This window comes from Micromonospora sp. NPDC000668 (assembly GCF_042897975.1).
Taxonomy (GTDB): Bacteria; Actinomycetota; Actinomycetes; order Mycobacteriales; family Micromonosporaceae; genus Micromonospora.
On the sequence record NZ_JBIAYP010000002.1, the window covers coordinates 730,774 to 845,260 of the forward strand.

The following is a 114,487-nucleotide window of genomic DNA, read 5'->3' on the forward strand; positions in this document are numbered from 1 at the left end:
TTCGACGACATGGTGGTCAAGGGACACCGGCCGGTGCTCGCGGTGGTGGTGGAGATCGAGCAGATCTTCTACCACTGTGCCAAGGCGTTCCTGCGGTCCGCGCTGTGGCAGCCGGAGACCTGGCAGCCAGACCTGTTGCCGACCCGAGCCCGCCTGATCAAGGAGGTCGAGGCGCCGACGGAGAGCCTGGAAGACCTGGAACGGCACTACGGCCCGGAGTACGCCAAGAAGATCTACGTCTGACCCCGCCTGCCGTTGTCGGTCAACTCGACCAGCCGGCGGGATTGCCGAACGACTCCCGGGAGATGCCGGAGCCCGTCTCCGGCCAGGAGCCGAACCGGTCGTTGTGCAGGTGGGCGAAGAAGTAGCACAGGCCCTCGCAGTCGGCGTCGAGCAGGGCCATTGCGGGGTCGGCGCGGACCGCCTCGTAGTACGCCCGGCCAAGGGCGACGATAAAGCCCCGGCAGTAGAGGAACCCGTCGTCCGAACCGTCGGTCACCTCGTGGATGTCCTCCCGATCGATGTCGTGCAGCTTGCGCTCCACCACCCGGTCGAGGTCGGTCAACTCCTGCCCGGACAACTCGGCGCTGAGGTGCCCGAGGCGGTCCAGGAGCGGGTCGAGCCAGGCGTCGATCGCGTAGAGACCGGCGTCATCGTCATCGTCGTCGCCGTTGTCGTCCCGGGGGTCACGCTCGACGAGGGCCCGGCGTAGCGCCAGGGCCTCGGCGCCCAACTCGGCCCACGCCGACTCGATGAGCGCCCACAGCCGGGCCTCGTCGGCGGGGGTGGGCAACGTCCCAGTGGCATCGGTGGTCACGGTCACGGCCGGACCGTACCCGGCACCACCGACGCTTTTCAGGACTCCGAATCGGCGGAGACCATCCACAAGTGACCGTCCGGGTCGGCGAACACGCCCGTGTATCCCCAGGGTTGTGCCACTGGCTCGCTGACCACCTCGGCCCCCGCGGCGCGGGCCCGCTCGACGATCGCGTCCGCGTCGGCGGGCGAGGCGACGCTGAGGCTGAGCACGCACTCACTCTGCCCCCCCGCGGCGACCTCGTGCCGGCCGATCACCCACCCGAAGCCTCCGGTCGGGATCAGCATCAGCCGCAGCCCGTCGTTGACCACGAACTGCAGAGGCTCCGGGATGCCGTCGTCGGCCAACTCCCCCACGGTGTCCAGACCGAGGCCGTCGCGGTAGAAGCGGTGCGAGGTCGGCCGGTCGGCGATGGGCAGACTGATGATCACAGGTGCGAAGGTCATGGAAGGACGCCTCCAGGATGTCGGACGGGACATTTGCCGGATGTACTGCTTTGGACCGCGAAACTCGTCGGACCCACCGTGTCATCACCCCCTGACAAACCTCGGCCGCTGCGCTCGCGCGGCTTGCCTCCTAACCGAGGTACGCCTTTGCCTCTCAACCCACGTACGCCTCGCGGCGGTCCTCGTAGCCATGCTTGACGCGGAGCATCGTCGACGTGTGGACCGATAGTCGACTCAACTCCTCGCGCGTCACCCACCGCATCGCGGTTGACTCACCGCTCGGCGTCGATACGCCGGTTAGTGGCCGTGCTCGGAAGCAGAGCGATAGTTGCTGCCGCACTTCGCCATCGGCGTGCTCGATGACATGCGAAGGGTCGGAGTACACGCCAACCAGGCCCGCCATCTCGACGAGCACGCCGGTTGCCGCAAGGGTCGCGCGTACGGCCGTCTCGGCGACGTACTCGCCGATCTCCTGCTCCCCACCGGGCAGGGACCACACGCCGTTGTCGTCGCGCTTGACGAGGAGCAGCAGACCCTGTTGGTCGGTGACGAAGACGGAGACCGCCACAACGATGCTGTTGGCCGTGGGGGCGTCCGGGTCGTGGTAGTGCTCAGTCCTCGCCATAGCTCCAGGCTGCCACCTCGGCAGCCTGAGCCGGTGTTACGGCGGACATGCCGGCACACCTTTAGAGCCTGACCAGGCCGGCAGAGTCCTAACGCGAGCGAGTTGCGGGATCGCGGTAGCGGCAAACCCGGCCCTTGGGACGGCCTGCGGCATACTTGGCCTCGTGCCACCTCGGCCGTTCATTCGCAGGGTTCGTTTCGAGATCCGTCCATGGGGCGGTGGGCCGAACCCAGCGCGCGAGCTGTTGCCGTACGTCGACGACGTGAGCCTGGTGGACCTGGTTTCCGGCTTCGAACATGCCGCCGGCCACGATGTGCCTGGCGCGTATGCCGGGCTCGTGCTCGACCACTTCAACTTCGGCGACCTGGCCGCCTACCTCGCTGGACGACCGGACTCCGCGTACTGGGCCAGGATGGGTGTGATCAACCTGCTCGGTTGCGACTGCGGCGAGGTTGGCTGCTGGCCACTGGATGCCCAGGTGGTCACTGCTGACGACTCGGTGACGTGGCGCGGCTTCGCACAGCCCCATCGCCCCAAGCGCGACTACGGGAGCTTCGGTCCTTTCGTGTTCCGTCGGAACCAGTACGAGCGCGCAGTCCGCGAGGTCGTTGCCGCCACGTCCAGCTCTTGATCACTTCCGCCGTCGCCACGAACACCGTCGCCAGGAGTCAGATTCATGACTGCCAACGACGCGGAGCTGGCCGTCGAAGGCCGGTCCTGCTCGGGATTGTCCTGAATCACTATGAAGTCCGGGCTTTCTGAGCGGGCGACGAGCCTCCGCTTTTGCCGCTACGATGCGGCCCCCGAGGCACGTCGCACCACCGGAGGGCGCGGATGCTTGGACCGAAGAGAATGGTGAGAACAAAGACCGCCATCTGGCGCTACAGATTGTGGCGATACAGGCTGACCACCGTTGGTTTGGTTCTAGCCTCGTTCGGGTTGGCGACGTCTCTGGTCGACCCGCCTCGGCCGGTCAGTGTAGCCGCGGGCCTCGCTGGCGCTACCCTCTCCCTCATGGAGACCGGGACGAACCGACGCCGTTCAAAAGAGGTCCGGTTCCAGCAACGGACGGGCGACAACTACCGGGACGTGATTAGCCTTTCGGCGGACCTCGGGCCAAGCGTGGAAAGCGCCCGCGACGTAGGAATCATGCTGTCCCGCGAGAACGCCGAGCTGCGCAAACGGCCCATCAGAGCTATTGTCCAGACCCCCGGTTACAAACTTCCACGTGACCTGAGAACCTGGTCGCTTGACTATCTCACCTACCGTGCGAGAACGGGAAAGATCTACAACGACAGCACGCTCTGTCTGGCGTCGGATCTTTTGAGCGACGATGTCGTCAAGCTGAGAGCCGGCCGCTATTTCGACTTTATGTGCAGCAACCTGCTCGCCCCGTTGGACATCTGGGAGGTGGGTCGGAAGAGCCCAGCTGTTCGTGGACGGGACCTCATCCTCGACCTGGACGGCCGGCTGATCCCTTTCAAGCGCAGTCGTCTGGCGAACTTGATCGGCGTATCGACGCTAGCCTTCACCACCGACGGGCAGTTGCTTCTTGTCGCGCAGACCGACGGCAACATCGGCAGTCCTGGCTTGCTCGCCCCGTCCGGCTCGGGGGCGCTCGAACCCAAGGACGTGCCCCAAGACATGGCCGACTGGACTATCCAGAAAATCGCGATAAGCGGAGCCGAGCGTGAGTTGCGGGAAGAGTGCCACCTGAAGGCACGCGATATAGAAGAGAGCTCTCTCGTTGGTCACGGTCGGTGGGTCAGCCGGGGCGCGATGCCAGAGTTCTGCGCCGTGACCCTCCTCAACCTTACGGGCGATCAGGTGGTCGACCGGTCACCGCGCCGGGTCGAACGGTCTTATGTTCACGAATTCATGGCTGTCAGCCTCGCGCCTCTGCGACTGTGGGATCCCAGCCGACCGCTCGATATGTTGCCGCAGCACAGACAGGCGGTTTCCTGGCCCTTGGCACTCGGGCTCGCCTGCCTAGCAGAGTGCATCAATGACGAGTCGTGGTCCCTGCAAAAGGATTTGTTGGCGCGACTCGAAGGGTAGTTCGCCGAACTAAATTACCTGGGCCAACCCCTGTTGTCCTGACCCAACGGCACGCTGGTCCCCCTGCGCGTGGATGTGACCGGCCTGAGCACCCCACGCCTCCCGCGTAGCCACCTTTTTGTGGGTACTTGTCGACGCGAGGGGGCGGGGCGAATCTGGTTGTGGGCGGTCGCGAGACGGCCAGATCGGGTGGACGGGGAGGTAGGCGATGTTTCAGGAGGCCCGATCGGCCTCGGTGAGCTTCTCCAGACGGCGGTGGCCCCAGTCGGAAAGGGGGGACAACGCCTCGGCGAGTTCGCGGCCGAACGCGGTCAGCAGGTATTCGGTCTTCAGCGGCAGCACGTCGTGCACCTCCCGGTGCACCAGTCCGTCGGCCTCCATTTCCCGGAGCGCCTGAGTCAGCACCTTCTCGGTGAGGCCCGGCAGCTGCCGGCGCAGCTCTCCGGGACGGCGCGGACCGGATTCCAGCAGCCAGAGCAGAGTCGTCTTCCACTTGCCGTCGATCACAGCGATCGCGGCGGTCACTCCGCAGACGTTCGGGTCCTGGGCACGACTGCGCGTCATCTTCGTCCTATTCACTACCGTTTAATGACATTTATGGTGGGAGTCAAGCATGTCCCCGTACACCGAAAAGTCTGTCACCGTGCTCGGTCTGGGACCGATGGGGCGGTCCCTCGCCGGCGCATTCCTGGACGCCGGTCTGCAGACCACGGTCTGGAACCGGACCCCGGGCCGGGATCGGGAGCTGGTTGAGCGGGGCGCGGTCAGCGCCCGGTCGGTCGAGGAGGCGGTCGCCGCGAGCGGGTTGACCGTGGTCTGTGTGGTGAACTACGACGCGTCGGACGCCATCCTGCGACGTGACGCGGTCACCGATGCGCTCAAGGGGCGCACCGTGGTGAACCTGACCGCCGACACTCCGGACCGAGCCCGGGACACCGCGGACTGGGCGGCCAAGCACGGCGTCCGATACCTCGACGGTGCCATCATGACGCCGATCACCACCATCGGAACGCCGCACGCGGTGCTGATCCACAGCGGCCCGACGGAACTCTATGCGGAGCACCAGCCGGTGCTGGACGCGTTGGGCGGCAGCCACACCCACCTCGGCGAGGAGATCGGCCGGGCTGCGGCGTACGACATCGCGCTGCTCGACATCTTCTGGACCGCGATGGCGGGCTACGCGCACGCACTGGCGGTGGCGAAGGTCGAGGGTGTCACCGCGAGGGAGCTGGCACCGTTCGCCAAGGGCATCGCCACGATCCTGCCTCCGATTTTCGAGGAGGCCGCGGAGGAGATGGACCGTGGCAGCTTCTCCGGTGAGGGCAACCCGATCACCTCGACGGTGTCGTCCATGGCTCATATCGTGCACACCTCCGAGGCGCACGGCATCGATGCGGGCGTGATGCGCGCGGCCGAGGGCCTGGCCCGCCGCGCCATCGGACTGGGCCACGGTACTGACGGGTTCATGCGGGTCGCCGAGGTCCTGGGGCGGCGCTGAGAGTCTGCCACCGGTAGGTGGGGAAACGGCGAAGCCCAGGTCGATGACCTGGGCTTCGGTGCCGAGCCGCCTGACGGAATCGAACCGTCGACCTACGCATTACGAGTGCGTCGCTCTAGCCGACTGAGCTAAGGCGGCAACGATCAGCAAGTGTACGGCACCGCACGGCCACCAACCGAACGGGATACCCCCACCGAGTGCGGTGCCTCCAACCGGACATCGGCCGCCATCTGGACGCTTACCGGACAGCGGATCATCGAGGTCGGGACTACGCTGCGGCGGGTGAGCGACGATCACGCCCCCCTCGACGACCCCGACCAGCAGGACCCGGCGGACGGACGTCCCGACGGTGCGCCGGCCGGGGAGCGGGCCGCCCACCGCCCGCGCACCACGGACCCGCTGGAGCTGGGTTTCACCCCGCGCAAGCCGGTGCCGTGGCTGGCCCCGTTCCTGCTGATCAGCACTGGCATCCGGACGCTGCTGGCGGTGCTGTTCGGGGCGTACCTGGACAAGCGCGAGCTGCAGAACGCTTTCGGCGACGGCATCTTCCGCCAGGTCGGGCCGGATGGCGGGCTCTGGCTCGACTACGTGGCCGACCTGGGTGACGGCTTCAATGCCACCTACTCGGTCGCGTACCTGCTGGCACAGCCGGAGCTGACCGTGGACGGGCACCGGCTGCCCCGGGCGCAGACCCTGGTGATGGGCGGCGACCAGGTGTACCCGTCGGCGGCCTACGAGGAGTACGAGAACCGGTGCAAGGGCCCCTACCAGGCCGCGCTGCCGGGGACCCCGCCGGAGCGGCCCACTCTCTACGCGGTGCCGGGCAACCACGATTGGTACGACGGTCTGACCGCCTTCCTGCGGCTGTTCGTCCGCTCCCGGGACCGACACTTCGGCGGCTGGGGCACCGGGCAGTCGAGGTCGTACTTCGCTGTGGAGTTGCCGGCAGGCTGGTGGCTGCTCGGCGTGGACGACCAGTCCGGCTCGTACCTGGACGACCCGCAGTTGGCCTACTTCGACGAGGTGGCCCGGCGGCTCGGCCCGGAGTCGAAGGTGATCATCGCGGCGCCGGCGCCGACCTGGGTCAAGGCCGTCGACCAGCCGACGGCGTACGACTCGATCGACTACTTCATCCGGACGATCATCGCCCCGACCGGGGCACGGGTCCGGCTGCTGCTCTCGGGCGACCTGCACCACTACGCCCGCTACGCCGGGCCGGACCGGCAACTGATCACGTGCGGCGGCGGCGGCGCGTACCTCTACCCCACCCACAAGCTGGCGGAACGTATCGAGGTACCGCCTCGGGACACCCTGGCCCGCCGGGCCAGCCGCACCCAGCCGTACGACCTGGTGGCCCGTTATCCGGACGCGGTCCGCTCCCGCCGCTACGGCTGGGGCATCTTCGCTCGGCTGCCGTTCCGCAATCCCGGCTTTACCACTCTGCTCGGCACCGTGCACACGCTGCTGATGCTGGCCATGGCGGGCGCGGCGGCGAACTGGGCGGACACCACCGAGCAACGGCTGTTCAGCGTCCCGCTGGTGGTGATGTTGCTCGTGACGGTGCTGGCGGCGGCCCTGTTCGCCAAGCCGCCCAGCGCCAGCGGCAAGCGGCACGCGCGGCACTGGATTCTCGGCGTCACCCACGGCCTGGCGCACGTCGGGCTGGCTGCCGCCGGCACCTGGGTCTGGTTGGCACTGCCGTTCTATGACTGGCCATGGCCGCTGCCCCTGGTCGCCGCGGCGGTGCTCTACGGTCCGGTGATCGGCCTGGTGGCCAGCCAACTGCTCGCGGCGTACCTGCTGGTGGCGGCGTCGTTCGGGGTGAACGTCAACGAACTCTTCGCCGGTCAGGGCATTGAGGACTCCAAGTCGTTCCTCCGGCTGCGCATCGACCCGGACGGCACGCTGACCATCTACCCGATCGCGGTCGACCTGGTCGCCCGTGACTGGCAACCCAACCCCGACCAGACCCCCACCGCCAGCTGGCTGACCCCGAAGACCCCCCTGACCGCCCGCCTGGCCGAACCCCCCGTCACCCTGCCCTGAGGCCCCGTCGCCGCCGTTGACCATGAAGTTATTGCTGCGACACGCCGGTCCGCCGGGCAACAACTTCATGATCACCGGGCGGGACGGGACGGGGAGAGCGCGGGGCCGGTGGGGTTAGGGGGTGTAGTGCTGGTCGTGGGCTTGGCGGGGGGCGCAGACGGAGGCGCGGGAGCAGGAGCAGCGGGAGCCGTCGGCGTCCAGCCGGACCGTCACCGCGTCGCGGGGGACGCTGTGGCCGACCACCCGGCCTTCGCCTTCCGACGTGGAGACCCTGCTGCCGACGGCTGGGGCGGTCTCCTGGAAGCGCTGGTAGAGCGGGTGCTCGTACTTCAGGCAGCACATCAGCCGGCCACAGGCGCCGGAGATGCGCAGCGGGTTCAGCGGCAGGTCCTGGTCCTTGGCCATCCGGATGGTCACCGGCTCGAAGTCGGTGAGGAACGTGGCGCAGCACAGGTCCCGGCCGCACGAACCGATGCCGCCCTGCACCCGCGCCGAATCCCGTGCAGAGAGCTGCCGTAGCTCGACCCGACAGTGCAGGGTGGCGCCCAGGTCGCGGACCAGGGATCGGAAGTCCACCCGGTGCGGGGCGGTGAAGTAGACGGTGCTGCGCTCGCCGCCGCCGTCGGTGGAGCCGAGCACGTGGTCGACGGCCACCACCTTCATCGGTAGGCCGTGCGCGCGGATCAGCCGCTTCGCGGCCACCTTGGCCTCGGCCTTGCGCCGGCGCAGCGCCTCGTCCCGGTGCAGGTCGGCGTCGCCGGCCAGCCCCACCAACTGGGGGAAGCCGTCGGTCTCCTCCGTCACCCACTGCGCGGCCCAGACGCACTCGGCCACCTCGGGCCCGTCGTCGGTGGGCACCAGCACCTTGTCGCCGACCTGCGGGCGCAACTCACCGGGGTCGAGGTAGTAGAGGCGCCCGTACCGGTTGAAGCTGACCGCACAGAGCATGCCCATCTCCCCACCCTACGACGGATCACCGGTGAAGCGCGCGCCGGCCGTCGCCAACCAACTACGCCCCGCTGCCATCCATGACCGTCGACTTGACCGATTGCCGGGCCACCCCGTCGTGCCGTTGCACCTCGCCCGGACGGTTGAATCCGGGCCAGGGCAGGGGACAAACGCGTCCGGGCGGCGTTGAGTGGAGGCAGACCTGCGGGGGGTGCAGGGGGAAGACCACGGCGTCGCCGCCGGTGCCGGCTCAGGCCAGGTGCCCGCGAGCGACGCCGTGGCCTGTCCGGGGCCTGGTGGCCCGGCTACCAGCCGACCCGGGTGGGCTGACCGTAGTGGGGCCGACCGTCGGTCGACGGCCGCCAGGCGGACTCGGCCATGCTCGGGGCCCACTGGCGCAGCAGCGTCTCCGCACCGTCGTACGCGACGCAGAGCACCGCCAGCACCCGCGCGGCGATCTCGGCCGCGTCGGCCACCCCGGGCCCGACCGGCCCGTGCCGGGGCGACGCGCCGGTCGCGGTGGCGGCGACCACGCTGACCGCCTCGGCCGAGCGGAGCACGTCGGCCAGCGTCCGGGCCAGGGCGAGGCGGCTGCCCTCGACCCAGTCGGCGAGCGCGTCGGCGTACCCGGCGGTGGACTCCAGACGCCCGACCAGGCTCTCCGGCCCCTCGTCGAGGTGGCGCAGCAGCGCCGCCCGCTCCTGCCCGTACGCCGAGGCGGCCGGGCCGGACCAGAGCACCGGGTCGGTGAGCGCGGCGGAGACGTCGTCGTACCCCCGGACCAGCCGGCGCACCGCGCGCCCGGCGCCGGCGAGCGGCGCCGGGTGGAGGTCGAGGAAGCCGCGGACCGCGTCGCCGGGGAGCACCTGCATCCGGCGTAGCAGCGGCCAGACCCGGTGCCCCTCGGGGACACCGGCGGCGAGCAGAGTGTCCACCCGGCGCAGCAGGTCCAGGCCAGGCTCGGCGAGCCGGTCCAACGGGTCCATCACGGCTCTCCGGTGATCCGGCGGCGGGCGGCCCGGTCGACCTCGCCGTAGCGGTCGGCGGCCTCGCGCACCGCTGCTGCGGCGGCGGCCAGCCGACCGGCGGCGGCCCGCGCCTCGCGGGACCGGTCGTCGGTGGCGACGGTCCACTGCCGGTGCAGCGCGCGGCCGATCTCACCGGGCCGGCCGGGGGCGTCCGCGCCGAACGCGGTCTGGGCCGGATCGCTGGCGGTGACCGTGCGGGACAGGGCGGTGAGCGTGGCGCTCGCCTCGTCCAGCCGGGCGGAGAGCCGGCGCAGTGTCTCCATCTCAGGCTCCCGCGAGCGGTCGGTAGGCGGCGAACGTCTCGTTGTGCAGCTTTTCCCGAGCCCACTCGGCGGCGTCGGCCGCCGCGGTGACCGCGGCCTGCACGGAGCCGGCCACGTCCCGTGGGCTGCGGCTGTGCAGCGGCCCGAGGAACCGGACGTCGGTGATCCGCCCACCGGCGGTGACCACCACCTCGACCAGCCCGTCCGGCGACCGGACGGTGACCTCGACGGTCGACACCGCCTGGTCGAACTCGGCCTGGAGCGACTCGATCCGGCGGTAGCGCCGCACCGCCTCCTCGATCCAGGCTTCGTCGATCTCCCCCCGCGGCATCGGCCGACTCCTCCCGGATGATCCCTCACTCTGCGTGCTGTCACCGTCACCACGGCACACCGGACCGTACCGCACAGCAATCGCGCGTGTCGATGCCTGTGGATGACCGGTCCGCCCGGTGGGACCAGGGGTCGGGAGCTGCGGGTCAGCCCTTCCAGAGGGCGAGCATCATCGCCTCGACCGCGATCCGCGGCTTGACGTTCGCCTCGATCGCCGCCCGGCAGGCCAGCACGGCCTCCAGCCGGCGCAGCGATCCCTCGGCGTCCCACTTCTGCGCCCCGGCGCCGGCCAGCGCGGCGGTGTCGGTGTGCACCGGGGCGACGGGGGCGCGCAGCGCCATGGTGAGCGCGTCCCGGTAGAAGCCGGCCAGGTCGACCAGGGCCCGGTCCAGCGCGTCCCGCTGGGCCCGGGTGGCCCGCGACTTCTGTCGCTTCTCCAGCTCCTTGAGCTGCCCGGCGGCGCCCCGAACAGCGCCGGCCGCGCCCCGGCCGGTGCCGCCCGCGCCGAGTGCCATCTCCAGCGCCGCCCGCTCGGTCGTGTCGGCCTCGGCGACCGACGCCTCGGCCTCCGCCTCGGCCGCCTCGATCAGCGCGGAGGCCGCGTCGAACGCCGCGCCGACGCCGGTCAGCCGGCGCGGAACGGCGAGCACCGCCTCACGCCGCTTACGGGCCTCCGGGTCGCGGGCCAGCCGACGAGCCCGACCCACGTGCCCCTGCGCGGCCGCCGCAGCCCACTGGGCCACGTCGGGCGCGATGCCGTCCCGACGGACCAGCACCTCGGCCACCGCCGTGGCCGGCGGCTGCCGCAGGGGTACGACCCGACAGCGCGACCGGATGGTCACCGAGATGTCATCCGGGTGGGTGGACGGGGCGCAGAGCAGGAACACGGTACGCGGCGGAGGCTCCTCGATCGCCTTGAGCAGCGCGTTGCCGGCCGCCTCGGTGAGCCGGTCGGCGTCCTCGACGACCACCACCTGCCAGCGCCCGCCGGACGGGGTGCTGGCCGCTCGGAGCACCAGCGCGCGCATCTCACCGACACCGATGGAGAGCCCTTCCGGCACGACCAGCCGGACGTCGGCGTGCGTACCGCCCATCGTGGTGTGGCAGCCGGGGCACTCGCCGCAGCCGGTGCCGTGTACGCACTGCAGGGCGGCGGCGAAGGCCCGCGCGGCGACCGAGCGGCCGGAGCCGGGTGGCCCGGTGAAGATCCAGGCGTGGGTCATCCCGGTGGATGGGTCCACGCCGTCGGGTGTGGCACCGCCGGCCGGGCCGGCGGCGATCAGCGCGGGCTCCCGAGCGGCTGCGCCAGCGCGCAGCACGGCCGCCGCGGCGGCGGCTGCCCGGCGCAGCTCGTCCACCGCCTCGTCCTGACCGACCAGGTCGGCGAAGACGTCCGGCATCAGGTCCGATGCTCCATCGTCACCAGCTCCGCGTCGGATAACTCAGGCTGCACCGAGGTGTCCGGACCGTGAGCCGGACGGGGGTGCACGATGCCACCCGGCTTGCCGAGCATCTCCTCGATCCGACGGACCACCTGCCCGGTGATCTCCTCGGCCGGCCGGGACGCGTCGAGCACCAGGTAGCGCTTCGGGTCGGCGGCGGCGAGGTCGAGGAAGGCGTACCGGACGCGCTCGTGGAAGGCCACCGACTCGGCCTCCAGCCGGTCGGCGCCCGCGCTGCGGGAGGCCACCCGGGACAGGCCGGTCTGCGGCTCGACGTCCAGCAGCACTACCAGGTCGGGCTTGAGCCCGCCGGTGGCCCAGGAGGAGAGCCAGGAGACCTCGTCGACCGGGAGTGTCCGCCCGGCGCCCTGGTAGGCCAGGGACGAGTCGACGTACCGGTCGCTGATCACCACACCACCTCGGACCAGCGCGGGCCGGACCACGGCGGCCACGTGGTGCGCCCGGTCGGCGGCGTAGAGCAGCGCCTCGGCCCGTGGCGAGGGCGCCTCGTCGCCGGAGGTGTCCAGCACCAGCGACCGGATCCGCTGACCGACCGCGGTCGCGCCCGGCTCGCGGGTGACCACGACGTCGCGCCCCTTGCCGCGCAGCCGCTCGGCGAGCGCGGCGAGCTGGGTGGACTTGCCGGCACCCTCGCCGCCCTCGAACACCACGAACAGCCCGGCGGAGACGAACGGCTCGGAGGGCATCAGCGGGCGACCCCGGATCGAGCCCCAGAGGTCGGCCAGGACGGGGACGCCCTTCTTGTCGTCCATCTGGCCGAACGCGCTGATGCCGGCGAAGATGCCGGCGGCACCAGCGGCGAGCAGCAGCAGCCGGGTCGACGAGATGGACAGGCCCAGGTCGGCGATCTCCAGCTTGCGGGAGCCGCCGACACCGGCGAGCAGGCTGCTCAGCGCGATAGCCAGGATCAGCACCAGTCGGGTGCCGATCTGCACCACGGCGAAGACCCGGCCGCGCACCTCGTCCTTGATCTCGCCGCCGAGCAGGGTGGTGCCGGCCAGGAAGGCCATTCCGGCGCCGGCGCCGACCAGCACCGCGCCGACGATCGCCATGGACAGGTGGATGGCGAAGGCGAGGGTCATCACGGCGGCGCTGGCCAGCACGATGCTCATGCCGAACCAGCGACGCCGGGACATTTCCTTGACGATCATCGGGCCGAGGCCGATGCCGATCGCCAGACCGACGAAGATCGCGCCGAAGAGCAGCGAGAACGCGGCGTCACCAGCACCTAGCGAGCTGGCGAAGAACTTCGCTGTGCCGATCACGATGCCGCCGCCGGCGAACGCGCCCAGGATGCCGAGGACCAGCCCGCGCACCAGCGGGGTCTGGCCGATGAACCGCCAGCCCTCCTTGAACTGGCGCAGCATGCTCTGCTCGTGACGGTCGCCCTCGGCGGTCTGCCCCTGGCTGATCTCCTTGATGCCGAACGCGACGACCAGTGCGGTGGCCAGCCGGGAGAAGGAGTTGAACCAGAGCGCCAGTTGGGCCGGCTCGGCCCAGTTCGGGAAGTTGCCGCCGGTCACGCCCCGGACGCTGCGGTCCAGAACGGCGCTGACCAGCGCGGCGAGCACCGGGGTCAGGCCGTAGGTGGTGATCAGCGTGAGCTGGTTGGCCGCCTCCAGCCGGGCGCGCGGGATCAGGTTGGGGACCGCCGCTTCCTTGGCTGGGATCCAGATCAGCGTGATCGACTCGATCAGGAACGTGGCGATGGTCGCCCACAGAACCACCATCGCGCCGCTGGCGCCGGCCAGCGCCACCAGCGGAATCGAGGCGAAGAGCACGAACCGGAGCAGGTCGCAGATGACCATCGTCCAGCGCCGGTCGAACCGGTCGGCGAGCACGCCGGCGACCGGGCCGAGCACCAGCGCGGGCAGCAGCCGGATGGCGATGACACCACCGAAGGCCGCACCCTTGGCGGTGCTGCCCTGCACCTGAGAGGCGGCGAAGACCGAGGTCGCCAGCAGGCCGAGCCAGTCACCGAAGGAGGCCGCGCCGAGGACGATCCAGAGCCGCCGGAACGGCCGGATCCGCAGCACCGAGCGGATCGCGGCGTAGCCGGACGGGTCCACCTGGGCACCGTTGGACTGGTTGGCGGCGTTGCCCGACTGATCGCCCGAGCGCGACACGCCGTGCGACTCGCCGCTGTTCTGGCTTTCGATGGCCGTACCTCCACGTGCCGGCCCATCGCTGGGCGCCTCCGGTGGAACACTCTAGACCCGGTGGGGGGCCGTCCCACCGGCGACATTCTCCTGCTCGCTGAGCCTAGGCCGCCAGAGGCACCAGCCGCAGCCCGGACGTACGCGAGGGTATTTCGCATTCACCGTCGGACAGTTAGCGTGCACACGTGGCCAGAGAAAGCGACAAACTTCGCGAGCGCCTGGATCGGGCGACCGCCCACCTCGACCCGCCGTACGCGGTGGTTGATCTCACCGCCTTCGACGCCAACTCGGCCGCCCTGGCCGACCGCGCGGCCGGCAAACCGGTCCGGCTGGCCAGCAAGTCGGTCCGCAGCCGGGAGCTGATCGGCCGGGCGCTCGCCCGACCCGGCTGGCGGGGCGTGATGGCGTTCACCCTGCCCGAGGCGATCTGGCTGGTACGCGCCGGAGTGAGCGACGACGTGCTGGTCGCGTACCCGAGCGTGGACCGGACGGCACTCGCCGAGCTGGCCGCCGACCCGGCGCTGGCCGCCGCGATCACCCTGATGATCGACGGCACCGGGCAGCTCGACCTGATCGACGCCGTGCAGCCCCCTGGGCAGCGCGCCGAGCTGCGGGTCTGCCTCGAACTGGACGCCTCGTGGCGACCGCTGCGCGGGCGGGTGCACGTCGGCGTCCGCCGCTCACCGGTGCACAGCGCGCGGGCGGCCGGTGCGCTCGCCGCCACCGTCGCCGGTCGGGCCGGCTTCCGGCTGGTCGGCCTCATGGCGTACGAGGCGCAGATCGCCGGCCTGGGCGACGCGCCGCCGGGGCAGACGCTGCTGGCCGGCGCGATCCGGCTGGCCCAGCGCGGGTCGTACCGCGAGCTGCTGGCCCGCCGGAGCGCGGCGGTGGCCGCGGTGGGCGAGCACGCCGAGCTGGAGTTCGTCAACGGCGGCGGGACCGGCAGCGTGGCCGCGACCAGCGCCGATCCCGCGGTCACCGAGGTCACCGCGGGATCGGGCCTGTACGGGCCGACGCTGTTCGACGCCTACCGCGCCTGGCGCCCCACCCCGGCGGCGTTCTTCGCCTGCGCGGTGGTCCGTCGGCCGACGCCCGAGCTGGCGACCGTGCTCGGCGGGGGCTGGATCGCCTCCGGCCCGGCCGCCGACAGCCGACTGCCCCGACCGTGGCTGCCGGCCGGCCTGAAGCTCGTCGGCAGCGAGGGGGCCGGCGAGGTGCAGACCCCGCTCTCCGGCGCGGCGGCGGCCACCCTGCGCATCGGCGACCGGGTGTGGTTCCGGCACGCCAAGGCCGGCGAGTTGTGCGAGCGGGTCAACGAACTGCACCTGGTCGAGGGGGACGCGATCGTGGCGACCGTGCCCACCTACCGGGGCGAGGGGCTGGCCTTCCTCTGACGCCACCCCGCCGCGCCTTGCCGACCCATCGGCCGAGCCAAGGCGCGGGCGGGTCAGGCCGGCTGGATCGCCTGTTGCTCTGCGGTGTACCGCTCGCCCTCCGGTCCGTCGACCTGACGGTGCAGGTACTCCCGGATCAGCGCCTTCGCCTCGAGCAGCACCCGCTCGTCGCCGTTCGGCTGCCGCCGGAACGCGAGCTTGATCAGCGCGTCGGCCGCCTCCACCGCGATCTCCAGGACGAAGCGCAGCTTCGGCACGTCGGTCAGCCCGAAGCGCTCGGTGAGCACCCGAGCCAACTGGTCGGCGATCACGCCGTTGTTGTCCCGCTGCTCATCGAGCAGGTGCAGGTCGACCACGTCGCCGAAGTGCAGGGTACGGAAACCGGGGACGGTGCGGTGCATCGTGATGTACTCATCGATCCCCGCGTCGACGCCGTCCCACCAGTGGGTCATCTCGTCCGAGGCGAACCGCTCGTCGAGCCGCTGGAGGTAGGACTCCATCGTGCGCAGGGTCAACGCCTGCACGATCGCCCGCTTGTCCGGGAAGAACTGGTAGACCGACCCGATCGCCACCTCGGCACGCTCGGCGAGCAGGGTCGTTGTCAGACCCTCGTACCCCACCTCGTCGACGAGTTCGGCGCAGGCGTCCAACATGCGCTGTACCCGCGCGACACTTCGACCCTGCACCGGTACGCGGCGCAGCGGCCCGGTCGTGGCGGCTGGTGTGGACACTCGGCGCCACCCCCCTTCGACGAATGAACATATCTGCACGTCACGACTCCGTGACTACCGGTACAACGAGCGGACCCTGATTGCGGTATTTACCAGGTACAACGTTCCTGATATGAAGTCAGTTCATATTCATCTCTGAGGAGCGCGCATGGTCGGCACCGCACCGCTCACCACCCGCTGGTCCAACTGGGCCGGCAACCAGCGTGGCAGCGCCACCGCCATCCTGCGCCCCGGCACGCCGACCGACATCGTCGAGGCTGTCCGCGCCGCCTCCGCCGACGGCGGCCGAATCCGGGTGACCGGCAGCGGCCACTCCTTCACCGCCGTCGCGCTCGCCGACGACCGGCGGATGGAACTGTCACAGCTGGACACCACCGTCAGCGTCGACGTCGAACAGCGGCTCGTCACCGTACCGGCGGGGATGACCCTGCGGGCGCTCAACGGCCTGCTCGCCCGACACTGCCTCGCCCTGCCCAACCTTGGTGACATCGACGCTCAGACGGTGGCCGGGGCGATCTCCACGGGCACCCACGGCACCGGCGCCCGCTACGGCTGCCTGTCCACCTTCGTTGAGGCGATCACCCTGGTCACTGGCACCGGAGAGGTGCTGCGCTGCTCCGCCGACGAGAACCCGGACGTCTTCGCCGCCGCCCGGGTGTCGCTCGGCGCGCTCGGGGTGCTGGTCGAGGTGACCCTGCGCTGCGTCGATGCCTTCGTGCTGCACGCCCACGAGCGCCCAGCCGCGCTGGCCGACGTGCTCGACGACCTGCCCGATCTGATCGGCCGCCACGACCACGTCGAGTTCTACTGGTTCCCCTACACCACGCGAGTCCAGGTCAAGACCAACGACCGGGTACCCGCCAACGACCGGCCGCTGCCCCGGTGGCGCGGCTGGCTCGACGACGACTTCCTGTCCAACACCGTCTTCGCTGGCGCGTGCCGGCTCGGTCGGGCCGTGCCGGCGCTGGCCCCGGGAATCAGCGCGGTCTCCGCCCGCGCGCTCACCGAACGCCGCTACACGGGCCGCTCCGACCGGGTGTTCTGCACCCCGCGCCGGGTCCGCTTCGTGGAGATGGAGTACGGCCTGCCCCGCGAGGCGCTACCCGAGGCGCTGGCCGCGCTCCAGCGGATCGTCGACGGGCTGCCGTTCAAGGTGCTCTTCCCGGTGGAGGTGCGGTTCACCGCCGCCGACGACATCTGGCTGTCGCACGGCTACGGCCGGGACTCCGCGTACATCGCCGTGCACCAGTACGTCGGCATGCCGTACGAGCCGTACTTCCGTGCCTTCGAAGAGGTGGCCGCCGGGCTGGGTGGCCGGCCGCACTGGGGCAAGCTGCACTACCGCGACGCCGCCTCGTTGGCCACCGCCTACCCGCGCTTCGCCGACTTCCAGACCCTCCGCGACCGCCTGGACCCCGACCGCGTCTTCGCCAGCCCGCACCTGACCCACATCCTCGGCGGCTGACCGCCGGGCGGCACGGCCCCCGTGGTGGCCCGCCCTCGGGCTCGACGTCCACCCTCGGATTTTAACGAGATTCATACAGTTCAGAGAATTCACGATTCTGTGAAACCGGCGTAGCGTTCCGGGCATGACTAGTGCTATCTCAGTCTCCGGCCTGGTGAAGACCTTCGGTCGGGAACGCGCCCTCGACGGACTGGACCTGCACGTCGACACCGGCGAGGTGCACGGCTTCCTGGGCCCGAACGGCTCCGGGAAGTCCACCACCATCCGCGTCCTGCTCGGGTTGCTGCGGGCGGGCGCCGGGACGGTCAACCTGCTCGGTGGCGACCCGTGGCGGAGCGCGGTGGATCTGCACCGACGGCTGGCGTACGTGCCGGGCGACGTGAACCTGTGGCCGAACCTGACCGGCGGGGAGGCGATCGACCTCCTCGGCTCGCTGCGGGGCGGCCTGAACAAGCAGCGCAGGGACGAGCTGCTCCAGCGATTCCAGCTCGACCCCTCGAAGCGGGCCCGCACGTACTCGAAGGGAAACCGGCAGAAGGTCGCCATCGTCGCCGCCTTCGCCTCCGACGTCGAGCTCTACATCCTCGACGAGCCCACCTCGGGGCTGGACCCGCTGATGGAGGCGGCCTTCCAGGAGTGCGTAAGCGAGGTGAAGCGACAGGGCCGGACCGTCCTGCTCTCCAGCCACATCTTCTCCGAGGTGGAGGCACTCTGTGACCGGGTGAGCATCATCCGGCAGGGCCGGACGGTGGAGAGTGGGACCCTCACCCAGCTACGGCACCTGACCCGCACCACGGTCACGGTGGAGACCGCGCTGCCCATCGACGGGCTGGCGAAGCTGCCCGGCGTACACGACGCCGACGTGACGGCCACCCACGCGACGTTCGCCGTCGACGCCGCCGAGCTGAACCGCGTGCTGGAGTATCTGACCCAGTTCGAGGTTCGTGCCCTTTCGAGTGCCCCGCCGTCGCTGGAAGAGCTCTTCCTGCGGCACTACGGCGACGAGCTGGCGGGTGCGCGATGAGCGGTGCCTACACCGGAACGGCCCGGCTGGCCCGCCTCGCGCTGCGGCGCGACCGCGTGCAGTTGCCGGTCTGGATCCTGAGCACCGTCGCGCTCGGCGCCTTCGCCAGCTCGGCAATCGACACGCAGTACCCGACCGAGGCCGACCGGGTCGCCGTCCTGCGGGTGGCCGTCGACACGCCCGGGCTGCTGATGTTCCGCGCCGCACCCACCGGCACCAGCGACGGCCAGATGACCGTCTTCGGAATCCTGGCGTTCCTGGCGTTGATGGCGGGCTTCATGAGCACCCTCGCCGTCATTCGGCACAGCCGGCAGAACGAGGAGACCGGACGCGCCGAGATGATCGGCGCGACAGCCGTCGGCCGACACGCCAGCCTGACCGCCGCCCTGGTGGTCGTGGTCGGGGCGAACATCGCGCTCGCGGCGCTGATCGGGCTCACCCTCGCCGGCGGCGGCGAACCTGTCGCCGGATCCTTCGCCGCCGGCGCCGGAGTCGGTGCCGCCGGCATCTCCTTCGCCGCGATCGCGGCCGTCGTCGCACAGCTGACCCAGGGTGCGCGCGCCGCCAACGGAATCGCCGCCGCGGCGGTCGGCACCGGCTATCTGATCCGTGGCCTCGCGGACGCGTTCGGCGAGGTGCAGCCGGACGGGTACACCATGAGCAGCGCCTGGCCCTCCTGGCTTTCCCCGATCGGTTGGACCATGCAGATGCGGCCCTTCGCCGGCGACCGGTGGTGGGTCCTCGCGCTCCCGCTCGTGTTCCTCGGGATCATGACAGCGGTGGCCTTCGCCCTGACCGCACGGCGCGACGTGGGCATGGGCCTGTTCCCGGACCGCCCCGGCCCGGCGCGGGCGTCCTCCGCGCTGCTCAGCCCGCTCGGCCTGGCCTGGCGGCTGCAACGTGGCACGGTGCTCGGCTGGGCAGTGACGATCGCGGCGTTCGGGCTGCTCGTCGGCTCGATAGCCAACGCGGTCAAGGACCAACTGGCCACCAACGAGAACGTGACGGGGAGGCTCGACGACCTCGCCGGTGGGGGCGGGCACGAGGTGATGGACACCTTCTTCGCCGCGATGATGGCGACCATCGGCATGCTGGTCGCCGGCTTCCTGGTCCAGGCGCTGCTGCGGGTGAGAGCCGAGGAGGCCAGCGGGCGGGCCGAGGCGGTGCTCGCCACCGCGACCGGCCGGCTGACCTGGCTGGGCAGCCACGTCATGGTCGCCACGGCCGGCGCCGTGGGCATGCTCGGGCTCGCTGCGGTCTCGATCGGCCTGGTGTACGGCGCGAGCGTCGACGATCTCGCCGGCCAGACGGGGCATCTGGCCGGCACCGCGTCCCTGCAACTGCCGGCGGTGCTGACCCTGGCCGGGCTGGCCGTGGCCCTCTTCGGCCTCGTGCCGCGGATCGCGGTCGGGCTGACCTGGTTCGGCTTCGCCCTCAGCTTCGTTCTGGGTCCGTACGGGTCACTCTTCGGCGTGCCCGAGGCGGTGCGGGAGCTCTCGCCGTTCAGCCACATCCCGGCGGTGCCGGCCGACGCCACGGCAGCGCCGATCGTGGTCATGTCCGCCGTCGCGCTGGCACTGGGCGGGGCGGGGCTGATCCTCTTCCGCCGACGTAACCTCGTCTCGTAACCCGATGGACGATCGATGTTCATGGCGCGGCCGGCTTCGAGCCGGCCGCGCCGTCGGCCAACCGGACCGGTTCCGGGCGGCCGCGCCGTCGACGTCCCGCCGTCGGCCGTCCCGGACGCTCATTGGAAGAAATTCAGAAAGTAGTGAGAGATAAGTTGATGCAACCCGCAGGCCACCGCGACGAGGAAGCGGTACGACGCTTCGTCGAGCACTTCGCTCTGACCTTCAGCGACATGGGCGTACCCAGGATGCCCTCGCGGGTGCTGGCTGCGCTCCTGGTCGCCGAGGAGCCCGGGTTGACCGCGGCGCAGATCAGCGAGCGGCTCGGGGTCAGCCCCGCCGCCGTGTCCGGGGCGGTGCGCTACCTGATCCACGTCGGCATGGCGGTGCGCGAGCCGGCCCCCGGGTCCCGCCGGGACCTCTACAAGGCGGCCGAGTCCCGCACGTACACCTCGATGATCCGCGGCGGGATCTACACGAGGTTCGCCGACGTCGTCCACGAGGGTGTGGTGGCGGTCGGTGCGGACGAATCGTCGGCCAGTGCGCGACTGGGCGAGCTACGCGACTTCTTCCTCTTCGTCCAGGACGTGATGAGCGACGCCGCGGAGCGGTGGGAGAAGAACTACGACGAACGGCGGAAGCCACCGCCGGCCGGCTGACCTGCCCGGCGGGCGCACGGCCGAGCAACGCTGGCCATGCGCCCCGCCTCGACGGGAGTTACTCCGCTGGCGCCTTGCGGGGGGTCGCCTTCTTGGCGGCGGTCGCCTTGGCGGTGGTGGTCTTCTTGGCCGCAGTGGACTTCGTGGCCGCCGCGGTCTTCTTGGCCGCCGTCGCCTTCTTGGCCGGGGCCTTCTTCGCCGCCGCCTTCTTGCGCGGCGCCGGACCCTTGGCCCGCTTCTCGGCCAGCATCTCCGAGGCTTCCTCGAGGCTCAGCGCCTCCGGGGTCTGTCCGCGGCGCAGCGACGCATTGAACTCCCCATCGGTGACGTACGGGCCGAATCGGCCGTCCTTGATGACCAGCGGCTTCTCGGTCGCCGGGTCGACGCCCATCTCCCGCAGCGGCGGTGCCGCGGCCCGCCGCCCACGGGCCTTCGGTGCGGCCAGCAGGGCCAGAGCCTCGTCCAGGCCGACCGTGAACATCTGGTCCTCGGACTCCAGCGACCGGAACTCCTCACCCCGCTTGACGTACGGGCCGTACCGACCGTTGTTGGCGAACACCTCGACGCCGTCCGGCGCGACGCCGACCAGCCGGGGCAGGCTGAGCAGCCTGAGCGCCTCCTCGAGGGTCAGTGAGTCCGGCGTCTGCGAGCGCAGCAGCGAGGACTTCCGCTCGCCGCTGGACACGTACGGGCCGAACCGGCCGGACTTGAGCACGATCGGCTCGCCGGTGGCCGGGTCGTCGCCGAGCTTGCGCTCGCCGCTGCCGCCGAGGAACAGCTCGTGCACCTTCTCCGGGGTCAGCTCGTCCGGGGCCAGGCCCTCGGGGATCGGCGCCCGGTCGCCCTGGGCGCCGCCCTCCTCGCCCTCGCCCGCCGCAGCCGGCGTCGGCTGCTCGCCGCCGGGCAGCTCCCGCTGGAGGTACGGCCCGTACCGGCCGACCCGGACGACGACCTCGCGGCCATCCTCGTCGGTGAAGAGCGGGATGGAGTTGACGCTGCGCGCGTCGATGTCGCTGAGGTTCTCGGTGACCAGCTTCTTGAGCCCGCCGGAGCGGGCGATGTCCTGGTCGCCTGCGCCGTTGGCGCTGCCGAAGTAGAACGCGGTGAGGAAGTCGACCGCGGCGTGGTCGCCGCCGGCGATTTCATCCAGCTCGTTCTCCATGCTGGCGGTGAAGTCGTAGTCGATCAGCCGGGGGTAGTGCCGCTCCATCAGCCCGATCACCGCGAAGGCCAGGAACGTGGGGATCATCGCCTGGCCGCGCTTGGTGACGTACCCCCGGTCCTGGATCGTCTGCATGATCGACGCGTAGGTGGACGGGCGGCCGATGCCCAGCTCTTCCAGGGCCTTGACCAGCGACGCTTCGGTGTAGCGCGACGGCGGCTGGGTGTGGTGACCCTGGGCGGCCAGCTCGTCGGCGGTCAGCGGCTGGTCCTTGACCAGGGTGGGCAGCCGGCGCTCGGCATCCTCGGCCTCGGCGTTCTCGTCGTCGCTGGACTCGACGTACGCCCGCAGGAAGCCCGGGTCGGTGATGGTCTTGCCGGTGGCGCCGAAGTCGGCTTCCTCCTGGGCCGCGGAGACCGCGCGGATGCGCACCGAGACGCTGGAGCCGACCGCGTCGGTCATCTGCGAGGCGATGGTCCGGCGCCAGATCAGCTCGTAGAGCTTGAACTCCTCGGCGGACAACTCCTTGGCGACCTCGCCGGGGGTACGGAAGTTGTCCCCCGCCGGGCGGATCGCCTCGTGCGCCTCCTGCGCGTTCTTCACCTTGCCGGTGTAGCGGCGCGGCTCCGGCGGCACGCTGCGCTCGCCGTACAGCTCGACGATCTGACGGCGGGCCGCCGAGATGGCGGTCTCCGACAGGTTCACCGAGTCGGTACGCATATAGGTGATGTAGCCGTTCTCGTACAGCCGCTGAGCGGTGCGCATCGTCTGCTGCGACGAGAGGCGCAGCTTGCGGGCCGCCTCCTGCTGGAGGGTCGAGGTGATGAACGGCGCGTACGGGCGGCGACGGTAGGGCTTCTCCTCGACCCGGGTGACGGTGAACGGCCGTCCCTCGAGCCGGGCCGCCAGCCCCCGGGCGCCACTCTCGTCCAGGTGCACGACGCCGGCTCCGGGCTTCACCTTGCCGGTGGTCGGCTCGAAGTCCTTGCCGGTGGCGATCCGGTCGCCGTTCAGCGCGATCAGGGTGGCGTTGAAGGCGCGCGGCCCCTCGCCGGCGTTCGCCACGGCGAGGCTGGCCAGGATGTCCCAGTATTCAGCGGTGCGGAAGGCCATCCGCTGGCGCTCCCGCTCGACCACGATCCGGGTCGCCACGGACTGGACGCGGCCGGCCGAGAGCTTCGGCATGACCTTCTTCCACAGCACCGGGGAGACCTCGTAGCCGTAGAGCCGGTCGAGGATCCGCCGGGCCTCCTGGGCGTCGACCAGATCGCGGTCGATCTCCCGCGGGTTGGCCACCGCCGCCTGGATCGCCGGCTTGGTGATCTCGTGGAACACCATCCGCTTGACCGGCACCTTGGGCTTGAGCGTCTCCACCAGGTGCCAGGCGATCGCCTCGCCCTCGCGGTCCTCATCCGTCGCCAGGAAGATCTCGTCGACTTCCTTGGCCAGCTTCACCAGCTTGCTGATCTGCTGCTTACGGTCGGCGGAGACGACGTAGAGGGCCTGGAAGCCGTTGTCGACGTCCACCCCGAGCCGGGCCCAGGCCTCGCCCTTGTACTTGGCCGGCACGTCGGCGGCGTTGCGCGGGAGGTCCCGGACGTGGCCGAAGCTGGCCTCCACGACGTACCCCGGGCCAAGGTAGCCCGAGATCGTCTTGGCCTTCGCCGGTGACTCGACGATGACCAGACGGGTGGTTCCAGCGTTGCTCGGCACGTCTCTCCCCGACCTCACTCCTGCTCGTGGCCTGCCGGCGCTCGGACAGCGACCGCTCTCGACCCCGCCGTCGCACCGGCGCTCCGGATGTCCAACGTAACGCGCCGCCCGTGTTTCGGGTTTCGGGGGCGGCAAACCGCTCTGTGCGGCGGTCAACTCCCGCCCCGCCGCGCTCGGCACTGTCGGACGGCGCCACCGTACACCGTGGGTAGGGCTCCAAGCGGGTCACTGTGACGATGGCAGACCCTCGGCCGAGGTCCGACCCGCCCGTTTTCCGCCGGGATCGGCCCGCCGGCTGTCCGGGACCGGACAGCCGGCCGCGGCGCCGACCTCCGCTGCACACTGGGCGGAATGACCGGTTCGCCCCTCGTTCAGGGTCGGGTCGGCCAGGCGTCGGCCGGTGCCGCGCGCGGCGGCCCTCCGACCAGCTCAGCGAGCCGACCCAACCGGCGCCGGCCGGTGATCCGGTACCCCGGGCCGCCCTCGCCTCGGCCAAGCAGTGTGCCGGCCAGGCCGGCGGCGGCGAGCGCTGCACCGATGGGTTGCCAGCACTCCTGGTCGCCCTCGCCGAGCCGGAGCAGGAAGCCGCCGGAGGGCTCCGGCGTCCCGGCCGCGGCGAGCCAGAGCCGCAGCCGCCGGCCGGTGAGGTGAAAGGCGGCCGGCGGGCGTTTCGCCGGGCCGTGCAGCCAGGCGACCGCGAGCGGCTTCAAGACCCGGGTGTACGAGGTACGGACGGCGTGTCGCTCGTCCCCGGTCGGCTCCCAGCTCGCCGCCAGCCCGCGCAGCGCCAACTCGGCGACGAGCACGTGCACCCGCCAGGCGTCGTCCACCTGTATCGAGAGGCGGGCGGTGCCGCCCATCCGCACCACCTCGCCCGGCCCGGCGAGCAGCCCGGCCAGGTCGGCGACCGTCGGTTCGGCCGCCTCCGCACCGAAGAAGACCAGTTGCCGCCCCGCGTCGTCGCTCTGTGGCGGCGAGGACGACGGCAGGCTCGCCCCGGAGCGGAGCGGCCGGGTGCGCCGTCGTGCCGACCCGGGTGCCGGCGCGTCGGGCTCGGGTGCCTGCGCGTGAGGCTCGGGTGCCGGGAACAGCGCCGGCAGCGGCTGGGCCGCTCCGGTGTCGCCGACCCCGCTCAGCGACACTCCGGCACCTCGTCGAAGGCTTGTTTCAGCTCCTCGGAATTGAGCTGGCTGGTGTCCAGGGCGCTGGCGTCGTACTCCTTGTTGAGCGTCTCCACCGCGGCCCGCACACCGTCGTAGAAGACGGTCGGCTCGCCGGTGCCCAACCCGTCGATGGTGTCGCGGGCCCGACCGTAGGCGTCCCGCATCTTCTCCAGTGAGCTGCGGAAACCGGCGGAGATGGCCGCGCCGTTGTCCGTCTCCGGGACGCCGGCCTGCTCCACCTTGCGGCGCGCGGTCTCACTGGCCCGTTCCGCCCCACCGAAGAGCCGCACCAGGTTCTCCTTGGCCTGCGCCGGCGTGGTCTGCGCGGTCATCTGCTCATCCGTGCTGCTGGTCAACTTGCTGATCTCGGAGCGCCACGGGGTGAGCGCGCCGCAGACCGTGGCCGCCCAGGCCCGTGGGCTGGGGCCGCCGCCACAGCCGGCGAGCAGGACGACGAACGTGGCCAGGACCACCGTGAACTTTCCGGCGGCTGACGCCCGGCACGTACGCATGCGTTGCAGCGTACGGCCTTTGGCCAGGTGTGGCACCGGTCAGGACGGCCCGGAGGAGGACCCGGCGGTCCCCGGTCGGCGCAGCACGCCGACCGGGGACCCGATGCCGCGGATGGTCAGGCGTTGACCGTCTCCGGCCGGTGGTCCGTGCTGCCCGCACCGGTGTCGGAGTCGTCCATCGCGATGCCCTTGCGCTTGCTGAACACCACCGACGCCACGATGATCAGCGTGGCCACCACGGCGATGCTCACCCGCACGGGGGTGTTCCGGTCGTCGCCGATGCTGAACGCCACCACAGCCGGCGCGATCAGCAGCGAGACCAGGTTCATCACCTTGAGCAGCGGGTTGATGGCCGGGCCGGCGGTGTCCTTGAACGGGTCACCGACCGTGTCGCCGATGACCGTCGCGGCGTGCGCCTCGGAGCCCTTGCCCCCGTACGCGCCGTCCTCCACCAGCTTCTTGGCGTTGTCCCAGGCACCACCGGAGTTCGCCAGGAAGACCGCCATCAGCGTGCCGGCACCGATCGCCCCGGCCAGGTACGCCGCGAGCGCGCCGGGCCCGAGGCCGAAGCCGACCGCGATCGGCGCCAGGATGGCGAGCAGGCCGGGGGTCATCAGCTCGCGCTGCGCGTCCCGGGTGCAGATGTCCACGACCTTGCCGTACTCCGGGCGCTGGGTGCGGTCCATGATGCCGGGCAGCTCACGGAACTGCCGGCGGACCTCCATCACGACGGCACCGGCCGAGCGGGACACCGCGTTGATGGCCAGCCCGGAGAAGAGGAAGACCACCGCCGCACCGATGATCAGGCCGACCAGGTTGCGCGGGTTGGCCACGTTCAGCGAGTTGAGGATCTCCGTCCCGACGTCGCCCACGCCGGCATCCGCGTACGCGGTGCGGAGCGAGTCGGTGTACGAGCCGAACAGCGCGGTCGCGGCGAGCACCGCGGTGGCGATCGCGATGCCCTTGGTGATCGCCTTGGTGGTGTTGCCGACCGCGTCCAGCTCGGTGAGCGTCCGGGCGCCGTGCTCGTCGATGTCACCGGACATCTCGGCGATGCCCTGGGCGTTGTCGGAGATCGGCCCGAAGGTGTCCATGGCGACGATCACGCCGACCGTGGTGAGCAGGCCGGTACCGGCCAGCGCCACCGCGAACAGCGACAGCGTGATGGAGCTGCCGCCGAGCAGGAACGCGCCGAAGACACCGGCGCCGATCAGCAGCGCCGAGTAGACGGCCGACTCCAGGCCGATGCTGATGCCAGCCAGGATGACGGTGGCCGCACCGGTCTGCGAGCTCTTGCCGATGTCCTGCACCGGGCGCCGGTTGGTCTCGGTGAAGTAGCCGGTCAGTGCCTGGATCGCGGCGGCCAGCACGATGCCGATCACCACCGCGCCGATGGCCACGAGCCGCGGATTGCGGTCGACGTCGGTGAGCCCACCCTCCAACTCGGCGAAGGTCGCCGGCAGGTAGGCGTAGGCGGCGATCGCCACCAGCACCGCGGAGAGCACCGCCGAGATGTAGAAGGCCCGGTTGATCGCGGTCAGGGCGTTGCGGTCGGACGCGCGCAGCCGGGTGATGAAGACTCCGAAGATCGCGACCAGCACGCCGATGGTGGAGATGATCAGCGGGAAGACCAGGCCGTCCTCGCCGAACGCGGCGCGACCGAGGATCAGGGCGGCGACCAGCGTGACCGCGTACGACTCGAACAGGTCGGCGGCCATGCCGGCGCAGTCACCGACGTTGTCGCCCACGTTGTCCGCGATGGTGGCGGCGTTGCGCGGGTCGTCCTCGGGGATGCCCTTCTCGACCTTGCCGACCAGGTCGGCGCCGACGTCGGCGGCCTTGGTGAAGATGCCGCCGCCGACCCGCATGAACATGGCCAGCAGGGCGGCGCCGAAGCCGAAGCCCTCCAGCACGGTCGGCGCGTCACCCCGGTAGACCAGGACGACCAGCGCGGCGCCGAAGAGGCCGAGGCCGACGGTGAGGAAGCCGACCACACCGCCGGTGCGGAAGGCGATCTTCATGGCCGCCTCGCGGCCGCCTTCGCGCTCCCGGGCGGCGGCGGCCACACGCAGGTTCGCGCGGGTGGCCAGCCACATGCCCGCGCCGCCGATGGACGCGCTGAACAGGGCACCCACCACGAAGAAGAGCGAGCGGCCGAACTTCACTGCGGTCTCGCTGCCGTCGGTGTCGTGCACCGGTAGCAGGAAGAGCAGCACCACGGCGATGACAACGAAGATCGCCAGGGTGCGGAATTGGCGGAGCAGGTAGGCCGAGGCGCCCTCCTGGACCGCCCCCGAGATCTCCTGCATGTTGGTGGTGCCCTTGCCGGCTGCCAGTACCGCCTTTGTCAGGGCGGCGGCGAAGGCGAGCGCTACCAGCGCAAGTACCGCGGCGATGACGACGTACGTGACATTGCTACCGGTAAGGGAAAGCCCGCCGCCGTCGGCGGCCAAGGTCTCGGACATCTGTGTCCTCCTGTTACCGAACACTCGCGCCGGTGAGTGGAGACGCACCGACCAGCGCCTGAATGCGGACTCGCAAGCGCGCGCCAACCCACCCCAGCGGACCAGCGATGAACACCCATACCCGCTGGCTGCGGGATGGATCACTTGCTGACAACCCGGGTACTGTAGCCCTCTGCAGTGTCGGAGGTCACACCCAGGTGGCACCGTGTCTCGATGATCTTCGTCGCTGTGTTATGAAACGAAATCTGATATAGGGCCCGGTCCATCACAACAAGGCCGCCTCCCCCGTGGGGAAGCGGCCTGTGGAGCGGGACGGATCAGCGGCCGAGCGGCCACACCATCCGCACCTCGGTGCCGATGCCCTCGTCGACCGGACGCACCTGAAGGTCCTCGACGAAGCCGGCGAGCAGCGCGAAGCCGACGCCGGTGGTCAGCGCCTCGTCGGTGAGCGACTCGTTGGCCAGCGCGTCCGGCGGCAACGCGGCCAGCCCGATGCCGGCCTCGATCGGCGCGCGGTCGACCACCCGCACCGAGTACGACCCGGCGTCGGACATCTCCACCAGCACCGGGTCGGCCAGGCCGTACTGGCGGTGCAGGGCCACCGCCCGGGTGCACGCCTCGCCGATGGCCAGGCGCACCTCGTCCAGCAGGTCCTCCCGGACCCCGGCACGCCGGGCGACGGCGACACCGACCAGCCTGGCGGTGCGCACGTGAACCGGCGCTGGGGAGAAGGAGAGGCGGACCGTCGCCATCACGCGCTGGCGCCGGTCGGCTCCGCGCCAACGGCAGCGTCGACCGTGGGGTGCAGCGGGAACACCTGGTCCAACGCGGTGATCCGGAAGATCTTGAGCAGGGGCTCCTTGTCGCAGACCAGGGCGAACGAGCCGCCGGCCGTACGGAGCCGCTTGAGCGCGCCCACCAGCACGCCCAGCCCGGTGGAGTCGAGGAAGTCCACCCGACCGAGGTCGACCACCACGTGCCGGGCGCCACCGTCGATCAGTTCGAGAAGCCGTTCGCGGAGCCGGGGCGCGGTGTAGACGTCCACCTCACCGCCGACCTCGAGCACCGTGTGTTCGCCCACGGTGCGGGTCGCCAGCGACAGCTCCATCGGTCCTCCTTGCCAGAGCCGTAAACTCTCCTGGGCATCTAACCACTACCGCCGGGACACCCTGCGGTCACCGGCGGCGGCTTCCCTATACCCCCCGGTCCGACTTTTCATCTCCGAACACCAGTGCGAGAGTGCAGGACGTGACTCACGACAGCTTCAGCTCGGCGCACCTGTCGCCGCGCCACGACCTGAAGCCGTCGTCTCTCGCCACCGTATCCGCAGGTCCCGGCCCCGGACCATCGCCGACCGACCTGCTGCGCCGGCTGCGCGCCCGGGGCGCCGGCGACCCGGTCACCCACGTCGAGCGGGTGCCGGCCCGCGCCGGGGTGCCCGCGCCGTGGCCGACGTGGGCACCGACGGAGCTTCGCACGGCGTTCGCCGGCCGTGGCGTGGTCGCGCCCTGGCGGCATCAGGCCGAGGCCGCCAACCTGGCGTACGACGGTGGGCACGTGGTGGTCGCCACCGGCACCGCGTCCGGCAAGTCACTGGCGTACCAGCTCCCGGCGCTGGCCACGCTGCTCGCCGACCCCCGGGCCACCGTGCTCTACCTGGCGCCGACCAAGGCGCTCGCCGCCGACCAGCTGCGGGCCGTCACCGCGCTGGAGCTGGAGGGGGTACGCCCGGCCTGCTACGACGGGGACACTCCGCGTGCCGAGCGGGAGTGGATCCGCCGGCACTCCCGGTTCGTGCTGACCAACCCGGACATGCTGCACCACGGCATCCTGCCCGGGCACGCCCAGTGGTCCGGCTTCCTGCGCCGCCTGGCGTACGTGGTGATCGACGAGTGCCACACCTACCGGGGCGTCTTCGGCTCACACGTGGCGCACGTGCTGCGCCGGCTGCGCCGCCAGTGCGCCCGGTTCGGGGCGACCCCGGTGTTCGTGCTCGCCTCGGCGACCTCCGGCGACCCGGCGACCGCGGCCGGGCGGCTGACCGGCCTGCCGGTGACCGCCGTCACCGAGGACGCCTCACCGCGCGGCGGGGTGACCTTCGCGCTCTGGGAACCACCGCTGCTCCCACCCGACTCCTCGGCGGCATCTTCCCTGGCGCCGGCCCAGGCGGCGGGCGGGCACGACGACATGCCGGACCTCGTCCAGGTCCGCCGGTCGGCGCTGCGGGAGACCGCGGACCTGCTCGCCGACACGGTCGCCGAGGGGGTACGCACGCTCGCGTTCGTCCGGTCCCGCAAGGGCGCCGAGGTGGTGGCCGCCAGCGCGCGTCGGGCGTTGGACGATGCGGTCCCCGGGCTCGGCGACCGGGTGGCCGCCTACCGGGGCGGCTACCTACGCGAGGAGCGGCGCGAGCTGGAGCGGGCGCTCCTGGAGGGTGACCTGCTCGGCCTGGCCTCCACCAACGCGCTGGAGCTGGGCGTCGACCTGATCGGGCTGGACGCGGTGCTGATCTGCGGATACCCGGGCACCCGGGCGTCGCTCTGGCAACAGGCGGGCCGCGCCGGGCGCTCCGGGCAGGAGGCTCTGGCGGTGTTGGTGGCCCGGGACGACCCGCTGGACACCTATCTGGTGCACCACCCGGAGGCCATCTTCGGGGCGCCGGTCGAGGCGACGGTGCTCGACCCGGCCAACCCGTACGTGCTGGCCCCGCAGTTGGCCTGCGCCGCCGTCGAGGCACCGCTCACCCCGGCTGACCTGGCGCTCTTCGGCGACGGGGCGAAGGAGGCGATCGACGAGCTGGTGGCGGCCGGGGCGCTGCGGCAGCGACCCACCGGCTGGTACTGGCGGCACCGGGAGCGCCCCGAGGTGGACCTGCGCGGCGAGGGCGGCTCCCCGGTAGCCGTGGTGGAGTCGGCCACCGGCCGGCTGCTCGGCACGGTGGACGGCGGCTCCTCGCACTTTTTGCTCCACCCCGGCGCGGTCTACCTGCACCAGGGCGTCTCGTACGTGGTCGACGACCTCGACCTCGCCGACGGCTGCGCGCTGGTGCACGTCGAGGAGCCGGACTGGTCCACCCACGCCCGGGACGTCACCGATCTCTCCGTGGTCTCGGTGCGCTCCTACGTGGACGCCGGGCCGGTCGGCATGTTCCTCGGCGAGGTCGACGTGACCAGTCAGGTGGTGTCGTACCAGCGGCGGCGGATCGCCACCGGCGAGGTGATCGACACCCGGCCGCTCGACCTGCCCACCCGGGAGCTGCGCACGGTCGCGGTCTGGTTCACCCTGTCGCCGCAGTCGCTGACTCTTGCCGGGGTCCAGCCGGCCGACGTACCGGGTGCGCTGCACGCCGCCGAACACGCCGCGATCGGCCTGCTGCCGCTGATGGCCACCTGCGACCGGTGGGACATCGGCGGGCTCTCCACCGCGGTGCACCCGGACACCGAGGCGCCGACTGTCTTCGTCTACGACGGACATCCGGGGGGCGCCGGCTTCGCCGAGCGGGCGTACGGGACGGCTTCGGCGTGGCTGCGGGCCACCCGGGACGCGATCGCGGAGTGCGGCTGCGAGACCGGCTGCCCCTCGTGCGTGCAGTCGCCGAAGTGCGGCAACGGCAACAACCCGCTCTCCAAGCCGGACGCGATCCGGGTGCTCGACGTGGTGCTGGCGAACCTGCCCGCCTGAGCCGCGCTGCATGATCAGGAGAAACTCACCACCGACCAGCAGATCGCGCTCGGGTCCGCGCTGGCCGCCCTGGCCCAAGCGGAACGGCTGGAGCAGATCAACGAACGGCTGCGCGGTATCCACCAGATCCTCAACGGCTGGGCGATACGCGCCACCGTCGACGGCCGCTGACCGTCACCGGAACCGATGGACGAGGTGGATCCACCGCTGGTGGGAGCGCCGGGGGATGCGGGCCGGCGGCAGTTGCCGGGCTGTGCGAGACTCCGGCCCACCAACCCCCTGAGGAGACCACATGCAGCTCGACAATTTGCAGACCCTGCGGCAGTTCCACATCCGCCAGCGACTGCGGATGATGGTCAACCAGTACGAGGTCCGGGCGGTCTCGCCGGACGGCACCGAAGGTGAGTTGCTGGCGTTCGCGCAGCAGAAGCGGCTCGCCTTCAAGGAGCAGGTGACGATCTACACCGATGACTCCAAGCAGCAGCCCCTGCTCGGCTTCAAGGCCCGCCAGCGCATCGACCTCGGTGCCACGTACGACGTCACCGACGCTGCCGGCAACCCGATCGGCCTGTTCCGCAAGGACTTCGCCCAGTCGCTGCTCCGCTCCACCTGGCACGTCGAGCAGGCCGGCCTGCCGCAGGTGACCGGTCAGGAGCGCAGCATGCCGGTGGCGCTGCTGCGCCGCTTCGTCGACTCGCTGTCCTGGCTGCCGTACCACTTCGACTTCACCGCTGGCGGCCAGCCGGTCTTCTCCGTGATCAAGAAGTGGGGCCTGCGCGACAAGTACGTCGTCGAGGTGCACAACCCGCAGATCGACCGCCGTCTGGTCATCGCGATGGCCGTCGCCCTCGACGCGCTCCAGTCCCGCTGACGCACCCGGCCCACTCGGCCACCCACCCCTTCGGCCGCTGGCCGGGACACGGGCCCCCAGCCCACGTTCCGGCCAGCAGGCTGCCGGCCGCCGGCTATCGGCTGCGGCTGCGTCTGCGTCATGGCGAGCGACGGGTAGGGGTCGAGCCGTTCAGCCGCGAACCGGGCCGGCGCGGGCCGTAGACGCCGCGACCCGGGTCAGACCGGGCAGAGGCGTGATCACGACCTCGACGGTCACCAGCACGTCCAGCCCGTCGAGACGACAGGCGACCAGCCGCCCACCGTTGCGACCGGTGACGTCGGCGGCGAACGCGCATGCCGCCGCGTCGCCGTCGAACGCCCTGGCGGCCCCGGCCAGCGCACCCAGGTCGGCCGCCACCGCCGCCCGTTGAGCCGCCATTCCGGTCGCAACGACGGCGGCGCCGAACGTCCCTACCAGCACGAAGACCAGCCCCACCGCCAACAGGAGAACGGTAGCCCCACCGCGATCGCGATCCTGCCGCTCGGCACCGAGCCGCTCGGTGCTCGGTCGTTCCCCTCGCGACCACTCAACCTCCGGGCGGTCGGTGCTCGGCCGTTCCCCGCGCGACCAGTCGACCTTCGTGCGTTCGGTGTTCGGCCGCCTGCGGCGCAGGTGCGGCGGGCTGGTCGTGGTTGCTTGCTCCGACATGCCCTGCCGTCTGTTCACCGGCTCTCCTCCATGGCCCCGGGTTCCACGGCCGCGACGGCGGTGGCGACCACGGTGATCCGCGGGAGTCGACCGCCCAACGCGCGTACAGGTGCCCGCACCGTCGCCTGCGCGAGATCCCCGTCGATTGACACCGACACCTCCGCCCCCGGCGGCGCCACGTCCCGGCCGTCAGCGCTACCGTCCGCGCCCCGAGCGGCGGCCAGCGCGGCCTCCCGGGCCGCGTGCAGGCAACTCGCCCGGATGCTGACGGCGTTGACAGCGGTCAGGCCCGCGAGCAGAAGCAGGAGCAGCGCCGGCAGGCCAGCCGCCAGTTCGGCGGTGAAGGACCCCCGGTCGCCATCGCCCGCCCGGAGGCCGATGCGGAATCTCCGCCCGCCGCCGGCCGTCCACTCGGTAGCGCCGGTCCCCCGATCGCGGCCGGCCTGCCGGCGCCCGATCACTTGAGCGCCCGGTCGATGACGGCGGTCAGCGCCGACTGGACGTTGCCGGAGGTCAGGACCTTCAACAGGATCCCGGCGAACGCGACGGCAGCGAGAGTGCCGACGGCGTACTCGGCGGTGTTCATCCCGGCGTCGCCACGCAGGCGGCCGATGAGTTTGCGCATGGCTGTTTCCCTTCTCGATGGGTCAGAGCACGTCGCCGAGGACGGCGACGATCACCGGCACCAGGCCGGCGAGAATGAACGCCGGGAGGAAGCAGAGCCCCAACGGCAGGACGATGAGCACACCCGCTCGGCGGGCCGACGCTTCGGCGGCGGTGGCCCGGTCGGCGCGCAGGTCGTCGGCGAGCCGGGTCAGCGCACCGGCCAGGGCGGCCCCGCTGTTGGCCGAGCGGAACGCGGCCGCGGTCAATCGCTCCGCCCCCGGCACCCCATCCAGCGCGGACCACGCCTCCGCCGGACCACCGCCGAGCAGCAGGGTGCGGCCGACCCGGGCCAGCCGGTCGGCGAGCGGGCCGTCCAGCGCCTCGGCCACGGCCAGCACCGAGCGGTCCACCGGGGCGCCCGCCCGCATCGCAGCGGCCAGCAGGTCGGCGGCGAGCGGCAGGTCGGCGGCCTCCCGGAGTCGCCGGTTGCGGGCGGTCGGCGACTCGATCCGCCGCAGCAGCAGGTCCAGCAGGACCGCAGTCGGAACCGCGCCGAGCAGCCCGAGCCAGCCTCCGATCACCACGGCCACGGCGATCCCGCCCAGAGCTGCGGCGAGCCGGATCACGTCCGGGCGCCGCCGGCCGGCCGCTGCGCTCGCTCCCGCGCTGGGAACCGTCCGGGACATCAACCGGCCCGCCCCGGCGTCGCGCCGAGCCGCTCGGCCCAGAACAGGCCGACGACCTGCAAGGCGACCGCGAGGACCGCACAGACCCCGCCGACCGTGCTGTGCAGGAGCACCGCCACGGGATCCACGCCGACGCCGTAACCGAGCCCGATCCCGCCGATCGGCAGGGCCGCCAGCAACCAGGCCGTGGCCCGAGCGCCAGCCGCCTGCGCCGCCGCGGCTGCCAGCCCCCGGTCGGTCGCCCGGGCGTCCGCCTCGATCCGCTCGACGAGTTCGGCGAGCGGCGCGCCCGTCCGGTCCGCCAGCCGCACCGCGGCCGAGGTCAACTGGCGAAGCCGGTCCGCACCACCCGACCCGCTTGCGTTGGCGACCTCGACGACCGACGGGACGGGCAGGCCTGCCCGGAGATCCGCCGCGAGACCGCACAGCTGGTCCAGCCCGCGCCGTCGGTTCCGCTCGACCTGCCGGTTCGTCCGCCAGCGCAGCAGAGCGCGCACGGCCAGCATGCCGTAGCCGGCAGCCGCGACGGCGGCCACCGGGCCGGCGAGCACGGCGCCAGTGCCGGCGCCCGCCAGGCCGACCAGCAGCAGTACGCGCGCCGGTGATGGCGGGACGCGCGCCGGCGCACCCGCCCCGCGCGGTCCGCCGACCGGCATCCCCGCCGGACCGACGAGCTGGCGCCCACGGCGATCGACGTCTCTGGACCCGTCGGCCGTGCCGGCGGGATCGCCCCGACGCTCCACGTCCGGGCCTCCGCCGTCGACCGTCGGCACGGAGAGGGACGTGGCGGCACCCCGCCCGGCCTCCAGGGGCCCGGCCGCTGGCCGGGCGGTACCTGCCGGCCGACGGGGATCCCGACGGGTCGGCGGGCGTGCCGGACCTGCCGGACGGGTGGACCCCGCCGAGGCGCTCGCCAACGATGGCCAGGTCTGGCCGCCAGCGACGTCCCGAGTGGGCCAGCCGACCGGCATCCGCGCACCACTGAACCCGTCGGCCGGTCCGTCAAGGGGACGGCCGAGTTCGGTGACCCAGTCCACCAGCGGGTCGTCCGGTTCGGCCCGCGCGTTTCCACGGCCCGCCGACGTCAGCACCCGACGGCGGCGCCCCCGGATGCTGTGCACGGGCCAGGCCACCAGTGCCGCGGCGGCCAACAGCAGCGTCACCACCAGCACCGCTCCGCCGGTCATGCCGGACCCGCCGATCCGGGCCACGGCTCGCCGAGTATCGGAGGTACCGCCACGCCACGGTCCCGCAGCAGCGCCCCGAACGCGCGCGCGGCCAGCCCTAGCCCCCGGCCGCGCACCCAGGCGGGCACCACGGTGACCAACCGGTCGGGCCCCTCCGGGAGCAGCAGGCAGATCGACTCCAGGACGCGCCCCCGGTCGCCGCGGCGCACCTGAAACAACACCTGCAACGCGGCGATCACCTGGGCGTGCAGCGCGGCACGGGGCAGCCCACCCAGCATGCCGAGCGCCTCCAGTCGGGCCGGCACGTCGGACGGGGTGTTGGCGTGCAGCGTGCCGGCGCCCCCGTCGTGGCCCGTGTTCAGCGCGGCAAGCAGGTCGACCACCTCGCCGCCCCGACACTCCCCGACCACCAGCCGGTCCGGGCGCATCCGCAACGCCTGCCGGACCAGATCGCCGAGGCTCACCACGCCCGATCCCTCCACATTGGCCGTACGCGCCTGGAGCCCCACCACATGCGGGTGCCCCGGGTGCAGCTCGGCGGCGTCCTCCACCAGCACGATCCGCTCGGTGGACGGCACCAACCCGAGCAGCGTGTTGAGCAGCGTGGTCTTGCCCGACCCCGTGCCGCCGGTGACCAGGTACGCCAGCCGGGCCGCGACGACGGCGGCGAGCACCGGTGCCACTGGTCGCGGCACGGTCCCCTGGTGCACCAGCTCGTCGAGGGTGAACGGCCGGTGCCGGAAGGTCCGCAGGGACAGGTACGGGCCCTCGGTCGCCACCGGCGGCAGCACGGCGTGCAGCCGGGTGCCGTCGGGGAGCCGGGCGTCCGCGTACGGGGAGCCGTCGTCGAGCCGCCGCCCGGCGCTGGCGATCAGTCGCTGCGCCAACCGGCGGACGTCCTCCACCGAGCCCACCGGGATCGCCACCTGGTGCAGCCCTGCCCCCCGGTCGACCCAGACCCGGGTGCCGTTGACCAGTACGTCGGTCACCTCCGGGTCGGCCAGCAGCGGAGCCAGCGGCCCGGCGCCGACGAGGTCGTCGTGGACCCGGTCGGCGATCCGAAGCACGGCGGTGTCACCGAGCACCGCGGCGGTGGGCTCGGCCCGTACCGCCGAGACGATCGCCGCCGGGGTGACCGGTGTGGTGGCCGCGGCGATGCGCTGCCGTACCCGGGCGGCGAGGGTGCCGTCCTCCGGCCGGCCCGTCATGCCGCACCCGCGGCCGGAACGCCGGTGAGCTCGGTGACGATCCGCTGGCAGAGGGCGGCCAGCGGACCCTTGCCGGCGGCGGCCGGGGCCTCGCCCCGTTCCAGCCCGCGGCAGAGCCCCGGCTCGGGCCGCAGCGTGCCGGCGAGCGGAAGCCCGAGTGCCCGCGCCACCTCGGTCGCGCGCAACCGGCCCGGGGCGGGCCCGCGCACCACCACCGAGAGCGCGGCGCAGTGCGGGACGGCGGCGGCCACCACCCGCGCGGCTGCCGCGGTGGCTCGCAGCTCGGCCGGGACGACGACGAACGCCTGATCGGCCGCCTGCAACGCCATCACGGCGGCGTCGTCCAGCTGCCGAGGCAGGTCGATCACCACGAAGTCCCGGCCACGCCGGGCCGCGTCGAGGGTCGCCGCCATCGCCGCCGCGGGCAACGCCAGCAGGTCGCCGCGGTCCCAGGAGAGCACCACCAGGTCACCGCGGCTGGGTAGGGCCCGGACCAACGCTGGGGCGTCGACCCTCCCGTCCGCACCGGTGAGTGAGGGCCAGCGCAGCCCTTCCAACTGCTCCCAGCCCAGCACGAGGTCGAGGCCACCGCCGAGCGGGTCGGCGTCGACCAGCAGGGTGCGCAGCCGGGCCCGGGCGGCGGTCACGGCAAGCCCGCCGGCGAGCACGCTCGCTCCGGCGCCGCCCCGCCCACCGAGCAGCGCGACGATCCGGGCGCCGGAGCCGTCCGGACGGTCCGGGCCGTGCTCGGCGAACCGATCCACCAGCCACGGTTCCGCGGCGGGCAACGCGGCGACGTGCTCGGCGCCGATCAGCTCGGCGATCTGCCAGCCGGGGTCGATCTGGCCGGCCCGGCCGACCAGCACCAGCCGGGGCCGGTGCGGCAGCCGGGCACGCAGGCACGGCTGCGCCTGGTCGGCGCCGAGCAGCACCAGCGGTGCGGGAAGCCAGCGGGTACGGGCGGCCGCCGGGTCGGCGGCGAGCTCAACCTCGGTCCCGCCTGCGGCGGCGAGCCGGAGCAGGTCGTCGAGCAGATCGCCGTCCCCTGTGACGACCAGGGGAAGTCGTCGGATCGGCGGAACGGAGGTACGGGGTGCCATCGCGGCCTCCAGCGGGTCGGGCTCGGGTGTGCCGCCGACCCTGCTCGGGATCCGCCCCGCAAACCGTCCCGACCGCGCCGCCTGTGGACAACGCGGCGGGCTGTGGACAACGCCCGGCGAGACAGTTGATCTGCTACGCGCGGGGCATTTCCGACCGATGCTCCGGCTGGAATGGAAACGCGGCAGGGCCGCTCCCGAGGGAGCGGCCCCGCTGCCGGCGGTCAGCCGAGCCGGTCGGTCCAGGCGGTATCGAGGATCACCTTGTACGAGCTGATCCGGACGGGCGCGAGCGTCAGCCGCTCGTGGGCGAGCAGCTCGCCCGTCTGTGGGTCGAAGATCAGCAGGGACTGCGCGTCGTGCTCGCGGTCGTCGAAGGTGACCGCGACACCCTTCCGTCCAGCGCGGTCGGTCACCTGCCCTCGCCAGCGGAAGCCGGGAACGTCGGCGAGGACCCGCAGGATCTCCGCGCGGGTCTGCCGCGGCACCACGTACCGCCCGTACACCGTGCTGACCTCCTTGCTCACCGCACCCGCGCCGTGGGCGGCCTTCAGCAGCTCGCGCAGCTGCGACCGATCAGCCTGCGGTGGCGTGAGTTCTCTGGGCGGCAGCGGAACGGTGGCGGGTGCGGGGGTGCCGGCGACCGCAGGGCCCTTCCCGAGATTGCGTTGCCAGTAGTCCCGGGACTCCTGGTCGGGATACTGCGGTTCCAGTTGGATGGTGGTCTGGTTCCCGGTCCCGTCGGCGGCCTGCCAGACCTTGGTCTCGTCGGCGAATGCGACGTGGTGGCGGCCGTCAGCGGAGGTCATCACCGGGTCGCCCCACAGCTTCGTGTGGTGATACATGTAGCGCCCGCTGCTGTTGTCGTACTCCGCGTCGACGAGCCTGCTGGCCAGGGCGCGCAGCTGCGGGCCGGCCGCTGGGGCGTCCGAGTCGAACTGGTACGCGACCGGCACGAGCACCGATCCGGGTGCGGCAACCGGCACATCCCCGGTGTCCGGGGCGACCTTGTCGAACGGCTGGAGGACCGCCACGGCGCCAGCCGCGACGGCCAACGTCCCGGCCGTCAGAACCAGCCGACGGGTCGGGCGTGCGCGGCGATGACCGACGACTGGCTCGGCGCCGCCGGCACGGTCGATCAGGTCGCGCGCCGAGACCGAGGATGGCGCCACGGCGGCGTCGCGGGCCGGGTCGACCGGGCCGAGGAGGGTACGGGTTGGCTCTGCTCCGAACATCACAGGTCCTCTCGAATGGTCGCCAACACCGGACGCCGGGGCCGGACGGGCTGATCTGACATCGCTTCGGTGAGACGGCGGCGGGCACGGTGCAGACGCACCGCCACAGTGGCGCGGGCGCAGCCCAGAACCTGGGCCGCCTCGGAGACCGTCAGCTCCTCCCAGCCGATCAGCCGGAGGATCTCCTGGTCGAGGTCGCTGAGGGTGGCCAGGGCCGCCCGGACGTCGGCGACCCCCACGGTGGCGTCGGCGCCGGACGGATGCGCCACCCGCGCGAGGTCGGCGTCGGTGATCGGCAGGACGTCCGGGGCGGCGCGCCGGGACCGCCACTGGTTCGCCAGCAGGCGCCGGGCCACCCCGTACAGCCAGGGCAGGCTGCGGTCCGGCACCTCACCGCGACGCCGCCACGCGACGACGAAGACCTCCTGGGCGAGCTCCGCCGACGCGTCCGCGTCGGCGAGTCGACGCAGTCCGTACCTGACGATGTGCGCGTACTCGGCGGCGTAGAGCCTGGTGAACCAGACCTCGTCGCGATTCTCCGGTGGACCCACCCGAACCCCCATTGCCTCGGCGACTCTCACCCTGGCTTGTGTCGCGACCGGCCCGACGATTACCGCACGACGGCCGCTGAGCTTTCGCTCTCGCAACCCCCCAGTGCCCTGATCACAAGGCTCGGAGTATCGGGGTGACACGCCCGCCCGGCTGCACGCCCAGCTGGGTCCCGTGTCTCAGGCTTGGGCGGTGGCAGAACCTGTTCGCGGACCAGGAAGGTCAATGGCGTTCGGCGTGGAACGCAAACCGGCGCGGCTCGTCGCCTTCAGCGATGCGGTCTTCGCGATCTCCATCACCCTGCTCGTCCTGGAGATCCACCCGCCGCAGGACACCCGACACCTGGCCCACGGCCTTGCTGAGCTGTGGCCGTCCTACCTGGCTTACGCCCTCACCTTCCTTCTCATTGGGCAGGTGTGGGCCAACCACCACGTCATGTTCGACCACCTCCGTGGCGTCGACCGGGTGGTGCTGTTGCTCAACACCCTGCTGCTGATGACCATCGCGTTCCTGCCATTCGCCGCTTCCGTGCTGGCCGCCGCGTTCCGCGACGGACACGGGCAGCGGACTGCGGTCGTCTTCTACGGCATCGCGCTCGGAGTGGCAGCCTCTCTTTTCAACGCGATCTGGGAGTACGCGCGCCGTGATCATCGGCTGCTGGCCAGCACCGTCGATCCCGCAGGTGAGAGGGCGATCAGCAGGCGTTTCCGGGTCGCACCCTTCTGGATCGCCGCCGGAGTCGTGCTGGGTGCCCTACTCCCCGCCCTCGGCGTGGCCGTGATCACCGCGTTGATCCCCTTCTACTGGTTACCAATCGCGGGCGAAATGTCCAGGTCAAAGCGTGGGCGCGCCGGTCGGAGTGACGGTCGGGAGGAGTGGCCCGAAGGAGGACGGGGCGACCTGTGACCTGCCCGGCACACTCCCTGGAAAGGGACGACCCCCGTCGGGGGGATGCGGTCTCAAGCCGTCAGCTGGTACCAACTGGTGCCGGGCCGCGTCGTCGAGCAGGGGCCGAACGCCGTCGGTTCGTGTTCGGGGTCGACCCGTACCGGTGCTCGTGCTGCCTTCTCGCTGCCTCGCTGCCTGACGCCTCGCTTATAAGTTCTGGGCGCGCGCGGTCTGGCTCCGTCTTCCTACGTCCGCCACCTCGGACGCTCGTCCGCGCGCCACCGTCGGCGGCTGCCGAGATGCCGACTTGTTGCTGTCGCCGCTGCTGTCACCAGCCCCGAGACACACGGTTCGGGAAGGTTGTAGCCCCTTTCCGATTAATCTTTCGTTCTTCCAGGACGAACGCCCGACGGCTTCCCAGCGTTGCGCTTGGTCAATCCGTGAGCGTTCCGGATATGACGACTCAGCCCAACGTCTCGCTTACACGCTTTGCGCGCGTCGTCTACGCTCGCCCCTGCGCGTTCGGGCAACCGTCCACCGCTGACCGTCGACGGCTTTCCGCGTTTTGAACGGCTGCTGCCGCCGTTGCCGCCTAAAAGGGCAGAGGGCCCACAGGATGCGACCTTTCACCTGCCATGGATACCTGTGACTAATGGCGGCCCTGACTGAATTTTCCGACTTTCCAAAGGAAGTACATGTCCTTACTTGCAAGCGATTCGCGATCTTCCACGAATTTCTTCGCATCAAGCATGGGGCTCGCCAATGCAGTAGCGCCAGCGGCAATGACGAGTGGCATAGCAGTTATGACGCCGGTCGTCACGAGCACCGAGCCAACGGCGACCGCGGTAGCACTCTTCTTAACAAGAGCCCTTCGGGCAGACATTAGAGATGCTTCGATGTCTGCGATGGCTGGCTCCACGTAGTCTTTCTGTACGCGCCGAGCTATTTCCTCCGGGGATGCGTCGCCCGCCTTTGTAATCTTTTCCTGTACCGCTTTTCTAAGCGCTGCATGGAACTTTGCAAGCGCTGGACGCTCATCCCGCATAAGCTCCAGAACATCGGCCGCTCGCACGCCTTTAAGGTAAGGCAGAGGAAGTTCCAGAGCTACAGACTCCTCCTGCGCCCTCAGCGCTTCAGACTGACCGAAGTAGGAAGCCCGAATTTCTTGCAGCAGCGGGAGTCGCAGCACGCCACTTTGATGAACGTCCTCAAACAGATTATTTGCGCCCACCTTGATGAAGTCATCAATTACTTCTCGCTTGCTCGGCTTGCGTTTAGAGCGCATTCCCCACACTAAGCGTTCTGGCAGCGATTCATGCTCCAACTCGACCGTCCAACTCCCAGGATACGCAAGGTGAGCAGTGGCAGAGGCGTCCGCCTGCAAGAGTCCCACCAGGTCAGCCCTAGCAGCCGGATCACCAAACGCTTTTAGCCCCTCTTTTTCCGCTCGCTCTTCAAGGCAACAATCACAAAGCCTGTAATTCTTCCTGCGGAAATAGATGCGATCAGTCGCTCCAATCTGCCGCAAATACTGAAAGAGAAGAATGTATTCGCGCAAGGGCTCTACGATTCGCTTCTGTCGATCACGCTTCTTGGTGGTTGATATGGCACGCACGAAAGCTCTTTCGTCCGGCCCCACCAACACCACCGAATCGAAATAGTGCCAGGTGCTTAGGAAGGTTCGATCAAAACGAGCGCTAGTGCACCCAAACCTTCCGCAATTGAATGGCGCAGAAAGGTCGAGCGTCCTTCCCGCCACAATGGCATCTCGGGTGGGCGGAACGGGGGAGGGCTCAGCGACTAATGCAATGCTTGCGAGGTCATGAAGGCGTAAAACCGCATTAGGTGACTCAAAGACGCGCGCCACATTATGGCCGTCAACTTGGAACTCGTCCATCCATTGATACAGCCAATGATCCGACGTGCTGTCTAACTCAGTCATGCGAGCAAGTCTAGGTCGCTCGCGCCACATCGGACAGTGAGGCGCGGTGATGGAATGACGTCGGGCGACGGGCGCGCGCCGTGGGACTTGCCATCCCGTCTGCCATCGACCCGCCCTCTTGGGGAGCAGGCCTCCGCCCGGCCCGCCACGTCAAGACGGCCTTGACGCCCGTACGGACGCTGGCGGGCCGGGCGGGGGTCTGCTCGGCTTGCCCGGGTCGATGGCAGACGGGATGGCCTACAGCAACCACCCACAGCCCGGTACCCGCCGACGGACCCCCGGCCATCCTGGAGCCGGAGCGCCCCCGCCGGAGGCGCAGTAACCGCAGCCCCGCTACCCGCCGGTAGCTCGCCGACGCGGCCGGCGTGCGCTCTCCTACGCCGCGCGGGCTCGTGGCCCGCGCGGCCCGGCCGGCTGCCGGCCCACCACCACCCGGTCAACGCCCCCTGTGGTTCTGCGGCGGCCCCTTGGGCTTCCCGCTTCCGCGCCAGCCGCCGGGCGTGTTGCGTGGCCGGAGTCGGAGCGCCAGCGGAGCGACGGACGCGCGCCCAGGCGGCGGCGCGTGCGGCCCGTTCAGGGCCGCCTTGAAGACGTACAGAAAGTTTGAACCACTTCGCCGGCAGCCGGCTGTCGTGTCTCAGGACCTGCGTGACAGATCGGTCTCAGGACCTGCGTGACACTTCGCCGCCTGTGGCACTGGCCCGACCCTTGGCCAAGGTCGACGAGCTGATCAGAACCGGCGGCGGCTGGAAGGAACTGATCGGCCTCTACCGTCGCCTACCACGGGCGAGGCCGTTCGACCCCAGGCCGCGGCAGCACATCCGCATCCACCAGCGTTGCCGGGTGGTACGACTGTTCAGAGGCTGACAGAAGCGGCAGAAACGGGGCGAACCGATGACGGGTGGCGCAGCCCGGCTGGTGCGGGGACCGAAGGAGCAGCGGGCGACGTTCCTGGACCTGTTCTTCGACCTGGTTTTTGTCTTCGCGCTCTTCTGGCTCTCGCAAGGACTGCGGGAGCATCTGAACTGGAACGGCGCGTTCCAGACGCTGGTATTGCTGCTCGCCCTGTGGTGGGTGTGGACCCAGTCGGCGGCGGTAGCCGACAGGTTCGACCCGTGGCAGCCCGCGATACGGCGGCTGGCCATCGGGGCCATGTTCGGCAGCTTGGTGCTGGCGGCCGCAGCGCCTGAGGCGTTCGGCGGACATGGCCTGGTCTTCGCCGGCACGTACGTCGCCGTCCAGGTCGGCCGCAGCCTGTTTCTCGTGATCTTTACGTGGGGCGACAAGCGGGCGCAGCGTCCCGAGCTGCTGGTGCTGTTCTGGTTCGGCGTGTCGGCGGTGCCGTGGATCGCGGGCGCCCTCGTGCAGGGTTGGCCGCGTGGGGTGCTGTGGGCGTTGGCCGTGGCCGTGGACTACGCGGTGCCCGGACTCGGCTGGCCCACGCCGAGGCTGGGCCGCGCCGGTGCGGCGGAGTTTGCGGTCTCGGGCGAGTTCCTGGCCGAGCGGCTTCGGCAGTTCTTCATCATCGCGCTGGGCGAGCTGATCCTGGTGACGGGGTTGGGGCTCGGCAGCGGCGGCTTCGAGGCGGACCGCGGCGCGGCGGTCGTGGTGGCGTTCGCGACCACGGTGCTGCTGTGGTGGATCTACATCTACCGTGCTGGGGAGGTGTTGGGCGGGGCCGTCGCCGCGGCCCGTGATCCGCTCCGCGTTGCCCGGTCGGCGATATACGCCCACCTGGTCATGGTCGCCGGCATCGTCGCGATCTCCGTCGGCGACGAGCTCATCATCGAGCACCCGTTCGGGCACACACCACCGGCGTGGGTCGCCGTCATCCTCGGCGGACCCGCACTGTTCCTCGCCGGACGGGCCATCATCGAGTACACGGTGTTCGGCCGGGTGTCCCGCGACCGCGTGGCCGGGGTCCTCATGCTCGCCGCCATCTCGCCGGCAACGATCTTCCTGCCGCCGGTGCTCGTCGCCGCCGCCGCTGCTCTCGTCCTGGCCGCGATTGCCGTATCCGACGCGGCCCGTGCCCGAGGACGCCCACCCGAGCCGCCCTCACCGCCTGGCTAGCCGGACGTGTCACCCACGTCCCGAGACTGATGTGTCACGGAGGTCCCGAGACCGGACATCGCCGGCAGCCCGCCGGCAGCCCGGTGTCGTACTCCGCTTGATGCGTTACAGGTTGGCTTCACTCGATGCGGGACACTCCCGTGGCTGGGGCACAAGCCCGGCTCGACAGTCATGCCTACGATGCCAACGTGGACCCGGCCCGTCGCAGGCAGTTCGATCACCTCGGTACCGCCAAGCGCGAGCTCCTCTCCTGGGCAGTTGCCAACGAGGTACCGCTTGTGCGCGTGGAGTTCGTCGTCCCGTTTGTCCCGACCGACTTCGACGCGGCAGTGTGGCTGTTCTTCGACACCGACGCCAACGTGGCACGCTGCGCCAGCAACGGCGTGACGGCAAGACTCGAACAAGAATTCCGGACGATCCTCGCCCGTAGCGGGCATCCCGCCGACTGGCTCGCCGGTACCTCGTTCTACGTCGACTCTCATGAGAACGTTGAACGCAACTACGAAGGTAGCTACTTCTACCGCCTGCGGTAGGCAGCACCACCCGCGCCGCAGCGGCCGTCGGGCGCGCACAACCGAGATCGTCTAGCCGGACGTGTCACCCAACACCTGACACCGATCCGTCACGCATCAAGTGGAGTCGGACATCGCCGGCAGTCCGGCCGGTCGGCCCACTTGACACGGGATGGTGCGCGGGCTGGATCGCTCCGTACCCTGGCGACATGGCCGCCCTCGTCGACACCGCCCGGGAAGTTGCACGACACCTGTTGGAGACGCCGTTGCCCCGTCGGTGGAGTCACGTCCAGGCGGTCGCTGCCAAGGCGGACAGGATCAGCGCAGCGGTTCCGGCCGAGGATCGCGAGGTGCTTGTAGCGTCGGCGTGGCTGCACGATGTGGGCTACAGTCCCGACCTGGTCGACACCGGCTTCCACTCGCTGGATGGTGGCCGTTGGCTGCGTCGTGAGCGGTTCAACGAGCGGATTGCCGCCCTGGTGGCTCATCACTCCTGTGCGTGGCTGGAAGCTGAGGAGCGTGGGCTCGGCGAGGTTCTGGCTGCCGAGTTCCCTCGGGAGGAAACCGCGGTGACCGACGCTCTCTGCAGCTCGGACATGACGACCGGGCCGGATGGCCAGGATTTCGAGGTGTTGGAGCGGCTGGCAGAGATTCGATCACGGTACGGGTCGGAGCACCTGGTTACCCGATTCATCAGCCGGGCAGAACCGGAGATGGTTGCTGCCGTCCGGCGGACTCAACGTCTGCTCGCCGACAGCGCCCATCAGCCGATATAGGGCTCGGGGCGCTCCTCGTAGCCGTGAGTGATGCGGAGCAGGGTCGACGGGTGGATGTCGAGCGCGGCCAGCTCGTCGCGGGCCACCCACCGGACGTCATGTGACTCGTCGCTCGGGGTCGGTATGCCGCTCACCGGTACGGCACTAAAGCAGAGCGAGAACTGCTGCCGTACCTCGCCGTCTGAGTACTCGATGACGTGACCGGGGTCGGAGTAGACACCAACCATCCCGGACACCTCGACGCTGATGCCGGTCTCCTCGTGAGTCTCCCGGACTGCCGTCTCCGCGACCGACTCGCCGATCTCCTGGCCGCCACCGGGCAGCGACCATAGGCCGTTGTCGGCGCGCTGAATGAGCAGCACCCGCCCGTGTTCGTCTCGCACGAAGACGGAGACGGCGACGACGATGCTGTTGGCCTTCGGCGCGCTCGGGTCGTGGTAGTGCTCCGTTCTCGCCATGCTCTTAGGCTGCCACCTCGCCGCGTGGCTGAGTGGTCGAGACAGCCAAGACCCGGTCGAAACTGTCGGCGTACGTGCCGAACAGGTCGCCTCCGTTGAGCCTGCGCAGGTGCATCACTGGCGCGTGTGGCGCCGGAAACCCGAGCACATGCATGTTCACCAACATCTCTTCATCAAAGCGATAGATCGAGTTGTAGAGGGTCGTGTCGTGGTAACGGACCTTCACCCCGGGCACACCGTCAAGCCGTTTGTAGTACTGCTGAACCTGGCGGATCTTCGCCGCCATCACACCCGGCGCACCCTCCTCGACGCTCTTTCGCTCGATCGCCTCGCTGGTCGGGTCCCCGAGCAGGATCGTCACCGCGACGCCGTCGACAGCCTTTTGACGCAGCGTGTCGACCAGCCTCCGGTCCTGCTCCACGAGGAACAGGCCGGCGTAGGCCAGCACGTCGATCCGCTTCTCTGCCCGTTCGATCAGGCGACGCCAGAGGTCATACGGCACGGCGGAGCGCCGGGTGTAGAGCTGGACCATCTCGCTCTGCCCGATTCTCGACGCCTTCTCCGGAGTCACCGCGTCCGGCCACAGGTACGGCACGTCTTCCCGCACCATCGCCGCGATCGCATGCCGGTGACGGGGGTACGGCGTCCGATCCTGCGTGATCCACCGTTCCACGGTCTTCGCGTCGACACCGATCTTCTCGGCCACCGCGACAGGGGTCAGGCCGTTGCGCAGGATGGCATCGCGGAGCCGGTCGTTTGGCATCGATCCTCCTCAAGGGACAACTAGGGACGCATTCATGGTAGCCAAGACGTCCCATAGTCGTCCAGCCCATCGGATGGGCTGTCCCTGGCTTTTCGGGAGCCTTATCCGCAGAGGCCACGAGCAAGAGTCCACCGGGGACTAGCTCATTACCTGGCCCAAGACCCAGGAGGTTTGTTGTGAAGCTGTACGTGGACACCCAGAGCAAGCAGGTCCAGGTGACGAAGGACCCGGAGCCGAAGAACGACCAGAACGGCAATCAGCGGTCGGAGAAGAACACTGGCCGGCTCATGTGGTCGACCCAGGTCTTCGTGCTCGACGAGACTGGCGGCGAGATCATCACCATCACCACGGCGGGTGAGAAGCCGGGTGTGACGGTGGGACAGCTCGTCGCTGTCGAGCAGTTGGAGGCTATTCCGTGGGCGACCAACGGGCGTAACGGCGTCGCGTTCCGTGCGATCTCGCTGAAGCCGAAGGCTGGTAACTCGGCGGCCAAGTAGGTCCCTCGCTCACCGCGCTGTGTGAGCCCTGGTGTCTGACGCACGAAAGCGGCCTGATGGTCCGCTGATCTGAGATCCAAGGTCCGGGAGTGGTTCCGACTCCTACGTTCCCGGCCGGTCATCACCTGTGGTGGTGGCATCCCCCGTAAGAGCTGGCGCGGGGTCGGTCCGACTCCTACATCTGCCGACCCCGTGCCCTCCAACTCATCCACCCTCGTGCAAGGGAGGACTCGTCGTGTCCAAGTCTAGCCCTCGCCGGCTCGCCGGCAGGTCAACCGGAACGGTGACGGTCATCGAGGCCAAGGTTCACCGTTCCTCCGCGCGTAACGCCAAGATGGCGTTCATTCTGACGGCGGTCATCGTCGGCCTTTTGTCGGCCGTGGTGGCCGCTTCTTACTGGCACCCCATCGTGTCCCTGTTCGTCGGTGCTCTGATCGGCGTTCCGACCGGTGCCCTGGTCTGGCTACTTGTCCGCGTGTGGCCGGTTATCCGGCTGCTGTGGTGGTGGAGTCTCGAAACCGCCTTGGCGGTTCTGCTGCTCACCGCGTGGGTGCAGCTGGCCAACCACACTCCGACCCTGGTGACCTTGTTGGTGGTCGCCCTGATCGTCGGCGTTCCCGCCGCCATCCGGCCAGTTCGCCGCCAGGTCATCGCCTGGACCTGGTGTCTCGTGGTGCGACATCGGCTGCGTGTCTGCTTCGCGCAGTTCATCATCGCCAACCAGTCAGGTTCGCTGCCGCTGATCCTGTGGGCACGTCCCACCCCGGTTGGCGAACGGGTCTGGGTCTACCTGCGACCCGGCCTGTCCGCCAAGGACCTGGAAGGCCGCCTCGACAAGATCGCGGTCACCTGTCACGCCTCCACCGTGCTCATCGAGCGCGCTTCGGAGAACAACGCCGCCTACCTGCGGTTCGACATCAAGCGCCGTGAGGTGCTGACCGCACACGTCGCCTCTCCGCTGGTCGACGTGATCGACCCGGCCGCACCTGTCTCGGCATCGCCGATGACGGTTCCCACCGCCCTGGATCTGCCGGACGTCGACGCTCCGACGATCACCCTTCCCACCCAGGGCAAGCCGGCGAAGAAGCCGGCCACCACTGCCAACGGCAGCAAGCCCGTGGCTTCCGCGTCGTCCATGCCGGACGACGACACCTCCGACTGGATTTGACCTACGCCCAACCCGGGATGCGAGGAGCCATTGCGGCTCGTTCGTGTGGCTCCTCGCGCCCACAACGCCCAGGAGGGCAACGATGACCACCACGATTCCCACCACCGCTGACGCGGTGCCGGTGGGTCCTGGCCTGTCGATGTTCGACCCGATCTTCATCGGGATCGACGAGTTCGGCCAACCCGTCTACCTGGACGTCATCTACCGCAACCTGCTCACCGCAGGCGAACCCGGCGGCGGCAAGTCCGGCCTGATCAACAACATCTGCGGCCACGCCGCCCTGTGCGACAACACCCGCCTCGTGCTCTTCGACGCCAAACTCGTCGAACTCGGCCCCTGGCGCGACCTCGCCGACGCGTTCATCGGCCCCGACATCGACCAGGGCATCGACGTGCTGCGTCGCCTCCTGGTCGTCGCCACCAACCGCTACACCTGGCTCCTCGCTAACCGGCGCCGCAAGCTCGCCGACGGCGACGGCATGTCGGTCATCGTCACCATCATCGACGAACTCGCCATGTTCTCCACCGTGCTCGGCACCAAGGCACAGCAGGAAGAGTTCTCCACCCTCCTGCGAGGGCTCGTCTCCCTCGGCCGTGCCTGCGGCATGCCCATCATCGCCGCGACTCAGCGGCCGTCGTGGGACATCATCCCCGCCTCGTTGCGGGACCTGTTCGGCTACCGGGCCGCGTTCCGCTGCACCTCGCTGAACAGCTCAAACATCATCCTCGGCCAGGGCTGGGCCGAGCAGGGCTACACCGCCTCCGACATCTCACCCACCAACCAGGGCGCGGCCTACCTCCTGGCCGAAGGCGGCGTTCCCCGCCGCATCAAGGCCGCCTACCTCACCGACACCGACATCTACAACATCGCCGACTACGCCGCCTGGACCCGCCGCCCCACCAACACCGTCCCGACGGTCAACCCCACCGAGTGGGAGATGGCGGCATGACCACCAGAGAGCGCACCTACGCCCGCGCCAACAACCAGCGGGCCGCGCAATACACCGAACTGTGGGTCATCGGCCGTCCCGAGGACATCGCCGCCATGGTCCAGGTCGCGTCCGCAAGCGGCCGACTCGTCTACGCCTCCGCGCCGACCCGCATGCCGGGTGACGACAACCGGCACCGCCGCTACCTGCGGCTACGTACCACCTGATAGGCCGACGGAACCGGCTCAAGCCCTGGAAAGCAGACCGGTTCCGCCGACCTCCCACCAAGCCCTTCTGAAAGGACGTGGCTGCCATGAAGGCTACCCAGAACCCACCCATCGCAGTACCGGTCACACCTGCTGACCTGCTGCGGATGGCTGCCCTCTACCTGCGCCGGCACGGCTGGCACCAGGGCACCTACTACGCCAACAGCACCGATAACCCGACCCCGCCGGCCTGCGCCGCCGGGGCTATCGGCATCGCCTGCGCCGGATACACGGTGGAGCACTTCTCCCAGCTCGACCCCGACGCCCTCGCCGACTACCTCGCCGCCCTGGGCGTGTTCGTCGACTACCTCGACACCACCGCCCCGGTCTTCCACATCGACGAGGACGGCTACCTGCTCGACGAGCACACCTCCCCCTACTCGTGGAACGACGACCCTGCCCGCACCGCCGAGCAGGTCATCACCGCCCTCCAGGCGGCTGCCAATGAGTGGGACTCCCTTCGGACCGTCGGGGGTGAGAACGCATGAGCACCGTCAAGGCCTCCTTGACGTCCAACCTTCCTCGGCAGCGGCGTCGGGACGTCGTCGAGAACGACCAGTTCACCGGCTTCGCTCGGCGCATCATCCGCGCCCACGGTCGCCGCGTCGCCGCCGGAGACGTCGAAGCACTCCGCGACCTGGTCGCCCTGTCATCGGTCATCGACGACGCGATCGGTGACGCCGTGATCGGCCTGCGGGCCTTCGGCTACTCCTGGGCCGAAATCGGCCAGCGTCTCGGCATCTCCCGCCAAGCCGCCCAACAGCGCTGGGGAGACAAGCCATGAGCGGCCTCCGCAGCGTCGACCTCGACAACCTGGCCGACCGCACCGGTATCCGGGTCGAGTTCTACGACCCGCTCGGCACCCGCTACGGGTTCCCCACCTTCCCCTACCACGGCGCACCCGACGGCCTGGCCACCCTGCGGCAACTCCGCGCCGCCGGCCTTCGCCCCGGAGGGCATGACCCGGTCGCCCAGATCTATTGGCGGCACCGCAAAGACCGCCGGGTCGCCTACCTCTACCGCACCGACCTCGCCGCACCCAAGCGCACCGCAACGCCCGCGCAGCGGGAGGCCATCGCCAAAGCCCTGCTTGCTCGCCGCACCTGCGGTGTCTGCCAGCAGGTGAAGCCCTACTACATCCCCCGCCGCTACGGCTGCTGCCTCGACTGCCACGGAGGCCACTGATGCCCGCGACCAATCCGACCAGCGCCGGCACCCGCCTGGAGGGCATGGTCCTCGTCCTCATCCTCATCGCCGTCGGCGGCTCCGCTGGTGCCGCCTCCTTCACCCACGTCCACGACTGGACCATGGCCAACAGCCCCGCCAACACCCCGGGATGGTTCGGCTGGGCCAACGCCGTCATCTCCGAACTCGTCCCCATCGCCGCCCTGCTGACCATCCGCCGACGTCGCCGGGCCGGCGCTCCCATCGGCTATCCGATGGTCCTGCTCATCGCCGCCGCTGGTCTGTCTCTGGCCGCGCAACTCGCCGTTGCCAAGCCCGGCCCGTCCGGGTGGCTCCTGTCGGCTGTTCCCGCGCTGGCGTTCATGGCTCTGGTCAAACTCGTTCTCGCCCCGGCACCGACGCCGGAGCACCTACCGCCGACCGCTAAGTCGGTCGAGCCGATCCGCGTCCGGGTGGCCGAGCAGCTCACCACCGAGCCGGCACCACCGGCGGCCATCACCCCGGTGCCCGAGCCGGCAGTCGAACCGGAGCCCGTGCCCGTCCCGACGCATCTGCTGCCCCCGGCCCGCTTCGCGGCCGTGCAACACGAACAAGCCACCGGAGCACCTATCACCCCCGCCGAGCTGGCCGACCGGCTCGACATCACCCCGGCCGTCGCCGGACAGCTCCTGGCCACCATCGGTGGTGTCCGATGACCATCTACCTGGTCGACATCGAGCAGGTCACCCACACCTGCCCCGCCTTCGCCGACGCGCACCCGTTCGACATCCGCCGGACCCTCGTCGACGTCATCCCCGGCGGACCCTGCCGCGCACCGGTCACCATCCACTGCGGCAACACCACCGCCCTGATCCCCTGCCGTCGACACGAACCGGCCAAGCGCCAATGCGGCGCCTGCCGGGTCATCGTCACCGAACGCACCATCACCACCCGCGACCTCACCGAGGCTCGCGGCTGATGGCCTCGACGCTGGACCTCACACCCCGGACCACCACGGCCCGGGGTGTGGGCTCGAACGCCGACACCATCACCCCCGTCTACGACTACACCGCCGAAGGCTCCGCCTTCACCCGCGCCGCCAAACCCGACTACTTCGGGTGGCTGGAACACGTCCGCGCCGCCGCCGGCTGCACCCGCCCGATCCGCCTCGCCGGGCAACTCCTCACCGTCGAACAGTCGACGGGCCGTGTCCTGGACCAGCGGCACACCGACGCCATGCCCGACGCCGCCATCTACACCGCCTGCGGCAACCGCCGCGCCACCGTCTGCCCCGCCTGCGCCCACACCTACCAACGCGACGCCTTTCAGCTCCTACGCGCCGGTCTCATCGGCGGCAAAGGCATCCCGAAGACGGTCGCCCAACATCCGGCCGTGTTCGCCACCTTCACCGCCCCGTCATTCGGCACCGTGCACGTCCGCGCCGTCAAGCGGCACACCTGCCGCAACCGCAAACGCTGTGACTGCCGGCCCGAGCCGTGCCACGCTCGCCGCGACACCGGCCTGTGCGAGCACGGCCGACCCGCCGTCTGCTGGGCCAGACATGAAGCCGGGGACCAGGCGCTCGGTCAGCCGTTGTGCCTGGACTGCTACGACCACACCCACCAGGTCGTGTGGAACCTGTTCTCCGGTGAGCTGTGGCACCGCACCAAGCAAGCCGCGGAACGCCACCTCGCCAAGGTTGCCCGCCGCCGGGGCATTCCCCGCGTCCAGGTCGTCACCGCCTCGGGCAACACCCGCACCGTCGCCCCGGTTCGGCTGTCTCACGGGAAGGTGGCCGAGTTTCAGGCACGCGGGGCGGTGCACTTTCACGCCCTGGTGCGCCTCGACGGCGTCCACCCAGACGACTCGACCGCCGTCATCCCACCGCCAGCCGCCTTCACCGTCGCTGACCTTGACGACGCGATCCGGGCCGCCGTCGAGCACGTCTCCTTCGCCAGCCCGACCCACCCCGACCAGCCCGGAGGTTGGTCGATCGCCTGGGGTGACCCGGACAAGGGCCTCGACATCCGCCCGATCAGCCTGACCGGAGACGGTGAGGTCACCGACAGCATGGTCGCCGGCTACCTTGCCAAGTACGCCACCAAAAGCACCGAGGTAACCGGGCACCGCTCCGTCAGGCTCGACGCCGACAGCATCGGCGACTACGCCGACCCCGACGGCGACCACACCGCCCGCCTCATCGACGCCTGCTGGCACACCGGCCGACCCACCAGCACACCCGTGCCCCTCTCGGAACGGCCCCGGGACCACCGGCCCGCACCCGGCTTCGTCGACCGCTGGGAGTGCCCCGACTGCGGCACCCACACCCGCTACGCCGTCTGCCCCGTCTGCGTCGCCCACCGTCAAGCCAGCCTTGACGCCGAACCGACGAAACCAGCGACTGGCAACCCTTACGCCCGGCTGCGGCGGTGGGCTCACATGCTCGGCTTCGGCGGCCACTTCCTCACCAAAGCCCGCCGCTACTCCGTCACCTTCCAACTCCTGCGCGACACCCGCGTCAGCTACCGACGCCACGAGCACCAGGACCAGGCCGACGAGCAGCCCGGCACCCTCCGCGCCGTCGACCACCTCGACGAAGACCACACCACGCTCATCGTCGGCACCCTCACCTTCGCCGGAGTCGGCTGGCATACCACCGGAGACGCACTGCTCGCCAACAGCGCCGCCGCCATGGCACGCGAGCGACGAACGACGGGCCGCGAAGAACTCGCCCACGAACTCGGCACCACCCCTGCCGGCACCGTGTCGGCTGCTGCCTGACCCCGACAGACCTGAGGAGGTCACCCCGTCATGAGCACCACCGCCCGACCCAGCCCGGTTGTTCGGCTCGTCCCTCGCACCGGGACGGTCGTCGTCGAGCCGGTCACCTACACCGTCCGGGAAGTCGCCAAGCTGCTCGGCATCTCGCTCGGGAGCACCTACGCCCTCGTCCGCGACGGAACGATCCCCGCCACTCGCCTCGGCGGTCGTTGGCTCATCCCGCGCGCCCGATTTCACGCCTGGCTCGATGGCGTCAACGAGCAACCCGCCACCGGCACCGAGCACGGGCGGAGGCACTGATGGGCTTCGTCCGCAAGACCCCGGCCGGCACCTTTCGCGCCTGCTGGCGTGACCCTGCCGGTGACCAGAAGTCCAAGAGCTTCCGCACGAAGCGAGAGGCCAGCGCGTTCCTGGCAGACGTTGAAGGCAGCCTGAACCGGGGCACCTACGTCAACCCGCACGCCGGTCGTACCCGCTTCGGTGACTTCGCTCAGCAGTGGCTCGCCACCCGGGCCGTCGAGGCGCGTACCAGCGAGCGGACCGCCTCCATGCTCCGCACGCACGTCCTGCCGAAGTGGGGTGACTGGCCGCTCGGCAAGGTCGACTTCATGTCGGTGCAGGAGTGGGTTACTGGCCTCGGTCGAGACCTCGCCCCCGCCACCGTGGCCAAGTGCTACCAACTGCTGTCGATGATCCTCCGCACGGCGGTTCAGGCGCGGCTGATCGCCACCAACCCGGCCGAAGGGGTGAAGCTGCCGCGTGACCGGTCCCGCGACGTCAAGCCGGTCACGATCAGCCGGGAGGACTTCCTCGGCCGGCTGCTACCCGCCGTCCCGCCCCGACACCGGGCGATCGTGTCCACCGCCGCCGGGGCCGGCCTGCGCTGGGGTGAGTGCGCCGGGCTGACGTGGTCGTCGGTCGACCTCGACCGAGCATCGCTGCGGGTGGTCCAGGTGGCCGAGGAGACGCACGGCGGGATCGTGCTGCGTCCGTACCCGAAGAGCCGTGCCGGGGTCCGGACCGTGCCGCTGCCCGGCTTCCTCTTGGCCGCGCTCCGCGAGCTGCACGCCGCCACCGACGATCCGCACCCGCGCGCCCTGGTCTTCCGCGACCGGGTAGGGCGCCCACTGCGCCGGTCGAACTTCCGGCGTCGGATCTGGCTGCCCTCGCTCGTCCGCGCGGGCCTGCTCGGCCAGATCGCCAACACTGGTCCGCACCGGTACCGCGCGACCTGGCCCGATCTGGAGGGCATCGAGTGGTTGGCCGAGTTCACCACCGAACGGGAGGCCATCGCCTGTGTCGCTGCCAAGGCTGCCGGCGGGATGCGGTTTCACGACCTGCGGCACGCCTACGCCACCTGGCTGGTCACCGACGGCGTCCCGATCAACCTGGTGCAGCGGGTCATGGGCCACGAGCAGGCGTCGACGACGCTCAACCGGTACACCCACACCCCGGACGACTACGCCGCTCGCGTGCTGGAGGCGTTCGACGGCTCTGCTGCCTCCCTGCTGCCTCCTGCGGCCGGAACGCCGTCCCTGGACGGCCTGGACGGGCAGGGAGACGACCTGTGAGCTGCTGTGGCGCGCTCACCCGGGAAAGGGACGACCCCCGTCGGGGGGAGACGGGGGTCGTCGGAGGTTCGGCTCCGGGGGGGTCGAGCCGAACCACTCAGCGGTTACGGGGGGTGCAACCGCCGAGGGTCTGTCTGTTTTCGGAGATATGAAAACTCGTCGTGCGGACAAGTCTGCCTGAGCGGGCCCGTCACGTCGAGTGGTGTCGACCCCACTCAGCGCGAAAATCTCCTCGCAAAGTGTGAGCACGGTCACGCCGAGTGGAGGTGGTGGTGCCGGCCCGCAGGTCCGAGGGGTGGCGTGACCCCGGGCACCCGCCGACGATAGACCATCCGGCTAGACTTTCGCGCCGTGGGCCGAAGTGCCGCTTTCTTCGATCTGGACAAGACCGTCATCGCCAAGTCGAGCGCCCTGGCGTTCGGTCGGCCGTTCTACCGGGACGGGCTGATCACCCGGCGTGACGTGGTCAAGTCGGCGTACGCGCAGCTGATGTTCCGGCTGGGCGGCACCGACGAGCAGACCATGGCCCGAACACGGGACTACCTGGCTGCGCTCTGCAAGGGCTGGCAGGTGGAACAGGTCCGCCAGATCGTCGCGGAGACACTGCACGAGCTCATCAACCCCTACGTGTACGCCGAGGCCGCCGCGCTGATCGAGGAGCATCAGGCGGCCGGCCGGGACGTGGTGCTGGTCTCCGCCTCCGGCGAGGAGATGGTCCGGCCGATCGGCGAGCTGCTCGGGGTGACCGACGTGATCGCCACGCGGATGACGGTGCGGGACGGCCGGTACAGCGGTGAGGTCGAGTTCTACGCGGCCGGCCCGAGCAAGGTCGAGGCGGTCGGCGAGCTGGCCGCCGCTCGGGGCTACGACCTGGCCGACTCGTACGCCTACTCCGACTCGTACAGCGACCGCCCCCTGCTGGAGTGCGTCGGGCACCCGAGCGTGGTGAACCCGGACCGGCAGCTGCGCAAGCTGGCCTCGGAGAACGCCTGGCCGGTCCTGGAGTTCCGGCACCCGATCCCGCTGGGCCGTCGGCTGCGGGAGCGGCCCGCCGTCCCGGTCGCCGCGGCGGCCCTGGGGGTCGGCGTGGGCGTCGCCATCGGCATCGCTTGGTACGGCCGGCACCGTCGCACCCGCGCCGCCGCCTCCGCCTGACCTCCGCGCCACGAGGGCGATCATCAAATCGGTGGTCGCCTCAGGCAGTGTTGCGCCCGTTGTGAGGCAGCACAGCGAAATGATCGACGGCCGCAGGTGCGCAGCTCAGGCGGCGGCGAGGATCTCGTCGCCGATGGCGGTGAGCTGGTCGGCACCGACCTCCACGGCCGCCATGTAGTGGCGCAGCCAGGATCGCAGGCCATCCGGGGTGCCGGTGGCGAAGGCGCCGGCCGAGCCGACGTACTCGGGCTCCCGCTCACGGTGCCCGACGTCGACGGCAAGCAGGCCGCGCGGGTCGAGGCCGCTGGCGAGCAGCACCAGGCGCGCGGCACCGCGGGCCACCACGCCGGACGGGCCGGCGAACGGGCGCAGGTTCAGCAGTTCCCCGTGGACCACGGCGGCGAGCACCAGCGGCGAGACCTTGGTGCCGCCGGCGACCAGCCCGGCCAGCCCGTCCAGCCGGGCGGCGACCACCGGGTCGGCGACCGGTCGGCCCAGTTCGTCCTCCGGCACCATGTCCCGGGCAGCGAGTACGTGCAGCTTCGCGAGGGCCTGTCGGGGGGCCTTCGGCCAGAGCTCGCTCAGCCCGGGCAGCGCCCCGGCGACCCGTAGCGCCCCCTGGAGCACCGGGTCGGTGACCGTGCCGCTCCGGACGGCTTCGCGCTCGTGGGCGTACCCCTCGAGAGCGGCGCTGGCCACCGCGGACCGGAGGCTGACCTCGGCCGCGACCTGGCCGCCGTGCCGGCGCAGCGCGCGGTGCCCGAGTGCCTGGTCGAACCGCTCGCGGGCCCGCTCGACGGCGGTGGAGATGTCGGCGAGCGCGAGCAGCGGGGCGAGCGGGTCCGTGGTCACCCCGCCACGCTAGCGACCCGTCCCGACCTCCCGAGCCGCACCCGGCCGCAACGCGACCCCGGCCACCGCCCGGCGCGGCCGCGCCCCCTCGGGCAGGGCAAGGCCAACACCATGTCGCCGATAACGGGGGGTTCCAACCGCCGGATACCGCGACATCCCCGACCTCGTGTCGATCAAGGCCCACGACGCAGACCGGCCACGCGAGTACGGCCGCACGACGCAGGCGGGCACGACCGCCCGACGCACGCCGGCCACGCGGACCGCGCGCACGGCCGCCCGACGCAGGCTGACCACGCGGACCGGCCCGGCGGGCACGGTCGCGCGGCGCAGGCACCGTCGCGAGGGCCGCCGGGCGCGCGGCGGGGGCCGCTCGGCGCGACGGAGCGGGCAGCCGTCGCGAGCCGGGACCACCGCGACTACCCTCGTGCCCAGCGAGACGCAGGTCACCCGAGGACGAGGAGTCACGGCATGAGCGAGGCATTGGCCAATCTGCTGAACGAGACGCGCCAGTTCCCCCCGCCGGCCGAGCTCGCCGCGCACGCCAACGTCACCGCCGACGCCTACGCCGAGGCGGACGCCGACCGGCTCGCGTTCTGGGCGAAGCAGGCCGACCGGCTGGCCTGGTCGAAGAAGTGGGACGAGGTGCTCGACTGGTCGAACCCGCCGTTCGCGAAGTGGTTCGTCGGTGGGCAGCTCAACGTGGCGTACAACTGCCTGGACCGGCACGTCGAGGCGGGTCGGGGCGACAAGGTCGCCATCCACTGGGAGGGCGAGCCCGGCGATACCCGCACTCTCACCTACGCCGACCTGCACGAGCTGACCTGCCGGGCGGCGAACGCGCTCACCGACCTGGGTGTCACCGCCGGCGACCGGGTGGCGATTTACATGCCGATGATCCCGGAGGCGGCGGTCGCGATGCTGGCCTGCGCCCGGATCGGCGCGGCGCACAGCGTGGTCTTCGGCGGCTTCTCGGCCGACTCGCTGAGCAACCGGATCCAGGACGCCAGCGCCAAGGTGGTGATCACCGCGGACGGCGGTTACCGGCGGGGCAAGCCGTCGGCGCTGAAGCCGACCGTGGACGAGGCGGTGGCGAACTGCCCGTCGATCGAGCACGTCCTGGTGGTCCGCCGCACCGGCGAGGAGGTGGCCTGGTCGTCGAAGGACCACTGGTGGCACGAGACGGTGGAGACCGCTTCGGCCGAGCACACCGCGCAGCCGTTCGACGCCGAGCACCCGCTGTTCATCCTCTACACCAGCGGCACCACGGCCCGGCCGAAGGGCATCCTGCACACCACCGGTGGGTACCTCACCCAGACGTCGTACACGGCGAACGCGGTCTTCGACCTGAAGCCGGAGACGGACGTCTACTGGTGCACCGCCGACATCGGCTGGGTCACCGGCCACTCCTACATCGTGTACGGCCCGCTCTCCAACGGCGTCACCCAGGTGATGTACGAGGGCACCCCGGACACCCCGAACAAGGGCCGGTTCTGGGAGATCGTCGACAAGTACGGCGTCACCATCCTCTACACCGCTCCCACCCTGATCCGGACGATGATGAAGTGGGGCGACGACATCCCGGCCGGCTTCGACCTGTCCTCGCTGCGCCTGCTGGGCAGCGTCGGCGAGCCGATCAACCCGGAGGCGTGGATCTGGTACCGGCAGCACATCGGCCGGGGTGAGCTGCCTGTCGTGGACACCTGGTGGCAGACCGAGACGGGCGCCATCATGATCTCTCCGCTGCCCGGGGTGACCGCCGCCAAGCCGGGCTCGGCGATGACCCCGCTGCCGGGCATCGTGGCCGACGTGGTGGACGACCAGGGCCAGTCGGTGCCCAACGGCGGTGGCGGCTACCTGGTGCTGCGCGAGCCGTGGCCGTCGATGCTGCGCACCATCTGGGGTGACGACAACCGGTTCATCGAGACGTACTGGAGCCGGTTCGAGGGCATGTACTTCGCCGGTGACGGGGCGAAGAAGGACGACGACGGGCACATCTGGCTGCTCGGCCGGGTCGACGACGTGATGCTGGTGTCCGGGCACAACATCTCCACCACCGAGGTGGAGTCGGCGCTGGTGTCGCACCCGTCGGTGGCCGAGGCGGCGGTCGTGGGCGCGACCGACCCGACCACCGGTCAGGCGATCGTCGCGTTCGCCATTCCACGCGGCAGCACCGACATCGCCGGCGAGGCGGGCGAGAAGCTGATCGCCGACCTGCGTAACCACGTGTCGAAGACGCTCGGCCCGATCGCCAAGCCCCGGCAGATCATGCTGGTGCCGGAGCTGCCGAAGACCCGCTCGGGCAAGATCATGCGCCGGTTGCTGCGGGACGTCGCGGAGCACCGGTCACTGGGCGACGTGACCACGTTGCAGGACTCGTCCGTGATGGAGCTGATCTCCTCCGGGATGAGCGGCACGAAGTCCGACGAGGACTGACAGCAGGCGTACACACCGGAGGGTGGCGGTCCGTGCGGACCGCCACCCTCCGCTATTTCTTACGGGTACGACCCACACAGCCCCACCAGTGTCACATCGGTCAGTCGGATGAGCCCGGAAAAGCTGAACGGACACAGGCAGCGGGTCGCCTCTGTCCTTTCGGCCAGTTGTGATTTAGGTTCACGCAGGTTGGGACAGTTCGACGTTCATCACATCGATGGTCGGCGCCCCACGTCCTCCTCCCCATGCCCGAGAAACGGAGCGGCATGAACCACAAACCGCAGTCCGGGGCGCGACGACGACTACTCGTCGCGCTGCCCGCCATCGCCCTCGCGGCCACGTCACTGACCGTGACCGGCAGCGCGGCGGCCCAGTCGTCGTCCGCCACCCCCAGGGCGGTGATCGGCGCCGATGAGTACTACATCAACTACGCCGAGCCCGAAGTTCAGCCGGACACCGCCGGCCGCGAGGTCAAGGGCAAGGGTGGCGTCTACACCCCCGCCGTCGACGCCGCGCGGGCGTTCGACCAAAAGCACGCTCGGGGCAACCCGGTGACGGCCCAGCAGCTGGCGAAGATCGAGGCCAAGTCGATCAAGACCGGCAAGAACCCCCGGAAGATCAAGCAGGCGCCGACCACCCAGACGGCGAAGCTGCTGACGCTGCTGGTGGAGTTCAACGACCAGGCGAACGACGACTTCACCGGTGTGATGGTCCCGAAGACGGTGTTCGAGGACCGGACCTGTGTCCCCGGTACCGTCCAGAACGGCCCGAAGCACAACAACATCGTGAACCCGGCGACCCTGCCGCACGAGGACAACAACTCGATGTGGGTGCCGGACTTCTCGCCGGCCCACTACGACAAGATGCTCTACAGCAAGAAGGGCATCACCGAGCGGGTCCGCAAGGACCTGACGGGCCCGGACGGCAAGCAGGGCATCGACATCTCCGGCCGCACCATGCACAACATGTACCTGGAGATGTCCAAGAACGCGTACACGGTCGCGGGGCAGGCCAGCCCGTGGATCACCGTGCCGCACTCGGAGGGCTGGTACGCCGCCAACCGCTGCTTCCAGGACGCGAACGGCAACTGGGTCCCCGGCCGTGAGCAGTCGATGAACGGCCACCCGGACAACCCGGCCGGCGCGGGCCGGCTGGCCACCGACGCGATCGACTCGCTCGCCGCGAAGGACCCCAACTTCCCCTGGGCCGACTACGACATCGAGGACCAGGCCGACCGGGACGGTGACGGCAACGTCTTCGAGCCGGACGGCGTGATCGACCACCTGGTGCTCGTGCACGCCGGTCAGGGCAAGTCCCGCGGCGGCGGCGCCGAGGGTGTGTACGCCGTCTGGGCGCACTCCTCGTCGGTTGCCGGTGGCTACCGCATCCCGGGCACCAACCTCCAGGTGTCGAACTACATCGTGCAGCCGGAGGACGCCGGTGTCGGCGTCTTCGCGCACGAGTTCGGTCACGACCTCGGCCTGCCGGACCTCTACGACACCTCCGGCAACGCCGACTCCGACGTGGACTTCTGGGACCTGATGGCCTCCGGATCGCACTCGGGTGAGATCTTCCAGGCGCTGCCGACGCACATGGGTATCTGGGACAAGTGGGTGCTCGGCTGGGCCGACCCGCTCACCGTGACCCCCGGCTCCAGTGGGCGCAACGTGGAACTCGGGCAGACCTCGCGTACCCCGGTCCGCACCGAGGACGGCATCAAGATCGACCTGCCGGACAAGGTGACCACGCTGGCCACGCCGCACAGTGGCACCAAGATGTGGCACAGCAACAACGACCAGGAGTGGGCCGACGTCAAGCTGGGCCGCTCGGTCGACGTGCCGGCGGCGGCGGACGCGAAGTTCTGGATGTGGAACAACTACATCATCGAGCAGGACTGGGACTACGGCTTCGTCGAGATCTCGACGAACGGCGGCACGTCCTGGACCGAGGCGAAGGTGTACGACGAGGCCGGCACGGCGGTCACCACGCCCGACGGTTACCCGGACCCGAACGGCCGAATGAACGACTTCGGCGGCAAGAAGTACGGGCTGACCGGCAGCACCGACGGCTGGCGCCACGACTACGTCGACCTGTCGGCGTACGCCGGCACGACGATCCAGCTGCGGCTGCGTCTGGCCACCGACGAGGCGTTCGAGGAGCGCAATTGGTTCGTCGACGACTTCTCGGTCACCGGCGGCGGCGCCACCACGTGGAGCGACGACGTCGAGGGCGGCGACAACGGCTGGACGGCCACCGGCGGCACCTGGGTCGACACCACGGGCGCGGGCTGGAAGGTCAGCAGTGGCACCGAGAATCACGCGCACTACTATCTGGCCGAGTGGCGCAACTTCGACGGCTTCGACAAGGGCCTGAAGTACGCCTACGACACGATCTACTCGCATGACGCGTGGAAGGTCGACCGGATCTCGTACAACGCGCCGGGCATGCTGGTCTGGTACCGGGACACCGCGCTCGGCGACGTCAACCACGTCACCGGGCAGATGACCGCGCTGCCCAGCTACGGCGCGAAGGGCGGGTTGCTCATCGTCGACTCGCACTTCGACCCGTACCGACGTACTGGTGAGGCGGCCGTGAAGGACCCGTCGGTGACGGACAACCTGCCCAGCCGTCCGCAGTCGGCGAACGCGGCGTTCTCGCTGAAGCCGACGTACTCCTTCACGGAGTGCCTGGAGGCGGCGGGCGAGCCGTACAGCGCGTACTGCACCAAGTTCAAGTCCCAGCCGGGCGTGAAGACCTTCACCGATGCCAAGACCTGGTACCCGGGCATCGAGATGCGGGACGGCGCCGCGTACGCGCGGGACAACGACGCCTCGGTGGTGCTCCCGTCGCGGAACAACGCGCCGTACACCACCCGGGTCACCCACCCGGACGGCAGCCCGGCGCCGGAGTTCTACGGCGTGACCCTGGGCGGCGGGGCGATCGTGCTGGGCACCGGCAACCCCGGTGACCAGGGCGTCAACTTCGGCGTCTCCCTGACGATCAAGCGGACCGCGGGGGACAACTCGTCGGCCACGATCTACGTAACCCCGGCACGGAACTGACATCAGCGGGTTCGCCCGCACGAGGTTCGATCGGCGGCCCGCCCGGAGCACTCCGCTCCGGGCGGGCCGTCGTGTATTCAGGGTCACCCGTCCCACCGCGTGACAGTTCCGCAGGCTCGAGCGCTCAAGGTCCCGGGGACCTCATAATCCCGGCCAAAATTGATGATCTTGGCCGAACCGTGATGTAAATAGTTGCCCCGGGCTACGGCTATCTGGTCCCGATTTGTCGGGGCAAAAGCCTTCCAAAACCCCAGCCTTTCGACCGATTGACCCGTGACAACCGACCGGGCCCTCTGTAAAGGTGGGTGACGCATCTCATGACAGTCATGGCTTCGGTTACGCCTGTCATGTAACAGGTCCACAAAGGAGGAGACCTTTGAGGAGACGAGTCACAGCCGGTCTGGCCACGGCCGCGGCCGCGCTGCTGGCGGCGGGAGTCGTCGCGACGCCGGCCTCCGGCGCCCCGGCGGCAGGCCCGACCCCGGGATCCGACAAGGCGAGGCATGGCAGGGACAACCTCCCCGATCCGGTCGCTGATCAGCAGCGGGAGGTCCGGAAGCAGGCGATCGCCGATCTGCTCGCCGGCAAGGCCAAGCTCCAGACGCGCAACGGCTCGAAGGTCATCCAGGTGAAGGATGACCTGTTCGTCGAGTACCAGCAGCCCCCGAAGACGGACCCGATCTTCACGATGCTGGTCAACTTCGGTACCCAGACCGACCCTCGCACCGGCGGTGTCCCCGGCCCGGTGGTCAACCAGATCCCGGAGCCGGACCGCAACTGGGACGGCAGCGCCACCGACGACAACAGCACCCTCTGGCGCCCCGACTTCCACCGGGAGCACTACCAGGAGATGTTCTACGGCGACGGCGAGTCGATGCGGGACTTCTACCTGAAGCAGTCCGGCGGTCGCTACACCGTCAGCGGTGACGTCACCGACTGGGTGACCGTGCCGTTCAACGAGGCGCGGTACGGCAGCAACGCCATCCCGGAGAGCGACGGTTACTGGAACTTCGTCAAGGACAGCGCCACGTCCTGGTACGAGTCGCAGGTCCAGGCGGGCAAGACCCCGGAGCAGATCAAGCAGTACCTGAGCCAGTTCGACATCTGGGACCGGTACGACTTCGACGGCGACGGTGACTTCAACGAGCCCGACGGGTACATCGACCACTTCCAGGCGGTGCACGCGGGTGAGGGCGAGGAGGCCGGCGGCGGTGCCGAGGGCGAGGACGCCATCTGGTCACACCGCTGGGCGGCGTTCCCCAACCTGGCCGGCAGCGCCGGCCCGGCGGGCAACAAGGCCGGTGGCCTGCAGATCGGTGACACCGGCATGTGGATCCGTGACTACACCACGGAGCCGGAGAACGGCGGCCTGGGCGTATTCGCCCACGAGTACGGCCACGACCTGGGCCTGCCGGACCTCTACGACACCGTGGGCGGCGACAACGGCGTCGGCTTCTGGAGCCTGATGTCCTCCGGCTCGTGGCTGAGCCACGGCACGGATGACGTCGGCTCGACCCCGGGCTACATGGACCCGTGGTCGAAGCTCTTCCTCGGCTGGCTCAACCACTCCACGGTCGAGTACGGCAAGGGCACCACCCAGGTGACCCTCGGCCCCGCCGGCGACAGCGACGGGCCGAAGGCGCAGGCCGTGGTCGTGAACCTTCCGGCGCAGACGCAGACCACCAGCTACAACACGCCGTACGGCGGGTCGAACGAGTGGTGGGGCGGCAGCGCGGACGACCTGAACACCACGCTGACCCGTCAGCTGGACCTGAGCGGGACGACCTCCGCGTCGATCACCGCGAAGGCGTGGTACGACATCGAGGAGGACTACGACTACCTCTACGCCGAGGTGTCCTCCGACGGCGGCGCCAGCTGGAAGCCGCTGACCAACTCGCTGGTTGACGCCGGCGAGACCGGGGTGGACGGCTCCACCAGTGGCAACTGGGTGGATCTGAGCTACGACCTGTCGGCGTACGCCGGGCAGACCGTGCAGTTCCGGTACCGCTACCAGAGCGACGGCGGCGTGCACCTCGCCGGCGCGTTCCTGGACAACGTCTCGCTGGTCAAGGGCGGCACCACCGCCTGGACCGACGACGCGGAGACCCTCGCCGCCGAGTGGACCGCCAAGGGCTTCACCCGGATGACCGGCTCGGTGACCGACACGTACCCCCGCTTCTACATCGCGGAGAACCGCAGCTACGTCGGCTACGACGACACCCTGCGGACCGGTGGGTACAACTACGGCTTCACCAACACCCGGCCGAACTGGGTGGAACGGTTCGCGAACCAGCCCGGCATGCTGGTCTGGTACGTGAACTACGCCTACGGTGACAACAACACCTCGGAGCACCCGGGCTATGGCCTGAACCTCCCGGTGGACGTCCGTCCGGGCGCGATCACCGTCAACGGTCAGGGCACCCTCACCAACCGGCGTAACGGGTTCGACAGCACCTTCAGCCGGTACGCCAAGCCCGCGCAGACCTTCCACCTCAACGGCGTGGCGGTCCAGCTGCCGAAGCTGAAGGCCAACCCGGTCTTCGACGACCGCGTGGTCAACCGCTACTGGACGCCGAGCAACGAGCAGAACTCGGTGAAGGTGGCGGGCAGCGGCACCCAGATCGAGATCGTCAAGCAGGGCACGAAGCCGACCGATGAGATGGTCGTGCGGATCAGGAACTGATCACTCAGTTCTCAGTGGGGCCGGTGGCGGATACGCCGTCGGCCCCACTGTCGTATGCCCGATCATATTGATCGAAATGTCTCACTGCGCAACGCTGCCGACCGATCCATCCTGGTCAGCGCCGCAGATGAAGCGCCGGGGTGTGACGGTGAAAGGCATTCCCAACAAAATCTTGCAACAAATCGACGCGCGCATCTTCCCACCCGTCCCGGCAGTGTCTATGTTCACCATTGGTCCCACTAGTGGGATCGATCTATCACCGGCCCCGTACCCCCGTTGGGCCGGGTTCCCTCACACCGGAGGTACCACGTGCGCAAAGTCGCAGTGGGTCTGCTCGGGCTTTCGCTGACAGCGACGGGGCTGGCGTTCGGACCGTCCGCCAGTGCCGCGCCGCAGCCGAAGTTGCCGACGGCCGCTCCGTCGGTCGCCGAGCCCGCCCATGCGGACCACGACCTGCCGAACCCGCTGGAGGACAAGCGGCGCGCGCTGCGCCAGGAGGGCCTCAGCGAGGTCCTGTCCGGCGAGTCCAAGGCGGAAAAAATCAACGGCAGCACGGTCGTCAAGGTCGGCAAGACCCAGGCCGACGGGGTCACCGCCCGCGCGGCCAAGGCGGGAGCGGTCCAGACGGAGGATCAGTACGTCGAGCTCTCCCGCGAGCAGACCGACAAGATCTTCGTGATCCTCGCCGAGTTCGGCAACGATCGGCACCCGAGCTACCCGGACCAGGACACTGATCCGGACACCGCTGGTCCGACCCGGTTCGACGGGCCGCTGCACAACGAGATCCCGGCTCCCAACCGGGCGGTGGACAACTCCACCGTCTGGCAGCCGGACTTCAACGCCGACCACTACCGGCAGCTGTACTTCGGCACCAACCCCGGTGACGAGTCGCTGAAGCAGTACTACGAGGCCCAGTCCTCGGGTCGCTACAGCGTCGAGGGTGAGGTCACCGACTGGGTCAAGGTGAAGTACAACGAGGCCCGCTACGGTCGTTCTGGCGGCTTCCCGTGCGCCTCGAACGTCTGCACCAACACCTGGGCCCTGGTCCGGGACGCCGCCAACCAGTGGGTCGCCGACCAGAAGGCGGCCGGCCGGACCGACGCCCAGATCGCCGCCGACGTCAAGTCGATGGACGAGTGGGACCGGTACGACTTCGACTCCGACGGCAACTTCAACGAGTCGGACGGCTACATCGACCACTTCCAGATCGTCCACTCCGGCGGTGACGAGGCCGACGGTGACCCGCACCAGGGTGAGGACGCCATCTGGAGCCACCGTTGGTACGCCTTCGCCTCCGACCAGGGCAACACCGGTCCGGTCAACTTCCCGGCCGGCGGCACCCAGATCGGCAACACCGGCGTCTGGATCGGCGACTACACGATCCAGCCGGAGAACGGCGGCCGTAGCGTCTTCTACCACGAGTACGGCCACGACCTCGGCCTGCCGGACGACTACAACGTGCAAAACGGTGGCGACAACAACAACGAGCACTGGACCTTGATGGCTCAGAGCCGGCTCGGTGCCAAGAACGACGGCGGCATCGGCGAGCGCGGCGGCGACCTCGGCGCGTGGAACAAGCTCCAGCTCGGCTGGCTCGACTACGAGGTGGTCGTGGCGGGGCAGCAGCGCACGCTGACGCTCGGCCCGCAGGAGTACAACTCGCCGGAGGCTCAGGGCGTCGTGGTCGTCCTGCCGGATCGTGAGTACACCTTCGACAACGGCGCGCCGTTCGAGGGGAGCAAGCAGTTCTTCACCGGCAATCAGGACGACCTGAACAGCACGATGACCCGGACCCTGGACTTCACCGGGAAGTCGTCGGCCTCGTTGTCGATGAAGGGCCGCTACAGCATCGAGGCGGACTTCGACTACCTGTTCTTCGAGGCCTCCCTCGACGGCGGTCAGAACTGGGTCACGTTGCCCGGCACGGTCAACGGCCAGCCGCTGAAGGAGATCTCCCCCGGTCGGTTCGCACTGGACGGCAGCAGCAACAACCAGTGGGTCGACATCAACATCCCGATGAACGTGGCGGCGGGCAAGGCCGTGCAGTTCCGGCTGCGCTACCAGACCGACGGCGGCGTGTCCGACGGCGGCTTCTACGGTGACGCCATCACCGTGACCGCGGACGGCCAGACCGTGCTCTCCGACGGCGCCGAGACCGGCGCGGCCGGCTGGGCCCTCGCCGGTGGCTTCGAGGTCGTCGCGGCCACCTACACCCGCGAGTTCGACAACTACTACATCGCGGGCACCCGGTCGTACACCTCGTACGACAAGTACCTGAAGACCGGCCCGTACTTCTTCGGCTACGCGAACACCCGGCCGGACTGGGTGGACCACTACGCGTACCAGGAGGGTCTGCTGATCTCCTACTGGAACCTGCGGTTCGCGGACAACGACACGTTCGCGCACCCGGGTGAGGGTCGGAACATGATCATCGACGCGCACCCGCGGCCGATCTACAACCTGACCGGTGCCGCCTGGCGGTCCCGCGTGCAGGTCTACGACGCGCCGTTCAGTCTGAAGAAGGCAGACTCGTTCACGCTGCACCTCAACAGCCAGCCGCAGTACATCCGCGGCCAGGCTGCGCAGCCGCTGTTCGACGACACCCAGAAGTACTGGTACGCGGAGCTGCCGAACCACGGTGTCAAGCTCCCGGCCACCGGCACCAAGATCAAGGTGCTGGAGCAGAACGGGATCAACACCAAGATTCGCATCTCCTGATCCTCGTTTTACGCGACACCCGCACCACAGCGATGCCCGGGCAGGTCACCTGCCCGGGCATCGCCCGTTCCGGGAACCCCGGCGGGGCCCAGCGCGTCCGAACACCCGTGCACCCCCGAACCCGCACCACCCTGACCGGCGCCGGCCTGGCCACGCTGCTGGCGCTCACCGGCTGCGCCGGTGCCCGCAACGGAGGAGACGCCGTGTCCGCCGAGCAGAGCCCGTCCGGCACCCCCTCGAACAACGCACCACCCTCCGCCGCGGCACCGACCGGTCCCAGCGACCCGACGCCGTCATCCCCCGCCGGCCGACCGTCGCGCTCGCAGACCCCGCTGCCCACCGTGGGCCCGCCGACCGGACCGCCGCGCAACCCGACCGACGCGCGCAAGGCCAACGTGCTCGCCGGCCGGATCACCCGGGGCGGTGACGGCCCCTGCTACGGCCTGGTCACCGACGACGGCCGGCAGTACGCGTTGCACGGCATCGGCAAGGGCACCTTCGCCGTCGGAACGACCGTCCGGGTGACCGTCGGACCGGCCGACCCGGCCGCCGACTGCGGCCCGGGCATCCCGGCCACCATCGTGACCATCAGCCCGGTCGGCTGACCGCCGTCCGGCGCCACACCGGTCGGCGAAAACGGGCGGTTCTCGACGTGGCCCTAGGCTGTCTGCCATGACCGACCAGCGCGGCGGAGCCGTCGACGAGTCCTGCGTCCTCACCGAGGGGCCGTGGACCCACCGCTTCGTCGGAGCCAACGGCACCCAGTTCCACGTGGTCGAGGCCGGCACCGGACCCATGGTGCTCTTCCTGCACGGCTTCCCCGAGCACTGGTGGGCGTGGCACGACATGCTGCCGGCGGTCGCCGACGCCGGCTTCCGCGCGGTCGCCGTCGACCTGCGCGGCTACGGGGCCAGCGACAAACCACCCCGGGGGTACGACGGCTACACGCTCGCCGCCGACATCGCCGGGTTGATCCGCGCGCTCGGCGAACGGTCGGCGACGCTGGTCGGCAGCGGTGTCGGCGGCATGGTCGCGTGGACGGTGGCCTCGTTCCACCCGTCCCTGGTCCGCCGGCTGGTGGTGCTGGGTGCCCCGCACCCGCTGCGGCTGCGCGCCGCCATCTTCGCCGACCCGCGCGGGCAGTTCGCCGCCTCCACCCCGGCGCTGAAGTTCCAGCTTCCCCGCTACGAGCACGTGCTGACCCGGGACGGCGCCGCGCCCGTGGCGGAGATCCTGCGCCGCTGGGGCGGGCCACGCTGGGTGGCCGGGCCGGACTTCGAGGCGTACGCCGAGCGGAGCCGGGAGGCGATGCGCATCCCGCAGGCCGCGTTCTGTGCGCTGGAGGGGTACCGCTGGGCGTTCCGCTCGGTGCTGCGGCTGCACGGCTACCGGTTCGTCCGGCTGATGCAGAAGCCGCTGGTCACCCCGACCCTCCAACTGCACGGCGCGCTGGACGTCGCCTCCCTGCCGCGTACCGCACTGGGCTCCGGCCGGTACGTCGTCGCCCCATACGAGTGGCGGCTGCTCGACGGGGTGGGGCACTTCCCGCACCTGGAGGCACCGGAGCTGGTGCTCGGCGAGATCCTGCGGTGGGCCAAGTCCTGAACGGTCAGACCCGCTGCTCCCGCAGGTCGGTGACCTCGGCGGCCGGCGCCCAGCCCTGGTAGACGCCGAAGTCGAACACCTCCAGCCGCATGGCCTGGGCCACCGGCCAGCGACCACCGGTGTACTCCACCCGCAGCCAGGCGTCGTGCTCGCCGAGCACGATGAACGGCTGCCCCTGCCAGGTGCAGGTGGTCCGCACGTACGCCAGGTCCTCGACCTCGCTCGCCGGCAGCACCCGCACGTACCGGCCGGCGCGGACCTCCTCGAAGCCCTCAGCAGGCTCTGGTTGGTACAGCCGGATGTCATCGCCGTCCGGGCTGGCCTGGTACTCCCGGCCCTGCCAACGGGCCACGTAGCCGTCCCGCATCACGCCTCACCGACCTGTCGCCACACGACCGCGTCCGTGTCGAGCACCGCAACCACCCGCTCGGTGCCGTCCACGCCGATCCGCCAGAGCTGCGCACCATGTGGCAGCCGAGCGCTGTCCACCTTGAACTCCGCCACCACGTCGCTGCTCTCGCCCGGGGCGAAGCCGTTGCCCCGGAACGGCGGGCGTTCGATGACCCAGCCCTCCATGGCCCGCATCGCCGGCTCGTTCTGACCGCCGTAGGGGATCCGGTAGAGGCTCGGCCGGTGCGCCGGCCAGCGCAGCACGTAGATCTCCTCGGCGTCCCGAGCGAACGGCGAATCCGGGTAGCTGAGGCCGAGCGCGTCGTGCAACTGAGCCGGCGTGGTCAGGTGGGCCAACTCGCCGGCCCGGTGCACGAAACCGGAGACCCGGTCGTACCCCCGCTCCAGGTAGTACGCGAGCTGGCTGGGCGCGATCGCCTTCTGCATCACGGTTGGTCGGGCCGGGTCGACCGCCGCCGGGGCGTACCGGGGGCGGACGGCGGGCTCCGCCACGACCGGCGTCTCCGCCGCGTCCACCTCCAGGTCGTCGCCCAGCCCCACCTCCGCGGCCCAGTTGGCCAACGCGACGATCTGCTCGCCGGGCAGCTTGGCCCCGACCGGAGTGCCCGGGTTGACGGCGAACGACCAGTCCTCGTCCGGCCAGCGCCGGATCAGTTGGGCGAACTTCACCCGGACCGTGTCGACGTCGCCCTCGGCGTGGTCGGCGAGGCGCTCCGGGGAGGTGTAGACCACCACGTACGTCTCACCGTCCAACTGCTCGGTGCGCCAGACGAAACCCGGGTCGCCGGGGCGGCTGCCCCGCACCGAATCCGGGGCGGCCGGCAGCAGGACCCGGGCCAGCAGCAGCGTGGACAGGAACGTGTCCGTGCTGCCGGCACCGGCCGCGCCGAGCAGGTCCTCCTCGACCGTGTTGGCGGGCAGGAACTCGACCGGCGCCCGCCCGTGCTGCTCGTCGCCGTCCGGGACCGTGCGCTCTGCACTGTCGTCGGCATCGGGCCGCGCCGGCTCCGCCCCGCTGCCCGTCCGAGGTCGCGGCGTCTGCCCGCCGACATCGTCGGCGACCCGATCCGCGCCGTCCACGCCGACCGGTGGTCCGGCGAGGTCGGCGCGATCTCCGCCGTCCTGCCCGCCGACGCGGTCGTCAACGCGCACGCCACCCCAGCCACCGTCCGCCGGGCCGCCGCCCACACCGGCCTCCGCTGGGCCGAACAGGCCCAACCCAGAGGATCCCGGACCGGACGACGCCGGACCGAACTGGTCCGGGCCGGAAGTGGGCGGGGCTGTGGGCTCCGGACCGAACTGGCCCAGTCCGGTGGACGGCGGGGCTGTGGGCTCCGGGACGGACGCCGCCGGACCGAACTGACCCGGACTGGACGAGGGCGCGGCGGCGGACTGCGGGCCGGACCGCCAGGCGGCGTCGGCCGGGCCCTCGGCCTCGGCCGGGTCGGGGAGGTCACGGGACTCGATGATGGTGCCCTCGATGACGATGGGCGTGAAGCCGCGGCGCGGCGCGGGCGGGCCGGAGACCGGTTCCGCGATGGACGCCGGCAGCTCCTCCCCCGGCTCGAACCGGCCCGAATCGCCCGTTCGGCGGCGCGGAATCGCCTGGGTCTCGTCCGCCGAGGGATCGGTTCGCCCGAGTCGGGTCAGCGGCACCTCGCCGGTGGGTCGACCGGGCACCCGGAAGGCACGGGTGGGCTCCTCGGCCAGCGGACCGGACCGACGGGGTGGCAGGGGCTGGGTGGGTTCGTCGTCGGGTGCCGTCGCTCGTACCCCCCGGGACGCGCCAGGGTCGACGGCCGGGGGCCGCAGCGGCCGGGTGGCGTCCGGATCCGGCATCGGGAAGGCCCGGGTCGCGTTCTCGCCGCCCGGCCCGTCCGCGGGGCGGCGGCGCGGGAAGGGCTGGCTGCCCGGCCCGAACCGGGACGGCGGAACCGCGCGGTCGCCGGACCGGCCCTCGCCCGAGGCCGGGCCGGTGGTCCGGCCCCGGCCGGACGCCGGTTCGAAGAAGGAGCGTCGGCCGCTCTCGGCGCTGCTGTTGCCAGCGGCTGGGCCGTTGCTGAGGGCTGGACCGTTGCCGGCGGCCGGGCCGTTGACGTCCGCACCTGGCCGCTTCGGCGGCGGCCAGCCCGCGCCGGCACCGGTTTGCTCAGTGGGGGCGACATTGGGGCGGTCGGCAGGCGACAGCGGCGTGAACCGGGACGCGGCCGGCCGGGACACGCCGGGTATTGCGTCGCCCGGCCTGCCGGGACGGGGCGGGCCGGTCGGGTACCGCTGACCAGCGGCGGGCATGTCTTCCCCGCCAGATCGGCGCGTCAGCTCACCTGGGCCGGGCGTCCGGGACGACGTGCCCGGTGCGACCGGGCCGCCCACCCGGGGCACCGCGCCCCGCGCTGGCGAGGGCAGCCCGGACGGGGTCGCCGCCGGGTCAAACCCGGACGACGTCGACCCGGTGTCGGGCGGCGCACCCGTGGCGTTCGTGCCGTCCCGACCGGACCCACCGGTCCGGGACCGGGACAGGGTCTCGGCCCGCTCCAGGCGGGCGCGGGCGCCCATGGCGCGGCCGGGCAGCCGGACGTCGCCCCGGGAGAGCTGGGCGACGAACCAGGGCGGTAGGTACCCCTCGACGGGCAACCCCGGGTTGACCGCGAGCCACCACTCCTGGTTGGGCCAGCCGACCGCGAGATCCGTGAACGGGACGCGTCGGTTGCTGCCGGGGTGATCGCCGAGGCAGGCCCGCAGCGCGGCGGCGGAGGTGAAGGCCAGCACGTGGGTCCGGCCGCCGGTGGTCCAGGTGCCCCAGCCGGATGGTGCCTGACCGGGCAGCGCAGGGGCGGCGACCGGCAACAACAGATCGGTGCGGGACAGGAGCCGGAAGTAGAGCTCCTGGTCGTTGGCGCGCAGCGCGTCCCGCATCGCCACCTCGGCCTCCGTGGCCGGCTCCCATTCGGTCACGGCCACCTCTCCTTCCGAGAACGGGCCACAGGTATCGCGTACAACCTACAAGGTGGTACCAAGATCACAATTGCTGGCCGGCGGCGGTCCGCCTGCGCGTCGATGAGGCGATAACATCCCGTTCCGGAGCCGACACGATACGGAGGCCGTCGATGTCCCGGTCGATTGCGCGCCCGGTCCTTGCAGGTCTGACGGCCACACTGCTGACCGGCACGGCCGCCCCGGCCGTCGCCGCCGACGTCGCGCTCCGGGTGGCACCGGCCTGCGCGACCCCACTCGCCCCCGTCCGGCCGGTCACGGCGCTGCCCTGGCCGCAGCAGCGGTACGACCCAGCGCGGCTCGCGCCGCTGGCCACCGGAGCCGGGGTGACGGTGGCGGTGGTCGACTCCGGGGTCGACCGGGTGCATCCCCAACTGGCCGGGCAGGTGCTGGCCGGTACCGACCTGCTCGACCCCGGCGGGGACGGCGGCCGGGACTGCGCCGGGCACGGCACCGGTGTGGCGAGCATCATCGCGGCGGCACCCCAACCGGACGTCGCCTTCCACGGCCTGGCACCGGGTGCCCGGATCCTGCCGGTGCGGGTGAGTGAGCAGCAGGTGGTGCAGGGACGGGAGTCGGGGCGCACGGTCAGCGCCAGCGAGTTTGCCCGAGCCATTCGCTGGGCCGTCGACCACGACGCCGACGTGCTGAACCTCTCCGTGGTGCTGTACGCCGACGACCCGGAGGTCCACTCCGCCGTGCGGTACGCGGTCGACCGGAACGTGGTGCTGGTGGCCGCCGCCGGCAACCTGCACGACAACGGGGACCCGCGCCCGTTCCCCGCCGCGTACGACGGGGTGCTCGGGGTGGGAGCGATCGGGGCGGGCGGTGGCCGGGCGACCTTCTCGCAGGCCGGTCCGTACGTCGACCTGGTCGCACCCGGCAGCGAGGTGCTGGCCGCCGCGCCCGGTCAGGGCCACCACCAGGTCGAGGGGACCAGCTACGCGGCGCCGTTCGTGGCTGCCACCGCGGCGCTGCTGCGCCAGTACCGGCCCGAGTTGACCGCCGCCCAGGTGGCGGAGCGGATCGTCGCCACCGCCGATCCGGCACCCGGCGCGGGTCATGGCGGCGGGTACGGCGCTGGTGTGCTGAACCCCTACCGGGCGGTCACCGAGACCGGCGGTGCCCGGCCGGCCGGCCCTCGGGCAGTCGCGGCGCTCGCCGACGACCGGGTCGACCCGGCGCTGGTCGCTCGCCAGGCTCGCCGGGCGACTGCCCGGGACCGGGCGCTGCTGGTCGGTGCCGTGATCGGCACGACGGCGGTTGCCGTGGTGCTGCTCGCCCTGGTGCTGCCCCGAGGTGCGCGCCGGCGGTGGCGCCCGGCCGACCCGACCTGAACCCGCCAGCCCGCCGCCCCGCTCCGCGACCAGGCGTGGCCGGGGCGCCGACCCGGACATGGTCAGCGCTCCCGGCCCACCGGAATCACTGGAACAGCCCGGTGTTCTTCTTCTCGGTGTCCAGATAGTCGGCGGCGGAGTCGCCCACCGCCAGCCTGATGTCGCGCAGCATCGCCTGGAGGTCCTGTGAGGCGGAGCGCCACCGCGCCTGGCGCTGCTCATACGCCTGCCGGGCCTCGCCCGTCCAGCTCGCCACCAGCGGGGCGGCGTCCCGTTCAAGCTGGCCGAGCTGCGAGTCGAGCGTGTTCAGTGCCTTCTGGATGTCCGCGCCGGCCTGCTGAAGCGCGGCGAAGTTGACGACCAGCACACCGTGGTCCATCGAATCTCCCTCCCGAGCGGGATCAGAGCGGCAGCTGGATGCCGCCGCGGTTGGTGCCGGCCACCCGGCTGGCCGCCTCGTCGTCCGAGACGTCGTACTGCCGGCCGGCGGTGCGGATCGCACCGGCGGTCTCCCGCAACGCCCGGTGCAGCGCCGCCTGGTCCTGCGACCACTGCTGCTTGACCTGCTCGAACGACCGCCCGCCGGCGCCGCGCCAGGCCTGCTGCAACACCTCCAGCTCGGCCAGCAGGCCGGTCAGCATGGACTGCAACGACTGGTCCACCTGCTCGAACTTTGCGGCGGTCTGCTGCATGACCGCGGCTTCTGCCTGGGTTTGGGACACCCGGACGTCACCTCATCTCCTCGATCGTGACTGGCCGTCGACGCGCCCCCCTGGGGACGCGCCGCTCGCGTGGCCCGGTCGTCGAGCATGGTGGACGCGGGTCAGCGATGAACTTCGTGGCTGACGGTAGCGGCCCGGTAGCGGTTCTGCTACCCCCCCGCATCTCCCCTGTGGACAACCGCGAGAGCCATCGGTCGATTACGATGTGCCGCAGCCACGTCGCGGCGCGTGACGGACCGTCGGAGCGGCCGGCCGCCCGGCACGGTCCACTGTCGAGGAGGTGTGGTGCCGGCGATCACCACCGGAGGACCGCAGCCGGCGATCCCCGCCGGGCCCAGGCCAGGCATTGTCCCGCCGACGCCCGGGCCGACCGGGCTCACCGACACCGGCCCGGGTCTTCCCGTCCAGGACGCACCTCACCGACCGCCGCCGCGCACCCGGTGGGCGTCGCTCGGCCGACGCGCGGGGGCCGGGGTGCGCGCCGGCCAACTGGTCACCGGGCAGGTCGCGGTGGCGCTCGTCCTCGCCGCCCTGGGCCGGGGCGTCCTGGCCACCCTCGCGGCCCTGCTGGCAGCGGTGCTACTGGTGGCGACCGCCTGGGTCCGGGTCCGGGGCCGTTGGCTCTTCGAGTGGCTGGGCACCGCCGTCGGGCACCTGACCCGTCGCCGGGCGCTGGTCGGGCCGGCCGGCCCGACCGAGTTGCTCGACCTGGTTGCCCCGGGTGCCGTGGTCCGTTCGACGGAGCTGCCCGGCGGACCGGCCGCGGTGCTGGAGGACACCACCGGCCTGGTGGCGCTCCTCGAGCTCGGCGACCCCGGTGACCTGCTCGGCGACGCGTCCCGGGCGATCCCGGCACCGGCCGCGCTGCTGCCCCCGCCCGGGCCGGAGGTACCGCCGCTGCGGATCCAACTGCTGCTCGCCGGGACACCGGCACCCGTTCCGGCGGCGGGCGGCACGGTCGGCACGTCGTACCGACAGCTCACCGACGGGCGGCTCGCCGGGCGGGAGCGGGCCGTACTGGCGGTCCGGGTGCTACGGGTCGACGGCTGGTCGGAGGAGGATCTGCGCAGGGTGCTCGCCGGCACGCTGCGCCGGCTCGTCCGCCGGCTCGGGCCGCTGACCGCACGGCCGCTCGGCGTACCCGCAGCGCTCCGCGTCCTGGGCGAGCTGGCCCACCACGACGGCCATCCGGTGCGGGAGTCCTGGCCGGTGCTCCGGTCCGGCGCACTGCTCCAGGCCACCTTCCGGCTGATCCACTGGCCGGACGTCCACAGTGCGGGTGCGCGGCGGCTGGTGGCACGACTGCTCGCGCTGCCGGCGACCGCGACGACCGTGTCGCTCTGCGCGGGCCCGCCTTCGGCCACCGGGGTGCCGACCGAGCTGACCGTACGCCTGGCCGCCGGGACGGCGACGGAACTGACCGTGGCCGCCGAGGCGCTGAACCGGCTGGTGACCGGCCTGGGCGGGCAGGTCCGCCGGCTCGACGGCGCGCACCTCGACGGGCTGGCCGGCACGCTGCCGCTCGCGCTCGCCGCCACCGGGGCGCAGCCACGACCGGCGGTGGATGGCTGGGAGCTGACCCTGGGTGAGGCCGGGATGATGGTCGGCACCAACCGGCACGGCGGTGCGGTCACCGTGCGGTTGTTCCGACCGGAGAGCACCCGCGTGCTGCTGGTGGGCGGGGTACGCGCCGCTCAACTGGTGGCGCTGCGCGCGATGGCACTGGGCGCCCTGGTGGTGGTGCAGACCGCGCGCCCGCGCGCCTGGGAGCCGTTCGTCCGGGGCGTGGGCGCGCCCGGCGGGACGATCCCGCTGATCCCACCCGGTCGCCCGGTCGCCGACGGCGTGGGCACCGCGCTGCGGCCGTTGCTGTTGGTGGTCGACGCGGGACCGGTGCCGGCCGAGGCCGAGCCGGGCCCGCCGTGGCGGGCCACCCTGGTGGTTCGGGACGAGTTGACCCCGGCGGACGTCGACACGCTCAGCCGGGCCGACCTGGCGGTGCTGCAACCGCTGGACGCCGCCGAGGCCGCCCTGGCCGGTGCCGCGCTGGGGCTGGGCGGCTCGGCCGAGTGGCTGACCCGGATCCGGGACGACATGGTGGCCGTGGTGAACCGGCGAGCACTGCGGTGGGCGCTGCTCTCCCCCACCCCGATCGAGTCGCAGCTGATTGGGCGGCCGGCGCGCGGCTGAGCCGAACGGATCGTCAACTGGCGGGTTACGCCGGTGGCCGGTCCGTGGCACGATCCCCGCCATGGGTTTTCTGAAAGGGCTGCTGATTCGGCTGGCCACCACAGCGCTGGCCTTCTGGCTGGCCACACTGCTCATTCCAGGCATCATTCTGGAGTCGACCTCCGCCGTCGAGACGGTCACCACGCTGGTCCTGGTGGCGGCGATCTTCGGCGTGGTCAACGCGGTGCTCCAGCCGATCATCAAGACCGTCGGCTGTGGCTTCTACCTGCTGACCCTGGGTCTCATCGCGCTGGTGGTCAACGGCCTGCTGTTCCTGCTCACCAGCTGGATCGCCGACCAGGCCGGGCTGGGGTTCTCGGTGGACGGCTTCTGGCCGGCCGCCGTGCTGGGTGCCCTCTTCGTGAGCATCGTGACCTGGATCCTCGGCGCGGTCCTCGACCGCGACTGACCGGCGACCGCCCGGCACCGACCCGGGCCGCCCGGGGCCCCGGCCACGACCCGGAGCCCCGGGCGGTCTGGTGACCACGGATCGGGAATTGGCGTGCGCGGGGACCGCTCGGGTCAGCTAGCCTCGCCGGCGTGTTCTCGCTGACCCGCGCCGACGGCCACCTGCTCAGCACCGACCCCGCCCGACTCGATCTGGAACGGGTGCACCGCTGGCTGTCCACCGACGCGTACTGGGCGCTGGGGCGGGACCGGGAGACAGTCGCCCGGGCGTTCGCCGGCTCGCTGCCGTTCGGCGTCTACCGACCTGGGGACGGCCGCCGGGTGGCGGTGGCCCGGGCGGTCACCGACGGCGCCACCTTCGCCTGGCTCTGCGACGTGTACGTGGACCGCTCCGCCCGGGGCAACGGGTTGGGCGGCTGGCTGGCCGGCACGGTCCGCGACCACCTGGCCGAGCTCGGCGTACGCCGGATTCTGCTGGCCACCAACGACGCGCACGAGGTGTACGCGCGAGTGGGCTTCACGCCGTTGGACACCCCGGAGCGGTGGATGCATCTCGATCGGCGGCCAGCGGTGACGCCGGTCACCGGAAAGGAACAAGACGGCAGTTGACCCCTTACGGTGGAGCCGTGACGCCACTCCGCCTGGGATACCTCTACGGCCTCGGCGCGTACCTGCTCTGGGGTTTCTTCCCGCTCTACCTGAAGCTGCTGCGACCGGCCGGCCCGCTGGAGATCCTGGCGCACCGCATCGTCTGGTCGGTCGTCTTCGTGGCCCTGCTGCTGGCCGCGCTGCGCAACATCGGCTTCCTGCGGGCGCTGCTGCGCCGGCCCTGGGCACTGGCCGGGATCGTCGCCGCCGCCGCGCTGATCGCGGTCAACTGGGGCACCTACATCTACGGGGTCAACTCCGACCGGGTGGTGGAGACGGCGCTCGGCTACTTCATCAACCCGCTGGTGGTGGTGCTGCTCGGGGTGACGGTGCTGGGCGAGCGGCTACGCCCGGCGCAGTGGGTGGCACTGGGCATCGGCGCGTCGGCGGTCGCGGTGCTCACCGTGGACTACGGCCGGCTGCCCTGGCTGGCACTGACCCTGGCCTTCAGCTTCGCCGGGTACGGCCTGGTCAAGAAGCGGCTCGGGCTGCCCGCCGCAGAGGGGCTCTTCGTCGAGTCGGCGGTGCTGGCGCTGCCCGCGCTGGGCTACCTGGCCTGGCTGACCCGGCGCGCCGAGTCGACCTTCGGGCACGTCTCGGCCGGGCACACCGCGCTGCTGGTGGTGGCCGGTGCGGCCACCGCGATCCCGCTGCTGCTCTTCGCCGGGGCCGCCAACCGCCTGCCGCTGACCAACCTCGGCATGATCCAGTATCTGGCGCCGATCCTTCAGCTCGGCTGCGGCGTGCTGATCTTCCACGAGCCGATGCCGCCGGCCCGCCTCGCCGGCTTCGCGCTGGTCTGGCTCGCCCTGATCGTCTTCACCGCCGACGCCGTCCGCCAGTCGCACCGCACCCGTCTCGCCACCCGCACCCCCTCCCCCTCCCTAAGCCCTGAGCCGGTTACGGGACGGCGAAGGTGAGCAGGGGGGTGCCGTCGGCGCGTTGCAGTTCCACACTGACGAGTTCCGCGTCGGTGAAGCGGGTCGCTCCGGTGAACCGGAGGTCGTCCCCGGGCGCGGCGAGCCAGGAGCCGATCTGCTCGGTGGCACCGTTCGGGCCGTGCGCCACCAGCCGGAACGGGTACGCCTTGCCGTAGCTGGTCCGCGCGTCGTACCCGCAGTGCATGGTCACCTCGGTGCCCCAGTCGGTGCCGGTCAGCCCGATCTCGGCGTGCACCGGCCCGGCGGCGGCCACCGGTCGCATGGCGACCATCGACACCTTCGGCGCGGGCGTGCTGCCCTGGGCACCGGGGGTGTCGGGCGGGCCGGCCGGGCGGGGTAGCACCGCGCCCGTGCCGACACCGACCACCAGAGCCAGCGCGGCGGCGGCCAGGGTGGTCAGCGCATACCGCCGACGGGTCGCGGAGCGTTCACGGCGACGGCGGTTGCGGGCCTCCTCCAGCAACGCGGGCGCCCGGGCGGCGGTCGGTGGCGGCAGGAACTGCTCCAACCCCGCCGGGTCGAGGCGGCCGAGCAGCCCGGGCAGTACAGCGATCTCGGCGACGGCGTCCCGGCAGGAGGCGCAGCCGGCGAGGTGCCGCTCGTAGGCCGCCCGCTCGGCGGGGGCGAGGGCACCCAGCACGTACGCGCCATCGTCGTGCGCGAACTCGCACCGGGTCATCCCGTCACTCCCATCTCAGCCAGGACCAACCGTAGTGAGCGCAGCGCGTAGTGGGTGCGCGACTTCACGGTGCCCGGTGGCACGCCCAGCCGGGACGCCGCCTCGGCCACCGACCGTCCCTGGTAGAAGCACTCGACCAGCACCTCCCGATGGGTCGGGCTGAGCCGGTTCAGCGCCTCGGCGACCGTCCACGCCTCCACCGCGCGTTCGGCCTCGTCGACCACCTCCGGCGGTTCGGGCAGTTCGTTGGTGAACACCTCGCCGACCCGGGTCGATCGTCGCCGCCAGGCGTCGATGGCGAGGTTGCGGGCCGTGGTGAAGAGCCAGGCCCGCACCGAGCCGCGTCGCGGGTCGAGCGACTCCGGGTGTCGCCAGGCCCGCAGCAGCGTCTCCTGCACCAGGTCCTCGGCCCGCTGCCGGTCCCCGTTGACCAGCCGCAGGGCGTGTGCGTACAGCGCCTCCGCGTGCTCGTCATGCAGCGCGCGCAGCAATTGGGCGTCATGGTCGCTGATGGCGGTCTCCTCGCTTCCGGCGCGCGTCCGGCGGTGCGTCCGCTCGTGAATACGTGCGGTCATGCCGATCGGTTCAGCCCGAGGTCAGACCGGCTGTGCGTCGACCGGCACCGGCGACTTGTTCACGTCTGGTTCACATTGCGGCCGACGAGCGCTCACCGCGTCCTCCTAGCGTCCGGCAGGTACGCCTGCCGATGCCTGATCCAGCAGTGCCACTGACCTTCCCAGGAGGCTTCTCCCATGAGCGACCGTCCCCGGCTGCTCCCGCTGTTGGGTGCCAACCGCCACGGCACCCGCGACGCCATGACCTGTCTCTACCGCTGTGGAAACGCCTGCGACCACCCGGTCCCGAACACCTCCGACAACGCGTACTTCGGAGACGTGGTGAACGCGGAGGTCTCGCGGCGCGGCGTGGTCCGGGCCGGCGCGGTCGGTGCGCTGGTGCTCGGTTTCGGTGGTGCCGCGGCCGGTGCGCTGGCCGGCGCCGCCCCGGCCATGGCGGCCCCCGCCACCCCGGATCTCCCGGACGTCCCGGAGTCCTTCGGCTTCGGACGTCCCACCACCGGCGTCGGCAGCGGGGCGCTGAGCTTCAAGCCGATCCCGCCGAACAAGTTGGACACCCTGGTCGTACCGAACGGGTACGACCACGCCGTGGTGATCAAGTGGGGTGACCCGGTGGTGCCGGGCGCGCCCGAGTTCAACGTGCACAAGCAGACCGCCGCGGCGCAGTCCAAGCAGTTCGGCTACAACAACGACTTCGTGGGCGTGCTGCCGCTGGACAAGCGGGGCAACCGGGCGCTGCTCGTGGTCAACCACGAGTACACCAACGAGGACCTGATGTTCCCGGGCTTCCCCGGCCTGGACGGACTCTCGGTGGAGCAGCTGCGCACCGCGATGGCCGCGCACGGCATGTCCGTGGTGGAGCTGGAGCGGGTCGGCGGCACCGGGCAGTGGAAGCCGGTCGAGAACGGCCGGCGGCCGTACAACCGGCGGGTCACCGCGCTCGGCACGAAGTTCGACCTGACCGGCCCGGCCGCCGGCTCGGCCTGGCTGAAGACCGCCGCCGACCCGAAGGGCCGTACGGTCGTCGGCACGCTGAACAACTGCGCCGGCGGCGTGACCCCGTGGGGCACGGTGCTCTCCGGCGAGGAGAACTTCAACCAGTACTTCGTCGGTGCCGACGGCGTCCCGGCGGAGCTGAAGCCGAAGATGGACCGGTACGGCATCAGCACCGCAACCCGTTACCCCAGCGGCAGCCGCAAGTGGGAGCGCGCCGACGAGCGTTTCGACCTGGCGAAGCACCCGAACGAGGCGCACCGGTTCGGCTGGATCGTCGAGATCGACCCGTTCGACCCGGAGAGCCGCCCGCGTAAGCACACCGCGATGGGCCGGTTCAAGCACGAGGGCGCGAACGTGATCGTCACGAAGGACGGGCACGTGGTCGCGTACATGGGCGACGACGAGCGGTTCGACTACCTCTACAAGTTCGTCTCGGACAAGAAGTTCCTGAAGGGCAACTCCTGGGCCGCCCGCAAGCACAACCTGACCCTGCTGGAGTCCGGCACGCTCTACGTCGCGCAGCTGGACCAGACCAGCGCCGGCGAGATCGACGGCTCGGGCAAGCTCCCCAGTGACGGCGCGTTCAACGGCCGGGGCCGTTGGATCAAGCTGGTCAGCGGCAACCGCTCGTACGTCGACGGGATGACCGCCGCGGACGTGCTCACCTTCACCCGGCTCGCTGGCGACAAGGTCGGCGCGACCAAGATGGACCGCCCGGAGGACGTCGAGCCGAGCCTGCTGACCGGCAAGGTGTACGTGGCGCTGACGAACAACACCAACCGGGGCGTCGGCAGCAGCCCGAAGGCGGACGAGGCCAACCCGCGGACCGCCAACAAGCACGGGCAGATCCTGGAGCTGGTCGAGGACCGCGGCGACAACGCTGCCGAGACCTTCGCCTGGTCGCTGCCGATCGTCTGCGGCGACCCGACCGACCCGTCGACCTTCTTCGCCGGGTACGACAAGACCAAGGTCTCCCCGATCTCCTGCCCGGACAACGTCGCCTTCGACGCCACCGGCAACCTGTGGATCTCCACGGACGGCAACGCGCTGGGCAGCAACGACGGCCTCTTCGCCACCGCCGTGGAGGGCCCGGAGCGGGGTCACCTCAAGCAGTTCCTGACCGTGCCGCTCGGCGCCGAGACCTGCGGCCCGTTCATCACCGGTGACAACCGCTCGGTCTTCGTCGCCGTGCAGCACCCGGGTGAGATCACCGGCGCATCGGTGGAGAACCCGGCCTCGAACTGGCCGGACGGCGACTACGCCAAGCCGGGCGTGGTGGTCACCTGGCGCCTCGACGGCGGCCCGGTGGGCAGCTGACGTTACTCCGGCGGTCCGGCGCTGGACCGCCACCAGAGGCCCTCTCCCAGCCCGGGAGAGGGCCTCTCGGCGTCGTGGGGTCAGTGGTCGGCGGCGATGCCGTCGGCGACGGCCCGGGCGACCGTGAGCAGCTTGGCCCGGACGACCCGGGCGGAGGTCATCATCTCGCCGGCCGGCAGCGCGCAGGCCAGCACGACCCGCCGTTCCATGTCCTTGTCCGGCGAGACCAGCACCGCAGCGCAGGCCACCCCCTGGCGGAACTGCCCCAGCTCCAACTGCATGCCGCGCCGGTCGCCGGCGGCCAGGTCGGCCTCGAACGTCTCGGTGCTGGTCAGGGTGGCGGTGGTGAACGGGCGCATGCCGTACTCCCGCAGGTAGCGGAAGCGTTGTTCGGTGGTGAGGGTGGCGAGCAGGGACTTGCCGAGGGCGGTGGCGTGTGCCCCCTCGTCGAAGCCGGGGACCAGGTCTTCCAGGTAGGGCGAGCGGTGCCCCTCGGCGACCGCTGTGAGGGCCACCTGGCCGCCGACGAAGCGGCCCAGGTAGTGGCTGTAGCCGGTGTCGGCTGCGGCCCGCCGCAGCGTCTCACCGACGGCTGGCGGACCACGGAACGCGGTGACCAGTTCGCGGTAGCGGTCCGCCACCTCCAGCCCCACGATGTACGTGCCGTCCTCCCGACGGATCACGTAGCCCTCGTAGGCGAGGGTGCGGACCAGGTGGTACGTGGTGGCCACAGTCAACTCGCACCGCCGGGCGATCTGCTTGACGGTCAGGCCCTTCGGGGCGCGACCGACCGACTCCAGCACCCGCAGCGCTCGGGACACGCTGCGGATCAGGTCCGAAGGTTCTGCCAAGGGGTCGCGCACAACCACCTCCGCCGCCAGGGACTTACACCATATGAAAAACAGGCCCGGTGCGAAATGCCTGTTCGGGTCGAGGATGCCAGATCGTCATCAACACGTCGTACCCCGCCGGTCACCAGGAGTGATCCGAGAACGGTTCACGTAGGTTTGTCGACGATGACCGACACCGCCCTCACCTCCGCCCCGGGCACCGCCCCGGCCCGCCCGATCCGGGTCAGCGCCGGCGCCGTCGCCACCACCATCGCCTGCGTGCTGCCCGTCTTCCTGCTCGGCGGCCTCGCCGTGCAGATGGGCGCGGACCTCGGCTTCTCCCCGGCTGGCCTGGGCCTGGCCGTGGCCGTCTACTTCGGGATCAGCGCGCTGGCCTCGGTGCCCTCCGGCCGCCTGGTCGAGCGCTACGGGCCGGCCGTGGTGGCCCGCTGCGGCATCCTCCTGGCCGCCGGGTCGATGCTTGCCGTGGCGGCGCTCGCCCGGTCGTATCCGGTGCTGGTTGGGCTGCTGGCGCTCAGCGCCGCCGCGAACGCCCTCGGCCAGTTGGCCAGCAACGCCGCACTGGCGCAGCACGTGCCGGCCCGCCGGCAGGGGCTGTCGTTCGGTGTCAAGCAGGCCGCCATCCCGGTCTCCACCCTGCTGGCCGGGGCAGCGGTGCCCACCGTCGCGCTCACCGCCGGCTGGCGTTGGGCGTTCGTGGCCGCCGCCGGCGCGGCGCTGACGACGCTGCCCGCCGTACCCCGGCAGGAGCGCGGCCGTGCCCGGCGGGCCGGCGCCGGGCGCGCGGGCCGGGCCACGATGGCGCTGGTGGTGATCGGTGCGGCGGCGGCGCTGGCTGCCGCCGCGGCGAACGCGCTCGGCACCTTCCTGGTGGACTCCGCGGCCGCCCGGGGCCTGTCACCGGGTCTCGCCGGCCTAACCCTGACCCTGGGCAGCGCCGTCTGTGTGCTGGCCAGGGTCGGCGCCGGCTGGCTGGCCGACCGACGCGCCAGCGGCCACGTGGCACTGATCGCCGCGATGCTGGTGGTCGGCGCGGCCGGGCTGGGCCTGCTCGCCCTGACCGGGGCGGTGCCGCTGGTGGCTGGCGTGGTGCTCGGCTTCGGCCTCGGATGGGCCTGGCCCGGCCTGATGAACTTCGCGGTGGTCCGGCTCCACCCGCAGGCCCCGGCCGCCGCCACGTCGATCACCCAGACCGGGGTGTACGCGGGCGGCTGCCTCGGTCCACTGACCCTCGGCCCGCTCGCCGCCCACCTCGGCTACCCGACGATGTGGACCACGGCTGCGGTGGCCATGCTGCTCGCCGCCGCCCTCATGCTCGTCGGCAGCCGCCTGTTGACGCGCACCGCCGCCGGGGCGGGTCGGAGCGGGGATTAGCTGGTGCGGTCGGCGATGTAGTCGCAGAGCGATTCGAGGGCCTGGCGGGACGGGCCCTTCGGAAGCGGGGCCAGGCGCCCCCGGGCGTCCTCGGCGTAGCTGCGCACGGTCTCCCGGGCCCGCTTGAGCGCCGGGCTCTCCCGGAGCAGCCCCAGCGCCTCGGCGTGCAGCGCGTCGTCCGTCAGCGGGCCGGTGGCCAGGATCTCCCGCAGCCGCACCGAGGACGCGTCGGAGTCGTCCGCAGCGCGCGCGTAGAGCACCGGCAGCGTCGGAACGCCCTCACGCAGGTCCGTGCCGGGTGTCTTGCCCGACTGCATCGAGTCGGAGGCGATGTCCAGCAGGTCGTCGGAGAGCTGGAACGCGACGCCGATGGTCTCGCCGTACCCGGCCAGCGCCTCGATGTGCTCGGTGGAGGCTCCACTGAACATGCCGCCGAACTGGGCCGACGTGGCGATCAGGGAGCCGGTCTTCTCGGCGATCACGTGCAGGTAGTGCGTGACCGGGTCATCGTCGGCGCGCGGCCCCACGGTCTCCGCGATCTGGCCGTGCACCAGCCGGGCGAAGGTGCGCGCCTGCAACCGGACCGCCTCGGGGCCCAGCTCGGCCGAGATGTCCGCAGCGCGGGCGAAGAGGTAGTCGCCGACCAGGATGGCGACCGAGTTGGTCCAACGGGAGTTCGCGCTCGGCGCGCCCCGGCGCACGGCGGCCTCGTCCATCACGTCGTCGTGGTAGAGGGTGGCCAGGTGGGTGAGCTCCATCACCACGGCCGCAGGGACCACCTGCGGGCTGGTCGGGTCACCGAACTGGGCGCCCAGCGCCACCAGCAGCGGCCGGAACCGCTTCCCGCCGGCCTCGACGAGGTGCCGGGCGGCCTCGGTGACGAACGGGTCGGCGCTGGCCACACTGGCCCGCAGATCGACCTCGACCGCGTCCAGCAGACCCAGCACACATGCCTCGACGCGGGGATCGGCGAGATGGAGGCCGAGCGCGCCGAACTGACTCGTGCTCGCCCGACCCCGACGACCGCCGGAGCCGGTGGCACCTGAACGCTCGCCAGCCGGAATCACCACGCTATCAACCATGCCACACCCGTTCTACCTGCTCCGGGTCGGGGATATGCACCGGGGACCGGCACACGAACGTGTGCCGGTCCCCGGTTTGCCGAGGCTCTGGTCATCGCACGAAGTCGGCGGCTCCGGCAGCCAGGTCGAGCAGCGGCGCCGGGGCGACACCCAGCACCAGGGTGGCCAGGACGCCGATCATCAACGCGGCGGAGGTGAGTCCACCGGGCACGGTGACGGTCGGGGTGGACTCGCCCGGCTCGGAGAGCCACATCATGACCACGACCCGCAGGTACGGGAAGGCCAGCACCATGCTGGTCAGCACACCGGCGATCACCAGCCAGGCGTGGCCACCGTCCAGCGCCGGCCCGAAGACCGCGAACTTGCTGGTGAAGCCGCTGGTGAGCGGGATGCCGGCGAAGGCCAGCAGGATGAACGTGAACAGGCTGGCGTAGAACGGCGAGCGCCGGCCCAGCCCGGCCCAGCGGGACAGGTGGGTGGCCTCCCCGTCGGCGTCCCGGACCAGGGTCACGACCGCGAACGCGGCCAGCACCGAGAAGCCGTACGCGACCAGGTAGAACATCGTGCCGGAGAGCCCGTCACTGCTCGGCGACAGCACACCGACCAGCAGGTAGCCGGCGTTGGCGATGGAGGAGTACGCGAGCAGCCGCTTGATGTCGGTCTGGGTGACCGCGAGCACCGCGCCGACCAGCATGGTCAGCACCGCCACCGCACCGAGCACCGGGGTGAAGTCCCAGGCGGCACCGGCGAACGCGACGTGGAAGACGCGCAGCAGCGCGCCGAACGCGGCAACCTTGGTGCAGGCGGCCATGAAGCCGGTGATCGGGGTCGGCGCGCCCTGGTAGACATCCGGCGTCCACACGTGGAACGGGGCCGCCGCGGCCTTGAAGAGCAGGCCGATGGCGAGCAGCGCCATGCCAGCGAAGAGCAGCACCGGGCTGGCCGGCGACTCGGTCACCGCCGCGTTGATCGTGGCGAAGTCGACCCCGGCACCACGACCCGGGATCCCGGAGGTGAAGCCGTAGATCAGGGCCACCCCGAACAGGAAGAACGCCGAGGCGTACGCGCCGAGCAGGAAGTACTTCATCGCCGCCTCCTGGCTCAGCAGTCGCCGGCGACGGGCCAGCGCGCAGAGCAGGTACAGCGGCAGCGAGAAGACTTCCAGTGCGATGAACATGGTCAGCAGGTCGTTCGCCGCCACGAAGATCAGCATGCCGCCGATCGCGAACGTGGTGAGCGGGTAGACCTCGGTGAGGCCGTTGCGCCCCTCGGCCTGCTGCCGGTCGTCGGCCGACTCGGCGGTCACCGCGGCCTGGGCGACGAACGCCCCGCCCCGCTCCACCGTCCGGTCACCGATCAGCAGCAGCGCCATCGCGGCCAGCACCAGGATCGCGCCCTGGAGGAAGAGCGTCGGTCCGTCCACCGCGATGGCCTGGCCGGCGGTGATGAGCCGGTCGTCGGCGTTGAGGACCACCATGGTCAGCGCGGCGAGGACGGCCAGCAGGGCCAGCGTCAGCTGCACCACGTGCCGCAAACGCCGGGGCACGAAGGCCTCGACCAGCACGCCGAACAACGCGACACCCAACATGATCATGATTGGGGCGAGCGCCGCATAGTCGAGCGACGGCAGTTTCAACTCGGTCACTTTGCCGCCTCCTGGACGGTGCCGCCCACCGACGGGGCGGGGTCGGTCCTGCCGATGTCGTCCATGGTCGCCTGGACGGCGGGGTTGATCACGTCAGTGACCGGCTTGGGGTAGAAGCCGAGCAGCACGATCAGCGCGATCAGGGGGGCGACCACGACCTTCTCGCGCAGGTTGAGGTCCCGGCGCATCCCCTCGACCTCGGTCAGCGCCGGGTTGAGCGTGCCCTGGGTGGTGCGCTGCACCATCCACAGCACGTACGCGGCGGCCAGGATGATGCCGACCGTCGCGATGACCGCGACCGGCTTGTTCACCGTGAACGTGCCGATCAGCACCAGGAACTCGGAGATGAACGGCGCGGTCCCGGGCAGCGCGAGCGAGGCGAGACCGGCGAAGAAGAGCACCCCGGCGAGCACCGGGACCAGCTTGCCCGCGCCACCGAAGTCGCTGATCAGCGCCGAGCCGCGCCGCGAGATCAGCATGCCCACCACCAGGAAGAGCAGGCCGGTGGCCAACCCGTGGTTGAGCATGTAGAGCACCGCGCCGGTGCCGGCCTGGGTGGTGAAGGCGAAGATGCCCACCCCGATGAAGCCGAAGTGCGCGATCGAGGTGTACGACACCAGCCGCTTGAGGTCGTTCTGGCCGACCGCCAGCAGCGCGGCGTAGACGATGCCGATCACGCCGAGCGCCAGCGCCCACGGCGCGAACCACTTCGACGCCTCGGGGAACAGCGGCAGGCAGTAGCGCAGGATGCCGAACGTACCGACCTTGTCCAGCACGCCGACCAGCAGCGCCGCGGCGCCCGCGGGGGCGGCGCCACCGGCGTCCGGCAGCCAGGTGTGGAACGGGAAGAACGGCGCCTTGATGGCGAACGCGAGGAAGAAGCCGAGGAACAGCCAGCGCTCGGTGCCGGTGCTGATGTCGATCTGCGACAGCGCCTGCCAGTCGAAGGTCTTCCCGCCGACGACCCACAGCCCGATCACCGCGGCCAGCATGAACAGGCCGCCGACGAGCGAGTAGAGGAAGAACTTCACCGCCGCGTACTGCCGCTGGTGGCCACCGTAGCTGCCGATCAGGAAGTACATCGGCACCAGCATGACCTCGAAGAACACGTAAAACAGGAAGACGTCGGCGGCGGCGAAGACGCCGATCATCGTGCACTCGAGGACCAGCAGCAGCGCGAAGTAGACGGGCACCGACCGCTTCGACGACTCCGCGTCGTGCCACGACGCCAGGATCACCAGCGGCACCAGCACCGCGATCAGCATCAGCATCACCAGCGCGATGCCGTCGGCGGCGAAGGTGAAGTTGACACCCCAGTTCGGGATCCACGAGTAGGACTCGCGGAACTGGAACCGGTCACCGCCTGCCTTGAAGCTGACCCACATCACCACGGAGAGCACCAGCACCAGCAGCGACCAGACGAACGCCACCTGCTTGGCCAGCTCCGGTCGGTGGCGCGGCAGGAAGGCCACCACCAGGGCGCCCACCAGTGGCGCCACGGTGAGCACCGAGAGGAACGGGAAGTTGGACATTATGCGGCCTTACCTCCGTCGTCACTGCGTGGTCCGCCGGCGGGGGCGGCCGGAAAGAGGTCGATCACGCCAACCACCCCGCCTGCACGGCCAGGAACGCCGCCATCACCAGCAGCGCACCGGCCAGGATCGAGGTGGCGTACGAGCGGACGAAGCCGGTCTGCAGCCGCCGGAGCCGACCCGAGCCACCGCCGACCCCGGCGGCGAGCCCGTTGACCAGCCCGTCGATGCCCCGGTTGTCGAGGAAGACCAGCGCCCGGGTGAGGAAGATGCCCGGCTTCTCGAAGACCGCCTCGTTCACCGCGTCGGTGTAGAGGTTGCGCCGCGCGGCGGTGACCAGCACCCCGGCCGGCTGCGGCGCGGTGGCCGTACCGGCCCGGAACAGGAACCAGGCCAGCCCGGCGCCGAGCACGGTGACCAGCAGCGAGAGCGCGGTGATCACGGTGTGCGAGAGGACCGCCTCGTGCCCCTCCTCGTGGCCGCCCAGCCCGGCGGTCGCCGTCAGCCAGTCCGGTACCGAGGTGGCGAGCAGGAAACCGGCACCCACCGAGCCGACCGCCAGCAGGATCAGCGGGATCGTCATCAACGCCGGCGACTCGTGCGGGTGCTCGATGTCCTCGGTCCACCGCTTCGGGCCGTGGAAGGTGAGCACGAAGAGCCGGGTCATGTAGAACGCGGTCAACCCGGCGCCGAGCAGCGCTGCCCCACCGAAGAGCCACGCCGTCCAGTCCGTCCGCTCGAAGGCGGCCACGATGATCGGCTCCTTGGAGAAGAAGCCGGAGAACGGGAACATGCCGATGATGGCCAGCCAGCCCATCATGAAAGTCAGCCAGGTGACCTTCATGTACTTCGACAGCCCACCGAAGCGGCGGATGTCCACCTGGTCCTTCATCCCGTGCATGACCGAGCCGGCGCCCAGGAACATGTTGGCCTTGAAGAAGCCGTGCGCCAGCAGGTGCACGATGGCCAGCGCGTACGCCCCGCCGCCCAGGCCGACGCCGAGGAACATGTAACCGATCTGGCTCACCGTCGACCAGGCGAGCACCCGCTTGATGTCGTCCTTGGCCGCACCGATGATGCAGCCCATCAGCAGGGTGAGCGCGCCGACGCTGACGACCACGAGCTGAAGCGTCGAGTTGGCGGAGAAGATCGGGTTGGACCGGGCGATCAGGTAGACGCCCGCGGTGACCATGGTGGCGGCGTGGATGAGCGCCGACACCGGGGTGGGGCCCTCCATCGCGTCCGGCAGCCACGCCTGGAGCGGGAACTGGCCGGACTTACCGGCCGCACCGAGCAGCAGCAGCAGGCCGAGCACCAGCACGGTGGCGCCGGTCAGCGCGCCGACACCGTTGAACACCTCGTCGTACTGGGTGGTGCCCAGGGTGGCGAACATGATGAAGATCGCGATGGCCAGGCCGGCGTCGCCGACCCGGTTCATCAGGAACGCCTTCTTGCCGGCCGTGGCGGCGCTCGGCCGCTCGTACCAGAAGGAGATCAGCAGGTACGACGCCAGACCGACGCCCTCCCAGCCGACGTAGAGCATCACGTAGTTGTTGCCGAGCACCAGCAGCAGCATGGCCGCGACGAACAGGTTGAAGTACGCGAAGAACCGGCGGCGGCCCGCGTCGTGCGCCATGTACTCCACCGCGTACAGGTGGATCAGGAAACCCACCCCGGTGATCAGGAGCACGAAGACCGCGGCCAGCGGGTCGAACAGCAGGCCGAAGTCGACCCGCAGGTCACCGACGGCGATGAAGTCCCAGAGGCTCAGCTCGACCGACTTGTTCTCCAGGCCGCGAAGCTGGAAGAAGAAGGACAGGCCGAGAACGAACGCGGCACCGATGGCGGCGACGCCCAACCAGTGCCCCCAGCGGTCGGCCCGCCGGCCTAGCAGCAGCAGGATGGCCGCGCTGACCAGCGGGATCGCCACCAGCAGCCAGACGCTGCTGAGCAAGCCCGTGGCACCGGCGTACTGCACAGTCTCTTCCACTTGCTTGCCCCTTAGTACTTGAGCAGGTTGGCGTCGTCGACGCTCGCGGAGCGTCGAGTCCGGAAGATCGACATGATGATCGCGAGCCCGACCACGACTTCGGCCGCCGCCACCACCATCACGAAGAACGCCATGATCTGACCGTTGAGGTCGCCGTTGATCCGGCTGAAGGTGACCAGGGTCAGGTTGGCCGCGTTGAGCATCAGCTCCACGCACATGAACAGCACAATCGCGTTGCGCCGGATGAGCACCCCGGCGGCACCGATGGTGAACAGCACCGCAGCCAGCACGAGATAGTGGTTGGGCGTCACTGGTCGGTCCCCTTCAGCGAGGTTTCCTGGGCGGTCAGCTCCCGCACCGGCAGGATGTCCGGCGTGCTCCGCTCGGTGAGCCGCCCGTCTGGCAGCCGCGCCGGGGTGGCCACCGAGGAGGACGTCGCGAAGACACCGGGGCCCGGCTTGGGGCCGGGGTAGTTGCCCGGCGCGAAGCGGGCCCGCATGGTCGACGGCTGGTCGACCTTGTCCTGCTTACGCCGCTCGACGTGCGCGAGCACCATGGCTCCGACCGCCGCGGTGATGAGCAGAGCCGAGGTCAGCTCGAACGCGAAGACGTACTTGGTGAAGAGCAGCCGGGCGATGCCCTGCACGTTGCCCTCCGCGTTGGCCTGCTCCAGGCCGACCGCGGTGGTCCCGTCCATCGCCCGGTAGAGCGCGCTGCCCACCAGGCCAGCGAAGCCCAGCCCGAGCACGATGGCGGCGACCCGCTGACCGCGCAGCGTCTCGATCAGCGAGTCGGAGGCGTCCCGGCCGACCAGCATCAGCACGAACAGGAAGAGCATCATGATCGCGCCGGTGTAGACGATGATCTGCACCATGCCGATGAACGGCCCGGCCTGGAGCACGTAGAACACGCCCAGGCAGAGCATGGTGAGCACCAGCCAGAGCGCCGAGTGCACGGCGTTGCGGGCGGCCACCATCCCGATCGCGCCGATCAGCGCGAGCGGCGCGAGGATCCAGAAGGTGACCTCCTCGCCGCCGGACACCCCGCCCGCCGCGGCCAGCACCGTAGACGTGGTCATGCTCCCTCTCCCTTACCGACCGCCGCGCGTTGGGCGGCCTGCTCGGCGCCCGGGAACGTCACGCCGGGGTGCTCCTCGACCTGGTAGCGGTCGGGGCTCATCGGGGACTTCTCGGCACCGGCAGAGGTGCCCGGGTTGTCCAGCGCGCCGATGTAGTAGTCCTTCTCGCTGTCGCCCAGTCGCATCGGGTGCGGCGGCTGCTCCATGCCCTCAAGCAGCGGCGCGAGCAGCTGCTCCTTGGTGAAGATCAGGTCCTGCCGGTTGTCCCGGGCCAGCTCGTACTCGTTGCTCATGGTGAGCGATCGGGTCGGGCAGGCCTCGATGCACAGTCCGCAGAAAATGCACCGGGCGTAGTTGATCTGGTAGACGCTGGCGTACCGCTCACCCGGCGAGAAGCGCTGCTCGTCGGTGTTGTCGCCGCCCTCGACGAAGATCGCGTCCGCCGGGCAGGCCCAGGCGCACAGCTCACAGCCGATGCACTTCTCCAGCCCGTCCGGGTGCCGGTTGAGGATGTGCCGCCCGTGGTAGCGCGGCGCCGACACCGGCGGCTTGAACGGGTAGTCGGTGGTGACGACCTTCCTGAACATGTGCGAGAAGGTGACCCCGAATCCCTTGAACGTTCCGGTGATCGCGCCCACGTCACACCTCCCTGGAGTCCGAGCCGGCGACGATGTTTGCCGGCTCCCGCTCGGCCACCACGCGCGTGATACGCGGGCTCGGTGGTACCTGTAGATCCATCGGTGGCAGTGGGAAGCTGCCGTACGGGCGGCTGTCCACCTGTTCCTGCATGGTCGGCTTCGGCTGCGGCCGGCGGTTGGGCCAGAACAGCGTGGCGATCAGCAGGAGGCCGGCCGGGATGCCGACCGCGATCAGCTTGCCCTGCGAGTCCCAGTCCTCGATGGAGCGCAGGCCCGACAGGACCAGGATCCAGACCAGGTTGATCGGCAGCAGCACCTTCCAGCCGAAGCGCATGAACTGGTCGTAGCGCAGCCGGGGCAGCGTGCCGCGCAGCCACACGAAGACGAAGACCAGCGCGATCACCTTGCCGAAGAACCAGAGCAGCGGCCACCAACCGGAGTTGGCGCCCTCCCAGAGCGTGATCGGCCACGGCGCCCGCCAACCACCCAGGAACAGCGTCGTGGTGACGGCGGACATGGTCACCATCGCGACATACTCGCTGAGCATGAAGAGCGCGAACTTCAGCGAGCTGTACTCGGTCATGTAGCCGGCGACCAGCTCGGACTCGGCCTCGGGCAGGTCGAACGGCGCCCGGTTGGTCTCGCCCACCGTGGAGATGAAGAAGATGATGAAGCTGGGCAGCAGCAGGATCGCGTACCAGCCCGGCGCCGGGATCGAGTTGCCGAAGATGGTCAGCTCGGTGCCGTGCCCCTGGGCGGCGACGATCCCGCTGGTGCTCATCGTGCCGGCGGTCATGAACACCGCCACGATGGAGAGCCCCATGGCGACCTCGTAGGAGATCATCTGGGCGCTCGACCGCAGGCCGCCGAGGAGCGGGTACGTCGAGCCGGAGGCCCACCCGCCCAGCACGATGCCGTAGACGCCCATCGAGGAGCAGGCCAGCAGCAGCAGTACCGCCACCGGCACATCGGTGACCTGCAGCGGCGTCTGGTGGCCGAAGATGCTCACCATCGGGCCGAACGGCACCACCGACAGCGCGGTGACCGCGCAGATCACCGAGATGGTCGGGGCGAAGAAGAAGACGACCTTGTCGGCCGCCTTCGGCAGGATGTCCTCCTTGAAGGCCATCTTCAGGCCGTCGGCGAGCGTCTGGAGCAGACCGAACGGGCCGGCCTGGTTGGGGCCGGGCCGAACGGCCATGCGGCCGACGACCCGTCGCTCGAACCAGACGCCGAGCAGCGTGGCCAGCACGGCGACGACGAAGGCCATGACGACCTTGATCAGGACCAGCCACCACGGATCCTGGCCGAAGTCGGCCAGCGTCGGATCCTGGGCCAGGTAAGACGGGCTCACTGGTTACCCCCAGCGTTGAGGAGCGGACCGGGGAGACCGGCTTCGTCCGCCGCCACGCGCCCGGCCGGGACGGCCACGCTCGGTGCGGGAACGGAGATCCGGACGACCGCGCCGGACGTCGCCCCGAGGCTGCGTCGCACGGTCGAGCCCGGTGAGTTGGTCGGCAGCCAGACCACGCCGTCCGGCATCTCGGTGAGCTCCGCCGGCAGGGTCAGCGCCCCCCGGTCGGTGCCCACCGTGACCGGGTCGCCGTCGGTGACGCCGAGCGCCTCGGCGGTGCCCTTGCCCAGCCGGACCACCGGCGGGCGTGCGGTGCCGGCGAGGTCCTCGTCGCCGTCGATCAGGGTGCCCAGGTCGACCAGTTGGTGCCAGGTGGCCAACACGGCCTCCCCGGTGCCCGGGTGCGGCACGGTGCCCGGCACCACCGACGGCGCGGCCGGCCGCTGGGTGCGCGTCGCCGGCAGCGAGCCCAGCTCACGTCGCACGCTCGGCACGTCGGCGGTGCCCAGTCGCACGTCGAGCAGCGCGGCCAGCGCGTCGAGCACCCGGCCGTCGGTCATCGCGGCGGTCTGCAGCACCGCCTCGAACGGACGCAGCCGGCCCTCCCAGTCCAGGAAGCTGCCGGCCTTCTCGACCACCGGGGCGACCGGCAGCACCACGTCCGCCCGCCGGGTCACCGCGCTGCCGCGCAGCTCCAGGCTGACCAGGAACGGCACCGCGTCCAGGGCGGCCTCGGCCAGCCGCGGGTCGGCGAGGTCGGCCGGGTCCACACCGCCCACCACCAGCGCGCCGAGCTGCCCGTTGGCGGCGGCCGACAGAATCTGATCGGTGTCCCGACCGGCCTGGCTCGGAATCACCCCGGCCGGGATGTCCCACGCCTCGCCCAACTCGGCCCGGGCCGCCGGCTCGGTGACCAGCCGGCCACCGGGGAGCAGGTTGGGCAGGCAGCCCGCGTCGACCGCACCGCGGTCACCCGCGCGCCGCGGCACCCAGGCCAGCTTCGCGCCGGTACGCCGGGCCACGTTGGCCGCTGCGGAGAGCCCGCCCGGCACACTGGCAAGCCGCTCGCCGACGATCAGGATCGCGCCCGGCGCGCTCAGCGCCTCGGCGACCGTGGCGTGCTCGGCGAGCACGCTGGCCTCCTCGCCCGGCACCACCCGGGCCAGCTTGGCACCGAGCTTCTCCAGGCCACGGGTGGCGAACGGCGCGAGCGCGTACACCGTCAGCGTCTTCTTCAGGTACGCCTTACGCAGCCGCAGGAAGAGGATCGGGCACTCCTCCTCCGGCTCCAGGCCGACCAGCACCACCGCCGGCGCGTTCTCCACGTCGGTGTAGGTGACGTCGGTGACCCCAGCGACCGAGCTGGCCAGGAAGTCGGCCTCCTCGCGGGAGACCGGCCGGGCCCGGAAGTCGATGTCGTTGGTGTTCAGCGCGACCCGGGCGAACTTCGCGTACGCGTAGGCGTCCTCGACGGTCAGCCGACCGCCGGTGAGCACCGCGGTGCCCTGTCCGCCTTCCCGGGCCGCGTGCAGCCCCTCGGCAGCCACGGTGAGCGCCTCACTCCAGGACGCCTCCCGCAGCTCACCGGTGCGCTTGTCGCGGACCAGCGGGGTGGTCAGTCGGTCGGTGGCGCGGGCGTACTGGAAGCCCCACCGGCCCTTGTCGCAGTTCCACTCCTCGTTCACCGCCGGCTCGTCGCCGGCCAGCCGGCGCAGCACCTTGCCGCGCCGCCAGTCGGTGCGCTGCTCGCAGCCGGCCGAGCAGTGCTCGCAGACGCTCGGGCTGGAGACCAGGTCGAACGGGCGGGCCCGGAACCGGTACTGGGAACCGGTGAGCGCGCCGACCGGGCAGATCTGCACGGTGTTACCGGAGAAGTAGGAGTTGAACGGCACGTCACCCGCGTCGCCCTGCTCGCCGTACGCGTCGTCCCGGTAGATGTTGATTTCCTCGGCGGACGACCGGCCCATCAGGTCGATGAACTTGTCGCCGGCGATCTCCTCGGAGAACCGGGTGCAGCGCTGACAGAGCACGCACCGCTCGCGGTCCAGCAGCACCTGGCTGCTGATCGCCATCGGCTTCTCGTACTCCCGCTTGTGCTCGTGGAAGCGGGAGTCGGTGCGGCCGGTGGACATCGCCTGGTTCTGCAGGGGGCACTCGCCGCCCTTGTCACACATCGGGCAGTCCAGCGGGTGGTTGAGCAGCAGCAGCTCCATCACCCCCTCCTGCGCCTTCTTGGCCACCGGGGAGGTGATCTGGGTACGGACCACCATGCCGTCGGCGACGGTCTGGGTGCAGGAGGCGACCGGCTTGCGCTGCCCCTCCACCTCGACCAGGCACTGCCGGCACGCGCCGGCCGGTGCCAGCAGCGGGTGGTCGCAGAACCGGGGGATCTCGGTGCCCATCTGCTCGGCGACCCGGATCAGCAGCGTCCCCTTGGGGGCGGTGACCTCGACGCCGTCGATGGTGAGGGTGACCGTGTCGGTCTGCTTGGCTACGTCCGTCATCAGTGAGCTCCAACCAGCTGCTTGTCGGAGAGCTTCGGCGCGGTCCGTCCCTCGATGTAGTCGAGGTAGTCCTGCTTGAAGTACTTCAGCGACGAGGTCACCGAGCTGGTCGCGCCGTCGCCGAGACCGCAGAACGAGCGGCCGAGGATGTTGTCGCAGGTGTCCAGGAGGGTGTCCAGGTCCTCGTGGGTGCCCTGACCGGCGAGGATCCGCCGGTAGACCCGAACCATCCAGTAGTTGCCCTCACGGCACGGGGTGCACTTGCCGCACGACTCGTGGTGGTAGAACTCCAGCCATCGGTACGTCGCGTAGACCGGGCAGTCCTGGTCGGAGAAGATCTGGGTGGCCGTGGTGCCGAGGATCGAGCCGGCCGCCGCCACCCCCTCGAAGTCCAGTGGCACATCCAGGTGCTCGGCGGCGAGCAGCGGGGTGGACGAGCCGCCCGGGGTCCAGAACCTCAGGTTGTGGCCAGGCTGCATCCCACCGGCCAGTTCCAGCAGCTCGCGCAGCGTGACGCCCATCGAGCACTCGTACTGGCCGGGGTTGGCGACCCGCCCGGAGAGCGAGTAGATCATCGGCCCGGAGGACTTCTCGGTGCCCATGGTCTTCCACCAGTCGGCTCCGCCGAGCACGATCGGCGGCACGCTGGCGATGGTGCCGACGTTGTTCACCACCGTCGGGCTGGCGTACAGGCCGTGGGTGGCCGGGAACGGCGGCCGCAGCCGCGGCTGGCCCCGGAACCCCTCCAGCGAGTCCAGCAGCGCCGTCTCCTCGCCGCAGATGTACGCCCCGGCGCCGGAGTGCACCACCAGCTCCAGGTCGTAGCCGCTGCGCAGGATGTTCCGACCGAGGTAGCCCTTGTCGTACGCCTCCTGGACCGCGTTGCGCAGCCGGCGCGCGGCGTGCACCGCCTCGCCCCGGATGTAGATGTAGGCGCGGCTGGCCCGGATCGCGTACGACGCGATGATGACGCCCTCGACCAGCGCGTGCGGGTCGTGCGTCATCAGCGGCAGGTCCTTGCAGGTGCCCGGCTCGCCCTCGTCGGCGTTGACCACGAGGTAGTGCGGCTTGCCGTCGCCCTGCGGGATGAAGCCCCACTTGAGACCGGTGGGGAAGCCGGCGCCGCCCCGGCCGCGCAGCCCGGAGTCCTTGATCAGCTGGATCAGGTCGTCCGGGTGGGCCTTGAGCGCCTTGCGCAGGGCGGCGTAGCCGTCCAACTGCTCGTAGGTGCCGATCCGCCAGGCGTCCGGGGACAGCCAGCGCTTGGTCAGCACCGGCGTCAGCTTGGCCAGCGTCTCCGGGCGGGGAGTGGTCACTTCTGTGCCCCCGTTTCGCTCGCGGCGGAGTTCGCGCCACCGGCGCTCGCCGACGCTTCGTTGAGATTGCGCTCCTGCGCGCCGGTGGAGTCACCGGCGGGCTTGCCGTCGCCGGCCGGCTCGTTGGCCGCCACGCCGGCGGCCTGCGCCTCCTGCGCGTCACGCGGGCCCGGCGGCGAGGTCTCCGCCGGAACCTTGGTGCCGGGCGCGTCCGGCACGGCGGTCGCCGCGTCCGGCTGCCGGGTCTCAGCGGTACGCACCTGCGGCGACTTGTCGTCCGGCGCCTTCACGTCCGGCGCGGTGCTGCCGGTCACCGCAGCGGCGGGAACCGGCTGGCCGGTGCCGGGCGTACCCGTCGGAGCGGACGCGCCGTCGCCACCCTTCACCGGGGTGACCGGCTTGGCGGGCGCCTCGGCCGGCTTCGCGCTGGCCTCGGCGGCCTTCGCCTTCGCCGCCGCCTTGTCCGCCTCTGCCTTGCTGCGGATCGGGGTGTTCGGGTCGAAGCCCGGCACCGAGACGCCGTGCTGCTGCGCCAGCCGCAGCCCGCGCAGGGTGGGCTCGCCCGGCCCGCCGTCGGCGACCGCGCCGTCCCGCTCGTCGGCGAAACCGGCGAGCTGCACCGCCATCTCCTTGAGCGTGCAGAGCCGAGCGCCCCGGGTCGGCATCGGCCGCCCGCCGGCGCGCAGCTCGTCGACCACGCCGACCGCGGTGGACGAGTCCACGCCGTCGAAGAAGTCGTAGTTGACGGTCATCACCGGGCCGTAGTCGCAGGCCGCCAGGCACTCGGCGTGCTCCAGGGTGATCTTCCCGTCGGCGGTGGTCTCGTCGTGCCCGACGCCGAGGTGCTCGGCGAGGGTGTCGTAGACCTCCTGACCACCGAGCACGTTGCACATGGTGTTGGTGCAGACGCTGACCAGGAAGTCGCCGGTCGGCTTGCGCTTGTACATGGTGTAGAAGGTGGCTACCGCGCCGACCTGCGCCTTGTTCAGGCCGAGCACCTCGGCGCAGAACGCGACGCCGGACGGGGAGACGTACCCCTCCTCCGCCTGAACCAGGTGCAGCAGCGGCAGCAGCGCCGAACGGGACCGGTCCGCCGGGTAGCGCGCGATGATCTCGCGCGCCCGCTCCCGGGTCGTCTCAGTGAAAGTCATCGGTCACACCCACCCATCACGGGGTCCAACGAGGCGCCGCCGGCGATCACGTCGGCGATCAGGCCGCCCTCGGCCATCGCCGGGAGGGCCTGGAGGTTGACGAAGCTCGGCTCCCGGTAGTGCACCCGGTACGGCCGGGTGCCACCGTCGGAGACCGCGTGCACGCCCAACTCGCCGCGGGGCGACTCGATGCCGACGTACACCTGGCCGGGCGGGACCCGGAAGCCCTCGGTGACCAGCTTGAAGTGGTGGATCAGCGACTCCATCGACTGACCCATGATCTTCGCGACGTGCTCCAGCGAGTTGCCCATGCCGTCGACGCCGATGGCCAGCTGCGCCGGCCAGGCGATCTTGCGGTCGGCCACCATCACCGGGCCCGGCTTGAGCCGGTCGAGGGCCTGCTCGACCAGCTTCATCGACTCCCGGATCTCGGCGAGCCGGACCAGGTAGCGGCCCCACACGTCACCGTCGGAGTGGGTCGGCACGTCGAACTCGTACGTCTCGTAGCCGCAGTACGGCATGGTCTTGCGCAGGTCCCAGGCGAGGCCGGCGGAGCGCAGCACCGGGCCGGTGACGCCGAGCGCGAGGCAGCCGGTCACGTCCAGCACTGCCACGTTCTTCGTGCGCTGGGTCCAGATCGGCTGGCCGGAGAGCAGGTCCTCGTACTCCTTGAGCCGCTTCGGCAACAGCTTGAGGAACTGCTGGATCTTGTGGATCGCCTCGTCCGGCACGTCCTGCGCCACGCCGCCCGGCCGGACGTACGCGTGGTTCATCCGCAGGCCGGTGATGGTCTCGAAGATGTCGAGGATGTACTCCCGCTCGCGGAAGCCGTACAACATCATGTTGATCGCGCCGAGTTCCATGGCCGTGGTGGCCACCCAGACCAGGTGCGACGAGATCCGGTTCAGCTCCATCATCAGGACCCGGATCGTGGTGGCCCGCTCGGTGATGTCGTCGGTGATGCCGAGCAGCTTCTCCACCGCGAGGCTGTAGGCCGTCTCGTTGAACAGCGGGGCCAGGTAGTCCATCCGGGTCACGAACGTCGTGCCCTGCACCCAGTTGCGGTACTCGAGGTTCTTCTCGATGCCGGTGTGCAGGTACCCGATGACCGACCGCGCCTCGCGGACCGTCTCGCCCTCCAGCTCCAGGACCAGCCGCAGCACACCGTGCGTGGACGGGTGCTGCGGACCCATGTTGACCACGATGCGCTCGTCGTTGATCGGGTCGGTGCCCGAGACGATCGTGTCCCAGTCCCCACCGGTGACGGTGAAGACCCGACCCTCGGTGGTCTCGCGTTCGGTCGCGTAGTTCGACGTGGTCACTGGTAGGACCTCCTCCGGTCCGGTGGCGGGATCTCGGCGCCCTTGTACTCGACCGCCACGCCACCGAGCGGGTAGTCCTTGCGCTGCGGGTGGCCCTCCCAGTCGTCCGGCATGAGGATCCGGGTCAGGTTGGGGTGGCCGTCGAAGACGATGCCGAACATGTCGTACGCCTCCCGCTCCTGCCAGTCAGCAGTCGGGTAGACGGCGGTCACGCTGGGCAGGTGCGGGCTCTCGACGGAGACCGCGGCCTCCAGCCGGACCCGACGCCGGTAGGTCATCGAGGTGAGCAGGTAGACCACGTGCAGCCGGCGCTCGTCGGCACCGAGATAGTCCACGCCGGACACCGACGAGCACAGCTCGAAGCGCAGCGCCAGGTCGTCCCGCATCACCTGGCAGACCTCGGCGATGCGCTCCGGGCGGACGTGCAGGGTCAGCTCGCCCCGGTCGACCACGACCTTCTCGATCGCGTCGCCGAAGGCCGGGTACGCCTCCTCCAGCGCATCGCGGACCTCGTCGAAGTAGCCGCCGTACGGGCGGGTGGCCTCCTCGATCGGCTGGCGCTGGCGGACCAGGCCGCCGTAGCCGGACACGTCGCCGGTGCCCTGGTTGCCGAACATCCCCCGGCCGGCCGGGCTGGCCGGCGGGTACTCGGCCGGGGCGGTGCTGCTGGCGCCGGCCGGCGTGACCGGCACCGGCACCCCGCCGTCGTTGTTCTTCTCGTTCGGTGCGGTCACTTCGGGCCCCTGTGCGCGTGGAGATGGTTCTGGGCGTTCATCCAGTTCTCGATCCGCAGCTGCTCCTCGCGCCCCTCGCGGACCGCCTGGGTCCACTCGGCACGCCGGGCCTTGTCGCTGCGGTACGAGGACGGCATCGAGCCGTAGGGCACGACGGGGACGTCACCACGCTCCTGACGGGCCTCGAGCATCTTGCGGCCGTTCGGGCCCAGCGGCTCATACATGATCTTCTCGCGGAGCTTGAGGATCGCGTCGATGAGCATCTCCGGCCGGGGCGGGCAGCCGGGCAGGTACATGTCGACCGGCACCACGTGGTCGACGCCCTGCACGATCGCGTAGTTGTTGAACATGCCGCCGCTGCTGGCGCAGACGCCCATCGAGAGCACCCAGCGGGGCTCGGCCATCTGGTCGTAGATCTGGCGCAACACCGGGGCCATCTTCTGACTCACGCGGCCAGCCACGATCATCAGGTCGGCCTGCCGGGGCGAGGCCCGGAAGACCTCCATGCCCCAACGGCCCATGTCGTAGTGCGGACCACCGGCGGCCATCATCTCGATGGCGCAGCAGGCCAGGCCGAAGGTGGCGCCCCAGAAGGACGTCTTCCGCGACCAGTTGACCAGCTTCTCCACCGAGGTGAGCAGGACGCCTGCGGGGAGCTTCTCCTCGATGCCCATCTGACGTTCCTTCCTCAGTCCCAGTCCAGGCCGCCGCGCCGCCACACGTAGGCGTACGCGACGAAGACCGCGACGATGAACAGGACCATCTCCACGAAGCCGAAGATCGGCAGAGCGTCGAACGAGACCGCCCAGGGGTAGAGGAAGATGATCTCGATGTCGAAGACGATGAAGAGCATCGCCGTCAGGTAGAACTTGATCGGGAACCGCCCACCGCCGACCGGCTGGGGGCTGGGCTCGATGCCGCACTCGTAAGCCTCGAGCTTGGCTCTGTTGTATCGATGGGGACCTGCGAAGCGGGCGGCGCCAACGGAGAACAGCGAGAACGCCGCGGCGAGGGCGAACAGCCCGATGATCGGTGCGTAAGGCGAGAGCGACATCGTATTCTCCTGCTCGTCCTTCCCTGCCCTCGGTGCTTGAGGAAAATCACACTATTCACGTCCCACGCGGTGGCTGCCGGCGGGGGTCGATCTTTGTCCGGGTCGGGGCTGTGACCAGCCCCGACACCGGTTGTCTAGACGGCTGGCGCTGCCTTCGTCATCGCGTTGATGACCCGGTCCATCGCGTCCCCGCCACGGGGGTCGGTCAAATTGGCCAACAGCTTGAGCACGAAGCGCATCAACGTCGGGTGCGGCATTCCGTGCTTGGTGGCGATCCGCATGATCTCCGGACGGCCGATCAGCTTCACGAAGATGCCGCCCAGCCGGTAGTAGCCGCCGAGCCGGGCCTTCAGCTCGTTCGGGTACGCCATCAGCGCCCGCTCTCGCTCCGCGCCGGCCGGCCGCGCGAGGGCCTGCACGGCCACCTCCGCGGCCAGCTCGCCGGACTCCATGGCGTAGGCGATGCCCTCCCCGTTGAACGGGTTGACCATGCCGCCGGAGTCGCCGACCAGCATCACGCCACGGGTGTAGTGCGGCACCCGGTTGAAGCCCATCGGCAGAGCCGCGCCGAGGATCGGGCCGTCGGCGTTGGTCTCGTCGGTCATCCCCCAGTCGGCGGGCGTGTTCGCCAGCCAGTCGGTGAGCAGCCGTCGGTAGTTGGTCTTGCCGAACGCGGAGGACGAGTTGAGCACGCCGAGGCCGACGTTGACCCGCCCGTCACCGAGCCCGAAGATCCAGCCGTACCCGGGCAGCAGGTTGTCGCCGCTGTCCTTGCTGCGCAACTCCAGCCAGGACTCCAGGTAGTTGTCGTCGTGCTTGGCCGGCGAGCGGTAGTAGCGGCGGACGGCCACGCCGATCGGCCGGTCCTCCCGCTTGGCCAGGCCGAGAGCGAGCGGGAACCGGCCGGAGACCCCGTCAGCCGCCACGACCAGCGGGGCGTGGAAGGTGGCTGGCTCCTTGTCCGGGCCCACCTCCGCCTCGACGCCGGTCACCCGGCCGTCGCCGTCGAGCACCGGGCCCAGCACGTTGACGCTGGTCTGCAGCTTGGCGCCGGCGGCCACCGCCCGTTGGGCGAGCAGGTCGTCGAAGTCCAGCCTGGTGCGCACCAGACCGTAGCTGGGGAAGCTGGCCAGGTCCGGCCAGTCCAGCTCGAGGCGTACCCCGCCGCCGATCACCCGCAGGCCCCGGTTGTGCAGCCAGCCGGCCTCGGGCGAGGTGTCCACGCCCATCCGGATGAGCTGGCGCACGGCGCGCGGGGTCAGCCCGTCGCCGCAGACCTTCTCCCGGGGGAACTCGGTCTTCTCCAGCAGCAGCACCCGTACGCCGTGCCGGGCCAGGTGGTACGCCGTTGCCGATCCACCGGGACCGGCGCCTACGACGATGACGTCGGCATCGTGCTCCACCGCGGTCATTCGCGCCTCCTCCCGCACGCTCGTGAAATGCTTCACAAGCCAGACGGGACGAGTGTATGACCGGTGTCATACCTGCGCAGGATCAGGGGTACCTAACTCGCCGGTGTGACAGCGGATGACCGTCCACAGACACTCGGTGTCAGGCCGGACTGGGCGCATCCAGGCCGGCGTCCACGCGGATGGTCTCCGGCAGGTGCTCGCGCAGAGCGCCACCCGCCGCCCGATCCAGCGCTGCCAGAACCTCGGCGACCACCTGCCGGACCTCCGCCGGATCGGCGCCGGCCAACGCGCGCAACTGCGCGATGAGTTCGGCCGCGTCGTCGTCGGTGGCGGCCACCGGGTCCGCCGGGTCTGCTCCGGTCATGCGGACGAGCGTACGGGGCAAAGTGGACTAAAGCCTGATATTCACGAAACCTGAATATTGTCCATTCCCGTCCCCTGGTCCGCCGTTAGTCGCGGATCCCCCGGTGCAGGGCGACCACGCCGCCGGTCAGGTTGCGCCACGCCACCCGACCCCAACCTGCCGCAGCGAGACGCCCGGCCAGCGCGGCCTGGTCCGGCCACGCCCGGATCGACTCGGCCAGGTAGACGTACGCCTCGGGGTTGCTGGACACCGCACGGGCCACCGCCGGCAGCGACCGCATCAGGTACGACAGGTAGACCGTCCGGAAGGCCGGGTTGACCGGGGTGCTGAACTCGCAGACCACCAGCCGGCCGCCGGGCCGGGTCACCCGGGCCAGCTCGCGCAGGGCCGCGTCCGTGTCGTTGACGTTGCGCAGCGCGAAGGAGATGGTCACCGCGTCGAAGCTGGCGTCGGCGAACGGCAGTCGCAGCGCGTCTCCGGCCAGCAGCGGCACCTCTGGCCGGACCCGTTTGCCGGCGTACAGCATGCCCAGCGACAGGTCGGCGCCGACCGCGTACGCCCCGGACTGGGCCAGCTCCTGCGTCGAGACACCGGTGCCCGCACCGACGTCCAGCACCCGCTCGCCCGGCCGCAGGCCGAGCGCCGCGCGGGTGGACCGACGCCAGGAGCGGTCCTGGCCGAAGGAGAGCACGGTGTTGGTCAGGTCGTAGCGCTCCGCCACGCCGTCGAACATCGCGGCGACCTCGTGCGGCTGCTTGTCCAGGCTGGCGCGCTGGCCCTGCGGGGTACGGCTCACCCCTCCACTCTGCCAGCCGCCCTCCGGTCGACGGCCGCTGGGTGGCGCGGCGCGGACCCCGGTACGCGAAAGGGCGGGGTGGTCGCCCACCCCGCCCTCGCGTCGTGCCTGCGTCAGGTCGTGCCTGCGTCAGTCGGTCGACTTCTCGTCGCCCGGGGCGACCAGGACGACCTTGCGCCGACGGGAGAGCACCAGCAGCGCCCCGCCGACGAGCAGGATGATGCCGCCGATGCCGCCGATCAGGCCAGCCTGCACACCGGTCACCGGCAGACCGCCGCCGCCACCTCCACCGGCTGCCGGCGACGTGGTCGCGCCCGGCGTCGGCGTACCGCCCGGGGTCGGGGTTGCCGTCGGGGTGGGGGTGGGCTGCACGGTCAGGTCGACGAAGACGTCGAACTGCGCGGTGTTGTCCCCTTCATCGGTCTCCGTGAAGGCCTTCCGCTGGGCGCCGGTGGCCACCTTCGGCTGCTCCTCAGGGCTCCCCTCGGCGGCGTCCAGGCCACTGGCGAAGAGGAAACCAGGCCGAAGCACCGGCTCGGTGACATCCGCGCCGATCTTCACCCGCACGTCGCCGGTGTAGAACTGACCCGGCTTCAGCACCACGCCGGAGTCCTCGCAGTACGCGTTCGCCAGAACATTCAGCGGCTGCTCCACGCAGCCCTCCGGTAGCTCGGCGAAGGTGACGCCCGCCGGCAGCGTGATCCCGTACGCCACGCCGGTGGCCTTGCGGCTGCCATCGTTGTAGATCGCCCAGTCCAGTGGCGCGGTCTCGCCACGCTGGACCGGCTTGAGGCCGGACTCGCCCGTCCCGTCACCGTCCACCACCACGTCGGCGTAGACATCCTGCACCCACGCCGTCAGGTCGTAGCCGGGCTTGGTGACGGTGATCTCGTGCTCGACGGTGTTGTCTTCGGTGTTGGGATCAACGGTGGCCGAGCTGATGGTGACCACCAGCGTGCCGGCCTCGCCGCGTCCACCGGTGGAGAACAGCGGAATACCGAAGTCCTCGGTGGTGCCGGCCGCCAGGTCGCCGAGGAGGCAGCTGAAGGTGGTGCCGGCGACCTCGCAGCCGTCCCAGGCGAGCACGCCGACCATGTGGTCATTCAGGCCCTTGGTCTCCACGGTGACCCGGACGTCCTTGGCGTCGACTGTGCTGCGGGTGTTGTCGACCTGGAACTTGAACGGCTTGGCCTTGGCTTGCTTGACGCCCTTCGCCAGCTCGTAGCTCAGCGGCTTGAGCTGCAGGTCGGCCTGGTCGGCGGCCTGGGCCGGGGCGGCCACGGTGGCCAGGCCACCGGCCGCGAGCAGTGCCACGACACCGGCGCGGGCCAGGGTCGAGCGGTGGAACGCTGTCATCAGTCCCCCGGGGGTAGGGAAGAAAGAATGGTTGCGGGAACGAGCGGACGTTATCCGAGGTCGATATCCCACGCCAGCGTGCGGGGCCGCTTTCATCCGTCCGGCCTGGAGTGTGCAGACGGTACGGGCGGGATGGTCACCCATCCCGCCCGTACCGCCGTGCGTTATGTGAACGACCCTCACGGGCCGATGGAGGACTGCCCTCGTGCCGCGCGACCCAGGACCATCAGACCACTCGCCACCAGCACTGTCGCGCTGATTCCGCCAATCCGCGGTGGCGAGGGATATGAGGCGGGACGCTAGCGGCCGACGATCATCTCCACCACCCCTGACCGGGCAGCTTGGACGCCGCAGCGGCCGGGACCACCCGGACCGCCGAGGCGGTCGGGCGGGAGCATGAGCCCCGGTCAGCCGAACGGCCGGGCTGCGACCAACCTCAGTTGACGTCGACCAGCGGCAGTGAACGGCCGGCACCGCCGCCGGGCAGCGCGATCGAGGAGAAGTGCGAGACCACGCGATCGTCGGTCGGGTCGTCGGCCGGCGTGTGGTGCACGGCCAGCCGGTTGTAGAGGGTGTCCCGCTGCGCCGGGATCCGGTCCGCCGAGCGGATCATGCCGATCAGCTCGTGCAGGTTGGAGCGGTGCCGCGCGCCGGCCGAGGAGATGACGTTCTCCTCCAGCATGATCGAGCCGAGGTCGTCCACGCCCATGTGCAGGGCGAGCTGCCCGACGTCCTTGCCGGTCGTCAGCCAGGACGCCTGCAGGTGCGGCACGGTCTCGAAGAAGAGCCGGGCCACCGCGACCAGCCGCAGGTACTCCAGCGTCGTCGCCTGCGTGCGGCCCTTGAGGTGGTTGTTCTCCGGCTGGTACGTCCACGGAATGAAGGACCGGAAACCACGGGTGCGGTCCTGCACGTCGCGGATCATGCGCAGGTGCTCGATCCGCTCGGCGTGCGTCTCGCCGGTGCCCATCATCATGGTGGCGGTCGACTCGATGCCCTGCCGGTGGGCCAGCTCCATGACCTCCAGCCAGCGCTCACCCGACTCCTTGAGCGGCGCGATGGCCTTACGCGGCCGCTCGGGCAGCATCTCCGCCCCGGCACCGGCGATCGAGTCCAGGCCGGCGACCTTGATGCGAGCGATGGCCTCGTCCAGGCTCACCCCGGAGACCTTGGCCATGTGCAGGATCTCGCTCGGCCCGATCGAGTGGATGACCAGCTGGGGGTACGCCTGCTTCACCGAGGAGAACAGCTCCTCGTAGTACTCGACGCCGTAGTCCGGGTGGTGCCCGCCCTGGAGCATCACCTGGGTCGCGCCCAGCTCGACCGCCTCGCCGCAGCGACGCAGGATCTCCTCGGTCGGGTGGGTCCACCCTTCCTTGTGCTTGGGCGCCCGGTAGAACGCGCAGAACTTGCACGCCGTCACGCAGACGTTGGTGTAGTTGATGTTGCGATCGATCAGGTACGTGACGACGTTGTCCGGGTAACGCCGCCGGCGCACCGCGTCCGCCGCCTCGCCCAGCGCGTGGAAGGGCGCCTCGGTGTAGAGCAGCAGGGCCTCCTCGGGCGTGATCCGCCCACCGTCCGCGCCGCGCTGCAGGATGTCGTCGATCTCCCGGCTCACCGTCACACCCCGAGCCTACGTCGCCCCACCCGGCTCGACCGTCTGGCCCCGGCGGCGTGCGGTACGTCCCACAGCCGCCGCCGGTCAGTTCTCGCTAGCCCTCCGCGCGGAACCCGACGAACTGCCGGCCATCCGACGCCTTCACGCGTCGTAGTCCACCGTGAGCTTGTCGGTGGTCGGGCTGGACTGGCAGGTCAGGACGTAGCCCGCCGCCAGCTCGTCGGGCTCCAGGGCGTAGTTGCGGGCCATCGTGACCGCACCGTCGACGACCTTCGCCTTGCAGGTCGAGCAGACGCCACCCTTGCAGGCGTACGGCAGCTCACTGCGGACCTTCAGTGCGGCGTCCAGCACCCGCTCCTCGCGGCCCATGGTGAAGCTCGACGACCGGCCGTCCAGCACGATGGTGACCTCGGCCCCGGCAACTGTCGGGTCCACCGGACGGCGCACCGGCTCCGGCGGCGCGTCGACGTGGAACAGCTCGGTGTGCACCGCCGACTCGGGCAGCCCGCGCGCGGTCAGCACGTCCCGGACGTCGACCACCATGCCGTACGGGCCGCAGAGGAACCACTCCTCGATGGCGTCCCCCGGGACGATCGTGCTCAGCAACCGGCTCAGCCGCTCGGTGTCGATCCGCCCGGAGAGCAGCGGTGACTCGCCCTGCTCGCGGGAGAGCACGTGCACCAGGTGCAACCGGGTGGGATAGCGGTCCTTCAGGTCGGCCAACTCCTCGGCGAACATCACCGTGTTCGCCGTGCGGTTGCCGTACACCAGGGTGAAGGTGCTGGCCGGCTCGACGGCCAGGGCGGTCGCGACCAGCCCGAGCACCGGGGTGATGCCGGAGCCGGCGACGACCGCGCCGTAGTGCCGCACCCGGTCCGGCACGAAGGCCGTCGTGAACGTGCCCAACGGCGGCAGCACCTCGACCGTGTCGCCGCCGCGCAGCGCGCCGCAGGCGAAGGCCGAGAAGGCGCCGCCGGGAATCTCCCGTACCCCGATCCGCAGTCGGCCGCGCCGGGCCAGGTCGTCGGGGGTCGAGCAGATGGAGTACGACCGGCGTACGTCCGTGCCGTCCTCGGTCACCCGTCGCACGGTGAGGTGCTGGCCCGCGCGGAACGCGAAGGCCTCTCGCAATTCCTCGGGTACGGCGAAGGTGACCGCCACGGAGTCGTCGGTGAGCCGGTCGACGGCGCCGACCTGCAGCGGGTGGAAGACCGGCCGGCGGCGGACCGGTCGGGTGATGGTGACTGTCACAGCGCCTTCAGGTGGTCGAAGGGTTCGGCGCAGGAGCGGCAGCGCCACAGCGCCTTGCACGCCGTGGAGCCGAACCGGCTGACCTGCTCGGTCTCCGGCGAGCCGCAGTGCGGGCAGCGGACCGCGAGGGTCAGCGGCACCACACCGGCGGCGGGCACCGGGGCCGGTGGGGCGATCCCGGCGGCGGCGAGCTTGGCCCGCCCATCGTCGGAGATCCAGTCGGTGCTCCACGGTGGGCTGTAGACCGTGCGGACCTCGGCGTCCGGATGGCCGGCGACGGCCAGCGCGCGGCGGATGTCGGCCCGGATCACGTCCATCGCCGGGCAGCCGGTGTACGTCGGGGTGATGGTGACGGTGACCCGGCCGCTGACCGGATCTTCCTCGACCGCGCGCAGGATGCCCAGCTCGTCGATGGTGATCACCCGGATCTCCGGATCCACCACGCTCGCCGCAGCCGTCCTCGGGTCGGTCGACCCACGGGCGCCGTCCACCACTGCAGGGCTCTGCCGTGTACTCACCACGTCGCTCCGGGGTGCGCGCGGTGCAGCACCTGCATCTCGGCGAGCAGGTACGCCAGATGCTCGGTGTGCACGCCCGTCCGCCCGCCGGCCGGCGCCCAGCGGCTCTCGGGCCGGGTGAGCGTCGCCTCGGCCAGCACCGGGCCGACGGTGTCGTCGAACGCCTCCCGCAGCGTGGCCGGGTCGACCGGTGCCGCGGGATCGGCGGCGAACAGCTCGTGCGTGTACGGCCAGACCTGGTCGACGGCCGCCTGCATCCGGCGGTGCGACTCCTCGGTGCCGTCGCCGAGACGCTTCACCCACAGTGCGCCGTGGTCCAGGTGGTACGCCGACTCCTTGCGGGCCTTCGCACCGATCGCGGCCAGCCGTTCGTCCGGGCACCCGGCCAGGGCGGTGTACAGCGGCAGTTGGTACGCCGCGAGGAAGAACAGCTTCGCCATGGTCACCGCGAAGTCGCCGTTGGGCAGCTCGACCAGCAGGGCGTTGCGGAACTCGCGGTCGTCGCGCAGGTACGCCAGCGCGTCCTCGTCCCGGCCGGCGCCCTCCAGCTCGCCCGCGTACGACAGCAGCAGGCGGGCCGCGCCGAGCTGGTCGAGGGCGATGTTGGTCAGCGCGACGTCCTCTTCCATCTCCGGCGCGCGAGTGGTCCACTCGGCCAGCCGTTGCGCGGCGACCAACGCGTCGTCGCCGAGGGCGAGGGTGAATTCGACGGGACCGTTCACAGGTGAGCCACCCCGTCCGGTACCTCATAGAAGGTGGGGTGGCGGTAGACCTTGTCGGCGGCCGGGTCGAAGAAGGCGTCCTTCTCGTCCGGGCTGGACGCCGTGATCGCGCCGGCCGGCACCACCCAGATCGACACGCCCTCCTGCCGCCGGGTGTAGAGGTCCCGGGCGTTGCGCAGGGCCAGCTCGGCGTCGGGGGCGTGCAGGCTGCCGACGTGGGTGTGCGACAGCCCGCGCCGGGCCCGCACGAAGACCTCCCACAGTGGGGTCTGCTCCATGCTGGTTCGCTCGCTCACGCCGCCACCTTCTCCTTCTGCTCGGCCCGCTTGGCGGCGTACGCCGCGGCGGCCTCGCGCACCCACGCACCGTCGGTGTGCGCGGCCCTCCGGTGTGCCATCCGCTCCCGGTTGCACGGCCCGTCGCCGGAGATCACCCGCATCAGCTCGTCGTAGTCCGGCTGGGTGTAGTCGTACGCCTGCCGCTCCTCGTTCCAGCGCAGGTCGTCATCGGGGATGCGCAACCCGAGGATCTCCGCCTGCTGGACGCACATGTCCACGAAGCGCTGGCGCAGATCGTCGTTCGAGAAGCGCTTGATCTTCCAGGCCATCGACTTCGCGGAGTGCGTGGAGTCGCCGTCCGGCGGGCCGAACATGGCCAGCGACGGGTACCACCAGCGGTCCACCGCGTCCTGGGCCATCGCCTGCTGCGCGGGGGTGCCGTGCGCCAGGGTGTGCAGGATCTCGTAGCCCTGGCGCTGGTGGAACGACTCCTCCTTGCAGACCCGGATCATCGCTCGGGCGTACGGGCCGTAGGAGCAGCGGCACAGGGGCACCTGGTTGACGATCGCCGCGCCGTCCACCAGCCAGCCGATCGCGCCCATGTCAGCCCAGGAGAGGGTGGGGTAGTTGAAGATCGAGCTGTACTTCTGCCGCCCGTCGAGCAGCAGCCGGACCAGCTCGTCACGGCTGATGCCGAGGGTCTCGGCGGCGGCGTAGAGGTAGAGACCGTGGCCCGCCTCGTCCTGCACCTTGGCCAGCAGGATCGCCTTGCGCTTGAGCGACGGCGCCCGGCTGATCCAGTTTCCCTCCGGCTGCATGCCGATGATCTCGGAGTGGGCGTGCTGGGCGATCTGCCGGATCAGCGTCTTGCGGTACGCCTCCGGCATCCAGTCCCGTGGCTCGATCTTCTGCTCCGCGCCGACCACCTCGGCGAAGTACGCCGCCAGGTCCTCGTCCGGCGCGGGGCCGCCGCGCCGCTGACGGGCGGCGGCGGCGCGCAGCTCCGCCTCGGCCGCCTCGACCTCGCCGAGCAGGCCGCCGCCGGTTGCGTCGTCCGGGGCGGAGAAGTCGTTGCCATACATGAGGACAAGTGTTACAGCTTGCGCCTCGATGCACTAGGGGGTGTAACAGGAAACCCGAGTCACGTTCGGTCACGGATGGGCGGTATTTCCGCACGCAGCGCAATCGGCCCGGCTATGACTTGGCTCACTGGACGAAGATGAATCCTCCTAGAAGACGCATACCGTCTCGATATCCCGCCTTTATTGCATGTTGGCAGGCGTCGAACTCTGGTGGTCGGCCGGTCCGGAAGTAGACTTCTGCCGGTCACACGATCGGCTGCCCAGAATCGTTGTCTCCACAGAGGCCACCTCCCCCGGCCTCGGCGATCGCACCGGTCATCCCGGGAAACAAGCCGGTCCCCCCGGCCCTGACATCTGGAGCTCACCCAACTCATGCGATCTCGCGTGACCATGGTGCTCGCCGTCGTGGCGGTCCTGCTCGGTGGCGTTCTGCTGGTTCCCGCTGCGTACGCGCGGCTCGCTGGCAACGACGGCAGTGCAGGCGCCGGTGGCGGCGGGAGTGTCGCCGCGCCCTCACCCACCCCACCGCCACCGCCCACGCTGGCGGCTGGCCCGGTATCGGTGAACTTCAAGGGCGACTTCTACTCGTGGGCCCTGCTGGACCGGGAGACGGGCAAGATCTCCGGGTCGCCGAACATGACCGCGACCAGCTCGACCGAGTCGATGATCAAGGCGTGGATCGTCTCCGACTACCTGCGCCAACTCGGCGACAAGGAGCCGACCGCGGCGCTCAAGAAAGCCGCCAGCTCCGCCATCCGGGACAGCAACGACGACGCGGCCAACATGGTCTACAAGGCCGCCGGCGGCTCGTACTCCGTGCCGGCGGGCGGCCAGCCGGGGCCGGTGATCAAGCGGGCGATCAGCATCTGCGGTCTGACCGACACCAAGCGCGGCAACGTGGCCAAGTACGAGGGCTACTGGAGCTTCACCCGGATGTCCCCCCGGGACGCCGTCCGGCTCGGCGACTGCATCGCCGACGGCAAGGCGGCCGGCCCGAAGTGGACCAAGTGGGTGCTCAGCGAGATGAGCAAGGTTCAGGGCACCACCGCGGCCAAGGACCAGAAGCTCAAGTCCGGCGGCGGTCGCTGGGGGATCATCAACGGCCTGCCGAAGTCGATCACCGCCCAGGGCCCGGTCAGCATCAAGAACGGCTGGACGCAGCTCTACTACGACGGCAACTGGCACGTGAACTGCCTCGCCGTCAACGACAAGTGGAGCCTCGCGGTGATGCTGCGTTACCCCATCAAGAACGGGCTGGACTACGGCGCTCAGGTCTGCGCCAGCGTGGCCACTCAACTCGTCACCCCGCAGCCCGGCGCCGCGCTCAAGGTGCCGCAGCAGCCGGTCGGAAAGCTCTGATGGCCGGCAACCGTCGGGCGGACCGGCGACGCGGCGGTGATGCCTCCCCGCTGCGGCTGGTCGCGATCGCGGTCGTCCTGATCGGGCTGGTGCTGGTTTCGCTGCGGCTGCTACCGGGGTCGCCGTTCGAGTCGACCTCCGCCGCCCGCTGGGGCGACTCCGGCACGACGACCAGTGACCGGTCCACCGGCACTCCCTCCGACCGCAGCGCCCGCCAGCCGGCCCCGGAACCGAGCCCCAGCCCGTCGCTGGAGCCGCTGCCGTTCCAGGCCAAGGACCTCAAGCTGGACATCGAGGGCTGGTATTCCTGGAGCGTGCTCGACCGCCGCACCGGAAAGATCATCGGCTCGAAGAACATGAACGAGACCAGCACCACCGCCTCGATGATCAAGGCCTGGATCGTCGCCGACTACCTGCGTCGCGCCGACGACGCCGGGCAGACGCCGAGCGACGCGAAGCTCGCCGACGCCACGCGGATCATCCGGGACAGCGACAACACCAGGGCCGAGCAGTTCTACAACTCGGTCGGCCGGGACGCCTCGATCCGGCGACTGCTCTCCATGTGCAAACTGACCGACAGCAGTGTCGCCCCCGACGGCGGCTGGAGCCGGACGGCGCTCTCCCCCCGGGACACCGCCCGACTGGGCAACTGCATCGCCACCGGCACCGCCGCCGGGCCGGAATGGACCAAGTGGCTGCTCAACGAGATGAAGCTGGTCCGCGGCGCCGGTGACTTCGGCATCCGCAAGGCGTTCCCCGCCGCCGAGCAGAAGCAGATCGCCATCAAGAACGGGTGGATCGACCGGACCAAGGAGCAGGAGATGCACATCAACTGCCTGGCCATCGGCGACACCTGGACGATGGGCGTGATGGTCCAGTACCCGATCAACATGGGCTACGACTACGGCATGAAGAACTGCGAGAAGATCACCGAGGCGCTGCTCCGCCCCAACGTCTGACCCGCCCGCCCAGCGTCTGACGCCGCCCGGCGTCCGGACCGCCAGCCGGCTCGGTCGACCGTCCCGGCTGGCGGCCTGCGCCCTGAGGCTCAGCCGGCGAAGAACTCCGGGCCACCGGCCGGCAGTTCCGGGACCACGCCGTGCGCGGCGGCGCGGCGGGCGAACTCCCGCAGCCCGGCGACCTGCCGGTCGCCCAGCGAGAAGTC

The 114,487-nt window shown here is 70.7% G+C and carries 107 protein-coding genes and 1 tRNA gene (2 of these 108 running past the window's edge); 44 read left to right on the top strand and 64 right to left on the bottom strand.

Annotation, left to right across the window (positions count from 1 at the left end):
• Window positions 1-243 carry the 3' end of a pyridoxamine 5'-phosphate oxidase family protein gene (locus ACFY29_RS12865; protein ID WP_328422782.1) on the top strand. Its footprint begins 375 nt before the window's first position, so only the last 243 of its 618 coding nucleotides appear in the window; its start codon lies beyond the left edge, outside the window; it ends in the stop codon at window positions 241-243.
• A 19-nt stretch (window positions 244-262) separates the two neighbouring features.
• Here ACFY29_RS12865 and ACFY29_RS12870 read toward each other — a convergent pair whose 3' ends face one another.
• The 3 genes from ACFY29_RS12870 to ACFY29_RS12880 form a co-directional block, all read right to left on the bottom strand.
• Window positions 263-823, bottom strand: coding sequence for a DUF4240 domain-containing protein (locus ACFY29_RS12870; RefSeq protein WP_386985611.1), 561 nt, complete (start codon window positions 821-823; stop codon window positions 263-265).
• 32 nt (window positions 824-855) lie between these two features.
• Entirely contained in the window at window positions 856-1,263 is a 408-nt protein-coding gene (locus tag ACFY29_RS12875) for a VOC family protein (RefSeq protein WP_386985613.1), read from the bottom strand.
• 154 nt (window positions 1,264-1,417) lie between these two features.
• Window positions 1,418-1,888, bottom strand: coding sequence for an NUDIX domain-containing protein (locus ACFY29_RS12880; RefSeq protein WP_386985615.1), 471 nt, complete (start codon window positions 1,886-1,888; stop codon window positions 1,418-1,420).
• Between the two features lie 163 nt (window positions 1,889-2,051).
• Between ACFY29_RS12880 and ACFY29_RS12885 the strand changes: the two genes are divergently transcribed.
• Both ACFY29_RS12885 and ACFY29_RS12890 read left to right on the top strand, forming a co-directional pair.
• Complete coding sequence (locus ACFY29_RS12885; protein WP_386985617.1) at window positions 2,052-2,519, top strand: hypothetical protein; 468 nt, start codon at window positions 2,052-2,054, stop codon at window positions 2,517-2,519.
• A gap of 383 nt (window positions 2,520-2,902) precedes the next feature.
• Window positions 2,903-3,946, top strand: coding sequence for a hypothetical protein (locus tag ACFY29_RS12890; protein WP_386985619.1), 1,044 nt, complete (start codon window positions 2,903-2,905; stop codon window positions 3,944-3,946).
• Between the two features lie 213 nt (window positions 3,947-4,159).
• On the opposite strand, the gene ACFY29_RS12895 is transcribed toward ACFY29_RS12890, so the two are convergent.
• Window positions 4,160-4,510 carry a helix-turn-helix domain-containing protein gene (locus ACFY29_RS12895; protein WP_355600550.1) on the bottom strand — a complete coding sequence of 117 codons (351 nt, stop codon included), beginning with the start codon at window positions 4,508-4,510 and terminating at the stop codon, window positions 4,160-4,162.
• A 49-nt stretch (window positions 4,511-4,559) separates the two neighbouring features.
• Here ACFY29_RS12895 and ACFY29_RS12900 point away from each other — a divergent pair, with 49 nt between their 5' ends.
• The gene (locus tag ACFY29_RS12900) at window positions 4,560-5,444 is read left to right on the top strand and encodes an NAD(P)-dependent oxidoreductase (protein ID WP_386985621.1); all 885 of its coding nucleotides are present in this window, start codon (window positions 4,560-4,562) and stop codon (window positions 5,442-5,444) included.
• A 64-nt stretch (window positions 5,445-5,508) separates the two neighbouring features.
• On the opposite strand, the gene ACFY29_RS12905 is transcribed toward ACFY29_RS12900, so the two are convergent.
• Window positions 5,509-5,582, bottom strand: a tRNA-Thr gene (locus ACFY29_RS12905).
• 90 nt (window positions 5,583-5,672) lie between these two features.
• On the opposite strand from ACFY29_RS12905, the gene ACFY29_RS12910 reads away from it, so the two are divergent.
• Window positions 5,673-7,490 (top strand): metallophosphoesterase family protein, encoded by a 1,818-nt coding sequence (locus ACFY29_RS12910; protein WP_386986706.1) that lies wholly within the window; start codon window positions 5,673-5,675, stop codon window positions 7,488-7,490.
• Between the two features lie 114 nt (window positions 7,491-7,604).
• On the opposite strand, the gene ACFY29_RS12915 is transcribed toward ACFY29_RS12910, so the two are convergent.
• The 6 genes from ACFY29_RS12915 to tmk form a co-directional block, all read right to left on the bottom strand.
• The gene (locus ACFY29_RS12915) at window positions 7,605-8,444 is read right to left on the bottom strand and encodes a stage 0 sporulation family protein (RefSeq protein WP_386985623.1); all 840 of its coding nucleotides are present in this window, start codon (window positions 8,442-8,444) and stop codon (window positions 7,605-7,607) included.
• A 299-nt stretch (window positions 8,445-8,743) separates the two neighbouring features.
• Window positions 8,744-9,424, bottom strand: coding sequence for a hypothetical protein (locus tag ACFY29_RS12920; protein ID WP_386985625.1), 681 nt, complete (start codon window positions 9,422-9,424; stop codon window positions 8,744-8,746).
• Window positions 9,424-9,729 (bottom strand): hypothetical protein, encoded by a 306-nt coding sequence (locus tag ACFY29_RS12925; RefSeq protein WP_386985627.1) that lies wholly within the window; start codon window positions 9,727-9,729, stop codon window positions 9,424-9,426. The genes ACFY29_RS12920 and ACFY29_RS12925 overlap by 1 nt, the downstream gene beginning before the upstream one ends.
• Before the next feature lies 1 nt (window position 9,730).
• On the bottom strand, window positions 9,731-10,060 hold the full coding sequence (locus ACFY29_RS12930) for a YbaB/EbfC family nucleoid-associated protein (RefSeq protein ID WP_053659404.1): 330 nt from the start codon (window positions 10,058-10,060) through the stop codon (window positions 9,731-9,733).
• A 145-nt stretch (window positions 10,061-10,205) separates the two neighbouring features.
• Window positions 10,206-11,459, bottom strand: a complete 1,254-nt coding sequence (locus ACFY29_RS12935; protein ID WP_386985629.1) for a DNA polymerase III subunit delta' — start codon at window positions 11,457-11,459, stop codon at window positions 10,206-10,208.
• Window positions 11,459-13,558, bottom strand: a complete 2,100-nt coding sequence (gene tmk / locus ACFY29_RS12940; protein WP_386986709.1) for a dTMP kinase — start codon at window positions 13,556-13,558, stop codon at window positions 11,459-11,461. Before tmk ends, ACFY29_RS12935 begins: the two co-directional genes overlap by 1 nt.
• Window positions 13,559-13,866: 308 nt before the next feature.
• Between tmk and ACFY29_RS12945 the strand changes: the two genes are divergently transcribed.
• A complete protein-coding gene (locus tag ACFY29_RS12945) occupies window positions 13,867-15,075 on the top strand; it encodes an amino acid deaminase/aldolase (protein ID WP_386985631.1) in 1,209 nt (402 codons plus the stop codon).
• Window positions 15,076-15,128: 53 nt separating this feature from the next.
• Here the strand turns inward: ACFY29_RS12945 and ACFY29_RS12950 are convergent, their stop codons facing one another.
• Window positions 15,129-15,728: a TetR family transcriptional regulator gene (locus ACFY29_RS12950; protein WP_386986711.1), complete on the bottom strand. Its 600-nt coding sequence runs from the start codon at window positions 15,726-15,728 to the stop codon at window positions 15,129-15,131.
• Between the two features lie 226 nt (window positions 15,729-15,954).
• Here ACFY29_RS12950 and ACFY29_RS12955 point away from each other — a divergent pair, with 226 nt between their 5' ends.
• From ACFY29_RS12955 to ACFY29_RS12970, 4 genes are all read left to right on the top strand, one after another.
• Window positions 15,955-17,271, top strand: a complete 1,317-nt coding sequence (locus ACFY29_RS12955; protein ID WP_386985633.1) for a D-arabinono-1,4-lactone oxidase — start codon at window positions 15,955-15,957, stop codon at window positions 17,269-17,271.
• A 124-nt stretch (window positions 17,272-17,395) separates the two neighbouring features.
• Window positions 17,396-18,295, top strand: coding sequence for an ATP-binding cassette domain-containing protein (locus tag ACFY29_RS12960; RefSeq protein ID WP_386985635.1), 900 nt, complete (start codon window positions 17,396-17,398; stop codon window positions 18,293-18,295).
• Window positions 18,292-19,923, top strand: a complete 1,632-nt coding sequence (locus ACFY29_RS12965) for an ABC transporter permease (protein WP_386985637.1) — start codon at window positions 18,292-18,294, stop codon at window positions 19,921-19,923. The genes ACFY29_RS12960 and ACFY29_RS12965 overlap by 4 nt, the downstream gene beginning before the upstream one ends.
• Before the next feature lie 158 nt (window positions 19,924-20,081).
• Entirely contained in the window at window positions 20,082-20,582 is a 501-nt protein-coding gene (locus tag ACFY29_RS12970) for a MarR family transcriptional regulator (protein WP_328422737.1), read from the top strand.
• Between the two features lie 58 nt (window positions 20,583-20,640).
• Here ACFY29_RS12970 and topA read toward each other — a convergent pair whose 3' ends face one another.
• The 6 genes from topA to ACFY29_RS13000 form a co-directional block, all read right to left on the bottom strand.
• Window positions 20,641-23,457, bottom strand: a complete 2,817-nt coding sequence (gene topA, locus ACFY29_RS12975) for a type I DNA topoisomerase (RefSeq protein WP_386985639.1) — start codon at window positions 23,455-23,457, stop codon at window positions 20,641-20,643.
• Window positions 23,458-23,828: 371 nt separating this feature from the next.
• A complete protein-coding gene (locus ACFY29_RS12980) occupies window positions 23,829-24,599 on the bottom strand; it encodes a hypothetical protein (protein WP_386985641.1) in 771 nt (256 codons plus the stop codon).
• The gene (locus ACFY29_RS12985; protein WP_386985643.1) at window positions 24,590-25,132 is read right to left on the bottom strand and encodes a hypothetical protein; all 543 of its coding nucleotides are present in this window, start codon (window positions 25,130-25,132) and stop codon (window positions 24,590-24,592) included. Before ACFY29_RS12985 ends, ACFY29_RS12980 begins: the two co-directional genes overlap by 10 nt.
• A gap of 116 nt (window positions 25,133-25,248) precedes the next feature.
• Window positions 25,249-27,597, bottom strand: a complete 2,349-nt coding sequence (locus tag ACFY29_RS12990) for a sodium-translocating pyrophosphatase (RefSeq protein WP_328422731.1) — start codon at window positions 27,595-27,597, stop codon at window positions 25,249-25,251.
• 317 nt (window positions 27,598-27,914) lie between these two features.
• Window positions 27,915-28,352 (bottom strand): ATP-binding protein, encoded by a 438-nt coding sequence (locus ACFY29_RS12995; RefSeq protein WP_328422729.1) that lies wholly within the window; start codon window positions 28,350-28,352, stop codon window positions 27,915-27,917.
• Complete coding sequence (locus tag ACFY29_RS13000; protein WP_074316127.1) at window positions 28,349-28,705, bottom strand: STAS domain-containing protein; 357 nt, start codon at window positions 28,703-28,705, stop codon at window positions 28,349-28,351. The genes ACFY29_RS12995 and ACFY29_RS13000 overlap by 4 nt, the downstream gene beginning before the upstream one ends.
• Before the next feature lie 188 nt (window positions 28,706-28,893).
• Between ACFY29_RS13000 and ACFY29_RS13005 the strand changes: the two genes are divergently transcribed.
• Entirely contained in the window at window positions 28,894-31,278 is a 2,385-nt protein-coding gene (locus ACFY29_RS13005; protein WP_386986713.1) for a DEAD/DEAH box helicase, read from the top strand.
• A 292-nt stretch (window positions 31,279-31,570) separates the two neighbouring features.
• Window positions 31,571-32,149, top strand: a complete 579-nt coding sequence (locus ACFY29_RS13010; protein WP_328422721.1) for a hypothetical protein — start codon at window positions 31,571-31,573, stop codon at window positions 32,147-32,149.
• Window positions 32,150-32,299: 150 nt separating this feature from the next.
• On the opposite strand, the gene ACFY29_RS13015 is transcribed toward ACFY29_RS13010, so the two are convergent.
• From ACFY29_RS13015 to ACFY29_RS13055, 9 genes are all read right to left on the bottom strand, one after another.
• Window positions 32,300-32,782, bottom strand: coding sequence for an Rv3654c family TadE-like protein (locus ACFY29_RS13015; protein ID WP_386986716.1), 483 nt, complete (start codon window positions 32,780-32,782; stop codon window positions 32,300-32,302).
• Between the two features lie 50 nt (window positions 32,783-32,832).
• The gene (locus tag ACFY29_RS13020; protein WP_386986719.1) at window positions 32,833-33,198 is read right to left on the bottom strand and encodes a TadE family type IV pilus minor pilin; all 366 of its coding nucleotides are present in this window, start codon (window positions 33,196-33,198) and stop codon (window positions 32,833-32,835) included.
• Window positions 33,199-33,275: 77 nt separating this feature from the next.
• The gene (locus ACFY29_RS13025; protein WP_151492073.1) at window positions 33,276-33,443 is read right to left on the bottom strand and encodes a DUF4244 domain-containing protein; all 168 of its coding nucleotides are present in this window, start codon (window positions 33,441-33,443) and stop codon (window positions 33,276-33,278) included.
• A gap of 22 nt (window positions 33,444-33,465) precedes the next feature.
• Window positions 33,466-34,110, bottom strand: coding sequence for a type II secretion system F family protein (locus ACFY29_RS13030; RefSeq protein WP_386985646.1), 645 nt, complete (start codon window positions 34,108-34,110; stop codon window positions 33,466-33,468).
• Window positions 34,110-35,081 carry a hypothetical protein gene (locus ACFY29_RS13035; RefSeq protein ID WP_386986722.1) on the bottom strand — a complete coding sequence of 324 codons (972 nt, stop codon included), beginning with the start codon at window positions 35,079-35,081 and terminating at the stop codon, window positions 34,110-34,112. Before ACFY29_RS13035 ends, ACFY29_RS13030 begins: the two co-directional genes overlap by 1 nt.
• Before the next feature lie 212 nt (window positions 35,082-35,293).
• A complete protein-coding gene (locus ACFY29_RS13040) occupies window positions 35,294-36,505 on the bottom strand; it encodes a TadA family conjugal transfer-associated ATPase (protein WP_386985648.1) in 1,212 nt (403 codons plus the stop codon).
• Window positions 36,502-37,605, bottom strand: coding sequence for a septum site-determining protein Ssd (ssd, locus tag ACFY29_RS13045; protein ID WP_386985650.1), 1,104 nt, complete (start codon window positions 37,603-37,605; stop codon window positions 36,502-36,504). The genes ACFY29_RS13040 and ssd overlap by 4 nt, the downstream gene beginning before the upstream one ends.
• A gap of 221 nt (window positions 37,606-37,826) precedes the next feature.
• Window positions 37,827-38,837, bottom strand: a complete 1,011-nt coding sequence (locus ACFY29_RS13050) for a CU044_5270 family protein (protein WP_386985652.1) — start codon at window positions 38,835-38,837, stop codon at window positions 37,827-37,829.
• The gene (locus ACFY29_RS13055; protein ID WP_386985654.1) at window positions 38,837-39,388 is read right to left on the bottom strand and encodes an RNA polymerase sigma factor; all 552 of its coding nucleotides are present in this window, start codon (window positions 39,386-39,388) and stop codon (window positions 38,837-38,839) included. The genes ACFY29_RS13050 and ACFY29_RS13055 overlap by 1 nt, the downstream gene beginning before the upstream one ends.
• Window positions 39,389-39,611: 223 nt before the next feature.
• On the opposite strand from ACFY29_RS13055, the gene ACFY29_RS13060 reads away from it, so the two are divergent.
• Window positions 39,612-40,292, top strand: coding sequence for a TMEM175 family protein (locus tag ACFY29_RS13060; RefSeq protein ID WP_386985655.1), 681 nt, complete (start codon window positions 39,612-39,614; stop codon window positions 40,290-40,292).
• 631 nt (window positions 40,293-40,923) lie between these two features.
• On the opposite strand, the gene ACFY29_RS13065 is transcribed toward ACFY29_RS13060, so the two are convergent.
• Entirely contained in the window at window positions 40,924-42,216 is a 1,293-nt protein-coding gene (locus ACFY29_RS13065) for a hypothetical protein (RefSeq protein ID WP_386985657.1), read from the bottom strand.
• 894 nt (window positions 42,217-43,110) lie between these two features.
• On the opposite strand from ACFY29_RS13065, the gene ACFY29_RS13070 reads away from it, so the two are divergent.
• From ACFY29_RS13070 to ACFY29_RS13080, 3 genes are all read left to right on the top strand, one after another.
• Window positions 43,111-44,289, top strand: a complete 1,179-nt coding sequence (locus tag ACFY29_RS13070) for a low temperature requirement protein A (RefSeq protein WP_386985659.1) — start codon at window positions 43,111-43,113, stop codon at window positions 44,287-44,289.
• Window positions 44,290-44,477: 188 nt separating this feature from the next.
• Window positions 44,478-44,822: a hypothetical protein gene (locus ACFY29_RS13075; RefSeq protein WP_386985661.1), complete on the top strand. Its 345-nt coding sequence runs from the start codon at window positions 44,478-44,480 to the stop codon at window positions 44,820-44,822.
• 188 nt (window positions 44,823-45,010) lie between these two features.
• Window positions 45,011-45,577 (top strand): HD domain-containing protein, encoded by a 567-nt coding sequence (locus ACFY29_RS13080; protein WP_386985662.1) that lies wholly within the window; start codon window positions 45,011-45,013, stop codon window positions 45,575-45,577.
• On the opposite strand, the gene ACFY29_RS13085 is transcribed toward ACFY29_RS13080, so the two are convergent.
• The gene (locus ACFY29_RS13085) at window positions 45,565-46,035 is read right to left on the bottom strand and encodes an NUDIX domain-containing protein (protein ID WP_386985664.1); all 471 of its coding nucleotides are present in this window, start codon (window positions 46,033-46,035) and stop codon (window positions 45,565-45,567) included. The genes ACFY29_RS13080 and ACFY29_RS13085 overlap by 13 nt on opposite strands.
• Before the next feature lie 4 nt (window positions 46,036-46,039).
• Window positions 46,040-46,741: an XRE family transcriptional regulator gene (locus ACFY29_RS13090; RefSeq protein ID WP_386985666.1), complete on the bottom strand. Its 702-nt coding sequence runs from the start codon at window positions 46,739-46,741 to the stop codon at window positions 46,040-46,042.
• A gap of 233 nt (window positions 46,742-46,974) precedes the next feature.
• Between ACFY29_RS13090 and ACFY29_RS13095 the strand changes: the two genes are divergently transcribed.
• From ACFY29_RS13095 to ACFY29_RS13155, 13 genes are all read left to right on the top strand, one after another.
• Window positions 46,975-47,295 carry a hypothetical protein gene (locus ACFY29_RS13095; protein ID WP_089021118.1) on the top strand — a complete coding sequence of 107 codons (321 nt, stop codon included), beginning with the start codon at window positions 46,975-46,977 and terminating at the stop codon, window positions 47,293-47,295.
• 283 nt (window positions 47,296-47,578) lie between these two features.
• Window positions 47,579-48,463, top strand: coding sequence for a hypothetical protein (locus tag ACFY29_RS13100; RefSeq protein WP_386985667.1), 885 nt, complete (start codon window positions 47,579-47,581; stop codon window positions 48,461-48,463).
• Between the two features lie 82 nt (window positions 48,464-48,545).
• Window positions 48,546-49,412, top strand: coding sequence for an FtsK/SpoIIIE domain-containing protein (locus tag ACFY29_RS13105; RefSeq protein WP_386985669.1), 867 nt, complete (start codon window positions 48,546-48,548; stop codon window positions 49,410-49,412).
• A complete protein-coding gene (locus tag ACFY29_RS13110) occupies window positions 49,409-49,618 on the top strand; it encodes a hypothetical protein (protein WP_386985671.1) in 210 nt (69 codons plus the stop codon). Before ACFY29_RS13105 ends, ACFY29_RS13110 begins: the two co-directional genes overlap by 4 nt.
• A gap of 86 nt (window positions 49,619-49,704) precedes the next feature.
• Window positions 49,705-50,145: a hypothetical protein gene (locus ACFY29_RS13115; protein WP_386985673.1), complete on the top strand. Its 441-nt coding sequence runs from the start codon at window positions 49,705-49,707 to the stop codon at window positions 50,143-50,145.
• Complete coding sequence (locus ACFY29_RS13120) at window positions 50,142-50,441, top strand: hypothetical protein (protein ID WP_386985674.1); 300 nt, start codon at window positions 50,142-50,144, stop codon at window positions 50,439-50,441. Before ACFY29_RS13115 ends, ACFY29_RS13120 begins: the two co-directional genes overlap by 4 nt.
• Window positions 50,438-50,842: an RRQRL motif-containing zinc-binding protein gene (locus ACFY29_RS13125; protein WP_386985676.1), complete on the top strand. Its 405-nt coding sequence runs from the start codon at window positions 50,438-50,440 to the stop codon at window positions 50,840-50,842. The genes ACFY29_RS13120 and ACFY29_RS13125 overlap by 4 nt, the downstream gene beginning before the upstream one ends.
• On the top strand, window positions 50,842-51,537 hold the full coding sequence (locus ACFY29_RS13130) for a hypothetical protein (protein ID WP_386985677.1): 696 nt from the start codon (window positions 50,842-50,844) through the stop codon (window positions 51,535-51,537). The genes ACFY29_RS13125 and ACFY29_RS13130 overlap by 1 nt, the downstream gene beginning before the upstream one ends.
• Window positions 51,534-51,800, top strand: a complete 267-nt coding sequence (locus tag ACFY29_RS13135; protein ID WP_386985679.1) for a hypothetical protein — start codon at window positions 51,534-51,536, stop codon at window positions 51,798-51,800. Before ACFY29_RS13130 ends, ACFY29_RS13135 begins: the two co-directional genes overlap by 4 nt.
• Window positions 51,800-53,602, top strand: coding sequence for a replication initiator (locus tag ACFY29_RS13140; protein ID WP_386985681.1), 1,803 nt, complete (start codon window positions 51,800-51,802; stop codon window positions 53,600-53,602). The genes ACFY29_RS13135 and ACFY29_RS13140 overlap by 1 nt, the downstream gene beginning before the upstream one ends.
• Before the next feature lie 30 nt (window positions 53,603-53,632).
• The gene (locus ACFY29_RS13145) at window positions 53,633-53,902 is read left to right on the top strand and encodes a helix-turn-helix domain-containing protein (RefSeq protein WP_386985683.1); all 270 of its coding nucleotides are present in this window, start codon (window positions 53,633-53,635) and stop codon (window positions 53,900-53,902) included.
• Window positions 53,902-55,173, top strand: coding sequence for a tyrosine-type recombinase/integrase (locus ACFY29_RS13150; RefSeq protein WP_386985685.1), 1,272 nt, complete (start codon window positions 53,902-53,904; stop codon window positions 55,171-55,173). The genes ACFY29_RS13145 and ACFY29_RS13150 overlap by 1 nt, the downstream gene beginning before the upstream one ends.
• Window positions 55,174-55,524: 351 nt before the next feature.
• Complete coding sequence (locus ACFY29_RS13155; RefSeq protein ID WP_328422683.1) at window positions 55,525-56,328, top strand: HAD-IB family hydrolase; 804 nt, start codon at window positions 55,525-55,527, stop codon at window positions 56,326-56,328.
• 105 nt (window positions 56,329-56,433) lie between these two features.
• Here ACFY29_RS13155 and ACFY29_RS13160 read toward each other — a convergent pair whose 3' ends face one another.
• A complete protein-coding gene (locus ACFY29_RS13160; RefSeq protein ID WP_355600599.1) occupies window positions 56,434-57,180 on the bottom strand; it encodes an oxidoreductase in 747 nt (248 codons plus the stop codon).
• Between the two features lie 468 nt (window positions 57,181-57,648).
• On the opposite strand from ACFY29_RS13160, the gene acs reads away from it, so the two are divergent.
• The 6 genes from acs (at window position 57,649) to ACFY29_RS13190 (ending at window position 69,681) form a co-directional block, all read left to right on the top strand.
• Window positions 57,649-59,613 carry an acetate--CoA ligase gene (acs, locus tag ACFY29_RS13165; protein WP_386985687.1) on the top strand — a complete coding sequence of 655 codons (1,965 nt, stop codon included), beginning with the start codon at window positions 57,649-57,651 and terminating at the stop codon, window positions 59,611-59,613.
• A 266-nt stretch (window positions 59,614-59,879) separates the two neighbouring features.
• On the top strand, window positions 59,880-62,675 hold the full coding sequence (locus ACFY29_RS13170; protein WP_386985689.1) for an immune inhibitor A domain-containing protein: 2,796 nt from the start codon (window positions 59,880-59,882) through the stop codon (window positions 62,673-62,675).
• Window positions 62,676-63,051: 376 nt separating this feature from the next.
• On the top strand, window positions 63,052-65,358 hold the full coding sequence (locus tag ACFY29_RS13175) for an immune inhibitor A domain-containing protein (protein WP_386985691.1): 2,307 nt from the start codon (window positions 63,052-63,054) through the stop codon (window positions 65,356-65,358).
• A gap of 324 nt (window positions 65,359-65,682) precedes the next feature.
• The gene (locus tag ACFY29_RS13180) at window positions 65,683-68,076 is read left to right on the top strand and encodes an immune inhibitor A domain-containing protein (RefSeq protein ID WP_386986725.1); all 2,394 of its coding nucleotides are present in this window, start codon (window positions 65,683-65,685) and stop codon (window positions 68,074-68,076) included.
• Between the two features lie 107 nt (window positions 68,077-68,183).
• A complete protein-coding gene (locus ACFY29_RS13185; protein WP_386985693.1) occupies window positions 68,184-68,681 on the top strand; it encodes a hypothetical protein in 498 nt (165 codons plus the stop codon).
• Between the two features lie 67 nt (window positions 68,682-68,748).
• On the top strand, window positions 68,749-69,681 hold the full coding sequence (locus ACFY29_RS13190; RefSeq protein WP_386985695.1) for an alpha/beta fold hydrolase: 933 nt from the start codon (window positions 68,749-68,751) through the stop codon (window positions 69,679-69,681).
• 4 nt (window positions 69,682-69,685) lie between these two features.
• Here ACFY29_RS13190 and ACFY29_RS13195 read toward each other — a convergent pair whose 3' ends face one another.
• Together ACFY29_RS13195 and ACFY29_RS13200 are read right to left on the bottom strand one after the other, a co-directional pair.
• The gene (locus tag ACFY29_RS13195; protein ID WP_328422671.1) at window positions 69,686-70,051 is read right to left on the bottom strand and encodes a hypothetical protein; all 366 of its coding nucleotides are present in this window, start codon (window positions 70,049-70,051) and stop codon (window positions 69,686-69,688) included.
• Window positions 70,048-73,047 carry an SseB family protein gene (locus ACFY29_RS13200; protein WP_386985697.1) on the bottom strand — a complete coding sequence of 1,000 codons (3,000 nt, stop codon included), beginning with the start codon at window positions 73,045-73,047 and terminating at the stop codon, window positions 70,048-70,050. The genes ACFY29_RS13195 and ACFY29_RS13200 overlap by 4 nt, the downstream gene beginning before the upstream one ends.
• A gap of 152 nt (window positions 73,048-73,199) precedes the next feature.
• Between ACFY29_RS13200 and mycP the strand changes: the two genes are divergently transcribed.
• Window positions 73,200-74,423: a type VII secretion-associated serine protease mycosin gene (gene mycP / locus ACFY29_RS13205; RefSeq protein WP_386985699.1), complete on the top strand. Its 1,224-nt coding sequence runs from the start codon at window positions 73,200-73,202 to the stop codon at window positions 74,421-74,423.
• A gap of 85 nt (window positions 74,424-74,508) precedes the next feature.
• On the opposite strand, the gene ACFY29_RS13210 is transcribed toward mycP, so the two are convergent.
• Window positions 74,509-74,802, bottom strand: coding sequence for a WXG100 family type VII secretion target (locus ACFY29_RS13210; RefSeq protein WP_386985700.1), 294 nt, complete (start codon window positions 74,800-74,802; stop codon window positions 74,509-74,511).
• A 22-nt stretch (window positions 74,803-74,824) separates the two neighbouring features.
• On the bottom strand, window positions 74,825-75,145 hold the full coding sequence (locus ACFY29_RS13215; protein ID WP_088986744.1) for a WXG100 family type VII secretion target: 321 nt from the start codon (window positions 75,143-75,145) through the stop codon (window positions 74,825-74,827).
• Between the two features lie 285 nt (window positions 75,146-75,430).
• Between ACFY29_RS13215 and eccE the strand changes: the two genes are divergently transcribed.
• From eccE to rarD, 4 genes are all read left to right on the top strand, one after another.
• Window positions 75,431-77,335: a type VII secretion protein EccE gene (eccE, locus tag ACFY29_RS13220; protein ID WP_386985702.1), complete on the top strand. Its 1,905-nt coding sequence runs from the start codon at window positions 75,431-75,433 to the stop codon at window positions 77,333-77,335.
• A 61-nt stretch (window positions 77,336-77,396) separates the two neighbouring features.
• On the top strand, window positions 77,397-77,783 hold the full coding sequence (locus ACFY29_RS13225; protein WP_328422659.1) for a phage holin family protein: 387 nt from the start codon (window positions 77,397-77,399) through the stop codon (window positions 77,781-77,783).
• A gap of 131 nt (window positions 77,784-77,914) precedes the next feature.
• On the top strand, window positions 77,915-78,391 hold the full coding sequence (locus ACFY29_RS13230) for a GNAT family N-acetyltransferase (protein ID WP_386985704.1): 477 nt from the start codon (window positions 77,915-77,917) through the stop codon (window positions 78,389-78,391).
• Window positions 78,392-78,408: 17 nt separating this feature from the next.
• Complete coding sequence (rarD, locus tag ACFY29_RS13235; RefSeq protein WP_386985706.1) at window positions 78,409-79,350, top strand: EamA family transporter RarD; 942 nt, start codon at window positions 78,409-78,411, stop codon at window positions 79,348-79,350.
• Here rarD and ACFY29_RS13240 read toward each other — a convergent pair.
• Together ACFY29_RS13240 and ACFY29_RS13245 are read right to left on the bottom strand one after the other, a co-directional pair.
• Entirely contained in the window at window positions 79,331-80,050 is a 720-nt protein-coding gene (locus ACFY29_RS13240; protein ID WP_386985708.1) for an anti-sigma factor family protein, read from the bottom strand. The two genes, rarD and ACFY29_RS13240, sit on opposite strands and share 20 nt — an antisense overlap.
• A complete protein-coding gene (locus ACFY29_RS13245) occupies window positions 80,047-80,625 on the bottom strand; it encodes a sigma-70 family RNA polymerase sigma factor (RefSeq protein WP_328422651.1) in 579 nt (192 codons plus the stop codon). Before ACFY29_RS13245 ends, ACFY29_RS13240 begins: the two co-directional genes overlap by 4 nt.
• A 177-nt stretch (window positions 80,626-80,802) precedes the next feature.
• Here ACFY29_RS13245 and ACFY29_RS13250 point away from each other — a divergent pair, with 177 nt between their 5' ends.
• Window positions 80,803-82,938 carry a PhoX family protein gene (locus ACFY29_RS13250; protein ID WP_386985710.1) on the top strand — a complete coding sequence of 712 codons (2,136 nt, stop codon included), beginning with the start codon at window positions 80,803-80,805 and terminating at the stop codon, window positions 82,936-82,938.
• 80 nt (window positions 82,939-83,018) lie between these two features.
• On the opposite strand, the gene ACFY29_RS13255 is transcribed toward ACFY29_RS13250, so the two are convergent.
• Window positions 83,019-83,801, bottom strand: coding sequence for an IclR family transcriptional regulator C-terminal domain-containing protein (locus ACFY29_RS13255; RefSeq protein WP_328422648.1), 783 nt, complete (start codon window positions 83,799-83,801; stop codon window positions 83,019-83,021).
• A 153-nt stretch (window positions 83,802-83,954) separates the two neighbouring features.
• On the opposite strand from ACFY29_RS13255, the gene ACFY29_RS13260 reads away from it, so the two are divergent.
• Window positions 83,955-85,163, top strand: a complete 1,209-nt coding sequence (locus ACFY29_RS13260) for an MFS transporter (RefSeq protein WP_386985712.1) — start codon at window positions 83,955-83,957, stop codon at window positions 85,161-85,163.
• Here the strand turns inward: ACFY29_RS13260 and ACFY29_RS13265 are convergent.
• The 25 genes from ACFY29_RS13265 to paaA all read right to left on the bottom strand — a co-directional run bounded on the left by ACFY29_RS13265 (window position 85,160) and on the right by paaA (window position 111,963).
• Window positions 85,160-86,245 carry a polyprenyl synthetase family protein gene (locus ACFY29_RS13265; protein ID WP_386985714.1) on the bottom strand — a complete coding sequence of 362 codons (1,086 nt, stop codon included), beginning with the start codon at window positions 86,243-86,245 and terminating at the stop codon, window positions 85,160-85,162. The two genes, ACFY29_RS13260 and ACFY29_RS13265, sit on opposite strands and share 4 nt — an antisense overlap.
• Window positions 86,246-86,336: 91 nt before the next feature.
• Complete coding sequence (gene nuoN, locus ACFY29_RS13270) at window positions 86,337-87,890, bottom strand: NADH-quinone oxidoreductase subunit NuoN (RefSeq protein WP_355600631.1); 1,554 nt, start codon at window positions 87,888-87,890, stop codon at window positions 86,337-86,339.
• Window positions 87,887-89,422 carry an NADH-quinone oxidoreductase subunit M gene (locus tag ACFY29_RS13275; protein ID WP_355600633.1) on the bottom strand — a complete coding sequence of 512 codons (1,536 nt, stop codon included), beginning with the start codon at window positions 89,420-89,422 and terminating at the stop codon, window positions 87,887-87,889. The genes nuoN and ACFY29_RS13275 overlap by 4 nt, the downstream gene beginning before the upstream one ends.
• Before the next feature lie 64 nt (window positions 89,423-89,486).
• Window positions 89,487-91,412, bottom strand: a complete 1,926-nt coding sequence (gene nuoL / locus ACFY29_RS13280) for an NADH-quinone oxidoreductase subunit L (RefSeq protein ID WP_386985717.1) — start codon at window positions 91,410-91,412, stop codon at window positions 89,487-89,489.
• Window positions 91,413-91,423: 11 nt separating this feature from the next.
• Window positions 91,424-91,723, bottom strand: a complete 300-nt coding sequence (gene nuoK / locus ACFY29_RS13285) for an NADH-quinone oxidoreductase subunit NuoK (protein WP_328422636.1) — start codon at window positions 91,721-91,723, stop codon at window positions 91,424-91,426.
• Entirely contained in the window at window positions 91,720-92,490 is a 771-nt protein-coding gene (locus tag ACFY29_RS13290; protein ID WP_328422634.1) for an NADH-quinone oxidoreductase subunit J, read from the bottom strand. The genes nuoK and ACFY29_RS13290 overlap by 4 nt, the downstream gene beginning before the upstream one ends.
• Window positions 92,487-93,128, bottom strand: coding sequence for an NADH-quinone oxidoreductase subunit NuoI (gene nuoI, locus ACFY29_RS13295; RefSeq protein WP_386985719.1), 642 nt, complete (start codon window positions 93,126-93,128; stop codon window positions 92,487-92,489). Before nuoI ends, ACFY29_RS13290 begins: the two co-directional genes overlap by 4 nt.
• Window position 93,129: 1 nt before the next feature.
• Window positions 93,130-94,482 carry an NADH-quinone oxidoreductase subunit NuoH gene (gene nuoH, locus ACFY29_RS13300; protein ID WP_355600638.1) on the bottom strand — a complete coding sequence of 451 codons (1,353 nt, stop codon included), beginning with the start codon at window positions 94,480-94,482 and terminating at the stop codon, window positions 93,130-93,132.
• Window positions 94,479-96,986, bottom strand: a complete 2,508-nt coding sequence (locus tag ACFY29_RS13305; protein ID WP_386985722.1) for an NADH-quinone oxidoreductase subunit G — start codon at window positions 96,984-96,986, stop codon at window positions 94,479-94,481. Before ACFY29_RS13305 ends, nuoH begins: the two co-directional genes overlap by 4 nt.
• Window positions 96,986-98,302, bottom strand: a complete 1,317-nt coding sequence (nuoF, locus tag ACFY29_RS13310) for an NADH-quinone oxidoreductase subunit NuoF (protein ID WP_151489191.1) — start codon at window positions 98,300-98,302, stop codon at window positions 96,986-96,988. Before nuoF ends, ACFY29_RS13305 begins: the two co-directional genes overlap by 1 nt.
• The gene (gene nuoE, locus ACFY29_RS13315; protein ID WP_355600644.1) at window positions 98,299-99,453 is read right to left on the bottom strand and encodes an NADH-quinone oxidoreductase subunit NuoE; all 1,155 of its coding nucleotides are present in this window, start codon (window positions 99,451-99,453) and stop codon (window positions 98,299-98,301) included. Before nuoE ends, nuoF begins: the two co-directional genes overlap by 4 nt.
• Window positions 99,450-100,775 (bottom strand): NADH-quinone oxidoreductase subunit D, encoded by a 1,326-nt coding sequence (locus ACFY29_RS13320; RefSeq protein WP_355600646.1) that lies wholly within the window; start codon window positions 100,773-100,775, stop codon window positions 99,450-99,452. Before ACFY29_RS13320 ends, nuoE begins: the two co-directional genes overlap by 4 nt.
• Window positions 100,772-101,509, bottom strand: coding sequence for an NADH-quinone oxidoreductase subunit C (locus tag ACFY29_RS13325; RefSeq protein ID WP_328422620.1), 738 nt, complete (start codon window positions 101,507-101,509; stop codon window positions 100,772-100,774). The genes ACFY29_RS13320 and ACFY29_RS13325 overlap by 4 nt, the downstream gene beginning before the upstream one ends.
• Window positions 101,506-102,183, bottom strand: a complete 678-nt coding sequence (locus ACFY29_RS13330; protein ID WP_328422618.1) for an NADH-quinone oxidoreductase subunit B family protein — start codon at window positions 102,181-102,183, stop codon at window positions 101,506-101,508. Before ACFY29_RS13330 ends, ACFY29_RS13325 begins: the two co-directional genes overlap by 4 nt.
• Before the next feature lie 14 nt (window positions 102,184-102,197).
• Window positions 102,198-102,563, bottom strand: a complete 366-nt coding sequence (locus ACFY29_RS13335) for an NADH-quinone oxidoreductase subunit A (RefSeq protein ID WP_328422617.1) — start codon at window positions 102,561-102,563, stop codon at window positions 102,198-102,200.
• 134 nt (window positions 102,564-102,697) lie between these two features.
• Window positions 102,698-103,975 carry a geranylgeranyl reductase family protein gene (locus ACFY29_RS13340; RefSeq protein ID WP_386985725.1) on the bottom strand — a complete coding sequence of 426 codons (1,278 nt, stop codon included), beginning with the start codon at window positions 103,973-103,975 and terminating at the stop codon, window positions 102,698-102,700.
• 139 nt (window positions 103,976-104,114) lie between these two features.
• Entirely contained in the window at window positions 104,115-104,339 is a 225-nt protein-coding gene (locus tag ACFY29_RS13345) for a hypothetical protein (protein WP_328422613.1), read from the bottom strand.
• A gap of 85 nt (window positions 104,340-104,424) precedes the next feature.
• Entirely contained in the window at window positions 104,425-105,135 is a 711-nt protein-coding gene (locus tag ACFY29_RS13350; protein WP_328422611.1) for a demethylmenaquinone methyltransferase, read from the bottom strand.
• Window positions 105,136-105,264: 129 nt separating this feature from the next.
• Window positions 105,265-106,491, bottom strand: coding sequence for an LPXTG cell wall anchor domain-containing protein (locus ACFY29_RS13355; protein ID WP_386985728.1), 1,227 nt, complete (start codon window positions 106,489-106,491; stop codon window positions 105,265-105,267).
• A 436-nt stretch (window positions 106,492-106,927) separates the two neighbouring features.
• Window positions 106,928-108,118, bottom strand: coding sequence for a cyclic dehypoxanthinyl futalosine synthase (gene mqnC, locus ACFY29_RS13360; RefSeq protein ID WP_386985730.1), 1,191 nt, complete (start codon window positions 108,116-108,118; stop codon window positions 106,928-106,930).
• A gap of 135 nt (window positions 108,119-108,253) precedes the next feature.
• Entirely contained in the window at window positions 108,254-109,363 is a 1,110-nt protein-coding gene (gene paaE / locus ACFY29_RS13365) for a 1,2-phenylacetyl-CoA epoxidase subunit PaaE (protein ID WP_386985732.1), read from the bottom strand.
• Window positions 109,360-109,854 (bottom strand): 1,2-phenylacetyl-CoA epoxidase subunit PaaD, encoded by a 495-nt coding sequence (gene paaD / locus ACFY29_RS13370; RefSeq protein ID WP_386986729.1) that lies wholly within the window; start codon window positions 109,852-109,854, stop codon window positions 109,360-109,362. Before paaD ends, paaE begins: the two co-directional genes overlap by 4 nt.
• A 23-nt stretch (window positions 109,855-109,877) precedes the next feature.
• Window positions 109,878-110,603: a 1,2-phenylacetyl-CoA epoxidase subunit PaaC gene (gene paaC, locus ACFY29_RS13375; RefSeq protein ID WP_386985734.1), complete on the bottom strand. Its 726-nt coding sequence runs from the start codon at window positions 110,601-110,603 to the stop codon at window positions 109,878-109,880.
• Entirely contained in the window at window positions 110,600-110,881 is a 282-nt protein-coding gene (paaB, locus tag ACFY29_RS13380; RefSeq protein ID WP_121655474.1) for a 1,2-phenylacetyl-CoA epoxidase subunit PaaB, read from the bottom strand. The genes paaC and paaB overlap by 4 nt, the downstream gene beginning before the upstream one ends.
• Before the next feature lie 14 nt (window positions 110,882-110,895).
• Entirely contained in the window at window positions 110,896-111,963 is a 1,068-nt protein-coding gene (gene paaA, locus ACFY29_RS13385; RefSeq protein ID WP_328422601.1) for a 1,2-phenylacetyl-CoA epoxidase subunit PaaA, read from the bottom strand.
• 372 nt (window positions 111,964-112,335) lie between these two features.
• On the opposite strand from paaA, the gene ACFY29_RS13390 reads away from it, so the two are divergent.
• The gene (locus tag ACFY29_RS13390; protein ID WP_386985737.1) at window positions 112,336-113,322 is read left to right on the top strand and encodes a hypothetical protein; all 987 of its coding nucleotides are present in this window, start codon (window positions 112,336-112,338) and stop codon (window positions 113,320-113,322) included.
• Window positions 113,322-114,281, top strand: coding sequence for a hypothetical protein (locus ACFY29_RS13395; protein ID WP_328422597.1), 960 nt, complete (start codon window positions 113,322-113,324; stop codon window positions 114,279-114,281). The genes ACFY29_RS13390 and ACFY29_RS13395 overlap by 1 nt, the downstream gene beginning before the upstream one ends.
• A gap of 89 nt (window positions 114,282-114,370) precedes the next feature.
• Here the strand turns inward: ACFY29_RS13395 and ACFY29_RS13400 are convergent, their stop codons facing one another.
• A protein-coding gene (locus ACFY29_RS13400) for a menaquinone biosynthesis protein (RefSeq protein ID WP_328422595.1) crosses the window boundary here: on the bottom strand, window positions 114,371-114,487 show its 3' portion. It continues 735 nt past the right edge of the window; 117 of the gene's 852 nt are visible here — the last part of the coding sequence; its start codon lies off the right edge, out of view; the stop codon is at window positions 114,371-114,373.

Bases quoted from the DNA above. Each gene is read 5' to 3' on its own strand.
- ACFY29_RS13390 (WP_386985737.1), top strand. From the start codon at position 112,336: ATGCGATCTCGCGTGACCATGGTGCTCGCCGTCGTGGCGGTCCTGCTC.
- ACFY29_RS13190 (WP_386985695.1), top strand. From the start codon at position 68,749: ATGACCGACCAGCGCGGCGGAGCCGTCGACGAGTCCTGCGTCCTCACC.
- ACFY29_RS13305 (WP_386985722.1), bottom strand. From the start codon at position 96,986: ATGACGGACGTAGCCAAGCAGACCGACACGGTCACCCTCACCATCGAC.
- ACFY29_RS13060 (WP_386985655.1), top strand. From the start codon at position 39,612: ATGGCGTTCGGCGTGGAACGCAAACCGGCGCGGCTCGTCGCCTTCAGC.
- nuoE (WP_355600644.1), bottom strand. From the start codon at position 99,453: ATGACTTTCACTGAGACGACCCGGGAGCGGGCGCGCGAGATCATCGCG.
- ACFY29_RS13355 (WP_386985728.1), bottom strand. From the start codon at position 106,491: ATGACAGCGTTCCACCGCTCGACCCTGGCCCGCGCCGGTGTCGTGGCA.
- ACFY29_RS13025 (WP_151492073.1), bottom strand. From the start codon at position 33,443: ATGCGCAAACTCATCGGCCGCCTGCGTGGCGACGCCGGGATGAACACC.
- ACFY29_RS12920 (WP_386985625.1), bottom strand. From the start codon at position 9,424: ATGGACCCGTTGGACCGGCTCGCCGAGCCTGGCCTGGACCTGCTGCGC.
- ACFY29_RS13250 (WP_386985710.1), top strand. From the start codon at position 80,803: ATGAGCGACCGTCCCCGGCTGCTCCCGCTGTTGGGTGCCAACCGCCAC.
- ACFY29_RS13395 (WP_328422597.1), top strand. From the start codon at position 113,322: ATGGCCGGCAACCGTCGGGCGGACCGGCGACGCGGCGGTGATGCCTCC.
- ACFY29_RS13035 (WP_386986722.1), bottom strand. From the start codon at position 35,081: ATGCCGGTCGGCTGGCCCACTCGGGACGTCGCTGGCGGCCAGACCTGG.
- ACFY29_RS12895 (WP_355600550.1), bottom strand. From the start codon at position 4,510: ATGACGCGCAGTCGTGCCCAGGACCCGAACGTCTGCGGAGTGACCGCC.
- ACFY29_RS12875 (WP_386985613.1), bottom strand. From the start codon at position 1,263: ATGACCTTCGCACCTGTGATCATCAGTCTGCCCATCGCCGACCGGCCG.
- ACFY29_RS12990 (WP_328422731.1), bottom strand. From the start codon at position 27,597: ATGTCCGAGACCTTGGCCGCCGACGGCGGCGGGCTTTCCCTTACCGGT.
- ACFY29_RS13140 (WP_386985681.1), top strand. From the start codon at position 51,800: ATGGCCTCGACGCTGGACCTCACACCCCGGACCACCACGGCCCGGGGT.
- ACFY29_RS13040 (WP_386985648.1), bottom strand. From the start codon at position 36,505: ATGACGGGCCGGCCGGAGGACGGCACCCTCGCCGCCCGGGTACGGCAG.
- ACFY29_RS12955 (WP_386985633.1), top strand. From the start codon at position 15,955: ATGGTCGGCACCGCACCGCTCACCACCCGCTGGTCCAACTGGGCCGGC.
- paaA (WP_328422601.1), bottom strand. From the start codon at position 111,963: ATGTATGGCAACGACTTCTCCGCCCCGGACGACGCAACCGGCGGCGGC.
- ACFY29_RS13150 (WP_386985685.1), top strand. From the start codon at position 53,902: ATGGGCTTCGTCCGCAAGACCCCGGCCGGCACCTTTCGCGCCTGCTGG.
- ACFY29_RS13335 (WP_328422617.1), bottom strand. From the start codon at position 102,563: ATGTCGCTCTCGCCTTACGCACCGATCATCGGGCTGTTCGCCCTCGCC.
- ACFY29_RS12915 (WP_386985623.1), bottom strand. From the start codon at position 8,444: ATGGGCATGCTCTGTGCGGTCAGCTTCAACCGGTACGGGCGCCTCTAC.
- ACFY29_RS13225 (WP_328422659.1), top strand. From the start codon at position 77,397: ATGGGTTTTCTGAAAGGGCTGCTGATTCGGCTGGCCACCACAGCGCTG.
- ACFY29_RS13085 (WP_386985664.1), bottom strand. From the start codon at position 46,035: ATGGCGAGAACGGAGCACTACCACGACCCGAGCGCGCCGAAGGCCAAC.
- ACFY29_RS13290 (WP_328422634.1), bottom strand. From the start codon at position 92,490: ATGACCACGTCTACGGTGCTGGCCGCGGCGGGCGGGGTGTCCGGCGGC.
- ACFY29_RS13050 (WP_386985652.1), bottom strand. From the start codon at position 38,837: ATGTTCGGAGCAGAGCCAACCCGTACCCTCCTCGGCCCGGTCGACCCG.
- ACFY29_RS13345 (WP_328422613.1), bottom strand. From the start codon at position 104,339: ATGACCGGAGCAGACCCGGCGGACCCGGTGGCCGCCACCGACGACGAC.
- ACFY29_RS12900 (WP_386985621.1), top strand. From the start codon at position 4,560: ATGTCCCCGTACACCGAAAAGTCTGTCACCGTGCTCGGTCTGGGACCG.
- ACFY29_RS12890 (WP_386985619.1), top strand. From the start codon at position 2,903: ATGGAGACCGGGACGAACCGACGCCGTTCAAAAGAGGTCCGGTTCCAG.
- ACFY29_RS13110 (WP_386985671.1), top strand. From the start codon at position 49,409: ATGACCACCAGAGAGCGCACCTACGCCCGCGCCAACAACCAGCGGGCC.
- ACFY29_RS13275 (WP_355600633.1), bottom strand. From the start codon at position 89,422: ATGTCCAACTTCCCGTTCCTCTCGGTGCTCACCGTGGCGCCACTGGTG.
- ACFY29_RS13000 (WP_074316127.1), bottom strand. From the start codon at position 28,705: ATGGAGCTGTCGCTGGCGACCCGCACCGTGGGCGAACACACGGTGCTC.
- ACFY29_RS13240 (WP_386985708.1), bottom strand. From the start codon at position 80,050: ATGACCCGGTGCGAGTTCGCGCACGACGATGGCGCGTACGTGCTGGGT.
- ACFY29_RS13145 (WP_386985683.1), top strand. From the start codon at position 53,633: ATGAGCACCACCGCCCGACCCAGCCCGGTTGTTCGGCTCGTCCCTCGC.
- ACFY29_RS13135 (WP_386985679.1), top strand. From the start codon at position 51,534: ATGACCATCTACCTGGTCGACATCGAGCAGGTCACCCACACCTGCCCC.
- ACFY29_RS12960 (WP_386985635.1), top strand. From the start codon at position 17,396: ATGACTAGTGCTATCTCAGTCTCCGGCCTGGTGAAGACCTTCGGTCGG.
- ACFY29_RS13330 (WP_328422618.1), bottom strand. From the start codon at position 102,183: ATGGGCATCGAGGAGAAGCTCCCCGCAGGCGTCCTGCTCACCTCGGTG.
- ACFY29_RS12985 (WP_386985643.1), bottom strand. From the start codon at position 25,132: ATGCGTACGTGCCGGGCGTCAGCCGCCGGAAAGTTCACGGTGGTCCTG.
- ssd (WP_386985650.1), bottom strand. From the start codon at position 37,605: ATGGCACCCCGTACCTCCGTTCCGCCGATCCGACGACTTCCCCTGGTC.
- paaB (WP_121655474.1), bottom strand. From the start codon at position 110,881: ATGGAGCAGACCCCACTGTGGGAGGTCTTCGTGCGGGCCCGGCGCGGG.
- ACFY29_RS12970 (WP_328422737.1), top strand. From the start codon at position 20,082: ATGCAACCCGCAGGCCACCGCGACGAGGAAGCGGTACGACGCTTCGTC.
- ACFY29_RS13245 (WP_328422651.1), bottom strand. From the start codon at position 80,625: ATGACCGCACGTATTCACGAGCGGACGCACCGCCGGACGCGCGCCGGA.
- ACFY29_RS13115 (WP_386985673.1), top strand. From the start codon at position 49,705: ATGAAGGCTACCCAGAACCCACCCATCGCAGTACCGGTCACACCTGCT.
- mycP (WP_386985699.1), top strand. From the start codon at position 73,200: ATGTCCCGGTCGATTGCGCGCCCGGTCCTTGCAGGTCTGACGGCCACA.
- ACFY29_RS13065 (WP_386985657.1), bottom strand. From the start codon at position 42,216: ATGACTGAGTTAGACAGCACGTCGGATCATTGGCTGTATCAATGGATG.
- ACFY29_RS13030 (WP_386985646.1), bottom strand. From the start codon at position 34,110: ATGTCCCGGACGGTTCCCAGCGCGGGAGCGAGCGCAGCGGCCGGCCGG.
- acs (WP_386985687.1), top strand. From the start codon at position 57,649: ATGAGCGAGGCATTGGCCAATCTGCTGAACGAGACGCGCCAGTTCCCC.
- ACFY29_RS13125 (WP_386985676.1), top strand. From the start codon at position 50,438: ATGAGCGGCCTCCGCAGCGTCGACCTCGACAACCTGGCCGACCGCACC.
- ACFY29_RS13010 (WP_328422721.1), top strand. From the start codon at position 31,571: ATGCAGCTCGACAATTTGCAGACCCTGCGGCAGTTCCACATCCGCCAG.
- ACFY29_RS13210 (WP_386985700.1), bottom strand. From the start codon at position 74,802: ATGGACCACGGTGTGCTGGTCGTCAACTTCGCCGCGCTTCAGCAGGCC.
- ACFY29_RS13260 (WP_386985712.1), top strand. From the start codon at position 83,955: ATGACCGACACCGCCCTCACCTCCGCCCCGGGCACCGCCCCGGCCCGC.
- ACFY29_RS12930 (WP_053659404.1), bottom strand. From the start codon at position 10,060: ATGCCGCGGGGGGAGATCGACGAAGCCTGGATCGAGGAGGCGGTGCGG.
- ACFY29_RS12950 (WP_386986711.1), bottom strand. From the start codon at position 15,728: ATGTTGGACGCCTGCGCCGAACTCGTCGACGAGGTGGGGTACGAGGGT.
- ACFY29_RS13120 (WP_386985674.1), top strand. From the start codon at position 50,142: ATGAGCACCGTCAAGGCCTCCTTGACGTCCAACCTTCCTCGGCAGCGG.
- ACFY29_RS13265 (WP_386985714.1), bottom strand. From the start codon at position 86,245: ATGGTTGATAGCGTGGTGATTCCGGCTGGCGAGCGTTCAGGTGCCACC.
- ACFY29_RS12935 (WP_386985629.1), bottom strand. From the start codon at position 11,459: ATGCCGGACGTCTTCGCCGACCTGGTCGGTCAGGACGAGGCGGTGGAC.
- ACFY29_RS12925 (WP_386985627.1), bottom strand. From the start codon at position 9,729: ATGGAGACACTGCGCCGGCTCTCCGCCCGGCTGGACGAGGCGAGCGCC.
- ACFY29_RS12880 (WP_386985615.1), bottom strand. From the start codon at position 1,888: ATGGCGAGGACTGAGCACTACCACGACCCGGACGCCCCCACGGCCAAC.
- ACFY29_RS13080 (WP_386985662.1), top strand. From the start codon at position 45,011: ATGGCCGCCCTCGTCGACACCGCCCGGGAAGTTGCACGACACCTGTTG.
- ACFY29_RS13130 (WP_386985677.1), top strand. From the start codon at position 50,842: ATGCCCGCGACCAATCCGACCAGCGCCGGCACCCGCCTGGAGGGCATG.
- ACFY29_RS12965 (WP_386985637.1), top strand. From the start codon at position 18,292: ATGAGCGGTGCCTACACCGGAACGGCCCGGCTGGCCCGCCTCGCGCTG.
- ACFY29_RS13070 (WP_386985659.1), top strand. From the start codon at position 43,111: ATGACGGGTGGCGCAGCCCGGCTGGTGCGGGGACCGAAGGAGCAGCGG.
- ACFY29_RS13170 (WP_386985689.1), top strand. From the start codon at position 59,880: ATGAACCACAAACCGCAGTCCGGGGCGCGACGACGACTACTCGTCGCG.
- ACFY29_RS13105 (WP_386985669.1), top strand. From the start codon at position 48,546: ATGACCACCACGATTCCCACCACCGCTGACGCGGTGCCGGTGGGTCCT.
- ACFY29_RS13340 (WP_386985725.1), bottom strand. From the start codon at position 103,975: ATGACCGCGGTGGAGCACGATGCCGACGTCATCGTCGTAGGCGCCGGT.